Origin of the sequence: Chitinophaga alhagiae, from assembly GCF_003568665.1 — a bacterium.
Taxonomy (GTDB): Bacteria; Bacteroidota; Bacteroidia; order Chitinophagales; family Chitinophagaceae; genus Chitinophaga; species Chitinophaga alhagiae.
In genome coordinates this window covers 922,744-1,038,086 of sequence record NZ_QXMH01000001.1, presented here as the reverse complement: position 1 = coordinate 1,038,086, position 115,343 = coordinate 922,744, and the positions used below count along the sequence as shown (strand labels likewise).

88 protein-coding genes (2 of these 88 only partly in view) are annotated in these 115,343 nt (G+C 52.5%); 53 read left to right on the top strand and 35 right to left on the bottom strand.

Annotation, left to right across the window (positions count from 1 at the left end; translation table 11 throughout):
- From D3A97_RS03975 to D3A97_RS03955, 5 genes are all read left to right on the top strand, one after another.
- Positions 1 to 924: the 3' portion of a DUF1800 domain-containing protein gene (locus D3A97_RS03975; RefSeq protein WP_157986339.1), read on the top strand. It extends 717 nt beyond the left edge of the window; 924 of the gene's 1,641 nt are visible here — the last part of the coding sequence; the start codon falls outside the window, past its left edge; the stop codon is at positions 922 to 924.
- Positions 925 to 944: 20 nt separating this feature from the next.
- Positions 945 to 2,525 (top strand): DUF1501 domain-containing protein, encoded by a 1,581-nt coding sequence (locus tag D3A97_RS03970; protein WP_119076876.1) that lies wholly within the window; start codon positions 945 to 947, stop codon positions 2,523 to 2,525.
- A 58-nt stretch (positions 2,526 to 2,583) separates the two neighbouring features.
- On the top strand, positions 2,584 to 2,916 hold the full coding sequence (locus D3A97_RS03965; protein ID WP_119076874.1) for a hypothetical protein: 333 nt from the start codon (positions 2,584 to 2,586) through the stop codon (positions 2,914 to 2,916).
- Positions 2,917 to 2,989: 73 nt separating this feature from the next.
- Entirely contained in the window at positions 2,990 to 5,347 is a 2,358-nt protein-coding gene (locus D3A97_RS03960) for a TonB-dependent receptor (RefSeq protein ID WP_119076872.1), read from the top strand.
- Between the two features lie 25 nt (positions 5,348 to 5,372).
- The gene (locus D3A97_RS03955) at positions 5,373 to 5,945 is read left to right on the top strand and encodes a hypothetical protein (protein WP_119076869.1); all 573 of its coding nucleotides are present in this window, start codon (positions 5,373 to 5,375) and stop codon (positions 5,943 to 5,945) included.
- A 195-nt stretch (positions 5,946 to 6,140) separates the two neighbouring features.
- Here the strand turns inward: D3A97_RS03955 and D3A97_RS03950 are convergent, their stop codons facing one another.
- From D3A97_RS03950 to D3A97_RS03940, 3 genes are all read right to left on the bottom strand, one after another.
- Positions 6,141 to 7,340 (bottom strand): YncE family protein, encoded by a 1,200-nt coding sequence (locus tag D3A97_RS03950; protein WP_119076866.1) that lies wholly within the window; start codon positions 7,338 to 7,340, stop codon positions 6,141 to 6,143.
- 336 nt (positions 7,341 to 7,676) lie between these two features.
- Complete coding sequence (locus tag D3A97_RS03945; RefSeq protein WP_232825843.1) at positions 7,677 to 8,141, bottom strand: DUF983 domain-containing protein; 465 nt, start codon at positions 8,139 to 8,141, stop codon at positions 7,677 to 7,679.
- 107 nt (positions 8,142 to 8,248) lie between these two features.
- A complete protein-coding gene (locus D3A97_RS03940) occupies positions 8,249 to 10,045 on the bottom strand; it encodes an ABC transporter ATP-binding protein (protein ID WP_119076862.1) in 1,797 nt (598 codons plus the stop codon).
- 291 nt (positions 10,046 to 10,336) lie between these two features.
- On the opposite strand from D3A97_RS03940, the gene fusA2 reads away from it, so the two are divergent.
- Positions 10,337 to 12,475 carry an elongation factor G2 gene (gene fusA2, locus D3A97_RS03935; protein ID WP_119076860.1) on the top strand — a complete coding sequence of 713 codons (2,139 nt, stop codon included), beginning with the start codon at positions 10,337 to 10,339 and terminating at the stop codon, positions 12,473 to 12,475.
- On the opposite strand, the gene D3A97_RS03930 is transcribed toward fusA2, so the two are convergent.
- From D3A97_RS03930 to ubiE, 5 genes are all read right to left on the bottom strand, one after another.
- The gene (locus D3A97_RS03930) at positions 12,466 to 14,112 is read right to left on the bottom strand and encodes a YifB family Mg chelatase-like AAA ATPase (RefSeq protein WP_119076858.1); all 1,647 of its coding nucleotides are present in this window, start codon (positions 14,110 to 14,112) and stop codon (positions 12,466 to 12,468) included. The genes fusA2 and D3A97_RS03930 overlap by 10 nt on opposite strands.
- 108 nt (positions 14,113 to 14,220) lie before the next feature.
- A complete protein-coding gene (locus tag D3A97_RS03925; RefSeq protein WP_119076855.1) occupies positions 14,221 to 15,555 on the bottom strand; it encodes a MutS-related protein in 1,335 nt (444 codons plus the stop codon).
- A gap of 116 nt (positions 15,556 to 15,671) precedes the next feature.
- Entirely contained in the window at positions 15,672 to 17,009 is a 1,338-nt protein-coding gene (locus D3A97_RS03920) for a dihydroorotase (protein ID WP_119076853.1), read from the bottom strand.
- A gap of 18 nt (positions 17,010 to 17,027) precedes the next feature.
- The gene (gene porT, locus D3A97_RS03915; protein ID WP_119076850.1) at positions 17,028 to 17,726 is read right to left on the bottom strand and encodes a type IX secretion/gliding motility protein PorT/SprT; all 699 of its coding nucleotides are present in this window, start codon (positions 17,724 to 17,726) and stop codon (positions 17,028 to 17,030) included.
- On the bottom strand, positions 17,699 to 18,442 hold the full coding sequence (gene ubiE, locus D3A97_RS03910; protein ID WP_119076848.1) for a bifunctional demethylmenaquinone methyltransferase/2-methoxy-6-polyprenyl-1,4-benzoquinol methylase UbiE: 744 nt from the start codon (positions 18,440 to 18,442) through the stop codon (positions 17,699 to 17,701). The genes porT and ubiE overlap by 28 nt, the downstream gene beginning before the upstream one ends.
- A 41-nt stretch (positions 18,443 to 18,483) precedes the next feature.
- Here ubiE and yihA point away from each other — a divergent pair, with 41 nt between their 5' ends.
- Positions 18,484 to 19,092, top strand: coding sequence for a ribosome biogenesis GTP-binding protein YihA/YsxC (yihA, locus tag D3A97_RS03905; RefSeq protein ID WP_119076846.1), 609 nt, complete (start codon positions 18,484 to 18,486; stop codon positions 19,090 to 19,092).
- Here yihA and D3A97_RS03900 read toward each other — a convergent pair.
- From D3A97_RS03900 to D3A97_RS03865, 8 genes are all read right to left on the bottom strand, one after another.
- Complete coding sequence (locus D3A97_RS03900) at positions 19,089 to 19,562, bottom strand: ribonuclease H-like YkuK family protein (RefSeq protein ID WP_119076844.1); 474 nt, start codon at positions 19,560 to 19,562, stop codon at positions 19,089 to 19,091. The two genes, yihA and D3A97_RS03900, sit on opposite strands and share 4 nt — an antisense overlap.
- 363 nt (positions 19,563 to 19,925) lie before the next feature.
- The gene (locus D3A97_RS03895; protein ID WP_119076842.1) at positions 19,926 to 20,294 is read right to left on the bottom strand and encodes a CoA-binding protein; all 369 of its coding nucleotides are present in this window, start codon (positions 20,292 to 20,294) and stop codon (positions 19,926 to 19,928) included.
- Positions 20,295 to 20,528: 234 nt separating this feature from the next.
- On the bottom strand, positions 20,529 to 21,470 hold the full coding sequence (locus tag D3A97_RS03890; protein ID WP_119076840.1) for a TIGR01777 family oxidoreductase: 942 nt from the start codon (positions 21,468 to 21,470) through the stop codon (positions 20,529 to 20,531).
- A 78-nt stretch (positions 21,471 to 21,548) separates the two neighbouring features.
- The gene (locus D3A97_RS03885; RefSeq protein ID WP_119076838.1) at positions 21,549 to 22,055 is read right to left on the bottom strand and encodes a GbsR/MarR family transcriptional regulator; all 507 of its coding nucleotides are present in this window, start codon (positions 22,053 to 22,055) and stop codon (positions 21,549 to 21,551) included.
- Positions 22,056 to 22,124: 69 nt separating this feature from the next.
- Positions 22,125 to 22,505, bottom strand: coding sequence for a VOC family protein (locus tag D3A97_RS03880; protein WP_119076836.1), 381 nt, complete (start codon positions 22,503 to 22,505; stop codon positions 22,125 to 22,127).
- 502 nt (positions 22,506 to 23,007) lie between these two features.
- Positions 23,008 to 24,660: a pyruvate dehydrogenase complex dihydrolipoamide acetyltransferase gene (locus D3A97_RS03875; RefSeq protein ID WP_119076834.1), complete on the bottom strand. Its 1,653-nt coding sequence runs from the start codon at positions 24,658 to 24,660 to the stop codon at positions 23,008 to 23,010.
- A 105-nt stretch (positions 24,661 to 24,765) separates the two neighbouring features.
- Complete coding sequence (locus D3A97_RS03870) at positions 24,766 to 26,850, bottom strand: DNA polymerase III subunit gamma/tau (protein ID WP_119076831.1); 2,085 nt, start codon at positions 26,848 to 26,850, stop codon at positions 24,766 to 24,768.
- A gap of 254 nt (positions 26,851 to 27,104) precedes the next feature.
- Positions 27,105 to 28,265 carry a hypothetical protein gene (locus D3A97_RS03865; protein WP_119076828.1) on the bottom strand — a complete coding sequence of 387 codons (1,161 nt, stop codon included), beginning with the start codon at positions 28,263 to 28,265 and terminating at the stop codon, positions 27,105 to 27,107.
- A 297-nt stretch (positions 28,266 to 28,562) separates the two neighbouring features.
- Between D3A97_RS03865 and D3A97_RS03860 the strand changes: the two genes are divergently transcribed.
- From D3A97_RS03860 to D3A97_RS03825, 8 genes are all read left to right on the top strand, one after another.
- Positions 28,563 to 29,813 carry an efflux RND transporter periplasmic adaptor subunit gene (locus tag D3A97_RS03860; RefSeq protein WP_119076827.1) on the top strand — a complete coding sequence of 417 codons (1,251 nt, stop codon included), beginning with the start codon at positions 28,563 to 28,565 and terminating at the stop codon, positions 29,811 to 29,813.
- Positions 29,814 to 29,824: 11 nt separating this feature from the next.
- On the top strand, positions 29,825 to 31,171 hold the full coding sequence (locus D3A97_RS03855) for an ABC transporter permease (protein ID WP_119076824.1): 1,347 nt from the start codon (positions 29,825 to 29,827) through the stop codon (positions 31,169 to 31,171).
- Positions 31,164 to 32,636: a TolC family protein gene (locus tag D3A97_RS03850; RefSeq protein ID WP_232825842.1), complete on the top strand. Its 1,473-nt coding sequence runs from the start codon at positions 31,164 to 31,166 to the stop codon at positions 32,634 to 32,636. The genes D3A97_RS03855 and D3A97_RS03850 overlap by 8 nt, the downstream gene beginning before the upstream one ends.
- A gap of 191 nt (positions 32,637 to 32,827) precedes the next feature.
- Positions 32,828 to 33,436, top strand: coding sequence for a hypothetical protein (locus D3A97_RS03845; RefSeq protein WP_157986338.1), 609 nt, complete (start codon positions 32,828 to 32,830; stop codon positions 33,434 to 33,436).
- A 145-nt stretch (positions 33,437 to 33,581) separates the two neighbouring features.
- Positions 33,582 to 34,199: an RNA polymerase sigma-70 factor gene (locus tag D3A97_RS03840; protein WP_198673855.1), complete on the top strand. Its 618-nt coding sequence runs from the start codon at positions 33,582 to 33,584 to the stop codon at positions 34,197 to 34,199.
- A gap of 65 nt (positions 34,200 to 34,264) precedes the next feature.
- Positions 34,265 to 35,227: a FecR family protein gene (locus tag D3A97_RS03835; protein ID WP_119076814.1), complete on the top strand. Its 963-nt coding sequence runs from the start codon at positions 34,265 to 34,267 to the stop codon at positions 35,225 to 35,227.
- A gap of 29 nt (positions 35,228 to 35,256) precedes the next feature.
- A complete protein-coding gene (locus D3A97_RS03830; RefSeq protein WP_119076812.1) occupies positions 35,257 to 38,613 on the top strand; it encodes a SusC/RagA family TonB-linked outer membrane protein in 3,357 nt (1,118 codons plus the stop codon).
- Positions 38,614 to 38,624: 11 nt separating this feature from the next.
- The gene (locus D3A97_RS03825; RefSeq protein WP_198673854.1) at positions 38,625 to 40,157 is read left to right on the top strand and encodes a SusD/RagB family nutrient-binding outer membrane lipoprotein; all 1,533 of its coding nucleotides are present in this window, start codon (positions 38,625 to 38,627) and stop codon (positions 40,155 to 40,157) included.
- A 58-nt stretch (positions 40,158 to 40,215) separates the two neighbouring features.
- Here D3A97_RS03825 and D3A97_RS03820 read toward each other — a convergent pair whose 3' ends face one another.
- Positions 40,216 to 41,439, bottom strand: a complete 1,224-nt coding sequence (locus D3A97_RS03820; RefSeq protein WP_119076808.1) for a purple acid phosphatase family protein — start codon at positions 41,437 to 41,439, stop codon at positions 40,216 to 40,218.
- Positions 41,440 to 41,651: 212 nt separating this feature from the next.
- On the opposite strand from D3A97_RS03820, the gene atpD reads away from it, so the two are divergent.
- Together atpD and atpC are read left to right on the top strand one after the other, a co-directional pair.
- Entirely contained in the window at positions 41,652 to 43,151 is a 1,500-nt protein-coding gene (gene atpD / locus D3A97_RS03815) for a F0F1 ATP synthase subunit beta (RefSeq protein WP_119076806.1), read from the top strand.
- Positions 43,152 to 43,186: 35 nt separating this feature from the next.
- Positions 43,187 to 43,438, top strand: coding sequence for an ATP synthase F1 subunit epsilon (atpC, locus tag D3A97_RS03810; protein WP_119076803.1), 252 nt, complete (start codon positions 43,187 to 43,189; stop codon positions 43,436 to 43,438).
- Between the two features lie 55 nt (positions 43,439 to 43,493).
- Here atpC and D3A97_RS03805 read toward each other — a convergent pair whose 3' ends face one another.
- Complete coding sequence (locus D3A97_RS03805; RefSeq protein WP_119076801.1) at positions 43,494 to 44,045, bottom strand: YqgE/AlgH family protein; 552 nt, start codon at positions 44,043 to 44,045, stop codon at positions 43,494 to 43,496.
- Between the two features lie 769 nt (positions 44,046 to 44,814).
- Here D3A97_RS03805 and D3A97_RS03795 point away from each other — a divergent pair.
- From D3A97_RS03795 to D3A97_RS03780, 4 genes are read left to right on the top strand one after another with little or no spacing between them, the layout of a single operon-like run.
- Positions 44,815 to 46,146, top strand: coding sequence for a sensor histidine kinase (locus D3A97_RS03795; RefSeq protein ID WP_119076797.1), 1,332 nt, complete (start codon positions 44,815 to 44,817; stop codon positions 46,144 to 46,146).
- A gap of 55 nt (positions 46,147 to 46,201) precedes the next feature.
- Positions 46,202 to 47,008 (top strand): HesA/MoeB/ThiF family protein, encoded by an 807-nt coding sequence (locus D3A97_RS03790; protein WP_119076796.1) that lies wholly within the window; start codon positions 46,202 to 46,204, stop codon positions 47,006 to 47,008.
- 2 nt (positions 47,009 to 47,010) lie between these two features.
- Positions 47,011 to 47,799, top strand: coding sequence for an alpha/beta hydrolase (locus D3A97_RS03785; RefSeq protein ID WP_119076794.1), 789 nt, complete (start codon positions 47,011 to 47,013; stop codon positions 47,797 to 47,799).
- Positions 47,796 to 48,620: an alpha/beta hydrolase gene (locus D3A97_RS03780; protein ID WP_119076792.1), complete on the top strand. Its 825-nt coding sequence runs from the start codon at positions 47,796 to 47,798 to the stop codon at positions 48,618 to 48,620. Before D3A97_RS03785 ends, D3A97_RS03780 begins: the two co-directional genes overlap by 4 nt.
- Position 48,621: 1 nt before the next feature.
- Here the strand turns inward: D3A97_RS03780 and D3A97_RS03775 are convergent, their stop codons facing one another.
- Positions 48,622 to 49,533 (bottom strand): S66 peptidase family protein, encoded by a 912-nt coding sequence (locus tag D3A97_RS03775; RefSeq protein WP_232825841.1) that lies wholly within the window; start codon positions 49,531 to 49,533, stop codon positions 48,622 to 48,624.
- Between the two features lie 113 nt (positions 49,534 to 49,646).
- Here D3A97_RS03775 and metG point away from each other — a divergent pair, with 113 nt between their 5' ends.
- The 7 genes from metG (at position 49,647) to lpxB (ending at position 58,296) form a co-directional block, all read left to right on the top strand.
- Positions 49,647 to 51,725 (top strand): methionine--tRNA ligase, encoded by a 2,079-nt coding sequence (metG, locus tag D3A97_RS03770; protein WP_119076790.1) that lies wholly within the window; start codon positions 49,647 to 49,649, stop codon positions 51,723 to 51,725.
- A 186-nt stretch (positions 51,726 to 51,911) separates the two neighbouring features.
- On the top strand, positions 51,912 to 54,314 hold the full coding sequence (locus D3A97_RS03765; protein WP_119076787.1) for a 3-hydroxyacyl-CoA dehydrogenase/enoyl-CoA hydratase family protein: 2,403 nt from the start codon (positions 51,912 to 51,914) through the stop codon (positions 54,312 to 54,314).
- 34 nt (positions 54,315 to 54,348) lie between these two features.
- A complete protein-coding gene (locus D3A97_RS03760; protein ID WP_119076785.1) occupies positions 54,349 to 55,245 on the top strand; it encodes an ABC transporter ATP-binding protein in 897 nt (298 codons plus the stop codon).
- Positions 55,246 to 55,257: 12 nt separating this feature from the next.
- Positions 55,258 to 56,034: an ABC transporter permease gene (locus tag D3A97_RS03755; protein WP_119076783.1), complete on the top strand. Its 777-nt coding sequence runs from the start codon at positions 55,258 to 55,260 to the stop codon at positions 56,032 to 56,034.
- 70 nt (positions 56,035 to 56,104) lie between these two features.
- Positions 56,105 to 56,884 (top strand): 5'/3'-nucleotidase SurE, encoded by a 780-nt coding sequence (gene surE / locus D3A97_RS03750; RefSeq protein WP_119076781.1) that lies wholly within the window; start codon positions 56,105 to 56,107, stop codon positions 56,882 to 56,884.
- 10 nt (positions 56,885 to 56,894) lie between these two features.
- Complete coding sequence (locus D3A97_RS03745) at positions 56,895 to 57,191, top strand: hypothetical protein (protein WP_119076779.1); 297 nt, start codon at positions 56,895 to 56,897, stop codon at positions 57,189 to 57,191.
- A gap of 1 nt (position 57,192) precedes the next feature.
- The gene (lpxB, locus tag D3A97_RS03740) at positions 57,193 to 58,296 is read left to right on the top strand and encodes a lipid-A-disaccharide synthase (RefSeq protein ID WP_119076777.1); all 1,104 of its coding nucleotides are present in this window, start codon (positions 57,193 to 57,195) and stop codon (positions 58,294 to 58,296) included.
- Here the strand turns inward: lpxB and D3A97_RS24995 are convergent.
- Positions 58,286 to 58,453: a DUF6728 family protein gene (locus D3A97_RS24995; protein WP_198673853.1), complete on the bottom strand. Its 168-nt coding sequence runs from the start codon at positions 58,451 to 58,453 to the stop codon at positions 58,286 to 58,288. The genes lpxB and D3A97_RS24995 overlap by 11 nt on opposite strands.
- Before the next feature lie 81 nt (positions 58,454 to 58,534).
- Complete coding sequence (agaR, locus tag D3A97_RS03735) at positions 58,535 to 59,314, bottom strand: transcriptional repressor AgaR (protein ID WP_119076775.1); 780 nt, start codon at positions 59,312 to 59,314, stop codon at positions 58,535 to 58,537.
- A 163-nt stretch (positions 59,315 to 59,477) separates the two neighbouring features.
- On the opposite strand from agaR, the gene D3A97_RS03730 reads away from it, so the two are divergent.
- From D3A97_RS03730 to D3A97_RS03680, 11 genes are read left to right on the top strand one after another with little or no spacing between them, the layout of a single operon-like run.
- Positions 59,478 to 60,698, top strand: a complete 1,221-nt coding sequence (locus tag D3A97_RS03730) for an SIS domain-containing protein (protein WP_157986337.1) — start codon at positions 59,478 to 59,480, stop codon at positions 60,696 to 60,698.
- Between the two features lies 1 nt (position 60,699).
- On the top strand, positions 60,700 to 61,647 hold the full coding sequence (locus D3A97_RS03725) for a carbohydrate kinase family protein (protein WP_119076771.1): 948 nt from the start codon (positions 60,700 to 60,702) through the stop codon (positions 61,645 to 61,647).
- Positions 61,613 to 62,464: a class II fructose-bisphosphate aldolase gene (locus tag D3A97_RS03720; RefSeq protein ID WP_119076769.1), complete on the top strand. Its 852-nt coding sequence runs from the start codon at positions 61,613 to 61,615 to the stop codon at positions 62,462 to 62,464. The genes D3A97_RS03725 and D3A97_RS03720 overlap by 35 nt, the downstream gene beginning before the upstream one ends.
- Before the next feature lie 44 nt (positions 62,465 to 62,508).
- Positions 62,509 to 65,592, top strand: a complete 3,084-nt coding sequence (locus D3A97_RS03715) for a SusC/RagA family TonB-linked outer membrane protein (RefSeq protein ID WP_119076766.1) — start codon at positions 62,509 to 62,511, stop codon at positions 65,590 to 65,592.
- A 24-nt stretch (positions 65,593 to 65,616) separates the two neighbouring features.
- Positions 65,617 to 67,167, top strand: coding sequence for a SusD/RagB family nutrient-binding outer membrane lipoprotein (locus D3A97_RS03710; protein ID WP_119076764.1), 1,551 nt, complete (start codon positions 65,617 to 65,619; stop codon positions 67,165 to 67,167).
- Positions 67,168 to 67,178: 11 nt separating this feature from the next.
- A complete protein-coding gene (locus D3A97_RS03705; RefSeq protein WP_157986336.1) occupies positions 67,179 to 68,456 on the top strand; it encodes an NHL repeat-containing protein in 1,278 nt (425 codons plus the stop codon).
- Entirely contained in the window at positions 68,453 to 69,640 is a 1,188-nt protein-coding gene (locus tag D3A97_RS03700; protein ID WP_119076759.1) for an NHL repeat-containing protein, read from the top strand. Before D3A97_RS03705 ends, D3A97_RS03700 begins: the two co-directional genes overlap by 4 nt.
- A 27-nt stretch (positions 69,641 to 69,667) precedes the next feature.
- A complete protein-coding gene (locus tag D3A97_RS03695; protein WP_119076757.1) occupies positions 69,668 to 71,599 on the top strand; it encodes a glycoside hydrolase domain-containing protein in 1,932 nt (643 codons plus the stop codon).
- Positions 71,600 to 71,615: 16 nt separating this feature from the next.
- Positions 71,616 to 73,574 (top strand): S9 family peptidase, encoded by a 1,959-nt coding sequence (locus D3A97_RS03690; protein WP_119076755.1) that lies wholly within the window; start codon positions 71,616 to 71,618, stop codon positions 73,572 to 73,574.
- A 28-nt stretch (positions 73,575 to 73,602) separates the two neighbouring features.
- The gene (locus D3A97_RS03685) at positions 73,603 to 74,505 is read left to right on the top strand and encodes a DMT family transporter (RefSeq protein WP_119076752.1); all 903 of its coding nucleotides are present in this window, start codon (positions 73,603 to 73,605) and stop codon (positions 74,503 to 74,505) included.
- 14 nt (positions 74,506 to 74,519) lie between these two features.
- Complete coding sequence (locus tag D3A97_RS03680) at positions 74,520 to 77,732, top strand: DUF5107 domain-containing protein (protein WP_119076750.1); 3,213 nt, start codon at positions 74,520 to 74,522, stop codon at positions 77,730 to 77,732.
- Positions 77,733 to 77,769: 37 nt separating this feature from the next.
- On the opposite strand, the gene D3A97_RS03675 is transcribed toward D3A97_RS03680, so the two are convergent.
- From D3A97_RS03675 to D3A97_RS03665, 3 genes are all read right to left on the bottom strand, one after another.
- Positions 77,770 to 78,585: a hypothetical protein gene (locus D3A97_RS03675; RefSeq protein WP_119076747.1), complete on the bottom strand. Its 816-nt coding sequence runs from the start codon at positions 78,583 to 78,585 to the stop codon at positions 77,770 to 77,772.
- Positions 78,586 to 78,614: 29 nt separating this feature from the next.
- Positions 78,615 to 79,646, bottom strand: coding sequence for a LacI family DNA-binding transcriptional regulator (locus D3A97_RS03670; protein ID WP_198673852.1), 1,032 nt, complete (start codon positions 79,644 to 79,646; stop codon positions 78,615 to 78,617).
- Positions 79,647 to 79,796: 150 nt separating this feature from the next.
- Complete coding sequence (locus D3A97_RS03665; RefSeq protein WP_119076743.1) at positions 79,797 to 82,361, bottom strand: zinc-dependent metalloprotease; 2,565 nt, start codon at positions 82,359 to 82,361, stop codon at positions 79,797 to 79,799.
- Between the two features lie 542 nt (positions 82,362 to 82,903).
- Here D3A97_RS03665 and D3A97_RS03660 point away from each other — a divergent pair.
- From D3A97_RS03660 to mnmE, 5 genes are all read left to right on the top strand, one after another.
- Entirely contained in the window at positions 82,904 to 83,758 is an 855-nt protein-coding gene (locus D3A97_RS03660) for a MotA/TolQ/ExbB proton channel family protein (RefSeq protein ID WP_119076741.1), read from the top strand.
- A gap of 72 nt (positions 83,759 to 83,830) precedes the next feature.
- Complete coding sequence (locus D3A97_RS03655; protein WP_119076739.1) at positions 83,831 to 84,499, top strand: ExbD/TolR family protein; 669 nt, start codon at positions 83,831 to 83,833, stop codon at positions 84,497 to 84,499.
- 51 nt (positions 84,500 to 84,550) lie between these two features.
- On the top strand, positions 84,551 to 85,138 hold the full coding sequence (locus D3A97_RS03650; RefSeq protein ID WP_119076737.1) for an ExbD/TolR family protein: 588 nt from the start codon (positions 84,551 to 84,553) through the stop codon (positions 85,136 to 85,138).
- Positions 85,139 to 85,183: 45 nt separating this feature from the next.
- Complete coding sequence (locus D3A97_RS03645) at positions 85,184 to 86,020, top strand: energy transducer TonB (RefSeq protein WP_119076735.1); 837 nt, start codon at positions 85,184 to 85,186, stop codon at positions 86,018 to 86,020.
- A gap of 116 nt (positions 86,021 to 86,136) precedes the next feature.
- Positions 86,137 to 87,519 (top strand): tRNA uridine-5-carboxymethylaminomethyl(34) synthesis GTPase MnmE, encoded by a 1,383-nt coding sequence (gene mnmE, locus D3A97_RS03640; protein WP_119076733.1) that lies wholly within the window; start codon positions 86,137 to 86,139, stop codon positions 87,517 to 87,519.
- A gap of 176 nt (positions 87,520 to 87,695) precedes the next feature.
- Here the strand turns inward: mnmE and D3A97_RS03635 are convergent, their stop codons facing one another.
- On the bottom strand, positions 87,696 to 88,418 hold the full coding sequence (locus tag D3A97_RS03635; RefSeq protein WP_232825840.1) for a hypothetical protein: 723 nt from the start codon (positions 88,416 to 88,418) through the stop codon (positions 87,696 to 87,698).
- Here D3A97_RS03635 and D3A97_RS03630 point away from each other — a divergent pair.
- Positions 88,411 to 89,307 (top strand): winged helix-turn-helix domain-containing protein, encoded by an 897-nt coding sequence (locus tag D3A97_RS03630; RefSeq protein WP_232825839.1) that lies wholly within the window; start codon positions 88,411 to 88,413, stop codon positions 89,305 to 89,307. The genes D3A97_RS03635 and D3A97_RS03630 overlap by 8 nt on opposite strands.
- A gap of 131 nt (positions 89,308 to 89,438) precedes the next feature.
- On the opposite strand, the gene D3A97_RS03625 is transcribed toward D3A97_RS03630, so the two are convergent.
- From D3A97_RS03625 to D3A97_RS03580, 10 genes are all read right to left on the bottom strand, one after another.
- Entirely contained in the window at positions 89,439 to 90,401 is a 963-nt protein-coding gene (locus D3A97_RS03625; RefSeq protein WP_119076731.1) for an MBL fold metallo-hydrolase, read from the bottom strand.
- A 564-nt stretch (positions 90,402 to 90,965) separates the two neighbouring features.
- Complete coding sequence (locus D3A97_RS03620) at positions 90,966 to 92,207, bottom strand: sialidase family protein (RefSeq protein ID WP_119076729.1); 1,242 nt, start codon at positions 92,205 to 92,207, stop codon at positions 90,966 to 90,968.
- Between the two features lie 141 nt (positions 92,208 to 92,348).
- On the bottom strand, positions 92,349 to 93,254 hold the full coding sequence (locus tag D3A97_RS03615) for a dihydrodipicolinate synthase family protein (RefSeq protein WP_119076727.1): 906 nt from the start codon (positions 93,252 to 93,254) through the stop codon (positions 92,349 to 92,351).
- Between the two features lie 26 nt (positions 93,255 to 93,280).
- Entirely contained in the window at positions 93,281 to 95,326 is a 2,046-nt protein-coding gene (locus D3A97_RS03610; protein ID WP_198673851.1) for an FG-GAP-like repeat-containing protein, read from the bottom strand.
- A gap of 11 nt (positions 95,327 to 95,337) precedes the next feature.
- Positions 95,338 to 96,303, bottom strand: coding sequence for a DUF5017 domain-containing protein (locus D3A97_RS03605; protein ID WP_119076723.1), 966 nt, complete (start codon positions 96,301 to 96,303; stop codon positions 95,338 to 95,340).
- A complete protein-coding gene (locus tag D3A97_RS03600) occupies positions 96,303 to 98,225 on the bottom strand; it encodes a RagB/SusD family nutrient uptake outer membrane protein (RefSeq protein WP_119076721.1) in 1,923 nt (640 codons plus the stop codon). The genes D3A97_RS03605 and D3A97_RS03600 overlap by 1 nt, the downstream gene beginning before the upstream one ends.
- A gap of 21 nt (positions 98,226 to 98,246) precedes the next feature.
- Positions 98,247 to 101,420: a SusC/RagA family TonB-linked outer membrane protein gene (locus D3A97_RS03595; protein WP_119076719.1), complete on the bottom strand. Its 3,174-nt coding sequence runs from the start codon at positions 101,418 to 101,420 to the stop codon at positions 98,247 to 98,249.
- A 381-nt stretch (positions 101,421 to 101,801) separates the two neighbouring features.
- On the bottom strand, positions 101,802 to 103,565 hold the full coding sequence (locus D3A97_RS03590; protein WP_198673850.1) for a Rossmann-fold NAD(P)-binding domain-containing protein: 1,764 nt from the start codon (positions 103,563 to 103,565) through the stop codon (positions 101,802 to 101,804).
- Between the two features lie 203 nt (positions 103,566 to 103,768).
- Positions 103,769 to 104,989: a right-handed parallel beta-helix repeat-containing protein gene (locus D3A97_RS03585; RefSeq protein WP_157986335.1), complete on the bottom strand. Its 1,221-nt coding sequence runs from the start codon at positions 104,987 to 104,989 to the stop codon at positions 103,769 to 103,771.
- Positions 104,990 to 105,071: 82 nt separating this feature from the next.
- Positions 105,072 to 106,475 carry an arylsulfatase gene (locus D3A97_RS03580; protein ID WP_232825838.1) on the bottom strand — a complete coding sequence of 468 codons (1,404 nt, stop codon included), beginning with the start codon at positions 106,473 to 106,475 and terminating at the stop codon, positions 105,072 to 105,074.
- A gap of 147 nt (positions 106,476 to 106,622) precedes the next feature.
- Here D3A97_RS03580 and D3A97_RS03575 point away from each other — a divergent pair, with 147 nt between their 5' ends.
- The 8 genes from D3A97_RS03575 to D3A97_RS03540 form a co-directional block, all read left to right on the top strand.
- Positions 106,623 to 107,318 carry a FadR/GntR family transcriptional regulator gene (locus tag D3A97_RS03575; RefSeq protein WP_119076713.1) on the top strand — a complete coding sequence of 232 codons (696 nt, stop codon included), beginning with the start codon at positions 106,623 to 106,625 and terminating at the stop codon, positions 107,316 to 107,318.
- A 259-nt stretch (positions 107,319 to 107,577) separates the two neighbouring features.
- A complete protein-coding gene (locus D3A97_RS03570) occupies positions 107,578 to 108,690 on the top strand; it encodes a sialidase family protein (RefSeq protein ID WP_119076711.1) in 1,113 nt (370 codons plus the stop codon).
- Between the two features lies 1 nt (position 108,691).
- Positions 108,692 to 111,241, top strand: a complete 2,550-nt coding sequence (locus tag D3A97_RS03565) for a sodium:solute symporter family transporter (RefSeq protein WP_119076709.1) — start codon at positions 108,692 to 108,694, stop codon at positions 111,239 to 111,241.
- Positions 111,242 to 111,243: 2 nt separating this feature from the next.
- Positions 111,244 to 112,173: a DUF6772 family protein gene (locus D3A97_RS03560; protein ID WP_119076707.1), complete on the top strand. Its 930-nt coding sequence runs from the start codon at positions 111,244 to 111,246 to the stop codon at positions 112,171 to 112,173.
- A 27-nt stretch (positions 112,174 to 112,200) separates the two neighbouring features.
- Complete coding sequence (locus D3A97_RS03555; RefSeq protein ID WP_119076705.1) at positions 112,201 to 112,536, top strand: hypothetical protein; 336 nt, start codon at positions 112,201 to 112,203, stop codon at positions 112,534 to 112,536.
- Between the two features lie 128 nt (positions 112,537 to 112,664).
- Positions 112,665 to 113,051 (top strand): hypothetical protein, encoded by a 387-nt coding sequence (locus D3A97_RS24775; RefSeq protein ID WP_157986334.1) that lies wholly within the window; start codon positions 112,665 to 112,667, stop codon positions 113,049 to 113,051.
- A gap of 154 nt (positions 113,052 to 113,205) precedes the next feature.
- Positions 113,206 to 114,288 carry an efflux RND transporter periplasmic adaptor subunit gene (locus tag D3A97_RS03545; protein WP_119076701.1) on the top strand — a complete coding sequence of 361 codons (1,083 nt, stop codon included), beginning with the start codon at positions 113,206 to 113,208 and terminating at the stop codon, positions 114,286 to 114,288.
- A 24-nt stretch (positions 114,289 to 114,312) separates the two neighbouring features.
- A protein-coding gene (locus D3A97_RS03540; RefSeq protein ID WP_119076699.1) for an efflux RND transporter permease subunit crosses the window boundary here: on the top strand, positions 114,313 to 115,343 show its start. The gene runs 2,137 nt beyond the window's last position; 1,031 of the gene's 3,168 nt are visible here — the first part of the coding sequence; its start codon is at positions 114,313 to 114,315; its stop codon lies beyond the right edge, outside the window.

The following is a 115,343-nucleotide window of genomic DNA, read 5'->3' as shown; positions in this document are numbered from 1 at the left end:
AAGGTAGATAAGGTGAACATCAGCTCTTACTTTGACCCCAGCAAGCACGACATTACCAACAAACAGTTCTCCAGCTGGTTTTCCAATAAAGTGATCAGCGGCAAAACGGGAGAAATGGGCGCCACCGAGCTGGATGATATGCTCAATATCATTTTTGCGCAGCACGAAGTGGCCAAGTTCATCTGCCGCAAGTTCTACCAGTTCTTTATCTACTACGAAATAGACGAGGCCGCGGAAACCAACGTAATAGAGCCGCTGGCCAAAGTGTTCCGCGATTCCGGGTACGAGATCAAACCGTTGCTGCAAGCGCTGTTCAGGAGCGAACATTTTTATGACCCGCTGAACATGAGCTGCCTGATCAAAAGCCCGGTAGACTTTGCCGTGGGCCTCTGCCGCGAGTTCGGCGTCAGCTTTGCTCCCGCCGCGGACTACGCCAACGCCTACCCGCAATGGGCTGCCGTACAAAGCGCCGCCGCCCGCCAGCAGCAGAACATTGGCGATCCGCCCGGCGTATCAGGCTGGGAAGCGTATTACCTGGCGCCGCAGTTCCATGAGCTGTGGATCAATACAGACACCCTGCCGCAACGCAATATGTTTGCAGACCAGATGATAGGCCCCGGTTTCCGTGGGCTGCGTATAGACCCCGTGGTGTTTGCGGACCAGATGTCTGATCCCGGCAACCCGGTAACGCTGGTAAAAGATTCGCTGGACATTCTTTACAGGATGGGCGTTTCAGACACCACCAAAGCATTTCTGAAAGACAAGATATTGCTGCTGGGCCAGGAACAGGACTATTACTGGACGGAAGCCTGGAACCTCTACAAGTCGGACACCTCCAATGCCGCCAACCGGAGCATAGTGGTGAAACACCTCACCGACCTGTACAAATACATCATGAACCTGTCTGAATACCATTTAGCCTAGATCACGTTGAAAACCTATTTATGAAACGTAGAGACTTCCTTAAATATACCGCGCCGGCAGCCATACTGCCTTCCTTCATCAACGGCTTTGCGGTGAAGGCCTTCGGGGCTTCGCCCTTGCTGGCAGCCCTGCAGGGCGCAGCGGAGGAGAACGATCACGTGCTGGTGATGATACAGCTGAATGGCGGCAACGACGGGCTGAACATGGTGATACCGCTGGACCAGTATGGCAAGTACCAGACTGCCCGCGCCAACATTGCCATTCCGGAAGGGAGCGTGCTGCGGCTGGCCGGCCAGACCAAAACCGGCATTCACCCGGCCATGACAGGCATCCGTGACCTGTATAACGACGGGCATGTGGGCATCATCCACAGCGTAGGTTATCCCTCCGCCAACTTCTCGCACTTCCGCGCTACGGATATCTGGCTCACAGGCTCCGATGCCAATGAAGTGCTGCCTACGGGCTGGGGAGGCCGCTTCCTCGAAACGCAGTACCCTGGCTTTCCGCAGGGGTATCCCAATGCAGAAATGCCTGACCCGCTCGCTATCCAGATAGGATCTGTAGTATCTCCCGCCTTCCAGGGCACGGATGTGAACATGGGCATGGCGGTTACCAGCGCCACGGATTTTTACAACCTCATCAACGGCATTGAAGACCCCGTGCCCAATACCAGGGCCGGTAAAGAGCTGAAATATATCCGCCTCATCCAGCAGCAAACCAACAAATTTGCTGACGCCATCAAGCTGGCCGCTTCCAAAGTGACCAACCAGGGCGCCTACCCGGCCAACAACCACCTGGCAGAGCAATTGAAGATTGTGGCAAGGCTGGTAGCGGGCGGCCTTAAAACGCGCCTGTACATGGTGAGCATTGGCGGGTTTGACACCCACGCCAGCCAGACCAACAGCGGAGATACCACCACCGGTGTGCATGCCAGGCTGCTGGGAGACATGTCTGCCGCCGTCAAGGCCTTTATGGACGATCTGAAAGGCCTCAAAAAATCACAGCGCGTAGTGGGCATGACCTTCTCCGAATTTGGCCGCCGCATCCGCTCCAACGGCAGCATGGGTACAGACCATGGCGCCTCCGCGCCCATGATCATTTTTGGGGACTATGTGAACCAGCAGGTGCTGGGCAACAACCCCACCATGCCAGACGCCGCATCGCCTACAGACAATGTGCCCATGCAATACGATTTCCGCTCCGTATATGCTTCCCTGTTAGAACAGTGGTTCTGCGTAAAAAGCACTGACCTTGACCATATCATGCTCCGCAACTACCAGAGCCTGCCGCTTGTTAACGGCCTGGCCTGCGGCGTGGTGACCAACATACCGGGCATCAACGACGGGCTGGAGTTCATCAGCAACTATCCCAATCCCTTCACCACCAGAACCACCATTACCTACAAATCCAAAGGCGGCCACACCATGATACAGATCTTTGATACCATGGGGCGCCTGGTGAGCACGCCGGTAGACAAAGTGCATGCCGCCGGAGATTACACCATTCCCTTTGACGGGGAAAGGCTGGCCAACGGCGTGTATTACGCCCGCCTGCAAAACGGCGCCATACAGCAGGTAAGAAGCATGCTGAAGGTGCGGTAAGCTGCAACGGCGTTGCATTCTACTGATTTTATGTATCTTTGCCCTGCAAACCAGGCAGGTGAAGAAGTTTTTACAACCAATAGGGGCCATTATACTGCTGGGCGTGTTTTGTTTATACATTACGCCCCGGGATTATGTGCACCATTTTGTGGGGCATGAAGATACCATAGATGAGGCCTGCGACCTGGTGTATGCAGATGCGCCGGTATTGTCCGGCCAGCACCAGCACTGTGACTGGCTGCACTGGGAAGTAGCCGCCTACCTGCCTTCTTACGATATCAGCATTCCGGCGGTGCCGCATTCATATGCGGTAGTGGACCAGCCGCTTCCCCTGCATTTTTTTACCACGCCTGTTTATTATTTCTCCCTTCGGGCGCCTCCGTTTGCCTGAGCCCCTCATCCTCCCCATCAGGTACCTGATTTCATATGTGGCGGCATAGTGCTGCCAACGATCTTCTGTTCACATGCAAATGATTAGAAAATTCGCATTGACCGGGTTTTTACTGCAATTGTTATTTGCAGCGGCGGCCAGTGCGCAATGTACCATCCGCCTCAGCGGTACGGTAACAGACAGCGAAACCAAACAGCCCCTGCCGGGCGCTACCATCCTGGTAAAGGAAAACGGCATGGCGGTGAAAAGTGACGATAAAGGTGTTTACCGGCTGGAAGGCCTGTGCCCCGGCTTTTATACCGTTCACATCAGCCACATCGGCTGCCTGCCGGTAGAAGTGGCCTGGCAGGTGAGCGCGGACGAGCGCCGCAATATTTCCCTGCCGCACAGTGTTACGCAGCTGCAGGAGGTAGCGGTAACCGGCCATGCCGCCAAGGAAGTGACCACCGCCCCGGTAGAATCTCTCAGCGGCAGGGAACTGGAAAAGACGCGTGGCCTCACCCTGGGCGAAGCGCTGAAAAAAGTAAACGGCGTTACCTCCATGACCACCGGCCCTAATGTATCCAAACCCGTGATCAACGGGCTGCACAGCAACCGTGTGCTCATCCTCAACAATGGCATCCGCCAGGAGGGCCAGCAGTGGGGCTCCGAACATGCCCCGGAGGTAGATCCCTTCCTGGCCAATAAAATGGTAGTGATCAAAGGCGCGGGAGCGCTGCGCTATGGCGGAGATGCTATTGGCGGCGTGGTACTGGTAGAGCCCAAGGCGCTGCCGGTGAAACCGGGCCTGGGCGGTGAGTTGAACCTGGCCGGTTTTTCCAATAACAGGCTGGGCGCCGTATCAGCCATTATTGAGCAGCAGGTGCCCAAACTGCCCGCGCTCAGCTGGCGGCTGCAGGGTACGCTCCGCAAGGGTGGTAACGTGAAAACGCCAGACTACTGGCTGGATAATACCGGTGTGGAAGAGTACAACTTTTCCGGCGCTGTGGGCTGGAAAAAACCAACGTACGGCGTGGAGCTGTTCTATAGCCAGTTCAATACCAACCTGGGCGTGTTTGAGGGCTCACACATCGGCAACCGCGAAGACCTGGAGCAGGTTATTCAGCAACAGCGCCCGCTGCCGGAATATACGGAAGGGTTTACCTACAAAATAGACCGGCCGTACCAGCATGTGGAGCATGAGCTGTTCAAAGTAAAAAGTTACCTGAACACCGGCAAGGCCGGCCGCCTCAACCTGGTGCTGGCCCGCCAGTTCAATTACCGCGATGAGCTGGACCGCAACTCGGCGCTTTCCGTGAACCAGATGAACCTCAACCTCACTACTTACAACGGTGAGCTGCTGTGGGACCATTTCAGCTGGAAAGGCCTGCGCGGCACCATCGGCGCCACCGGTACCTACCAGCAGAACAGCTACCGCAGCAGGCTGTTCATCCCGAACTATGAAAGCCTGCAATGGGGGGCCTTCTGGACGGAGAAATGGGAAAGCGCCAACCAGAAATGGCTGGTGGAGGGCGGCATCCGGTACGATAACAAGCAGTACTACAATATCGGGGACAATGCAGGGAGCATTAACTACCCGGAGCAGGACTATGCCAGCATTTCCGGCTCACTGGGGGCGCAATACCGCGTTACAGACAACTTTCATGTATCGGTAAACGCCGCGCGGGCCTGGCGCCCGCCCGGGGTGAACGAACTGTATGCCAGCGGCCTGCACCACGGCGCTGCTTTGTATGTAGACGGAGACCCGTACCTCAAAGCCGAGAACGCAGCAAAGTTCAACACTACCCTGCATTATGATATCAGTGACAAGCTGGAGGCAGATGTGAATATCTATTACAATTACATCCGCAATTTCATTTTTCAGCAGCCCACAGACAGTATTGTAGTGACCATCCGCGGCGCGTTCCCATATACGTTCTACCGCCAGGCGGACGTGAGCATGAAAGGAGTGGACGCACAGTTGCGCTGGCAGTTCCTCCCCAAATGGCAGCTCACTTCCAAAGCCTCCATACTGCGGGCGTATAACGAAACGGAAAAAGACTGGCTCATCAACATGCCGGCAGACCGGTTTGAGAATGAGCTGAGCTTTTCACCGGGCAACTACAAGGCGCTCCGGGAAAATTATATATCCGTTACCGTTAGCAATGTGCTACAGCAGACGCGTACCCCCGCCAACCCGGACAATAAAAACGATCCCCGAGGGCAAGACCTGGTAGCGCCGCCCTCCGGGTATACGTTGCTGGGCCTGGAAGCGGGCAGTACCGTGCATTTCGGGCAGCAGCCGGTATCCTTCATTGTAGGCGCCGCCAACCTGCTGAACGCACGCTACCGGGATTACCTGAACTTCTTCCGCTACTTCGCGGACGAGCCGGGCAGGAACATATACGTCAAAGTAAAGATGCCGCTCCTGTTCGGGAAAAAAGCATCCTAATAAAAACATTATAACAGAAAAAAACATGAAAAAGAACCTCCGACTGACCTTGTTTGCCGCCGCTGCCGCACTGGTATTGGCCGCTTGCAAAAAAGAGAAAAATGAAAAACCGAATGAGAATGCCAACGAAGAAATTACAACGGTGAAACTGACGTTCACCAACGCCGCCAACGCAGCGGAAAAAGTGGTGGCCAACTGGAAAGACCTGACCGGCGGCAACCCGGTGATAGACAAGATAGTGCTGAAGGCCAATACTACCTATCACCTTTCCACAGAGCTGTTTGACGAACGCAAGAACCCGGCAGACACTATTACGCATGAAATAGAAGAAGAAGGGGACGAGCACCGCCTGTTCCACCTGTTTTTCAGCCAGGCCAACGCCAACGTGGCTGATTCTTTAGGCACCGTGGCCACGGTTACCCCGCTTGACAAGGATGCCAATAACCTGCCCATAGGGCTGGAAGTGAATGTGGCCACCAAAGGCGCATTTACCGGTTTTCTGCGTATGGTGGTACGCCACCAGCCAGATAACAAGAACGGCAGCTATGGCCCGGGCAGTACGGATGTGCAAACGGAGTTCCCGTTGGAGATCAAGTAATTTTCCCTGAAAGCCCTGCAAAGTGATACTTTTTTAACATTAGTCCCTGACCGAACCTCAAGCGAACGTGAAGCGAACGAGAAGCGAAGGAGAAGCGAAGGATAAAAGGCGGCAGGCGCTGTTAAAATAGTATTGTCACAAACAAATAAGAGGCCGGTCTTTTGGACCGGCCTCTTGCATGGTTGGCGGCAGGTACTAGTGTTCGTCCACCTCCAGGCCTTCCTGGTCGCCAATAACCAGCAATTTGAACGGTTTGTTGCCTACCGGGATGGAGCTGATCTCTTTCAGGGTAGCCGCGTCAAACATTTTGACGGCGCCGCCGGCCTGGTCCGTTACATAAATGCATTTGCGGGATACCCCGAAGTAAGGCTTCTGGGCGGCGGCGGCCCCGGCCGGAATAGCAGGCGCAATTTTGCCCTCTTTTTTCAACTGGGCGGTAGATGCGTCAAATATTTTGACAGTGCCGTTTGTCAGCAGCACATACAGGTGGCGGCCGTTTTCATCCAGCATGTACTGGTGAATGTTGCTGTTCTCGTTTTTCAGCACCAGGGTGATCTTTTGCGTGGCCGGGTCTATTTTGTACAGGCCCAGGGCCAGGTAGCCGAAAAAGTGGGGCAGCGCCTTGTTGCCCAGCACGGTACCTATCCAGGCCGTACCGAAATCTGCCGGATAAGGAATGAGGGACTGTTTGCCGCCTGGCTCCACTATCAACACCCCGTCAGGGCTGCCAAAGGCGGCCAGCTTGCCGTTGCCCGCATCGCCGTGGATGCCCTGGGTGGCAATAGTGCCTTCATGCAGCACGGCGCCAAAGCGGTCTATGATCTTCACTTTTTCAGGCAGGGTACCGGTTACGGAGCCATCTTTCTGGGTAACGGCAATGGTCTGATCGTCAAAGATCACCATGGCGCCATGGTGCGGAGCGGCTACCGGCAATACTTTCCCGTCTCCGTTTTCCAGCTCGCTGTCTTTGAACAGGCTGAGGCTGCCCGTGCCGTCGTTAAAAATGGCGTTGAGGCCATTATGCGCAAAAAAGTGGGTGGGGCCTGCTTCTGTGAACTGCTGGGCGGCCATTTCGGGGCTGTGTACATGCAGGTGCCCGCCATGTTTTTCAATGCCGGAATTAAAGAACTCCACCGTGTTGGCCGCCCGGCTGAGAATGGCCGCAAACTGGCCGGTGCTGGTGGCATACAGGGTAGGCTGCGCGGCCTTGACGGGGTACACCGTGGTTTTTTTCGTTAACGGTTCCAGTACGGTGATCTGGGCCTTGTCTACATCAGACACCACCAGCCGCAGGTAAGATGCTTCAGGCTGCAGCGGGGCTGCTGGTTTGTCGTTTTTGCGGCAGCCGGTTGCCACCATGGCCAGCACTAAGCCGGGGATCAGGATTTTTTTCATATAAAAGGGTGTTTTAGAAGTGCAACGAAGTTGCAAATTTATACATTTGCAACAACGATGCAAATATTGTTTTCCGCTGCTTGTTAAGGCAGGGTGTACCGGTCATAACAAATTCATGCGGGAAGGGGCGGTTTCACAACCGCTTACATAAACAGGGGGACAAAAAGTAAAGGAGAAAAATTATATTTGTTAGTTATTGCACCGTTAACCGGGAAACCGGTTTCAACATATTAAAATGCACTAAAGATGATCTGACATACTGCTCAGATTTTGGATGAAAAGCAAAAAGGGCCGTTTTTACGGCCCTTGATAAACAAATAACGTCTTGGTGTCTTTTTAATGTGAATGCCCTGCCGGATGCGGAGAGGAGTGTTCACCATGCTTATGAACCGTGTCCGGCAGGCGCTCCGTCTCTTCATCGTAATACACGAAGAAATACAGGTAGATGGTGCGCGAAATGCGCATCAGCCAGGGCTGCAGTACCAGCAGTATCACCCCGTTCACCCCCAGCCAGTAGAATATGCTGTTATCTGCCCAGGAAAGGCCGAAGAGCAGCCAGTACCAGACCAGGTTAAAAACAGACAGGGCTATGGCCAGCGCGTAGCTGACGTAGCCGGTGCCGAACCAGAAGCCTGTTTCCAGCTCGTATTGTTGGTTGCAGACAGGGCAGCGCTCATACATGTCGAATATCTTTGAAAAACGCCAGTGGAAGGGGTTTTTTGTACGGTACATGTTACCCCTCCTGCAACGGAGGCATTTCATTTTGAGCAGGCTGCGGATGTAATTCGGTCTTTTAGCCATGATGCCGCGAATTTACAAATTTCCTCCGGCTATGCGGGCAGTACGGTTTTTGTGTTTTCCTTTGACCCGGGCCGGCTTTATGCGCCATGGTGCTTCCCATTCCCTGGCTATGCGGGCAGTACGCTTTCCTGGGATTTGCGTTCTCCTATCTGCTGGCGCCACATGGCGTAGTACAGCCCCTTTTCTTCCAGCAGGGCATGGTGGGCCCCGGTTTCCACAATGCGGCCTTTTTCCAGCACGTAAATGCGGTCTGCGTGCATGATGGTAGACAGGCGGTGCGCGATCATCACCGTAATATGCTCTTTGCTGGAGGTCACGTTCCGCACGGTTTGGGTGATCTCTTCTTCCGTGATGGAGTCCAGCGCGGAAGTAGCCTCATCGAACACCAGCAGGCGCGGCTGCCGCAGCAATGCGCGGGCAATGGAAAGGCGTTGTTTTTCCCCGCCAGATATTTTGATGCCGCCTTCGCCTATCACCGTGTCTATTCCCTTTTCCGCCCGCGCCAGCAGGCTGTAGCAGGCGGCCCGCTGCAGGGCGCTCATCAGCTCCTCTTCCGTGGCCCCGGGGTTGACGAACAGCAGGTTTTCCCGGATGGTGCCGGAGAACAGCTGCGTGTCTTGCGTAACAAACCCTATCTGGTGGCGCAGTTCTTCAATATCAATGTCTGAGGCGTTCATACCGTTGTACAGGATGCTGCCTTCGCCGGGCTTGTACAGGCCTACCAGCAGTTTTACCAGCGTGGTCTTCCCGCTGCCGGAGGGGCCTACAAAGGCAATGGTCTCGCCTATTTTCACATCAAAGCTGATATCGTCAAGCGCCTTGTTCAGCGCCGTAAGATGTTTGAAGCTCACCTGGTCGAACCGCAACTGCCGGATGCCGGAGAGCTTTGGCGGGTCTTGCGGCGTTTCTTCTACCGGTGTTTGCAGGATGCGCTCAAAATTGCCCAGCGATACCTCCGCTTCGCGGTAAGCCAGTATGATATTGCCCAGCTCCTGCAAAGGCCCGAAGAGGAAGAAGGAATACAGTTGCAGGGTGAATATCTGCCCCAGCGTGGCCGTATCCCGGTATACCAGGTACAGCAGCAGAAAGAGGATGCTGGAGCGCAGCAGGTTCACAAAAGTGCCCTGTACAAAGGCAATGCTGCGCACGCTGCGTACCTTCTTCAGCTCCAGCAGCAATATTTTCATGGTATTGGTGTTCAGCCGGCGTATTTCCTGGTTGGTGAGGCCCAGGCTTTTGACCAGCTCAATGTTGCGCAGGGATTCTGTAGTGGCGCCGGCCAGCACCGTGGTTTCCTTTACAATGCTCTTTTGTATGAACTTGATCTTTCTGCTCAGCACGTTCATCAGCCAGCCCAGCAGCACGCAGCCGCCAAAGTATACGAACACCAGCGACCAGTGTACGCGGTAGGCGAATACCATTACGAACACCACGCCCACCAGCGTGGTGAACAGGATGTTGATGAACTGGGAAATGAACTTTTCAGAGTCGAGCCGCACCTTTTGCAGTATGGCCAGCGTTTCCCCGGAGCGCTGGTCTTCAAACTCCTGGTAAGGCAGGCGCATGGAATGGCGCAGCCCGTCCGTATACATCTGCGCGCCCAGCTTCTGGGTAACGGCGCTTACAAAATAGTCCTGGAAGGCCTTGGCAATGCGGGATACCATGGCTACGCCAATAGAGGCCAGCAACAGCAGTAACACGCCGTACAGGTACTGGTTCTCGCTGCGGGGCGCTATGGCTTCGCCCGCTTTGTTGAATGAACGGGGATGGGCCGCAAACTGGTCCACTATTTTCCCGAATATCCAGGGGTCCATCAGGGAAAACACCTGGTTTACGGTAGCCAGCAACAAGGCCAGCGCTATCAGCCATTTATAGTTCCGGAGGTATTTCAATAATAATTTCATGCGTATATAAGTGGTCTTTTGGGGGCATGGCATTGTAGTTTCCAATGCAGGAGAAACACAGCGGCCCCGGGTTATGCGGCAAAGGTAGGGGAAAATGGGCCTGTAATGATGTTGGAACATCAATTTTAAGCTGCACTTATCACGGTATTTACCCTAAAAATTGCGTAATTTAATAGTACAAGCCGGGAAATATAAGCAGCACGTTATAAGCCTGGAAAACTGATACTTCGCCCCCTGACCGGTCATACGCCATAACCCGGCATTGCTCACTACGCTAAAAATGCCTGCCGTATGAAAATGTATGATGAAAAACACCTGAAAAACGTTGTGCTCATTGGCGCTGCCAAGAGCGGCAAAACAACGCTGGCCGAGGACATGCTGTTCGAGGCCGGCATCATCAGTAAACGGGGCGCCGTGGAAGAAATGAACACGGTGTCTGACTATCACGAAGTAGAGCACGAAAGAGGCAATTCCGTTTACGCCACTACCCTGCATACGGAATGGCGGGATTACAAGATCAATATCATAGATACCCCGGGGCTGGAAGACTTTGCGGGGGAGCTGGTGTCTTCCATCCGCGTTTGCGACACGGCCGTTATGCTGCTGCACGCTTACAACGGGGTGGAAGTAGGCACGGAACTGATCTGGGACTACGTAGACCGCTACAATAAACCAACCATTCTGGCCATCAACCACCTGGACCATGAGAATGCCAACTACCAGCAGGTGCTGGAGCAGGCCAGGCAATTTTTCGGTAACGCCGTTACCGTGATGCAATACCCGGTGAACCAGGGCCCCGGTTTCAACGCCATCATAGACCTGCTGAAAATGACCATGTACCGCTTCCCGGCCGGTGGCGGCAAGCCGGAAAAGCTGCCTATACCCGCGGAAGAGAAAGAGCAGGCGGATGCCCTGCACAACGAGCTGGTAGAGAAAGCGGCGGAGAACGATGACGCCCTTATGGAGCTGTTCTTTGAGAAAGGCAGCCTGGATGAGGACGAACTGCGGAAGGGATTGAAAATTGGCATGATGAAACACCAGGTGTTCCCCCTTTTCTGCCTCAGCGCCCGCAACAACATGGGCAGCGGCCGCCTGATGGGCTTTATTGACAATGTAGCGCCCTCCGCCGTGGAAATGCCGCCGGAACAAACGGAAGATGGCAAGGAAGTGGCCTGTGACCCCGCCGGCCCTACCTGCCTGTTCGTTTTCAAGACCCTGCTGGAACCGCACATCGGCAAACTTTCCTTTTTCAAGGTGATGAGCGGGGAGCTGAAAACAGGGCAGGAGCTGGTCAACGAAAAAGGCAACACCACCGAACGCCTCAACCAGCTCTTCATTGCAGACGGAAAGAACCGGCAGCCGGTGGAGCGCCTCCGCTCGGGAGATATTGGCTGCACGCTCAAACTCAAAAACACCTTTACCAATCATACCCTCAATGAAAAGAACTTTACCGCGCAAATAGACCCCATCCACTTTCCGCCGCCCAAGGTCAGAGTGGCTATAGTGGCGAAGAATAAAGGAGATGATGAAAAGCTGGGCGAAGTGCTGTCCGAGATCCACATGGAAGACCCTACGCTGGAGATAGAATACAACCGGGAACTGAAACAGGTCATCCTGCACGGGCAGGGAGAGTTGCACCTGGCGGTTACCAAATGGCGGCTGGAAAACATTTACAACATGCAGGTGGAGTACCTGCCCGCCCGCATCCCTTACCGCGAAACCATCCAGAAACCCGCCATGGCCTCTTACCGGCACAAAAAACAGTCCGGCGGCGCGGGCCAGTTCGGGGAAGTGTTCATGAAAATTGAGCCTTACTACGACGGGATGCCCGTGAGCAAGGAATTTCCCGTGCGCGAAACGGAAGAAATAGCCCTGAACTGGGGCGGCAAGCTGGTGTTCAACAACTGCATAGTGGGCGGCGCCATAGATGCCCGTTTTCTGCCTTCCATTCTCAAAGGCGTGATGGAAAAAATGCAGGAAGGCCCGCTTACCGGCTCCTATGTGCGCGATGTGCGCGTGAGCGTGTATGACGGCAAGATGCACCCGGTAGACAGCAACGATATTTCTTTCAAGATAGCCGGGATGATGGCCTTCCGCGACGCCTTTCACCAGGCGGCCCCGCAGTTGCTGGAGCCGGTGTACGACCTGGAGGCCACCGCGCCGGACGTGATGATGGGAGACATCATGAGCGAGCTGCAAACCCACCGCAGCGTGATCACGGGCATGGACAGCGGCAAGGCCAGCCAGGTGATCAAGGCCAAAACCCCGCAGGCCGAGCTGGACAAACTATTTGCCGCCCTCCGCAACGTAACCCAGGGCAAGGCCAAAGTGAAGGCGGTGTTTGCCGAGTATGCGCCCGTGCCGTCTGATGTGCAGAAAAAACTCAGTGAAGACTACAAAAAGGTGGAGCAGCAGAACGGTCAGCATTGAAAGCGGCCCCAGTTGCCCCGGTCCAGCGTTCTGAACTGTATTGCCTCCGCAATGTGTTCCGTGTTGATATCCGCGCGGCCGGCCAGGTCTGCAATGGTGCGGCCCACTTTCAGGATGCGGTCATACGCCCGCGCGGAAAGCTGCAGGCGCTTCATGGCGTTTTCCAGCAGGGTTTGAGCGGCGTGGGGGAGGCGGCAGTGTTGCTGAAGCAGGCGGTTGCTCATTTGCGCATTGCAGTGAACACGATGCGGATCTTCGCTGAAACGCTGAATTTGAATAGCGCGTGCTGCGATGACCCGCTCACGAATGAGCTGGCTGGGTTCTTCCGGAGATGCTGGTGTACGGGCTATGTCACCGGGCGGTACAGGGGTGACTTCCACATGAAGGTCGATACGGTCCAGCAGCGGGCCGGATATTTTGTTAAGGTATTTTTGAACAATGCCGGGCGGGCATGAACAATCTTTTTCCGGGTGATTGAAGTATCCGCAGGGGCAGGGGTTCATGGAAGCGATCAGTGTAAATGCAGCCGGAAAATCAACAGAGAACCGGGCCCTTGAAATGGTGATCTTCCGTTCTTCCATGGGCTGCCTCAGCGCTTCAAGCACTGAACGTTTGAACTCGGGAAGCTCGTCAAGGAGCAATACGCCGTGGTGGGCCAATGAAATTTCTCCCGGCACCGGCATACTGCCGCCGCCAGCCAGTGCAATATCACTGATAGTATGATGAGGAGAACGAAAGGGCGGGCTTGTAATGATGCCGGCGCCTCCGGGCAGTTTTCCGGCCACTGAATGTATTTTTGTACTTTCCAGCGCTTCTTCGAGCGTCAGAGGCGGCAATATAGTAGGAAGGCGTTTGGCCAGCATTGTTTTGCCCGCACCGGGCGGCCCTATCAATATAAGGTTGTGCCCTCCGGCGGCAGCTATCTCCATGGCCCTTTTAATAAAATGCTGGCCTTTTACTTCATTAAAATCCATGTCAAACGCTGCGCTGGCTAGTCCATATGGACGCATCCCTGAACTTTCTCCTGCCCTTGCCTGTGCGTACACTGCGGATGGGATTTGCTGTCCTTCTATCTCTGAAAGATCCGCATCAGATCTCTCGCCTGCCGGCTGCGGCTGAAGCGTATCCTTGCCCTGCAGAAAATCTGTCACCTCGCTGCAATGCCTCGCGCCAAACACCTCCAGACCCTCTACCATGGCCGCCTCCTGCACGTTCTGATATGGCAGTATAATGCCCCTGAACCCTTCCTTCTTTGCCTGCAATGCCATGGAAAGCGCGCCCCTCACGGGGCGGAGGGAACCGTCCAGGGACAGTTCGCCCATCATGATGTACGCCTCCGGAGGGCGGGTGTATACCACCTGCTTTGAAGCGGCGAGGATGCCCATGGTAATGGGCAGGTCGTAAGCCGCGCCTGCCTTGCGGATGTCTGCCGGGGCCATGTTGACCACTGTTCGCAGCCGGGGCATTTTGAAGCCGGTGTTTTTGATAACGGTCTCTATGCGGTAGGCGCTTTCTTTTACCGCATTGTCCGGCAGGCCCACCAGGAAGAATTTGGTGCCCTGGCCTACATTGACCTCAATAGTGATGGTGATAGCTTCCACGCCATGCACGGCGCTTCCGAATACTTTAGTGAGCATGTTTAACAAACAATGGTTATTTCGAAGATAAGTAAACTTCCTTTTATCCGTTAACGGTCTTTTGGGCAAGATACGCCGCAATGCTGTTTGTGCCCCTTATCCGGGCCGTCAATTTCCTTTCATATTCTCCAGCAGCTCAATCACTTTTTCTTTTTTCAAGATCAGGTAACCCAGCTTTTCTTTCGCAATGCCTTCCTTCAGTTCATACGTAAAACGGAGATTATCATCTATCACTTCAGACTGGAAGTATTTGAAAATGATCTGGTCTTCCTGCTGCAGCTCTTCCGCAATTTCGTACAGGTGGGTGGAGAGGATGTAGAGGCACTGGTGATTATGCAGCAGGCCGCGGATAACGGCCAGGGAGCAGTTCTTGGCGTCTTCCACGTTGGTGCCCTTGAACATTTCATCTATCAGTATCAGCCAGTTCTTACGGTCGCTGATCTTGATGATGGTGTTTTTGATGCGCTGCACTTCGTTGTAGAAATAACTTTCACCCTTGAAAATATTGTCTTTCACGTCAATATTGCTGAGAATGCCGTGGAAGAAACTGAGCTGCATTTCCCTGGCGGGTACGCCCAGGCCCAGGTGGGCCAGGAATACGGAGATGCCTACGGCCTTGATGAACGTGGTTTTACCGGCCATGTTGGCGCCTGTCAGGAAAATGAAGTGGCGGTGCGGGTCCATGGCCACATCGTACGCCACTGGCTGCGGCAGTATGAGGTGGTATAGTTGTTTGATGGCGATGTGAGGTTTGTTCTCTTCGGAGAAAACAGGAAAGTTGAGCGAAAAATGGCGCATGGCCATGGCCATGCTGTGGTAGGCGTCCAGCCGGGTATAAAGTTCCGTAAGCTCCCACAGCGCCTTTTTGTGACGGTTGCGGATGAGTTTATCGTACCGGAGTATCTGTACAAAATTAAAGCGGCCCGTAGCCTTCAGTGCTACCACATCCTGGAACTCTTTGTGCTGTATCAGCACCCTGGCCCTTTCCAGTATGGAACGAAGGATGGAGGGCGCTTCCTCAACGTTCACGGTTTGGGTGAGGTGGGTGAAGCCGTTGATGAGGTTGATGATCTGGTCAAAGGAGAATTTGATGAACCCGAAATCCGGCGCATAAATGGTTTTGGTGATCACCGCGTTCAGGTAAAGGCCCGGGCCTTCTGAAGTGGAGATGGGCTCTATTTCCGCGTTCAGGTAGTTTTCCACCACCACAATAGTACCGTTGGAGATCATGGGGGGCCAGGCGGCCTCATGGTCAAGCAGGTATTGCAGCATTTGCTGGCGGTTGTGGATGGCGGCAATGTCTTTCAACGGGTTGCTGAAGAGCGTGCGCAGGTACTCGCGGCCGCCGGAGGTGGTGGTGAAATCCAGTTTATGGAACAGGGAATATTCGTCTTCACGGTTGAAGATAGAAAGGTCGAGATAGGTTGTTTTATCCAGCTCCATTCGCAGAAATTTATATGAATTTACGGTGAATCGTATTACGGAGGTAGATGCAGGATAGTAAAATTTCCATACAAATTTTTATACGGCAGGGTAATTTTTCCCTGCCGTATAAAAATTTATGCGTTGAACAGGAGGCGCTGCCCTAATTGGTTTTCATTGAATTGCCCGTTTTCGTAGGCCAGGTGGCCGTTTACGAAGGTATGGGTAACCGCCGCGGGGAAGGTGTGGCCTTCAAAGGGGCTCCAGCCGCATTTGTAGTAGATATTGTTCTTGTTAACTGTGCTGGAGGCGGCCAGGTCTACGATCACGGCATCTGCAAAGTACCCTTCGCGCAGGTAGCCTCTTTCTTTCACGCGGAAGCAATCCGCCGGGGCGTGGCTCATTTTCTGCACCATTTTTTCGATGGAGAAGCGGCCGGCCTTCACCTGTTCCAGCATCATTAGCAGGCTATGCTGTACCAGCGGTACGCCGGAGGGCGCCTGCAAGTAGGCTTGTTGTTTCTCGTCCCAGGTATGAGGGGCGTGGTCTGTGGCAATAATGTCCAGCCGGTCATCCAGCAGGCCCTTCCAGAGCGCTTCCCGGTGATGGGGCGCTTTAATGGCCGGGTTGCATTTGATGAGGTTGCCGTATTTCGTATAGTCATCTGCGGTAAACCAGAGGTGGTGTACGCATACTTCCGCCGTGATCCTTTTTTCCTCCAGGGGCAGCAGGTTGCCGAACAGCTGCAGTTCCTTTTCCGTGGAAATGTGGAGGATGTGCAGGCGGGAATTGTGTTTTTTGGCAAACTGGATGGCCACCAGCGAAGATTCAAAGCAGGCTTCCTCATTGCGGATGAGGGGATGGTCTGCCGCGGTGAGGGCATCGCCTTTTTCCTGTTTGAACTGTTCCATGTTGGCGCGGATGATCTTCTCATCTTCGCAGTGCGTGGCAATAAGCAATTCCGTTCCGGAGAATATTTTTTCGAGGGTGAGATAGTTGTCTACCAGCATGTTGCCGGTAGAAGATCCCATGAATATTTTTACCCCGCATACGCGGTCTTTTTTGGCATTGGTTTTCAGCACTTCTTCCGCGTTATCATTAGATACGCCCATGAAGAACGAATAGTTGGCGAGGGAGCCGGCGGCTGCAATGCTGTATTTTTCTTCCAGCCTTTCCTGGGTAACGGCTTCCGGTTTGGTGTTGGGCATTTCCATGAAGCTGGTGGTACCTCCTGCCACGGCGGCGCGGGCTTCTGTGGCTATGGTGGCTTTGTGGGTAAGGCCCGGTTCCCGGAAATGTACCTGGTCATCTATCACACCGGGGAGCAGGTGTTTCCCTTCCCCGTTTATTTCCCGGCCTTCGGCATTGATCTGCGGCGCTATCTTTTCGATGCGGCCGTTGCGGATGAGCACGTCCTGCACCCTGGTGCGGCCTTCATTCACTACGGCTATATTGCGGAGGATGATATTTTGCATGGCGCAAAGGTAAGAACTTTACCCTTGCAGATGGATGGAAAAGACGATCATGCGGGATTGCAACTGGTCTATCACATTGGAGTAGCGGAGGTTGGGGTCTTTCACGTGTACATTGTTGAGGCCGCTGCTGATCTTGAACTCGGGGGTAAAAATAAAGGATTGGAAATAAAATTCGAATCCCGCCCCCAGTTCGTACCCGTAGGTGGTCTTGTTGATCTTTACCAGGTCTTCCGCCTTGCGGGAGCTTTTGTTGGAGGCCAGGTCATGGTCTACCTTCATGCCCGCTATGGTGTATACGCGCATGTTGTTGATGCGGTCTGACTTGAATTTGATCTGCAGGGGAAAGCTCACTACAATGGATTCCACTTTCTTTTCCGTATCCCTTTTGGGGTAGTTTTCCTTGAAAAAGAGGTTTTTGTTGGCAAACAGCAGCTGAGGGTTTACCCGGAGGTCGAAACGGTTGCTGAGGCGCAGGTTGGCCAGCAAGCCCAGGTTAAAGCCCACGGTCTTCAGCGGCTCGGCTACCATAATGGAATCCTGGTGAAGGAAAATATCGGAATGGGTCAACCGGAGGTAAGACTGGTTGGCGGCCAGGGTGATGCCGAAATAGTAAGGCTTGCGGTCATGTTCCTCCATATTGATCTGCGCCCTGGCAGGCAGCGCACCGAGCAGGAGCAACAATGCGCCCGCTAGCGGGTAGCGCAATAAATGGAACATATGCCGAAGGTTAGCGTTTTGCATGTAACAGCCTGAAACCCAACTTTGTGTAAAATATCGCACATTGCCTGGCCCTGGGGGAACGCCTTTACGGAACTTGGCAGGTAGGTGTAGGCTGCTTTATTACGTGCGATCCATTTCCCGATCCAGGGAGTAATATAACGAAAATAAAAATTATATAATTGCTTCACCGGCGTCTTGGTGGGGTTGGAAAACTCCAGTATCACCGCCTTCCCGCCGGGTTTGAGCACCCTGCACATTTCAGACAGCCCTTTTTCCAGGTTTTCAAAGTTCCGCACGCCAAAAGCCGCCGTTATGGCATCAAACGTTGCATCGGGAAAATTTATTGTTTCGCTATCTCCCTGCTGCAGGGTGATCTTGCCGTCGAGACCGGCTTTGGTCACTTTGATGCGGCCCAGCTCCAGCATGCCTTCGGAAATATCTATGCCGGTAATATGGTCAGGCTGCAGCATGCGCTGGGCCATAATGGCCACATCTGCCGTGCCTGTGGCCACATCCAGCATCTGTTTGGGTTGCAGGGACCGCAGCATGCGCAGGGCTTTTTTGCGCCAGGTAACATCAATGCCAAGGCTCATAAAGCGGTTCAGGAAATCGTACCGGCCTGCAATGTCATCAAACATGTGGGCTATCTGCTCCTTCTTGCTTAATTTTGACCCTTCAAACGGGACCACCTTCTGTACATCTTTACTGGCCATAGTGCCGCAAAGGTAGTTGAGGGGCCGCAAATGGAAAAATTATGGTGATCAAATCTGCAGAATACCTGATCAGTAATGTAGACTGGGAGAAATGCCCGGTGGCAGACAAACCGGAATATGCCTTTATAGGCCGTTCCAACGTGGGCAAATCCAGCCTGATCAACATGCTGGCCAACCAGCAAAAGCTGGCCAAAACATCGGGTACGCCGGGTAAAACGCAGTTGATCAACCATTTCCTGATCAACAAGGAGTGGTACCTGGTAGATTTGCCGGGCTATGGTTTTGCGAAGGTGTCTCAAAGCCAGCGCAGAAGCTGGGAGCAGATGATAGAGAACTATCTGCGCAAGCGCGCTAACCTGGTAAATGTGTTTGTGCTGATAGACAGCCGGTTAACGCCGCAGAAAATAGATATCGAGTTTATTAATCAATTGGGGGAGTGGCAGATACCTTTTCAACTGGTGTTCACAAAGGCAGACAAGAACACGCAACTGGAAACCAGTCGGAATGTGAAGGCTTTTTTGAACAAGCTCCGCGAAACCTGGCAGTTCCTGCCCGCCAATTACGTTACGTCTACCGTAAAGAAAACAGGCCGGGACCAGATCCTGGCGTTTATTGAGGAAATGAACGCGCGCTTCCGCGGAATAGCCTAGTTCACTATTTTGTTGGCACAGCTGCTGCTGGCAAAGGCTTCCGGTTTGGCCTTGAAAGCAAAGCCCATACCCAGGATGTAGCCCATGGCCTCGCGCAGCGCCAGGTTGCTCTTGAACTGCGGATTGGTGTTGATGTCCGCATGCACTTCCATATCCACGTCATACTCCGTGAACAGGTCGCACAGCTCATAAGCGATCTCGATGCTTTTGGCTACTTCCACCAGCATTCTTTCTTTGATGGAATACACATCGCGGGTCCTTTCATTGTGAATGAACATGAACCCGCCGTGCCCCTCGCGGAGGAACACGATGACGGTGGCAAATTCCGTATCAGGCCCTTTAACCTGGGAGTCTGTTCCGATGCAGACTTTTAAGCGGTTGCCAAGGCCGGTTTCCCGGACAATGGCATGCCGCACTTCCTCCTTAATGGGCAGGTGAATAGGATCGCCATTAAATCTTCTCCATTTCATGAGATGATGTTTGTAAGTGAAAAACTAACGGTAACGGATATCCGGTCTGATGGGTCTTTATGCCAAAAAGGTTAACAACGATGCATGCAATATTATCCGAATATACGATTTTTTACAGCAGTTGCGGCAGGGGCGGGGAGCATTGGCCCGGTTTGGGGAAATGATGTGGATGATGTAATTGTGCCGGCCGCCGCCACGTGGCATCCGGTGACCGTACCGCCTTGTCTGCCCCTGTTTTCCGGCGGCAGGCCATATCAGGCACGGATGAAAAGATGTTGGCAGGGAGGCGGGTAACCAAGCATAACGTCAGGCGGAAGTATACGGCGCAAGGCTATGCGCCAGCCTGGTGCAGCTGCCATGGGATCAATACTGCCCCGTGCTCAACAGCACCAGCGTGCAGGCCTCTTTGGGCTCAATGCCGTTCTCCCTGGCCTTGGCGATCAGTTCGGTATTTTCCGTACCGGGGTTGAAGATGATGCGTTTCGGTTGCAGGCCCAGGATGTAGTCATAATATTCCTGCTGCAGCGTGGGGTTGAGGTATAACGTAACGGTATCAACGTTCTCAAGGGGCGGGTGCTCTTTGATGACGGGCGTATCCCCTATCTGGCCGGCCCTTTTCCCGATGGCCACTACAGGATGCCCGTTGGCCCGCAGGCGGTTCACGGCCAGAAAGCTGTAGCGCTGCGGGTTTTCCGATGCGCCAATTACCACGGTCAGTTTAGGTGTGCTCATAACACTCCAGCAGCAAAACACATACCAACGGCTATAGTGCGCCGTACTGGCAGTAATGCGCAGCGGTTGCGGGGAGGTCCCGCTATTAGTGGGATGGCACTGGGCCGCGTGGCGGCCGCAAACGCTTCTGAGCCTATTGTGGTCTACAGATGATCTTATGCATCCGCCCCTGCCCGGTTGCTTTAGAACGGGTGGCAATGCAAGGGGCTGCTGCCAGTTCTTTTGCCGTGTGCATCAAAACAGGTGGTAACGCCTGCGGGGCAGGCCGCTGATGATCTGGGCCAGCGCCCCCTCCAGCTGAGGGTACCGGAATTTGAAGCCGGCCTGCGTGATGCGGGTGGGCAGCACCCAGCGGCTTTTCAGGAGCAGTTCGGTTTCCGTGCCAATGAGCGCCGCGCCTATTTTCAGCATCCATGCCGGGGCGGGCAGGCCAAACAGGTGGCCGGTAGCCTTGCGCAGGGTGGCCATAAACGCCCGGTTGGTAACGGGGCCCGGTGCGGCGCAGTTATAGGTGCCGCTGCATTCCGGGTGTTCAAACAACCATTCCATCATACGGGCCACGTCTGTGATATGTACCCAGCTGTACATCTGGCGGCCGTTGCCCTGGTACCCGCCAAGGCCGGTTTTCACCAGATTGAGATACGGCTCCATAACGCCGCCTTTGCCCAGGGTAATGGCTATGCGCAATACAACTTTACGTGTATGCGGCAGGGTGATATCGTTAAAGGTCTTTTCCCAAAGCTGGCAGACCTGTACAGAAAAATCGTTGTGGAACTCGCCGGTGAGCTCGTCCATAGGCCGGTCTTCCGCATGGCGGTAAATGGTGGCAGAGGCCGCGTTGATCCAGAGGGCAGGGGGCTTTTGCAGGGTTTTGACCGCCTCACCCAGTATGGTGGTGCTTTGCTGTCGACTGGCGAAGATTTCGGCTTTATTGGCTTCATTATACCGGCAATTCACGCTTTTGCCCGCCAGGTTCACCAGCAGGTCCGCCCCTTCCAGCGCCTGCATCCAGGGGCCGGGGTTTTCCCCGTCCCACTGTACATACCTTACGCCATCGTGGCCCTCCCGTGGTGCGCGGCTCAACACCACAATGGTATTTTCCGGCCCGAAGTGTTCTATCAGTCCGGCCCCGATAAACCCGCTGCCGCCGGCAATCACGATCTTTTTATTTTTCATGGCAAGTGTGTTCTTGAACTTTCAGAAAATATTGAAACATATTGGCAGTTAAAAAACAATGGATGAAAGGCGTCGTTGTTAGCGGATCACTTTCAGCAAAGTGCTGTAAAACCAGTTCTCTTCGGATTTGATAAAGGCATTGAGGGCCGCGTCTGTCTGGTTGGCGAACTTCTGGATATTTTGTATGGTTTCGCGGAAGGCCTTTACATGTTTGTCTTTTTGGTCTCCTTCTACTTTATTGAGCTGCAATAACACTTTGAGCACGGGGTCCAGCTCCCTTTTTTTCCTTTCCCGGGCAATGGCGATGCCTACTTTCCAGATGTCTTTTTCGGCGGTGAAAAATTCTTTCCTTTCGCCCGGCACCAGTATTTTTTCCACAATACCCCAGTTCATGAGCTCCCGCACGTTCATGTTGGCATTGCCCCGGGATATGTCCAACGCTTCCATGATCTCTTCCGCACTCAAGGGGTCCGGGGCTATCAGCAGCAGGGCATGTATCTGAGCCATGGTGCGGTTAACGCCCCATTGTGCGCCCAGCAGGCCCCATGCCTGGATGAATTGTGCTTTGGCTTCTGACAATTTCATATGCCAAAGCTATAGAATGTTTTTGAACTTTCAAAACTTATTGAAATATAAACCGGATAAATTATCCGGTCATTCATCCCCGTAGAGGGCTACGCGGTTGCCTTCGCTGTCCAGGATGATGGCGTACCGGCCGGCATCGGGGAAGGGCGCCGCTTCCCGTTCAATACGCCCGCCCGCGGCCACCACGCGTTCCAGCACGCCGGCCACGCCGGTGCCGCAATACAGGTAAACGAGGCAGCCCCGCTGGCTGCTCAGGAAATCGGGGCCCTGTACAATGGCCCCGCCTACGCCGCCTTCGGCCGCATCAAACTGCAGTAGCCCCCGGCGGTCTGCGCCCTGGAAATATTCGCGGATATCTGCCTGGAGTATGGCGCTATAGAACTGCCTGGCCCGTTCAAAGTTCATAACAGGGATCTCAAACCAGTGTATAGCGTTTTTGGCGTGCGGCATTGCGTTAGGTTTGGGGGTACGAATATAAATTTACCAAAATATGGTGGGATTTTTAGAATTTTTCTAAGAACAGTGGGGGCGTAACCGTAGGTGGGCACGGAGGCCCGGCCGCCACCGGTCAGGGGCTTACACGGGCATGCATGCTTTGATCCACCAGGGCGTTCCTGCACCCGGCCGCCACCGGTCAGGGGCCTACACGGGCATGCATGCCTTGATCCACCAGCGCGTTCCTGCACCCGGCCGCCACCGGTCAGGGGCCTACACGGGCATGCATGCCTTGATCCACCAGCGCGTTCCTGCACCCGACAGCCACCGGTCAGGGGCCTACACGGGCATGCATGCCTTGATCCACCAGCGCGTTCCTGCACCCGACAGCCACCGGTCAGGGGCCTACACGGGCATGCATGCCTTGATCCACCAGGGCGTTCCTGCGCCCGCCCGTTGCCAAATAAAAACGCCCCCGGGCATATCCGGGGGCGTTCACGCATATGTTGCAATGATCTTATACAAACATAGTTACCGGGTTTTCCAGGAAACCTTTCAGGGTTACGAGGAAACGGGCGCCCACAGCTCCGTCTACCGTTCTGTGGTCGCAGCTCATGGTCACTTTCATGATGTTGGTGGCCTTGAACTGGCCGTTTTCCACCACTACGGTTTCCTTGATGCCACCTACAGCCAGAATGGCGGAATCAGGCGGGTTGATAATGGCCGTGAACTGTTCAATGCCCATCATGCCCAGGTTGGACACGGTGAAGGTATTGCCGGTAAACTCCTGCGGCTGCAGTTTTTTGTTCTTGGCTTTATCATTCAATGCCTTGGTTTCAGCGGCAATCTGGGAGAAGCTCTTCTGGTCGGCAAAGCGGATCACCGGAACGATCAGCCCTTCGTCTACCGCAACGGCGGAGCCAATATGGATATGCTGGTTGTGACGGATGAAATCGCCCATCCAGCTGCTGTTCACATCCGGGTGGAGGCGCAGGGCCATAGCGCAGGCCTTGATCACCATATCGTTGAAAGAAACTTTTACGGGAGATACCTTGTTGATGCCTTCGCGGGCTTCTATAGCCTTGTCCATGTTAATTTCCATGGTAAGGTAGAAGTGCGGGGCGCTGAACTTGCTTTCTCCGAGGCGGCGCGCGATCACTTTCCGCATCTGGGAAACAGGGGTATCGGTATAACCTTCCTGGCCTGCCGGGGCAAACGGCGCCACCTGTGGAGCGGCGGCGGGGGCACCTGCTGCGGGAGCAGCGGCCGGAGCGGCTTTGGAGGGTACAAAGCTGTCAATGTCTTTTTTCACGATGCGGCCGCCATCTCCGGTACCGGTTACCTGGTTGATGTCTATGCCTTTTTCCTCTGCCAGTTTTTTGGCGAGCGGAGAGGCTTTCACGCGCCCGTCCGTGCTGCCTGCGCCTGCGGGAGCTTCCGCGGGAGCGGCTTGCGCCGGCGCTGAAGCGGCTGCTTCAGGAGCTGCGGCCTTGGGAGCGGCGCCACCTGCCTTTTCAGCGGCGAGGATGGCTTCTATATTGGCCTCTTTTTTACCTACTATGGCAATAATGCCGTTCACCTTGGCGGCTTCGCCTTCGGGAACGCCAATGTACAGCAGGGTACCGTCTGCGTAGCCGATCACTTCCATGGTGGCCTTATCGGTTTCCACTTCTGCCAGCACGTCGTCACTTTTCACGGTATCGCCTACTTTTTTATTCCAGGCCACGATCTTGCCTTCCGTCATGGTATCACTGAGCAAGGGCATACGGATCACCGTAGCGTCTTTCAGCGCTTTTTCCAGGGCGGCATTATCAACGGCGGTTTTTTCTTCTGCTGCGGGCGCGGCTTCTTTGGCCGGGGCCTCTTTTGCGGTGGGGGCGGCTGCCTTGGCAGCGCTTCCGTTGCCTTCCAGCAGCGGCTTGTAGTCTTCCCCGGCTTTACCCACAATGGCAATGATGTCATTTACCTTGGCGGCTTTTCCTTTCTCCACACCTATATATAACAACGTTCCGTCCACGTAGCCGATCACTTCCATGGTAGCCTTGTCGGTTTCCACTTCCGCAATCACATCGTCTGACTTAACGGTATCGCCTACCTTCTTATGCCATTCCGCAATCACCCCTTCCGTCATGGTATCGCTTAAAAGGGGCATTCTGATAACTTCTGCCATAGTGTTTCTTCGAAATTTTGCCCAAACCTACAAGTTTTTGCGCAAAAACGCAAAGCATACGGGTGAAGGGTGTTTAAAAAATAGATATTATCAAAAACGGACCGCTTAAAAGTCCAGTTCCATGTTCAGCCTGTCTTTCAGCTCCTTCACCAGCGGATATTTTTCAATCATGCGGGCAAACTGTTCCCGGCTCGAAAGCGGTGCCGGGCCGGTATCTGCTACTTCCTGCTGGCTTTCGTCCAGCGAGAGGGTGAGCACCAGATCTTTGTTCCTGAATTTCCTTTTGAAGAAATCGGATATTTCCAGCTTTTCCTCTTCCATGAACCGGTACTGTACAATGTTACGGCTGATGAGCCCTATTTCTTCGGGCCCCAGCAGCACTATCTGTGCCAGTTGCAGGTTACCCACCACGGTCATTTTATTGGCCTGGCGGAAGCGGTCAATAAACTCTTCCCAATAAACGGCCAGCGCGCCGGCGGTGAGGGGGATGCTGGCAGTAACGGCCGCCGCGGCCGCGGCGTTGTCATGCTGCTGTTTGGCGGCCAGGGCCTCTTTCATGGCGGCCAGGCCGGTAAGTTTGGTGTGGGGGGTGGTGGCAGTGTTGCCGGCTGCGGCGGGTGAAGTGGCTGATGAATAGCCTCCGCCTGTTGCGGGTGCCGTGCCTGAACCGGCAGCGCCCGTAGCTGGCGAAACGGCGCCTGTACTACGCGTGCCCGTAGCCTGGGTTGTTCCTGTTGCACCGGTGCCTGCACCCTGTGTACCCGTAGCCTGGGTTGTTCCTGTTGTACCGGTGCCTGCACCCTGTGTACCCGTAGCCTGGGGTGTTCCCGCTGCACCGGCGCCTGTTACCGGAGCGCCGGCTGCAGCATAGTTGCCCGGTTGCGGTATATTGCCAGATGGTGCGGAATATCCCGCCTGCTTTCCTTTCTCCACCTCAATGGTCAGCCTGGGTGTTTCTGCTGCAATACTCTTGCTGGTAGCGGGTTTACCGTAAATGGGCTGTGCCATGGGCGCCCGCAGGCGTTGGGGGGCTCCTTCAGGGATCAGGTTTTTTTTTACCACTTCGCCGCTCTGGTCATTGCTGACGAGGGTAACGGCCTGCTGCAGGTAACATAGCCTGATCAGGGCCATTTCCACATGCAGGCGCTTGTTGCGGGCCATGCGGTAGCCAATTTCAGTGTCGTTCAGGAGCTGCAGCGCTGTAACCAGGTAAGCGGCGCTTACCCGCCCGCTCATCTGTTTGTAGCGGTCTTTCAGGTTGGCGCTTACCTCCATCAGGTGCAGTACCTTCTCATCTTTACATACCAGCAGGTTGCGGAGAAATTCCGCCCATCCGCCGAGGAAGTTGTCTCCCTCAAAACCCTTCTGCAGGATCTCGTCAAATATCAGCAGGGCGCTGGCCACATCTTGCGTCAGCACGGCATCCATTACTTTAAAGAAGTAGTCGTAGTCCAGTATGTTGAGGTGTTCCAGCGTATTCTGGTAGGTGAGGTTGCCGCCGGTGAAGCTCACAATTTTGTCCAGCGTGCTGAGGGAATCCCGCATGCAGCCGTCTGTTTTTTGGGCAATCAGGTGCAGGGCGTCTCCCTCCGCCGTCATGCTTTCCTTGCTCACAATTTCCTGCAGGTGGTCTACCGTATCCTGTATGGTGATGCGCTTGAAATCGAATATCTGGCACCGGCTCAGGATGGTAGGCAGGATCTTGTGCTTTTCCGTGGTAGCCAGTATAAAAATGGCATAGGAGGGCGGCTCTTCCAGCGTTTTCAGAAAGGCGTTGAAAGCCGAGGAGCTGAGCATGTGCACCTCATCTATGATATAGATCTTGTATTTACCGGCCTGGGGAGCAAACCGCACCTGGTCTACCAGGGTGCGGATATCGTCTACCGAGTTATTGGATGCCGCATCCAGCTCATGAATGTTAAAAGAGCTGCCCTCGTTGAAGGTGCGGCAGGAATTACATTCGTTACAGGCCTCCCCGTCTGGCTGCAGGTTCTCGCAGTTGATGGTTTTGGCCAGGATGCGCGCGCAGGTGGTTTTGCCAACGCCCCGCGGTCCGCAAAACAGGAAGGCATGCGCCAGCTGGTTGTTGCGGATGGCATTTTTTAGCGTTGTGGTGATATGAGCTTGCCCAACTACCGTTGAGAAGTTCTGCGGACGGTACTTACGGGCGGATACAATAAAATTTTCCATGATGGGACTGACTCCTTTCCAAAGTTCGAAAGTAACGCAAAAAGTAGGAACTAAAAAGTGATTTCGCAGGTCGGGGCGTTGCGCCCGGCTCCCCGGTCTGGCGTTACCGCTTGCCGGCGCGGTACCGGAAGGGTTTCCCGGGCCGGCCATTACCAAGGCTGTTGTTCAACGGTCGGGGCAGCGGCCGCACCATTGGACCACCTTTTGGGACGCTCCTTTTTCCCGGTCAGACAGGCTGGGATAGTAACCTCCCCCTACACCATCGGGTGCCTTTTGAAGGCCTTTTCCCGGTCAAACAGGTAGCGGTAGGTAACCAGCCGCCGGCTGCGGTAGGTGCCCAGGCTTTCCGCTATATTGATCATTTTCGGGTTAAAATCCCCGATCCACTGCATTTCATAGTCGTCATACAGCTTTTCGGCCTGTATGATATTGCCGCCTTCAACAATAATATAGGCGTCCACCCCTTTGGCCTGGAACTCCGGCACCACGCCAAACACAATACCCGTGAACTTGCGGCAGGAGCCGGTCATTTTCAGCCACAGGAACTTCAGTTTCTGCAACAGGCCGAATTTGCCGCCCATATGTTTAAAATACTGGTTCAGCTCCGGCAGGTTCAGCCAGCAGGCAATAGGCTCGTTATTATAATAGGCAAACCACACAATCTTCTCGTCCATCACGGGTTTCATCTTTTTGAACAGCACCAGGGTCTGCTCTTTGGTGATTTCCTTGCCGCCGCCGTGGCCGGCCCATGCCTTGTTGTAAATGGTGGTAAAGTCTTGCGCAAATTTCTCCAGCCTGTCTTTTTTTATGTGACTGGCGGAATAGGCGGGGTCTGCGGCCAGGGCGGCGTGCCGGGTATAGAACTTATCCTGTATCCGGTCATGCACGTTCAGGGCAAAGCAGATCTGGTTGAAAAACAGCCTGAAACCATAGTTTTCAAACAGTTGCTGGTAGTAGGGCGGGTTATAGCTCATGCCATAGGGCGGATTTTTGTACCCTTCCACCTGCAGCCCCCACCAGCGGTCCCGGTCCCCGAAGTTGATGGGGCCGTCCATGGCGCCCATGCCCCTTTCCAGCAGCCAGGCCTTGGCGGTGTTGAAAAGCAGGTTAGCGGCTTCCTGGTCATGAATACAATCAAAGAACCCGACGCCGCCCACGGGCACATCGTCTCCCTTGGTGCGGTATTTTTTGTTCACAAAGGCGGCAATGCGCCCGGTAAGGCGGCCCTGCCCGTCTGTCATCACCCAGCGGATGCACTCCCCGGAACGGAAGGCCTTGTTCCTGGAAGGGTCAAAAACTTCTTCTATATCCTTGTCCAGCGGCTGTATCCAGCCGTCTTGCCCCCGGTTCAGCTCCACATGCACATCCAGGAACTGCCGGGCGGTTTTTTCATTTTCTACAATAATTAATTGCATCGGGCGCATTTTACAAAAATAAAAGTTAATGTTGTTCCGTTAATTATTTCGCGCAGAGAATCCGGCATTTTCAGCCTTTTATCCCAGGACCCGTGCAGTCTGTCACAATTAACATTTCGTTTAGTCTTCGGCGTATATATTTATGAAAGGATTCCGCGTGGAGTTGAAAAAAAATCCTCATTTTTTTATGGAAAAAGTGATCCCGTGCATCCCGATAGGAAACCATAGAAGCAGCAGAACGGACGCAGCGCTCAATTGACCCTTTGATAACTTAACTATTACACACGCATTTTGCCTATGTTCAAGAAAAAATGGTGGCTCATTGCCGCATCCCTAATTGTTTGCCTGGTAGTATTCTACTACGTATTTGCAAGCAAACCTGCGGGCGTTATCCCGATCATTGAAGTAAAAAAAGGCAATTTCCGCGATGTGGTGGTCAGCCCCGGTGAACTGATGGCGGAAAATACCGTTTACATCCAGGCCCCTTCCGGCCTTCAATCCAACCAGATCTATGAGGAGATCAAGATACAGGACATGGTGGCCGAAGGCAGCCATGTAAAGGAGGGTGACTACATTGCCTCCCTTGACCCCGCCGTGGTGAACAAAAAGATAGGAGACGTGCAGCTGGAGCTGGACAGGGCGCTCACCACCCTGTCTCAAACCTCGCTGGATACCACCCTGCAGATGCGGGAATCACGAGACAACATGCAGAACCTCCGGTTCCAGATGGAGCAGAAGAAGCTGGCCCTGGAACTGAGCAAGTTTGAGCCCCCGGCCACCATCCGCCAGGCGGAGCTGGACCTGGAAAAGGCCCAGCGTGACCTGGACCAGCTCATGGAAAAGTACAAGATCCAGCAGCGGCAGGCCGCCGCCAAAATGGACCAGGCCGCCCGTGAGGTGAAACGCCGCCAGGAGCAGGTCAATAACCTGGAAGAGCTGCGCAGCAAATTCCGCATTACCGCCCCCAAAAAAGGGCTGCTGGTATATATCGTAGACTATGCCGCCGGCGGTAAAAAGAAAGCCGGCTCCGCCATCCGCTCCTGGGACCCGCGCCTGGCCATGCTGCCGGACCTGTCCAGCATGATGTCCAAAACCTACATCAATGAAGTAGACATCAGCAAGATCAAAAAAGAACAGAAAGTGACCATGGGCCTGGATGCCTTCCCCGAAGTAAAGCTCAGCGGCATGGTCACCTCCGTGGCCAACATCGGAGAGAACCGCCCCGGCTCCAATGCCAAAGTGTTTGAAGTGATGATCAAGCTGGATAAGGTAGACTCCATTCTCAAACCCGGCATGACCACTTCCAACAACATCCTCATCAACCAGATACCGGACAAGATGATCATTCCGCTGGAATGCGTGTTCAGCGAAAAAACGCACAGCTACGTATACGTCAGCAGAGGCAACGCCATTGAAAAGCGCGAAGTGAAGCTGGGTAAAAGCAACGATGAAGAAGTAGTGGTGGAAAAGGGCCTGGAAGCGGGAGACAGGCTGTACATGGCAGAGCCTCCCACTGCAAAGGATAACAAGATCACTCTCCTCAAATAAAAACGAACAGCATGCGAAAAGTATGGGGAGCCCGTAACATGAACAATCTCAATATTGCGCTGGACTCGCTTGTGGCCAACCGCCTCCGGTCTTTCCTGACCGCGCTGGGCATTATTTTCGGCGTAGGCGCGGTAATTGCCATGCTGGCCATTGGCCGGGGCGCAAAAGAAGAGATCATGAACCAGATGAAACTGGTGGGCGTCAATAACATTGTGATCAAACCGGTGCTGGAAGACAAAAAAGATGAGGAAGAGAAAGCGGCCCAGGGCAAGAACACCGAAGAAGAAAAGAAAAAGTTCTCCAAGGGCCTCAGCCTGCAGGATGCCCACAGCATCCTGAAAATGGTGCCCACCGTAGAGGCCATCAGCCCGGAAATGATACTGGAGCAGGACGTGATCTACAGCGGCAAAAGCAAGCGCCTGAAAATGGTAGGCGTGGAGCCGTCTTTTTTTGCCCTTAACAACATCGGCCTCTCTTCCGGCAAAATGTTCAACGAGCAGCAGCTGGGCGGCGGCGAAGGCGTATGCATCATTGGCGCGGGGGTGAAAAGGAAATTCTTCATTTCGGAAGATCCGCTGGGCAAGGTGATCAAATGCGGCCAGCAGTGGCTCAAGATCATAGGGGTAACGGATGAAAAGCTCATCAGCAGCGCCACCAAGCAGAACCTTGGCATCCGGGACTACAACATGGATATTTATGTGCCCATCCGCACCACCCTGGTGCGGTACCGCAACCCGGCCATCCGCATCGAACACCGCAGCTGGTTCGAGTCTGACGAGAACCGCAACCAGCCCGTTAGCCAGTCTGTTCACCAGCTGGACCAACTGGTGGTGAAAGTGCATCAGCCGGAGCAGCTCACGGCCTCCGCCGGCATCATCAGCCGCATGCTGAAGCGCCGGCACAGTGACGTGATGGACTTTGAAGTGAGCATACCCGAGCAGCTGTTGCAGCAGCAACAGAAAACGAAAGATGTGTTCAATATAGTGCTCAGCGCCATTGCGGGAATTTCCCTGCTGGTGGGCGGCATCGGCATCATGAACATTATGCTGGCTTCCGTGCTGGAACGCACCAAAGAAATAGGCATCCGCATGGCCCTTGGCGCACAGAAAAGGGACATTGTGATGCAGTTCCTTTTTGAGGCCGTGCTCATCAGCCTCTGCGGCGGTTTTATAGGGATACTCCTCGGCGTGCTGGGGGCGTATACTGTAGACAAGGTGGCCGATATTAAAACGATCATCTCCGTTATTTCCATCCTTTTATCTTTTGTGCTGGCTTCTTCCGTTGGGCTGATATTCGGGATATCCCCGGCCCGGAAGGCGGCTAACCAGAACCCGATTGAATGTTTACGTCATGCCTAGAATCAAACTCTTTTTTATTTCCCTCTGCGCTATGAGCATTGTGATAACCGCCAGTGCGCAGCAGAAAATGGTATTGCAGGATGTAGTGAGCATGGCGCAGCGAAGTTCGCCCTCCTATTACCGCGCGCAAAGCCGGGCGTTGAACTCCCTCTATGCTTACCGGTACTTCAGGGCGGGGCAGATGCCGCAACTGGTGCTGGACCTTTCCAACAACAGCAGCCCCATGGGCGAAACGGTGGAGGTGCTGCAGCCGGACGGTAAAATTGAATACCGCCGCCGTTCAACTTCCAACACCTCATTGGGCCTGGGCTTGCGCCAGGCGGTACCGTGGACGGGCGGTATCTTTTCCGTACGGTCAGACCTGGCGCGGTTTGACCAGTTCTCGCCTGATAAAAGAACGGCGTACCTGGCCACCCCGTTTTCCATCAACTACAACCAGCCGTCTGTAGTGTACAACCCGTACTACTGGGAGCGCAGAATATCACCCATCCTCTATGAGGAAAGCAAGCGTACTTACGTAGAAGACCTGGAGCGGGTGGCGCTGGATGCCTCCGGCTACTTTTTTGCCGCGCTGGCCGCGCAAACGCAGGAAAATATCTACCAGCTGAACGTACAGAATACAGACACGCTGTATAAAATATCCAAGGGCCGTTTTGACCTGGGCAAAATAGCGGAGAACGAGCTGCTGCAGATAGAGCTGAGCCTGCTCAATGCCCGCAACTCCCTGGAGCAGGCCACGCTGCAGAAAGAAATTGCCTACCAGGAGCTGAAACGTTTCCTGAACATGCCGAAAGACGCTGATATAGCACTGAACCTGCCCAATAACACGCCGTTGTTTGACGTACCGCTAGACAAAGCGGTGGCCGAGGCCGGCAACAACCGCCAGTCTGTGCTGGAGTTCCGGCGCAGGCGGCTGGAAGCGGAGCAGGATGTGGCCGAGGCCCGCGCTTACAGCGGCTACGAGTTCAACCTGCGGGCGCAGCTGGGGCAGTCTAACAACGATTCCACCTTCCGCGGGGTATACCGCGGCGGGGACGTGCAGCAGAACCTTTCCGTGGGCATAGCCATTCCTATTATGGACTGGGGCCGCGCGCGCAACCGCGTTCGGCAGGCCAAAGCCAACCGGGACCTGATAGAGATAGACGTGCAGCAGGCAGAGCGCTCCTTTGAGCAGGAAGTATACCTGCAAACCCAGCAGTTCAACATCCAGAAAAAACTGCTGGCCAGCGCCACCAAGGCGGACACCATTGCCCGCCTGCGGTACGAGATCACAAAGCAGCGTTACCTCATTGGCAAAATATCCATTACAGACCTGAACCTGGCGCAGCAGGAAAAAGACCAGGCCAGCCAGGGGTATATTGCCGCCCTGCGTAATTTCTGGAACGCCTACTACACCGTGCGCAGGCTTACCCTGTATGATTTTGAGCAAGACAGGCGGATCAGCTACGAGTTCACGGAGAAGTAGGCGGAGCGGAAGAAGCGCTCCCATTGCCGGAAGGCCGCTACGGGCGCTGGCAAAACGACCGCAACGCCTGATTGCTGAAAATGAAACGCCCCGCTTGCGGTATGGCGTGCTGTGTAAATTAACTACGGCGCCCGAGCTGTCAATAATGCCGGCCCCATGAAATCCGGCATTATTTTTTCTGTAACAACTGTATGACTCAAAGATGGATCTTGTTTGCGGTATTAGGTGTTTTCATCCTGGCGCTGGGCGTAAAGTCCTGCGCGGAGCAGAAGCGGGCCGGCCAGTTGCTCCGTGAGAATGAGCGGCTGATCAGGGAAAACCGCGACCTGCGCAACAGCCTCACCCTCAGCAGCCGCAACGCCCAGCAGATAGCAGACCGCAAAGACCTGCAGGTGCAGGCCCAGGCCCAGTTCGTAGACAGGCGGGAGTACTACCGCCGCAACTGGAAACAATATATTTCCATCAACACGGGAGATTACAAAACCGGCTTCCTGGGCGGCATCAAAGACCTGAAGATCACCGTTCGCAACCAGACGGAATACCCCATAGATAATGCCGTAGTGGCCGTGCAATACCTCCGTGGCAACGGCAACGTATTCAAAACAGAGCAGTATACCGTACACAACATCCCCGAAAAAGGCACCGGCTCCGTACCAGCCTCCAATTCCCGCAAAGGCACCAAGGTGAACATTGTGCTGGTCAGCGTTACCAGCCAGGCCATGAATTTCTGCTGGTCTAAAGACAAGCGCGTGGCGCCCGGGGACCAGGATCCCTTTGCCTGTGTGGCTACCGGTAAATAATGACCTGTAAGCCTTGCCAATCGCCGCTTGTGTCAAGCAGCCAGATAACCAATTGTATATGAATGCAAATAAATGCCTTCACGGAAATTTAACCGTGCAATTCCGGGAATTGTCATTTATTTGATATTTTGTATGCCAGATGGATATGAATGCACAAGTGAACAATCAATACGCCACGGATGAGGATGTGCTCCTGTGTGAACTGGTAAACCAGGGTGACGAAGCGGCGTTCCGTCGTCTCTTTTCCAAATACCATCAACCTGTTTTCGGTTATGCCTGCAAATTGACCCGCTCCAGGGAAATAGCGCTGGACGCGGTGCAGGAGGTATTTATGAAAACATGGATCAACCGCGGCCACCTCAACGGCAACCTCTCCATTAAAGCCTACCTCTTCAGCGCCATCCGCAACTACGTGTTTGATTACCTGAAGAAGGCCATGCACAGTGAAAAGCTGCGCCAGCATATTCTGTATCATCAACCCGGCAGTGTGGCCGGTACAGACCACCGGGTTATTCTCCGCGAGCTGGAGGAAGCCCAGGCCCGTATAATAGACAACCTGCCGCCGCAGCGGCGCCAGATATTCAGGATGAGCCGCTTTGATGGGCTCAGCCATGAGGAAATTGCCGAACGCCTCGGTATTTCCCGCAACACAGTGAAAGACCAGATCGTAAAAGCAACGCGCATATTACGTGAACAATTAGGCGGACATAATGAAATGTTGGTAGCCATAGCCATAGCAGTAGCCTTTCAGATCGAGCTGTAAATTTTTTTTCACGGAGGATCGTCCCTCTTTCTTTCCCGGTCGTATTACTTATTGCAGACACACTTATGGAGGAAAAGGAAAACATCAAAGCGCTCTTTATTCGTTTTGCGGAAGGCACTGCCACGCCGGGTGAAAAGGAATATATACGCGAATATCTGCTGGATGGAGGGTCCGCGGAAGACCTGCCCATGCCGGAAGACCTGGCGCCCGGCGGCCCGGCAATGACGGTGGAAGAAGCGGAACTGGTGTACAGCACCATTACGGCAGTACGCCCCGCGCCCCGCCGCGTTAACTGGTGGCGCATGGCGGCGGCGGCCATGGTACTGGGCATAGCGGCCTGTGCCGGCTGGTATGTATGGATGCGCCCGCCGGCGGATACCATCATGGTGGCAGACGGGGACACGGCCAAAACCATCCGCCTGCAAGACGGTACTACCGTACAACTGAAACCCGGTTCCGTACTGACAGTAGCGGGCAATTTCGGGAAACAGCGGCGGGAAGTGGAGATCAGCGGCGCCGCCTACTTTGCGGTAGAAGCCGTGGCCGCCAAACCTTTCATTGTACATACGCCGCATGCGCTGGACGTGGAAGTGCTGGGAACGGAATTTAATGTGGACGCGCGCAGGGGGAAAGCCCGCGTAGTGCTCACCAGGGGCAGCGTGAAAGTACGGGTGAATACGGTGAAGAACGTACATGAGATGCTGCTCAAACCGGGTGAGATGGCGGACTTTGACCCGGGGCTCAAAACCTTTTCCCGCAGGCCGGCAGATACATTGTTGTACGCCGCGTGGAAAGACAACCTGCTCACGTTCCGCAACCAAACGCTGGCAGGCGTGGCATACCACCTGCAGCAGGAGTTCGGGCAGGAGCTGCGTTTTGCGGACACGTCATTATCCGCGCTCGTATTCACGGGTTATTTATCGTCAACTGATATTAGAACAAGCATAAAGACACTGGAAAAAACATTTGACCTGCAGGCACAACGTATCAACCAAAACATCATTCTAATTCAGAAAAAAACAAAGTAGTTATCACACTTACCTAACGAAACATAAGTATGAGGATCACATTACTGGGTGGCTTGTTGCTGCTTGGCAGCTATCATTATGCCTATTCCCAAACATATGCCACCGTCAGGAATTTCCCGGCAAGGATACAAAGCGGCCATGCGGAAATGACATCGCTGAGCACCCTGCTGTCTGACCTGGAAGAGGCGCTGAACGTAAAGTTCAGTTACAACGCAGCACTCATTGGCCATAAGAAGGTGCGGAACGCCAGCATCACCACGCTGGTCAAAAACGGCTGGGACCGCGAGCTGAAAATACGCCTGGCCCAACTGGGCCTGACCCTTACGCCCAATGGCCTGCAGCATTATATTATCAGGCCCGTTGCCCCGCAGGCAGACCTGGCCGCGGAGGGGCAAACAGTAGCGGTGGAGCGCATAGAAGTGCGCGGCACCGTTACGGATTCAACCACCGGCACGCCTTTGCCGGGCGTGGCCGTAGTGGTGAAGGGTACCTCCAATGGTACCATCACCAATACCGCCGGCGCGTACACGCTCAAAAACGTGCCGGACAATGCAACGCTGGTGCTGAACATGCTGGGCTACCGCGTTACCGAGGTACCGGTAGACGGCAGGGCCTCCATCCATGTAACAATGGCTACGGAGAACCGTGTGCTGGACCAGTTTGTGGTAACGGCCCTGGGCATCAAGCGGGAAGAAAAATCACTCGGTTACGCGGTGCAGAAAATTTCAGGCGAAGCCATCCAGACCGTAAAAGGTACCAATATAGGCACCACGCTGACCGGCAAGATATCCGGGCTGGTGATCAAGAACAGCACGGAGTTCTTTCAGGCGCCCACCATTGAGCTGCGCGGCGCCACCCCGCTGCTGGTAATAGATGGCGTGCCTTACGGCAACCTTACCCTGCGGGATATCAGCCCTGACGATATTGAAAGCATGGACATACTCAAAGGCGCCACCGCGGCGGCGCTTTATGGCCAGCGTGGCGGCGCCGGCGCCATCATCATTGTTACCAAAAAGGGCAACAACAGCAAAGGCCTGTCTGTAACGCTCAACAGCAACACTATGTTCACGGCCGGTTTCCTGGCGCTGCCAAAGGGGCAAACCTCTTACAGCGCGGGGCTTGGCGGGGAGTATGACCCTACGGACTATGTATGGGGCGCCCGGCTGGATAACGGGGAAATGGCGCAGCAGTGGAACCCTGAAACCAAACAGATGGAGAACATGGAGCTGACCTCCCGCGGCCGCAACAACTTCCGCAACTTCCTGGAAGCCGGGTATGTGACCAACAACAACATCAGCGTGGCGCAAACCGGCGAGTATGGCAGCTTCCGCGTGTCTATGACGCATATACACGACAAAGGGCAATACCCCAATGCCAAGCTGGACATGGTGAACTTCACCGTTGGCGGCGAAATAAAGCTGGGAGACCGTTTCTCCCTGGAAAGCCACATGGGCTACAACAAAAGGCTCAGTCCGCAGATTGCCGGCAAAGGCTACGGAGACCAGGGCTATATCTATAACATCCTGATGTGGACAGGCCCGGAATACGATCTCTCCAAATACCGGGATTACTGGGTAGTGCCGGACCAGCAGCAGAACTGGCATTACAAGGCCTGGTACGATAACCCGTACCTGATGGCCTACGAAAAGCTGAAAGGCATAGACCAGAACACCACCAACGCCAGCCTCACCGCTACGTATAAAGTATTTGACGGCGCCAGGGTGATACTGCGCAGCGGCTGGGATTTTTATGGCCACGTAGAGACCCGCCGCAACCCCATCGGCATCAACTCCACCAGGGGCTGGAACGCGCTCGGCATGTATGCGTTTGACAGGTCTACCGGCTACAGCACCAACAACGACCTGATCTTTACCTACGAGAAAAAGATAGGAGACTTTGCCGTAGACGCACTGGCCGGCGGTACCATCTATTATTACAAGGATGAATACACCAAGGCTTCCACCCGCAACGGCATCAGCATTCCCGGTTTTTACTCGCTGGCCGCTTCCGTTGAAAGGCCTGACGTAACCGCCACCCAGAGCGCCAAGCAGGTGAACAGCCTGTACGCCAAGGCCAGCCTGGGCTGGAAGAACCGCATCTTCCTGGACGTAACGGGCCGGAACGACTGGAGCTCTTCCCTGCCTAAAACAACAGGTTCCTATTTTTATCCCTCTTACGGCGCCAGCGTGGTACTGTCTGAGTTCATGCAGCTGCCCTCCTGGGTGAGCTTCTGGAAGCTGCGCGGCTCCTGGGCGCAGTCCAAGAACGACCTGGCCGTGTACGCCACCAACCGCACGTACTCCATCACCGCTGCCGCCTGGGACGGCTACAACGCCGCCACCTATCCTGACAACCTGCTGGGCGCAGACGTGTTGCCCCGCACGGACCGTACCTGGGAAATTGGTACGGCGGCCTACTTCCTGAAAAAACGCCTGCGGCTGGATGCTACTTATTATAACAAATACACGTACAACATTCCCGCCAGCGCCAGCGTGTCTTCCACGTCCGGCTTCAGCTCCAAGCTGGTGAATATAGACGAGACCTACGTTCGCCGCGGTGTGGAAATAACCGCAGACGCTACCGTGCTGAAGCGGGGCCGGTTCCAGTGGGAAACCATCCTCAACTGGTCTACCTCCCGCCGGTACTACAAGTCCCTGGACTCCGTGTACTCCGCGGATAACCTCTGGACCAAGGTAGGCGCCCGCGTAGATGCCGTTACCATCAATGACTGGGAGCGGGACCTCTCGGGCAACGTGATACACCAGGCCAACGGCATGCCGCTCAAAAGCGATTACAAGACCCGTATCGGTTACCTGGACCCTTCCTGGGTATGGGGCTGGGGCAATACTTTTTCTTATGGCGATTTCAGCCTCTCCTTCAATTTTGACGGCAGGGTAGGCGGCCTGCTGGACAATTACACCGATGCCAAAATGTGGGACACGGGCTCGCATCCGGACAGTGATAACAACTGGCGGTACGATGAAACGGTGAACGGCAAGATCAACTATGTAGGGCAGGGCGTGAAAGTAACGTCCGGCTCCGTGGTGCGGGACAAATACGGCCAGATCACGAAAGACGACCGCCAGTTTGCGGCTAACGACAAGGCGGTATCCTACGAAAGTTATGCCCGCAGCTACCAGACCGGCATCCCCGGCGGCTGGGTAGATCCCTCCTTCCTGAAGCTGCGCGATGTATCGTTCGCCTACCGCGTGCCCGGCGCCATTGCCGGCAAGATAGGCGCCAGAAGCGCCAGTGTGGCCGTTACAGGGCAGAACGTGTTTTTATGGACAAAAAAATTCCGCTTTGTAGATCCTGACGGCGGCAGTGACGACGTCAGCTCTCCTTCGCTCCGCTACATCGGCATGAACCTTAAGGTGACCTTTTAAAACGAATGATCATGACCAGAAACATCATACCATACATCATTGCGGCATTGGTTATACTGGCAGCGGGCTGCTCCAAATTTGACGAGATCAATACCAACCCGGACAAGCCCACCCATGTTACCTCCGGCATGCTGGCCACCAAGCTGATCCTGAACATCACGAAAGACGATATCAGCTCCCAGAAAAGTTTCCTCTATAATTTCATGCTCAGTAAATACGTGGCATGGTCAGAGTTCCCGGAAGCATCGCAATACAACAAGTTTGGCCGCACCAGTTTTGACGGGCTGGTTATACTGAACAACGTGCCGCAAATGGTACGTTACGCTACAGACGAGGGCAAGCACAATGCCTACAAGGGGCTGGGGCATTTTCTCCGCGCCTGGAAGTTTTTCCAGCTCACCATGCAGGTGGGGGACATGCCGTATTCCGAAGCGCTGAAAGGTGAATCAGACAACGTGATCAACCCGAAATATGATACCCAGAAAGAAGTGTTCATGGGCATTCTGACGGAGTTGGACTCTGCCGACGTGCTGTTCTCGAAGGCCGCCAGCTTTGACGGAGACCCGGTGTATAACGGCAACGCCGCCAAATGGCGCAAACTGGCCAACAGCTTCCAACTGAAGGTGCTCATCAACCTGTACCGCAAAGCGGGAGATACAGATCTGAAGGTGAAAGAACGTTTTCAGCAGATCGTCTCCGCCCGCCCGGTGTTTGAAAGCAATGCAGACAACTTTGCCCTGAAATATTCAGACAAGGCCGGCCAGAAGTACCCCTTCTTCAAGGAAAACAACCAGTTCATCATTTACAACATGCTCACCACTACGCTGATAGACCAGCTGAAAACCCTGCAAGACAGGCGCCTGTTCTATTATGCCAAACCTTCTCCTGTAGAAATTACCGGCGGCAAAACCGCCAATGACTGGACGGCCTATAAAGGCATAGACGCCGCCGCCGTGTACTCTGACCTGAGCAAAGTGGCCAGCAGTAAAGATTTTAGCGCCATGAACGAACGCTATACGGAAATTCCGCAGGGCGAGCCCTTCTGCCTGCTCAGCTTTGCCCAGTTGAAATTCATACTGGCGGAGGGCGCCGCAAGGGGGTGGATCACCGGCGCGGAAAATTATTATAAACAGGGCATCACCGCCGCCATGGAATTTGTGGCCGGCAACACGCCAGACGATGCGCGTTTCCATCACAACATGAAAATAGACGCCGCCAGCATTCAAACTTACCTGGCCGGCCCCGATGTGGCCTTTGGCGCCACGTTAGCGGAGCAGGTGGAGCAGATTGCCGTACAGCAATACCTTGCCACCTTTCTGCATGCGCCCAACAACGGCTACTACGAATACCGCCGCACGGGCTACCCCGCGCTGCCGGTGAACCCCGCTTCCAACCAGAACACCATGCCGGACCGTATTCCCCGCCGCTGGCTGTACCCGCAAAAGGAGCTGGACTACAACGGGGAGCATGTGAAAGCGGCTATCAGTACGCAGTACGGGGGGAATGACGATGCAAATGTGGATATGTGGATATTGAAGGATTGACCCTTCGTTACAATAAAAAAGAGCAGGCTTTGCGGCCTGCTCTTTTGCTTTTATGACGTTAGCGTTTACTTTTCAGGTCTACCCGCCCCACTTCCGTGCCGTCATCCTTCAGCATTACCAGGTTCAGGTCTTTTTCCGTAGCCTTCACCCTCATGATGGTGCGGAAGCCTTCTTTGGGCCCGCCGCCGATCACAATGGGGTAGGCGTGTTGCCCGGCTACCGGCTGGTGTATGCCGTAGCGGTGGGTATGGCCGGAAATGCTGAGGTCTACCTTGTGTTTTTCGAACAGCGGGGCAAACAGGCGGCGGCAGTCCATGGTGCCGTGCCAGTCTCCGGAGTAATAGTGAGGAATATGCATCATCACCACCCGGAAGGCCGCTTTTTTGAAGGCCGGGGTTTGCGCCACCTGGGCAAACCATTGCGCCTGCTGCTGGCGGTACTGGTCAAAGTTGACGATGCCGGCGTATACGGGGTGGGTGTCTTCCTTGTCTTCCCCGGTATCTATCACCGTAAAATGTACCGGCCCCCAGGTTTTGGCGAAATAATAAGGGCCGTCAAAGTAGTTGCCCAGCTCGCGGCGGTATTTACCCCGCGTTTCGTGGTTGCCGCGGGTAAAAATGAACGGCTTTTGGGAGGCAAAGGCCTGGCCGGCCGGCAGCAGCAGGTGGTCTATCACCTGTTGTTCATCTACCTGGTAGTCAAATATATCGCCGTTGAAAAACACAAAATCATATGGGTCTTTGTTCAGGCCTACCAGGTGGGGGATGCTTTTGGGCCGGTCATGAATATCGTTCATCACCAGCCAGCTGACCTCTTTGGGCTTCAGGGCGGGCGTTTTGAAGCTGAACACCTCGCTGGTGATCGTTTCCCCGTAGGTGAGCTTGTAGGGCTGGAACTCGGCTATTTCCTTTGATTTTACAACGTAATGGTAAGTAGTGTCAGGTTTCAGGCCTTCCAGCCGCACGCGGTGCAGGCTGTTGTACGAGTCTACAATGCCGCCTTCGGCGTGGTGGGCAACGCTGCCCAGGGCGGCGGTTTCGCCATGCTCTACCCAGCTGTAGGAGGGGCGGTTGCTCATCCACATGATGGTAACGGCCGTAGGCTCCGGGTTTTGGAGGTAGGGCGGGCAGGCAAAGGCGTATGGCGCGGGCTCCGCGGGTTTGGTTGCTTTTACCGTGGCGGCGGCAGCGGCCAGCGGTGAAAGGCTGATGCTGCCGGCAATACCGGCCTTGGCAATGGCGCCGAGAAAGCTGCGGCGGTCTAAGGCTTGCTTATCTTGCATGGAACGGGTTTTTAAAGGTTGAGTAGCCCCGTAAAAATACTGCGCAGAAAGGAAAAATGCTATCCTATAACACAAACTTAATATATTTGCCGGGCGGCCGTAAACCTGACGAAAATCACCCCAAATCAAATTCTCATAATTTTGGGTTTTCAGGCTTCAAATATTACCTTTGCGCAAAATTTTGCTTTAGCATTAATAAACTTCTAAGAAATATGCCTAACACAGGTAAGATCAAACAAATCATCGGTCCCGTTGTGGACGTGCATTTTGAAGGAAAATTGCCCGAAATTTATAACGCCCTCGAACTTACCCGTGAAAACGGCCAGAAAGTGGTGCTGGAAGTTCAGCAACACCTGGGTGAAGACAGCGTTCGTACCGTAGCGATGGACTCTACGGACGGCCTGGTTCGCGGTATGGCCGTTACGGACAAGGGCGCTCCCATCAAAATGCCTACCGGTGATGCCATCAAAGGCCGTTTGTTCAACGTGGTAGGGGAAGCTATTGACGGTCTGGGCCAGCTGGACGCTACCAATGGCGCTCCCATCCACCGCCAGCCCCCCCGTTTCGAAGACCTCGCCACTGATACGGAAGTGCTCTTTACCGGTATCAAGGTAATTGACCTGATCGAGCCTTATGCAAAAGGCGGCAAGATCGGCCTGTTCGGCGGTGCGGGTGTAGGTAAAACCGTATTGATCCAGGAACTGATCAACAATATCGCCAAAGGCCACGCCGGTCTGTCCGTATTTGCCGGTGTAGGCGAGCGTACCCGTGAAGGGAATGACCTGATGCGCGAAATGATCGAGGCAGGCATTGTGAAATATGGCGAAAAATTCAAGGAATCCATGGAGCATGGCGGCTGGGACCTGGCTGCTGTAGACAGGGACGAGCTGAAAGAATCCCAGGCCACCTTCATTTTCGGCCAGATGAACGAGCCCCCCGGCGCCCGTGCGCGTGTGGCCCTCTCCGGCCTTACCATGGCGGAATACTTCCGTGATGGGGATGGTACCGCAGGCGGCGGCCGTGACATCCTTTTCTTCGTAGATAACATCTTCCGTTTCACCCAGGCAGGTTCCGAAGTATCCGCCCTGTTAGGCCGTATGCCTTCAGCGGTAGGTTACCAGCCCACCCTGGCCACTGAAATGGGCCTGATGCAGGAACGTATCACTTCCACCAAAAACGGCTCCATTACCTCCGTACAGGCGGTATACGTACCGGCGGATGACTTGACGGACCCTGCTCCGGCCACTACCTTCTCCCACCTGGATGCTACCACGGTACTGTCCCGCAAGATCTCCGACAAGGGTATCTATCCCGCGGTAGACCCGCTGGACTCTACCAGCCGCATCCTGAGCCCCGCCATTGTAGGCGAGGCACACTACAACTGCGCCCAGCGTGTGAAAATGATCCTCCAGCGCTACAAGGAGCTGCAAGACATCATCGCCATCCTGGGTATGGACGAGTTGAGCGACGAGGACAAACTGACCGTATCCCGCGCACGCCGTGTGGAACGTTTCCTCAGCCAGCCCTTCCACGTGGCAGAGCAGTTTACCGGCCTGAAAGGCGTACTGGTCCCCATTGAAGAAACCATCCGTGGCTTTAACATGATCATGGACGGTGAGGTGGACGAGTATCCGGAAGCAGCCTTCAACCTGGTTGGTTCTATTGACGATGCCATTGAAAAAGGCAAAAAACTGCTGTCTACCGCCAAATAAGGCAGCCGGGATGATCCATCATTAAACTGATTAACATGTTATTGGAAATATTAACACCTGAAAGAAAGCTGTACACAGGCGATGTGTATGGTATCCAGTTGCCGGGTGTAGACGGTTCCTTCGAAGTGCTGGACCGCCACGCTCCCCTTATTGCGGCGCTGGGTAAAGGCAAAATGAAGGTGCTGAAAGACAAGAACCAGGCAGAGCATTACACCATTGAAGGTGGCTTTGTGGAGGTGCTGAACAACAAGGCCACCGTACTTGTGGAAGGCGCTACCGTTGTTTGATCGCTCTTACAGGAAAGATACCAGAAGGCCGGGCTGCATGCCTGGCCTTTTGTTTTTAGTTCAGGGAAGGGTCTATGGGGAAATTGGCCATCATGGCAAAGTTGTTGCCCTTATCCTGCAGGGATTGTTTCCAGATCTCCTGCTCATCTTCTGAAAACAGCAGTGGCGGGTTGATGCTGGAAATGATCCAGCTCTTTTCCGTCAGCTCCCCTTCCAGCTGGCCGCTGCTCCAGCCGGAGTAGCCAATGAAAAATTTGATCTTCTGAAGGTCCAGCGCGCCGGCGTTGATCAGCTCCACTACGGCCGCAAAGTCCCCTCCCCAGTAAATGCCGGGAAATACCTCAAAACCGCCCTCTATCAGCGCGGGCATCTGGTGAATGAAATGAATGGTGTCCATCTGAACGGGGCCGCCAAAAAAAACGGGGATGTTGGGGGTTAACACGGCGGGTATCAGCTCATCCAGCTTCTGGTCAAATTGCCGGTTCACCACAAAGCCGAAACTGCCTTCCTCCTGGTGCTCGCAAAGCAACACCACCGTTCGGGCAAAATTCGGATCTTTCAGAAAAGGGTCCGCTATCAGCAATATTCCAGGCGCCAGTGTATCCATATACCTTTTTTCCTTAAGCTCTAACCAAATTTAGCCAAGAAAAGGGAAAAACCGGGGTTATTTTTCGGAGAATCTGCGGGTGGGGGTGCCAAAGCCTTCTTTGTCGCATTTGGCCTGAAGAACTGCCTTTTTACCGCGTTTCTGCCGGTATTGGACTTGAGCTGTAAGAATGTAACAAGGCGATAAGAAGCCGATAAGAAGCCGATAAGCCCAAGGTACCAAGCCGATAAGAAGGCGATAAGAAGTTGGCCGCCTGTTCATATGCCAAATTTAAATCATCATTATAATTATGATTATCAGTGCTCTGTTGCTTTTTACGCTTTCTCCGGCTTTTCAACTTGATCCGGAAAGGCAGCGTATCCATGAATTTCCGGTAAGGTACCCGGCCCATTCTGCCGGTAAGGTACCCGGTGGAGATGTAGGGCAAAAGAAAAAGGGACCTAGAAAGATCCCTTACCATTTTATCAACCAAAATCTAAATCGCTTATGGAACGAATCCACGTCGATGTATGTAGAAAGTTTATTCGCTTGTTTTGTGTGTTATCTGAGTACATCAAATTTGGTACCAGATGACAATGCAAAGTTATGGAAACTGGAAATAATTACAGCATAAAATCCGCGTTAAAATTACGTTAAAGTGGTAGTTTATAGCGGACCGGGCCACGGATAAGCCTTTCCACGAATTAATTTTGTACCATAGTTGCTATAGCAATTAGTTCACCAGGAGGGGATTTTCCCTATATTTATCGTTTTATTACCAGACCGTAACATGCTGCCGTTAAAGAAGATATTTCCTGTCATCATTGCCTTGATCACCTTGTCCCTGCTGGGGATCATCTACATTCAGTACAGCTGGATAGACAGTGTGGCCCGTATCAAAAGGGAAGAGAAGGAACAGAAAACGGCGGAAGCCGTAATTGCTGTAAGGGAAGTGATGGTGAACCGCCAGATACAGGTGTTGAACCGGCTGAAAATAGACGCTTACAAACAAACGGGGCCGGGCGGCTCCATCTTCCTGCCGGAAGTTATGAATCCTAACATTTCGGTGGGCCAGCGTTTTGACCAGCAGGAAGTATCTGACCTGTTGAAGAACGCGTTTAAAGAACGCAAGCTGGACACGGTGTTTGAATTTGGCGTGCTCAACAAAGGGTACGCGCTGTTCAGCTCCGCGCATTTTACAGACAGGCTGATCGGCGCTGTGGAAGATTCCGCCCTGTACCTGCAATATGCCATACCGCTTTCCGAAAACATCGGCACCACCTCTCCGGAAGCCCTGGTGGTGTTTGTGCCGCAAAGCAGCCTTACCGTATTCAAATCCCTGGGCTGGATGATATTTGGCGGTATTCTTTTCACCATCATCATCGTTACCGCTTTTGCGCTCACCATCCGCACCATGCTGGGGCAGAAAAAACTGTCCGAGATCAAGAGCGACTTCATCAACAACATGACGCATGAGCTGAAAACGCCGCTGGCCACCATTTCCCTGGCCATAGACGCCATCGGCAATGAACGGGTGATGGACAACCGGGACAAGATCCGTTACTTTTCCGGCATCATCAAGGAAGAGAACCGGCGCATGAACAAACAGGTAGAATCCATCCTGCAATCCGCGTTGATGGAGAAGGAAGAAATTGCATTGAACCTGCAGCCTATGGACGTGCACCACCTCATTACCAACACCGTGGAAAACCTGCAGCTGCAGCTGGAAGGCAAGAACGGCCGGGTAGACCTGCAGCTCAATGCCCATCAGCCCATTATCAAGGCAGACGAAGTGCATTTTTCCAATCTCATTTTCAACCTGCTTGACAATGCCATCAAATACTCCAAAGACAATCTTGAAATTCGCATCACCACCGGCAACACCCGTAAAAACCTGGTGATCTCCATTGCGGACAATGGTATTGGCATGAGCAGGGACACGGTATCCCGCATCTTCGAGAAATTTTACCGCGCGCATACCGGCAATGTTCACAATGTAAAAGGTTTCGGCCTGGGCCTGAGTTATGTAAAGGCCATTGTAGACGCGCATAAGGGGAAGATCAGGGTGGAGAGCATACTGGGCAAGGGAAGCCGCTTCACCATGGAGTTCCCGCAGGAGTAAGCAGCGCTTTCTCCCTATCTTTGCAGTGTATTATTGAATCAATAGCTTCGCTCTCATGCTGTCTGAAAAAGAACTGGAACGATATAAACATCCCATTGCAGTGCCGGGTATGGGCATAGGCCTGCAGGAAACACTGAAAACATCGCGCGTCCTTGTAATAGGGGCGGGCGGCCTGGGCGGCCCCGTGATACAATACCTCAGCGCCGCCGGCACCGGGGTGATCGGTATTGCGGACTATGGCGTGATACTGGAAGAAGACCTGCACCGCCAGCCGCTTTTCAACATGCAGGACCTGCGGAAGCACAAGGCCAAAATGGCTGCCAGCCGCCTTTTCTCCTTCAATCCCTGGAACAAGCATTACCCCATATTGCTGCAGGTGAAGCCTGACAACGTGGAGCAGGTGATCAGCGGTTTTGACCTGGTGATAGACTGCTCCCAGCACCGCGCCACCCACCTGGTGGTGAGCGATGCCTGCCTGCTGCACAACAAGCCGTTCATGACCGGGGAAGTGCATAACTGGATGGCCTGGTGGGGCGGTTTCAACATGCCGCTGGATAGCGGCGCGCGCTCCGGCTCTTACCGCTGCAGCGAGATGCAGATAGACGAGTTCCGCAACTTTGACGCCGGGGCCATGGGCGCCACGCACGGCGCTTCCGCCCTGCTGATGGTGAATGAGGTGATCAAGTACCTGGCCGGCGTGCCGGGGCTGGCGGGCAAGCTGCATACGTTCGACTACCTGCACCAGAAATTTGAAGTGTCTGAGCTGGCGGCAGACGCGGCCGGCATAGCGGCGGTGAAAGCGCGCGGCCTGCTCACCGCGGAGGAGTACGGGCTGGAGATAGTGCCCGATGTGGAAGACTAAAGATGTCCCCCACCGTTATATACATCATTGCCGGGTACCTGGTGCTGCTGGTACTGGTCTACCTTGTGCAGGAACGGTTTATTTTCAAACCGGAAAAACTGCGGCCTGATTTTGTGTTCCGGTACGATCAGCCTTTTGAAGAACTTTTTTTTGAGCCCGCTCCCGGCGTACGCATCAACGGGTTGCATTTTACCGTACCGCAGCCGCGCGGCATATTGCTGTACTTCCATGGCAACACGCGCAGCATCAAAGGCTGGGGCAAGTTTGCGCGGGATTTTACCCGCTACGGGTATGAAGTGGTGATGATAGACTACCGCGGCTTTGGTAAAAGCACCGGTAAAAGAAGCGAGCCCCAGCTGATGCACGATGCGCAGTTCGTATACGATTCCCTGGTGGCCGTACACCCCGAAAATCATATACTGGTGTACGGGCGCAGCATGGGCAGCGGTTTTGCGGCCAAGCTGGCCAGTGATAACCGCCCCCGTTACCTCCTACTGGACGCGCCTTATTACAGTTTTGCCAGGGTGGTAAAGCGTTTTTTACCTATTTTACCGCTGCGCTGGGTGCTGCGGTACCATTTGCGGACAGACCTCTGGATCAGGAAGGTGCAATGCCATACCTACATTTTGCACGGCACCCGGGACCGGTTGATACCCATCCGCCACAGCCAGCACCTGCAGGCGCTCAACCCGCGCAGGATCACGCTGATACGCATTGAAGGCGGCGGGCACAACAACCTCCCTTCCTTCCCGGAGTATCATGCGTTCATCAGGGATATTTTGCAGGAATGATCAGTATGGAAAAGACCAAAGTGCTGAAATACGTTAAGAAAATTGCCATCTGGGCCATCGGGCTGTATTTTGCGGCCGGGGTGATATTGTATTTTGTGCAGAACAAGCTCATTTTTCACCCGGAAGTATTGCCGGTCAACTATCAGTACAAGTTTGATATTCCCTTCCAGGAACTGCTGATACCGGTCAACAAAAAGGTAAAGCTCAGCGCGGTGCTGTTCAAGGCCAACCGCCCGCGGGGCATGGTGCTGTATTTTCACGGCAATTCCAGCAACATTAACCGGTACGCCAAAGCGGCGCCTGATTTTACCCAACACGGGTACGATGTGCTGATGATGGATTACCGGGAGTTTGGGAAAAGCACCGGCCGCCTCACGGAAGCGGCCATGTATGAGGATGCGCTGCTGATGTACAAGGTGGCGCGCAGCCGCTTTGCGCCGTGGCAGATCGTGATCTACGGCAAGTCGCTGGGAACGGGTATTGCCGCCCACCTGGCCTCCGTACGGGACTGCCGGCGCCTGCTGCTGGAAACGCCCTATTACAGCCTGGAAGATGTGGCCTCCCAGGCCGCGCCCATTTACCCCTACAGCCTGATGCTGGACTTTAACCTGCCCACTTATGAGTACCTGCCGGCCGTAACGGCCCCCGTTACCATTTTTCACGGTACGGAAGACGAAACCGTGCCGTATGCGTCCGGTAAAAAGCTGCAAGAGCTGCTGAAAAAAGACGATGAATTTGTGACCATCCCGGACGGCGGGCATAACAACCTGCGGGATTACCCGCTGTACCGCCGCAAGCTGGATTCCGTGATGGCGTTGTAGGCTATTTTACCTCCTCCAGGCTCACCCCCTTGCCACTTACTTTCAGTTCATGCGGTATGCCCAGTTTGAGCGCATAGTTTTGCTCCTGGTGCCCCACGGGGAAGCCGTAGGCTACCGGGTAATCATACTCCTGCACCAGGTTGCGGATAATTTCGTACTCCGTTTGGCCAAACGGGGTCTCGGTTTCCTTTTCCTCTGTAAACGAGCCTACCACCAGGCCGGCCAGGTGGTCCAGCCAGCCGGCGCGTTTGAGGTTATACATCATCCTGTCTACGTTGTACCGGTACTCCCCGATATCTTCCAGCACCAGTATCTTTCCCCTGGTGTTGATCTGCGAGCGGGAGCCGGAAACGTTGGCCAGCAGGGAAAGGTTGCCGCCTACCAGGGCGCCTTTGGCTTTGCCGCCGCGGTTCATGGCGTGGGGCTGGCAGGCGTAGCGGCTGCGCTTGCCCAGCAGGGCCTCGCGCAGGCTGTTCACGTATATGTTCTCGTGCGTGGCCATGGTAATGCCGCTGCACATCATGGCGTGGATGCTGGCTATTTTCTGCCGCTGCTGCAGGTGCGCATGCAGCGCGGTAATATCGCTGTAGCCGCAAAGCCATTTGGGGTGTTTGCGGAAACGGCTGAAGTCTATGCGGTCCAGGATGCAGATCATGCCGTAGCCCCCGCGCCCGAAAATGATGGCCTTGATGTCTGGATGGTCCATCATATCCTGCAGTTCTTCCAGCCGCAGCTCGTCAGGAGCGGAGAAGTTATGAAAGCTGGTGCCTACCGTAATGCCCAGGTGTACCCGGAAGCCCCAGCTTTCTATCACACCGGCCGCATATTCGGCCGCGGCCAGCTCCATTTTGCTGCTGGGGCAGGTGATGCCTATCAGGTCGCCTTTTTTGAGATTGGGCGGAATTTTGATCATTCTACAGTGCTTTAGTTTACCTTTGCTGATTAAAAATCGGGTACTTTTGCCCGGCGCACAAAATAAATGATATTGCCACAATTTTAATTTTTAAATAGACGAATCATATTCAGATGCAAAAATTTAACAGATACCTGGTGACCGCAGCGCTCCCTTATGCAAATGGCCCCGTACACATCGGCCACCTGGCCGGGTGTTACCTGCCTTCGGACATCTACGTGCGGTATCTGAGAGCCAGGAAAACAGACGTGAAATTTGTGGGTGGCACGGACGAGCACGGCGTTCCCATCACCATCAAGGCCATGCAGGAAAACGTAAGCCCGCAGGCCATCGTAGACAAGTACTACGCTATCATCAAAGACAGCTTCGATGCCATGGGCATCTCTTTCGATATATTTTCCCGCACTTCCCGCCCTGTTCATCACCAGACGGCTTCAGACTTCTTCCTGAAAATGTATAACGACGGTGTTTTCGAAGAGAAGGAGTCCGAACAGTATTTTGACGAAGTGAAACAGGTGTTCCTGGCAGACCGTTACATTATCGGCACCTGCCCCAAATGCGGGAACGACAAGGCGTATGGCGACCAGTGCGAGCGCTGCGGCAGCGCCCTCAGCCCCGATGAGCTGATCAACCCCCGCTCCGCCCTCAGCGATGCCGTGCCGGTGAAAAGGAAAACCAAACACTGGTACATGCCGCTGCAAAACTATGAGCCCTGGCTGAAGCAATACGTCATTGAAGACCATAAGGAGTGGAAAAATAACGTGTACGGCCAGTGCAAAAGCTGGCTGGACAACGGCCTGCAAAGCCGCGCCATGACGAGAGACAGCAACTGGGGCATCAAGGTGCCCCTGAAAGATGCCGAAGGCAAGGTGCTGTACGTATGGTTCGATGCGCCCATCGGCTACATTTCCGCCACCAAGGAACTGACGGAAAACTGGGCGGACTACTGGTGCCAGGAAGATACCCGGCTGATCCACTTCATCGGGAAAGACAATATTGTGTTCCACTGCATTATTTTCCCGGCCATGCTCAAGGCCCACGGCGGTTTTGTGGTGCCTGACAATGTGCCCGCCAACGAGTTCCTGAACATAGAAGGTGAAAAAGTATCCACTTCCCGCAACTGGGCCGTGTGGGTGCATGAATACATAAAAGACTTCCCTGACCAGCAGGACGTACTGCGGTACGTGCTGTGCGCCACGGCCCCGGAAACAAAGGATAACGACTTTACCTGGAAAGACTTCCAGGACCGGAATAACAATGAACTGGTGGCTATTTTCGGCAATTTTGTGAACCGTACCATGGTATTGATGCACAAACTTTGCGGCGGAAAAGTGCCTCCTATGCACGCTGCGGCGAAAGACGCCGCAGATGATGCCATTTACGCCATGCTGCAGGACGCGAAGGGGAAAATAGCCGAATCCCTGGAAACCTTCCGCTTCCGGGATGCGCTGGCCGAAGTGATGAACGTAGCCCGCGAAGGCAACCGCTACCTGCAGGAAAAACAGCCGTGGATACTGGCCAAAACGCCTGAACTGCAGGCGCAGCACCAGGAGGTGATAGACAATTGCCTGCACGTTTGCCTGCAGCTGACCGCCAACCTCGCCATTTTCGTGAACCCCTTTCTGCCGTTCACCGCGCAGAAGATCTGCCACATGCTGAAAGTGGTAGACCGCATGCTGGAATGGGAAAACGCCGGCAGCATGAAGCTGGTGAGCGTAGGCTATTCCCTGCGCGCGCCCGAGCTGCTGTTCAAAAAAGTGGAAGACGAGCAGGTGAAAGCGCAGGTAGACAAACTGCACGCCGGCCTCAAACAGGCCACGGCCCAGCAGGCGCCCGCGCCCGCCGCCCCTGAAAAGCCCAAAAAAGCAGAGATTCAGTACGACGATTTTGCCAGGCTGGACCTGAAGGTAGGTACCATTGTGCAAGCGGAGAAAGTGGAAAAAGCGGATAAACTGCTGAAACTGACGGTAGACCTGGGAGACGAGCAACGCACCGTGGTAAGCGGCATTGCCATGCACTACGCGCCGGAAGCCATTGTAGGCAAACAGGTAACGCTGGTGGCCAACCTGGCGCCGCGTAAAATGCGCGGCATTGAAAGCCAGGGCATGATACTGATGGCGGAAGATAAAGACGGCCGCCTCGTGTTCGTCAACCCGTCAGACGCCGTAGCGCCAGGCAGCGGCGTAAGCTGAGGAAAATTTAATACGTTTTTTAAAGTAAAAGCCCTGCGGCCCGTATAACGCCGCAGGGCTTTTTGTTACGCGGGCAGGCCTGCCGCCGTTCCCCGCCGCCGCGGCTTTTACCGCGGGGTTTTTTCATGCCCCGCGCCGTTCCAAGCACAAAAAATGCTAAATTCATCATTCAAAAGCTGGAATACTATGCAAAGAAGGATCAACAAAGTTGCCGTGCTCGGCTCTGGCGTAATGGGATCAAGAATAGCCTGCCACTTTGCCGGTGTAGGCGTGAAGGTGCTGCTGCTGGATATTGTGCCCAAAGAGCCCAGCGACGCGGAAAAGGCGAAAGGATTAACCACAGACCATCCGGCTGTAAGGAACAGGATCGTGAACGAGGCGCTGCAGGCGGCCATCAAATCCAATCCCTCTCCACTGTATACCAAATCCGCCGCCAAACACATCACCACCGGCAACTTTGAAGACAATATGAAAGATATTGCGGGTTGCGGCTGGGTGATTGAAGTAGTGGTGGAAAACCTCGATATCAAGAAAAAAGTATTTGACCAGGTAGAGCAGTTCCGCAAACCCGGTACGCTCATCACTTCCAATACCTCCGGCATTCCCATTCACCTGATGGCGGAAGGCCGCAGTGAAGATTTCAGGAAACATTTCTGCGGCACGCACTTCTTCAACCCGCCGCGGTACCTGCGCCTGCTGGAAATTATTCCCACGCCGCATACAGACCCCGCCGTAACAGACTTCCTGATGCATTACGGACACCTGGTGCTGGGCAAAACCACCGTGCTGTGTAAAGACACGCCGGCCTTCATTGCCAACCGCGTTGGCGTGTTCTCCATCATGGCCATTTTCCACATCATGCAACAGATGAAGCTGGGCATAGATGAAGTGGATGCGCTCACCGGCCCGGTGATAGGCCGGCCCAAATCCGCCACCTTCCGCACTGCGGATGTAGTGGGCATAGACACGCTGGTGAAAGTGGCAAAGGGAGTGGAAGAGAATTGTCCAAATGATGAGGCGCGCAACATCATGAAAATACCGCCCTTCCTGCAAAAGGTGGTGGAGAACAACTGGCTGGGAGACAAAACGGGGCAGGGTTTCTACAAAAAAACAAAGGGAGAAGGCGGCAGCAAGGAGATACTGACGCTCAACCTGGAGACCATGGAGTACGGCCCCAAGCAGAAAGCGAAGTTTGCCAGCATAGAGGCCGCCAAACCGGTGGAAGACCTGAAGCAGCGCATCAAGATGCTGGCCGGCGCGTCTGACAAGGCCGGGCAGTTTTACCAGCAGTTCCATGCACGGCTGTTCTCTTACGTATCTCACCGCATCCCCGAAATTGCGGACGATCTCTATAAAGTGGACGATGCCATGAAAGCCGGTTTCGGCTGGGAAATAGGCGCGTTCGAAACGTGGGACCTGCTGGGCGTGGAAGCGGGTATCAAAACCATTACAGATAACGGCCTCACAGTGGCAGACTGGGTGAAAGACATGCTGGCCGCCGGCGTTCAGCAGTTCTACAAGGTAGAGAACGGCAAAAAGTTCTATTACGACCTGGCCACAAAGGCGTACAAGCCGGTGCCGGGCGCAGACAGCTTCATCATCCTCGAGAACTACAGCAGCAATATTGTCTGGAAAAACAGCGCCGCCAATGTGTATGACCTGGGAGACGGCATACTGGGGCTTGACTGGAAAACCAAAATGAACTCCATTGGCGGAGAAGTGCTGGAAGGCGTACACAAGGCCATAGACCTGGCGGAAAAAGACTTCCAGGGGCTGGTGATCGGGAACGACGGCGCCAATTTCTCCGCAGGCGCCAACGTGGCCATGATCTTCATGCTGGCGGCGGAGCAGGAGTACGATGAGCTGGACATGGCCATCCGCCTGTTCCAGCGCAGCACCATGCGCATCCGTTATTCTTCCATACCGGTGATAGTGGCGCCCCATGCCCTTACCCTGGGCGGCGGCTGTGAAATGAGCCTGCATGCGGACAAGGTGCAGGCCGCGGCGGAAACCTACATAGGCCTGGTAGAGCTGGGCGTAGGCCTCATCCCCGGCGGCGGCGGCACCAAGGAACTGACGCTGCGGGCCTCGGACGAGTACCAGGAAGGCCGCATCGAGATGCCTATTTTGCAGGAAAAATACCTCACCATTGCGCAAGCCAAGGTGAGCACTTCCGCTCATGAAGCATTTGAACTGGGTATTTTACGCCACGGTGTGGATGATATCAGCTACAACCAAAGCCGCGTGATTGCCGACGCCAAGGAAAAAGCCATAGAGCTGGCCAGCGAAGGCTACGTACGCCCCATAGAACGGACAGACGTGAAGGTGATGGGCCGCTCCGCCCTGGGCGCCATGCTGGCCGGGGTCAACGGCATGCGCTTCGGCAACTACATATCAGACCACGATGTGAAAATTGCGCAGAAGCTGGCTTACGTAATGTGCGGCGGGGACCTCAGCGAGCCCGCGCTGGTGAGCGAGCAATACCTGCTGGACCTGGAACGGGAAGCCTTCCTCAGCCTTTGCGGGGAGCGTAAAACCCTGGAAAGGTTGCAAAGTGTGATCAAAACAGGCAAACCGCTGCGGAATTAGTTATATATTGCATTAATTATAATATAAATTTCATTTGGAACAGCAGCAACAAATTCTATCCCTAGACCAGGTATCCAAGCGGTACGGGCGCATACAGGCGTTGAACAACGTGTCGTTCACCGTGCCGGCCGGCAGCGTGTTTGGCGTACTGGGGCCTAACGGCAGCGGTAAAACCACGCTCCTGGGCATCATTATGGACGTACTGAAGGCCAACGCCGGTACGTACACCTGGTTTGGGCAAACCCCGCATGAAGACCTGCGTAAAAGGATCGGCTCCCTGCTGGAAACCCCTAACTTTTACCACTACTATTCCGCCATCCGCAACCTGCAGATCACCGCCGCTGTGAAAGGCCGGGGAGAAGATGACATAGAAAGGGTGCTGCAGCTGACGGAGCTGTGGGAGCGGAGAGATTCCCGCTTTTCTACTTTCTCCCTGGGCATGAAGCAGCGCCTGGCCATTGCCAACGCCCTGCTGGGGCGGCCGGAAGTACTGTTGCTGGATGAGCCTACCAACGGCCTTGACCCCGCCGGCATTGCGGAGATCCGCGAGCTGATCCGCAACCTCGGGCAGCAGGGCACCACGGTGATCATGGCCAGCCACCTGCTGGACGAAGTGGAAAAGGTATGCAGCCATGTGGCCATCCTCAAAAAAGGCGTATTGCTCACCTCCGGCCATGTAGATGAAGTGCTGGCCAATGAAGACATGATCGAAATTGGCGCCGCTGACCTGGCCGGGCTGGAAGGCCTGTTGAAAAGCCTGCCGGAACTGAAATCCATCCGCCGCCACAACGGCAGCTTCCAGGTGGTGTTTTCAGACAGCCGTTCCGCCGAGCAGGTGAACCGTTACTGCTTCGAGAACGGCATTACCCTCAGTTACCTGGCCGTAAAACGGAAAAGCCTCGAGGCCCGATTTATAGAACTCACCAACTAACCATCTTCCAGCATGATACAATTACTGAAAATAGAGTGGATGAAAGTAAAGGCCTACCGCACTTTCTGGATACTCGTTGCCATCTTTGCCGTGGCCGGCCCGCTGCTCACCTCCGCTTATAAAAGCGTGAACACGCAGGTGTTTTCCAAGCTGCCCATGTTTCAAAACCCCTTCACTTTCCCGGAAGTGTATGAAACGGTAGCCTGGCTCACCAGCTTCATGACGCCAGTGATGGGCATATTGCTGATCATACTGCTCACCAACGAAAATAATTTCCGCACCATCCGCCAGAACATTATTGACGGCTGGAGCCGCAACCAGTACATTGCCGCCAAATTTGGCGTAATGCTGGTGATGGTGCTGTTCATCACCCTTATTGTAACGCTCACCGCCCTGATATTTGGCGCGCAGGCCGGGGGAGACCCTTCGGAGAAGACCTACATCATTCTCTGGTCTGCCCTGCAAAGCCTTACGTACCTTACCATCGCTTTTTTCCTGGGCACTTTTATGAAGCGCTCCGGCATTGCCATTGCTATTTACGTGTTCTACGCCTACGTGGGAGAATTTATGCTGGCCATGACGCTTGACTTCAAGGTGAAATTCCATTCCGGCGCCTTCCTGCCCATGGAATGTACGGACCGCCTGCTGCCGGGCCAGGGAAAAATTTTCAGGCAACTGATGCAAAAGGCCACACCGCCTTCAGATACCACGTACATCCTGATAGCGGCCGCTTACATCCTGCTGTTCGGTTATCTCAGCTGGCGTAAAATGAAAAAGGCAGACCTGTAACAACGGTTTATATAAATGTTAATACGAGGAATTGTAAATCGCAGCCTGTAAATTTGTTGATAAAAGTAAAATGGTGAAGAAGCAACCGCTCATACTGGTAACGAACGATGATGGTATTACCTCTCCGGGAATAAGGACCCTGATAGAGGCGGTGAAACCGCTGGGCAAGGTGGTAGTGGTAGCGCCAGACAGTCCACAGTCCGGCAAGGGCCACGCCATTACACTGGGCTTCCCGTTGCGCCTGAGCGAAGTGAATATTTTCGATGATGTGGAAGCCTGGACCTGTTCCGGTACGCCGGTAGACTGTGTGAAGCTGGCGCGGGATAAGATACTGGACCATGTGCCTGACCTTTGCGTGAGCGGTATCAACCATGGCGCCAACCATTCCATCAACATCATCTATTCCGGCACCATGTCTGCCGCTATGGAAGCGGCCATAGAAGGCATCCCGTCCGTCGGCTTCTCTTACCTCAACTATTCATACGATGCAGACCTGAGCATCTGCCGCAAGGTGGCGCACGAAGTCACCAAAAAAATGCTGGGCGCCCCCTTGCCGCCGCACACCCTGTTTAACGTGAACATTCCCGATGTAGCGGCCTCGCAATACAAGGGCATCCGCATCACCCGCCAGGCCAATGCCAAATGGGTAGAGGAGTTTGACGAGCGCAGGGACCCTACCGGCAAAAAGTATTACTGGCTCACCGGTGAGTTCAAGAACCTGGATGCCGGCGAAGACACAGACGTGTGGGCACTGGACAACGGCTACACCTCACTGGTGCCCGTACAGTTCGACCTCACGGATTTCCGATTGAAGAAAAAACTGGAAGATGAGTGGAGCTTCCAGGCTTAATCCAATAGCCATGCTGAAACAGGACAAATTATCGCTGGGCATATTGCTGGGGCTGTTAACCCCCGGCGTTGCTTTTTTCATTTATTACCTGGCCGCCTTTCTGCCACGCGATCTGAGCCTGCCTGATTTTTTTGTGATGCTGAAAAACAACAAACAGCTCATTCCCAAGATCATCAGCATCTGCCTGCTGGCCAACGGCATTGTGTTTTACCTGTACACCCGCAAGCGGCGCGATCTCACTGCCCGCGGCATTTTCCTCATTACATTATTGTACGCAATCGTTATCTTGCTGCTCAAAATTATCTGAGTTGAAGTATTACCTCATAGCCGGTGAAGCCTCCGGAGACCTGCACGGCAGCAACCTCATCAAACAGATCAGGCAGCTGGACGCCGCCGCCAGCATCCGTTGCTGGGGCGGGGACCTCATGGAGCAGGCAGGCGCTACCGTAGTGAAACACTACCGTGAGCTGGCGTTCATGGGTTTTATTGAGGTAGTGATGAACCTCCGCACCATCCTGAAAAACCTTGACCGGTGCAAGGCAGACATACAGGCCTTTCAGCCAGACGTGCTGGTGCTGATAGACTACCCCGGCTTCAACATCCGCATAGCCGAATGGGCGCGGCAGCAGGGGCTGAAAATAGTTTATTACATCAGTCCGCAGGTATGGGCCTGGAAAGAAGGACGTGTCAAAAAGATCAGGGAGAACGTAGACAAGATGCTGGTGATATTGCCGTTCGAAAAAGAATTTTACCGCAAGTGGGAGTATGAGGTGGAATACGTTGGCCACCCGCTGATAGAGGCTGTAAAGGCCGCCCGGGAGGCTCCCGCGTTACCCCGTTTTTCGGAAAAACCTATTATTGCCCTGCTGCCCGGCAGCCGCAAGCAGGAAGTGAAAGAAAAACTGCCGGTCATGCTGTCTATGGCCCGGTATTACCCGGAGTACCAGTTCATCATGGCGCAGGCCCCCAGCCTGGATGACAGTTTTATCCGCCCCTTTACCGCCGCTTACCCCAATGTGTCCGTCATAAAAGGGCAAACGTACCAGCTGCTGATGCAGGCCTCCGCCGCGCTGGTCACCTCCGGTACCGCCACGCTCGAAACTGCGCTGTTCGGCGTGCCCGAAGTGGTTTGTTACAAGGGCAGCCCCGTGTCTTATTTCTTCGCCAAACACCTTATCAAGGTAAAGTACATTTCGCTGGTCAACCTCATTATGGACAAGCCGGTGGTGAAAGAACTGATCCAGCACGACCTCACGGAAGAAAACCTGTTGAAAGAACTGACGCTGCTGCTGAAAGATGAGGCCCGCCGCGAGCAGATGAAGGCAGACTATGCCGTGCTCTGGACGCTGCTGGGAGACGGCACCGCTTCGCGCAGGGCCGCGGAAGCTATTACAGGCATGCTTACCGCCTGATCAGTTTAATGATCAGGATAATAATGGCGATCAGGAAGAGGATAATGGAGATCCTGTTCATGCCGTGCATCAGTTTGATGTTGGTGTTGACAGGAGCATTGGGATCTCTTTTCCTGATATAGAGGTATTGCAGTATTTGGCGCCAGATGCTTTTCATACCTGCAAATATCCGCATTTCATTGAGAAGATGATATAAGAACAAGGGCTGACCATTATTTGGTCAGCCCTTGTTCTTACCTTAAACGATGATCACTTTTATGCCGGCATTCTCCAGCTTTTTCTGATCATCGGGCAGTATCCGGTTATCGGTAATTACCATATGGATCTTGGAGACCGGCGCAATAAACGCCAGGCAGCGCTTGCGGAATTTGCTGGAATCTGTTACCACAATTACCTGGTAAGAAATATCGATCATCACCCGGTTAATATGCGCTTCTTCCAGGTTGGGTGTGGAAATGCCGTAGGCGGGGTCAAAGCCGTCTACCGCCAGAAAGAGCTTGTCGCAATGATAGTTCTTGAAACTTTCTTCAGCTGTTGTGCCCACCAGCGACTGTGATTTTTTCCGGAGAACGCCGCCGGGCACAATGATATTTACGTTCTCGTGTTCGTTCAGCTGGTTAACGATATTGATGGCGTTCGTAATAACTGTTACGGGCATGGACTTTTGCAGGTTCCTGGCAATTTCCATGGTAGTGGTGCCGGAGTCTAGAATAATGGTTTCACCTTCCCTTACCAGTGCAGCGGCGGCCTGGCCCACCCGCTTCTTTTCTTCGAGATGTTGTTTGTTTTTATCTGACAGTGAAAAGTCCGTTCCTACGCGGTCTACCTTGATGGCGCCTCCCCGGGCCCGTATCAGCACATGCTGTTCTTCCAGTTTTCCCAGGTCATTGCGGATGGTCACCTCGCTAACGTCCAGCGCTTTGCTAAGGGCGGCAACATCTACCTGTCCAAAGGTATTCAACTGGTCAATAATATAAACTCTCCGGCTTACTGTTGATTTTTTAGCGTGTTCGTTCATATATGGATGTGATCTTATTTGTATTTCCCCCGCACAATGAAACGAAAGGAAAAGTTAGGTTGCCGGCCAAAAATAAGATAAAAAAATAACAAAAAAAGATTGGAAATGAAAAATAAGGTTTTAATTTTGGTTAGACATGAAACGAAAGGTTATAAAAATGAATTTGGACGATAATAAGTTTCAAAACCTTGATTTTTCGAAAGCAACTTATCTTGGTTATACCCATGAAGCGCTGAAAATGCTGGGGGGCATCCATACCGCCAGGGAAATTGACCAGCAGCCGGAGCTGTGGTTAAAAACAACGGCATTGCTGGCCGGCTGCCTGCCGGAGCTGCGGGCTTTTCTGGGAACGGCCTTTAGTGAAGAGAAGCTGGAAGTGATCCTGACCGGCGCCGGTTCTTCGGCCTATATCGGTTCTATCCTGAAGGGGCCTTTCCAGAAGAACACCGGCAAACATACCCGGGCCATTGGCACAACAGAATTGCTGACGCACCCGCTGCATTACTTTAATGAGCAGGACGTGGTGCTGCTGGTATCATTTGCCCGGTCGGGCAACAGCCCTGAAAGTGTGGCGGTGCTTGAGCTGGCGGACCGGCTTTGTAAAAAGGTGTACCATCTGATTGTGACCTGCAGCGCCACCGGCCGGCTGGCCATGAGTACGGGAGGGGAAAATGAATACCTGTTCCTGCTGCCCGGGCAGGCGGATGACCAGAGCCTGGTGATGACGAGCAGCTTCACCTCCATGTTGCTGGCGGGCCTGGCATTATCACGCCTGGAAGACTTTGCGCAGTTCTCGGAGCAGGTAGACATACTGGCCGCCTATGGCCGCAAGGTGATACAGGAATATGCTCCCCGTTTAAAAGAGGTGGCCGCGCTTGATTTCCGCCGCGCCATTTTCCTGGGGTCGGGGGCTTTGCAGGGCACCGCCGAAGAGGCGCAATTAAAAATGCTGGAAATGACCGCCGGCAGCGTCATTGGCAAAAGCGATTCTTTCCTGGCGTTCCGGCATGGCCCCAAAGCGGTGATAGACGCTTCGTCCCTGATGGTTTACCTGTTTTCCAATGAACCCTATTCCCTGCAATACGAAAAAGACCTGGTAGCGGCGGTGAACGCGGGGGAGCGGGGGCTTTACAGCATTGGCGTGATGGAGAACGGCTCCCAGGTAGAAGGGCTTGACCTGGAAATTTCCCTTACAGGCCCCGGCAAAAAAATAGACGAGGCTTTGCTGGCTGTGTGCGGCATTGTACCCGTGCAGGTGCTGGGCTTTTACAAATCCCTGCAATGCGGGCTGCGGCCGGACAACCCTTCAGACAGCGGCACCATTACCAGGATCGTGCAGGGGGTCAACATCTATCCTTTTAACCGGAATATTCAGGAGGATTGATATGAAAAGATTTGATGTCATAGTAGTAGGAGAGCTGAATGTAGATCTCATCATGAGCGGCATATCAGCTTTTCCCGAAGTAGGCAAGGAAGTGCTGGGCAACCGCATGGTGCTTGTGCTCGGCAGCTCTTCCGCAATTTTTGCCAGCAACCTGGCATCCATGGGGGTGAAAGTAGCGTTCATCGGCAAGCTCGGCATGGACGTGTTTGGCGATTTTATACTCAGCTGCCTGGAAGAAAAAGGGGTGGATACCAGTATGATAAAACGCAGCACGCTTTTACAGACCGGGGCCACCGTTGCGCTCAGCTATGGAGAAGACAGGGCCATGGTAACCTACCCCGGCGCCATGGCCCAGCTGGTACCTGCGGACATACGGGTGGAAATGCTTGCGGAAGCAAGGCATGTTCATTTCTCCTCCTACTTCCTGCAGCCAGGCATCCGGCCTTATGTGAGAGAGCTTTTCCGTACCGCCAAAAGCCTTGGCCTTACCACCTCTTTTGACCCGCAGTGGGACCCCGAAGAGAAATGGGACATAGATCTTCAGCAGATGCTGCCGCATGTAGATGTATTTCTGCCCAATGAAAAGGAATTGCTGCTGCTCACCAGGTCTTCCTCGCTCCCGCAGGCCATTGCATCGGTTACAGGCAGCGGGCATATCATAGCGGTTAAACAGGGCGGAAAAGGATCGTACTGCTGCAACAGGCAGGAAGCGCTATTCAAACCCGCCTATTACAACAAAAGCGTGGTAGATGCCATTGGCGCGGGAGACAGCTTCAACGCCGGGTTTATTTACAAGTTCCTGCAAAACACCAGCCTGGCCGGCTGCCAGGAGTTCGGCAACCTGACCGGCGCTGTTTCCACAACGGCCGCGGGCGGCACTGCCGCATTTACAAATTTTAAAAACCTTATGGACTATGCCAGACAAAAATTCGGGTACGAAGGTGGCTGACCTGACCCGCCGCCTGAAAGCGGCGCAGCAAAAAGGCGCCTGCCTGCTGGCCACCAATTTTTACAATTACGAAACCTTGTGCGGCGTGCTGCAGGCGGCCGCGCAAATGAAGCAGGCCATTATACTGCAGCTGACCGAAAGCTCTATCAATTATATGGGGCTGCAGGTAGCGGTCAACATGGGCAGGTCTGCGCTGGAACAGTATGGCGTGGAGGGCTGGCTCCACCTGGACCATGGCGGTTCCGTTGAGCTGGTGGCCCGCGCGCTGGATGCCGGGTTTGATTCGGTGATGATAGATGCCAGCGAGAAAAGCCTTGAAGAGAATATTGCCATTACCGCGCAGGTAGTAGCAATGGCCCGCCCATACAATGTGAACGTGGAAGCGGAGCTGGGGTATGTGGCCAAACTGGGCCAGGCGGCTGATAAAGTGGCATTTACCGACCCGGAAGAGGCCCGCTTTTTTGTAGAGCGGACCGGGGTACACGCGCTGGCGGTAGCCATTGGCTCCGCGCATGGTTTTTACAAAGAAGAACCGGCCCTTGACCTGGAACGGCTGAGCGAGATACATGCGGCCACAGATGCGGCGCTGGTGTTGCACGGCGGTTCCGGCATACCCGGCAACATACTGCAGGAGGCCATGCGGCGGGGAATTTGCAAGCTCAACCTGGCCACCGAGATCAAGAACATTTTTATGTCCACGCTAAAAAAAGACATGCAGAACAATGCCGGCATAGACCTGAGAGAAACTTTCCCACCCGCTATTACCGCGGTACGAGACCTTGTTAAAAGTAAGCTGCAGCTGCTCGCTGCAGGCTGATCCGAATTACGCAAAGTTTATTTATCAACTGAAACAGATCTAGTATGTTTAAAGCATTTCCGCTTACGCTGTTGCTCATGCTCCTTGGGGCCACAGTAGTTCAAGCTCAGACCAGAATTGTAAAGGGCCGGGTGCTGGACGCATCAGGCCCCCTGTACCGCGCCTCTGTAGGGGTTGCAGGGAGCGCTAACGGCACTTTCACGGATGAGGCGGGCAACTTCAGCCTCAGTGTGCCGGCCGGCAGCGTAACGCTCGTTATTTCTTCCGTTGGTTATACTACCCTGCAAAGGACCGTTGAAGCCGGGGAAAAAGAGGTTACCATTACACTGGAGCAGCAAAATGTAAAGCTGGGAGAAGTGGTAGTGACGGCTCTCGGTATTGGCAGAAAGACCCGCTCGCTGGTATACGCCACGCAAACCGTAAAACCGGCTGAACTGACGGAAGTGAGAGACCCCAACAATGTGCTCAACTCTTTCCAGGGTAAAATTCCCAATGCCTTTATTACCCAGGGTTCAGGCGGCGTGGGCAGCCCGGCAAAAATAGTGCTGCGCGGCAACCGCTCCATCCAGGGCACCAACAGCGCGCTGATCGTGCTGGATGGCGTACCTATCTACAACTCGGGCTTTGACAACATGGCCTCCAACATCAACCCTGACGATATTGAATCTGTCAGCGTACTGAGAGGCGCTTCGGCCGCGGCGCTTTACGGCAGCCAGGCTGGTAACGGCGTTATTGTGATCACTACCAAAAAGGGAGTGGAAGGAAAATTGGCGGTAACGTACAATGCCGGCGTTACAGTAGAAAGCCCGTTCTCGCTACCGCGTGTGCAGAACCGGTACGGGCAGGGGAACATGGGCCAGATGAACACAAATGTAGGAGAAAGCTGGGGCGCTGAAATGAATGGCCAGTCCTATACGGACCACTTCGGCAACCCTGCCGTTTATTCGGCGCAGCCAAAGAACATCCGGGACTTTTTCCGGACGGGCCTTAATCTTAATAACGCCATCGGCATCTCCGCCGGGAACGAAAAAATGCAGGGGTACCTTTCCCTCACCAACAACACGGTGCAAGGCATCATCCCTAATAACGACCTGCGCAGGAACGCTGTTAACCTCCGTCTTTCCAACCAGCTCAGCAAACGGCTGTCAACAGACGCCAAGATCACCTATTTCACGCAGCAAACAGATAACAAACCCCGGAACGGGGAAGGGAATACCCCGGTGCTGGATATTTACCAGATATCAAGGAACGTAACTACCGCGCAGGCGGAACGTTATATGGAGATCAACGAACTGGGCGTACCGGTACCCGCCCCCTGGCCTTCCACGCTGGGCTCTATTTACGGTAACCCGTACTGGGTGGTGAACATGGACAACCTGAATGAAACGCGGGATCAGGTGATGGGCTTCATTTCCGCCAAATACCAGATAGTACCCTGGTTAAGCGTTACCGGCAGGGCCAACCTGGACAGATCTTATACTAACGCGGAGCAGAAAACCTACCAGGGAACGCTGCTGTGGGCCACCAAACCGGGCGGGTACTACTCCAAGCTCAGCGCTGTTTCCACCCAGCAATGGTACGATGTTATGTTTTCAGGAGACAACGCCCTTTCGGAGAAATTCAGGCTGAATTACAACGCGGGCGCCATTTACCAGAAGAGCGAGTTTGACCAGACGCTCTCCATTGCGGATGGTTTGAACGTAACCAACAAGTTCAGCCCCAACTTCGCAACAGCCCCGCAAATTGTTTCTTCCGGTACCGCGGTTATTACGCAGTCCGTTTTCGGCCAGGCCAACTTTTCCTATGCCGATGCGCTGTACCTGGATGCGAGCGTGCGTAACGACTGGGATTCCCGCTTGCCCGCGCCGCATTCCTTTACCTACTATTCCGCCGGTCTGGCAGCCATTATTTCAGACCTCGCCAAACTGCCGGAGCCGATCTCTTTCCTGAAAGCCAGCATTAACTACGCAGAAGTAGGCAACGGCGGGCAGTTTGGCCTGCTGGCCGCCAGCTATGACTATGTACCGGGCGCCGGCAACGGCTACCTGTTCAGAAAGAGCATACTGCCTTTCCCGCAACTGAAACCGGAAATTGTCAAGAACCTGGAAGCCGGTATAGAAGCGCGTTTTCTCCAAAACAGGCTGGGCCTGGCGGTTACCTACTACAAGGCCAATTCGCTCAACCAGTTGCTGACCATCACCATACCGGTGGCAACCGGTTATTCTTCACAGTACATCAACGCCGGCAATATCAGGAACCAGGGCGTGGAGTTTGTGCTGACCGCCACGCCGCTCAAAAAACAATCCTTCAACTGGGATGTAACCTACAACCTTGCCTTTAACCGCAATAAGGTAATTGCCCTGAGCGATGAGCTGAAGCTGGTGAACCTGGGCTCTTACATTGACTTTGGCGGCCTTCCGCAGGTGAAGGAAGGCGGCAGCTATGGAGATATGGTAGCACACCGCTGGGCACGGAACGAGAATGGCCAATACCTTGTTACCGCGGCCGGCAAGCCGCTTACTACAGACGTGCTGGGCGAAGAGCCGGGCTACATCGGCAATTTTAACCCGAAGGCCACCATGGGCCTTACCAATAACTTCTCCTACAAGGGCATTTCCCTGAGAGTATTGGTAGACGGGCGTGTAGGTGGTATTGTGGTATCCGGTACGGAGCAGAACCTGGCGTTCAGCGGTATTACGGAAGGAACGGAGGCACACCGGGAAGGCGGCTGGAACCTGGGCGGCGTGGATGAGCACGGCCAGGCGGTAACTGCTGAAATAGACGCGCAGGGATTCTGGCAAACCGCGTCCGGCAAACGTTTTGGCGTAGGTGAGTTTTTTGCCTACGATGCTACGAGCTTCCGCGTGCGGGAGGTATCGCTGGGATATAATATCCCGCTCCGCTCTTCCGCCGGCATTATCAAATCAGTCAAAATATCAGCTGTGGGCCGCAACCTGGCCTGGCTGTACCGGGGTAAATCCCTGCTGGACATACCGGGCCTTCCCAAACGAAAAATGTGGATGGACCCTGATATGGGGCTTGGCATCGGCAATACGCTGCAGGGTGTGGAGTACGGGGCGTTTCCGTCCACGCGCAGCGTTGGGCTGAACCTGAATGTTACTTTTTAACGGTCAAACTAAAAATACTGCAATATGAAAAGCGCCACAATATTGATGAAAGCGGCCTTGTGTGGTTTTCTGGCCCTGTGTTCCTGTACAAAAAAATTCGGGGAAACCAATATAGACAAAAACAGCATTGCTCAAATAGGCCCTGCCGAACTGCCGTTCCTGTTCTCGGGAGCCATTGCTTCGGTACCCTGGGGAGACCAGGTGGCACAAAACCTGTTTGCAGACCAGTACGCACAGTATTTTGCCTGCAATGTTACCTACTTCCCGTCTGACCGCCTGGTGATAGTAATGGATTGGGCGCAGAACCATTTTGACCCGATCTATACCAGGGTAGTGCCGCAACTGCAGGCCATTTTTGAGGCTACGGAAGAAAATTCCGCCGAGCATGCGCTGGCACAGGTATGGTGGGTGTACGCTTTCCACCGCGTAACGGATTACTGGGGCCCTATTCCTTATTTTAAAGCAGGAGAGCCTGCCTCTTCAGTGCCTTACGATCCGCAAGACAAGATCTATGATGATTTTTTCAAACGGCTGGATGCGGCGGTGGCCATACTGAAAAACCACACGGGAGAGACGCCTTACGGCTCCTATGATATTATGTATGGCGGCAACGTGAACAAATGGATCAAGTTTGCCAATACATTGCGCCTGCGCCTTGCATTGAGAATTTCAAAAGCAGACCCCGCCCGCGCGCGCACGGAAGCGGAAGCGGCATATGCCGCGGGAGTGTTTGCCGCCAGTCCGGAAGACGATGCGTATGTGCTGAAAAGCAACAATGACAATAACAGGCTTTCTGTGATGTCTGACTGGAACGAGTTCAGGATGAGCGCCGCCATGGAATCTGTGATGAAAGGGTATAATGATCCGCGGCTTCCCGAGTATTTTATTCCTGCCGTGGGATCAGGTACCTATGAAGGTTTGCGGAACGGCCTTTCCAACGCCCAGCTGGCGGCGCCAGCCAACCAGGCTTCCGCCAACTCGCACGTTGGCCCCCGCTGGAGCTCACCCGCGGCCGGCGGTATTGCCAGTTTCCTGACTACGCCATGGGCCGTAATGACCGCCGCGGAGGCCTATTTCCTGCGCGCGGAAGGCGCCCTTTTGGGCTGGAGCATGGGCGGCACCGCAAAGGAGCTGTATGAGACCGGTATCACCAATTCCATGAAACAATGGGGCATTGCAGACAATGCGGCCATACAGCAGTATATTAACAGTGCGGCAGTGCCGGTAGCGCCCGGAGACTTCCTGAACTCGCCCGCCCTCAGCAACATACCGGTCAAATTTCACGCGGCCAGCGCGGCCATACAGCTGGAACAGATCGCCACGCAGAAATGGCTCTGCCTTTTTCCCGATGGCGTGGAAGCATGGGCTGAATACAGGAGGAACCATCTCCCGAAACTATACCCGGTGGCCAATTCTGATAACCCTGACATCAGCGATCCATCTACGCAATGGATCAGGCGCATGCCCTTCCTGCTGTCTGAAAAGATCAGCAATGGCCCCGAAGTGGAAAAAGCAGTGGGCTTGCTGGGCGGAGAAGATAAAATAACAACCCCGCTCTGGTGGGACAAAAACTAAAGAAGGTAACTATGATAAAACTCTTGCACAACATATGGTACAAGACCGCGGGCCTGACCGCGGCGGCAATGATGGTGATGCTGGCGGAAGCCGGCGCGCAGGACGCGGGTTTGATCGGGAAAGCGCATTTTCAGTTCATCGAATATCCCGATTTCCCGGAAGCCAATTCCACCTGGGGAGATATTGGTTTTAACCCGAAAGACCAGTGCGTATATGTAGGCGTTACCAACCACCGGAACAAGATCGGCTGGTATGTATACAATACGGTCAGCAAATCCATTGGCCTGAAGGGATTCATCAGTGACCTGGGGCATTTACGGCCCTTCCAGTGGCAGGGAAAGATACACACCAAGGTGGTATTTGACCGGCAGGGCGCTGTGTACTTCGGTACAGACGGTGGAGAATCCCGGGAGGAGTACCTGATGGACCACCCCAAAGGGTACGCGGGCGGCTACCTGATGAAGTGGGAACCGGCGCAGAACAAGCTGGTGAACCTGGGTATGACGCTGCAGTATGAAAGTATCAAAGACGTAGACGTAGATCCCTTCACCGGTAAAATCTATGCGATCACTTACCCGCAGGTACATTTTATTGTGTATGACCCGGCCACCAACAACATGCAGGACCTGGGCCGCCTGGGCAGCGCGCATGTGCCCCGGGTAATGTTTACGGACCAGTGGGGCAATTGTTACTATGTAGACTGGCGCCAGCGCCTGGTGAAGTATGAGAAAAGCACCGGCAAGCTGGTGTTCTCTCCCCATAGCCTGCCCGCTTTTGAAGGTACGCCCGGAGAGCACATTATTACCGGCATCACAGGGTATGCGAAAGATCATAAAAAAGGGGAAATCTACTTTGTTACCTACGGCGCCAAACTCGTCCGGTTCCGGCCCACTGAACACGGCATAGGCGCTGTAGAAGACCTTGGCGGCGTATATGAAGCGGAAGGCCGGGAGCGGTGGCGCTACTATGTGCCCAACCTGAATATAGGCGCCAACGGCAAGTTATACTACATTATCGGCGGCCACGGCAATTTTGCAAAAAAAGACAGGACCCTCCTAATGGAGTTTGACCCGGAAACCCGCCGGCACAGGACCTTGCATGAGTTTGCAGAAAGCGAGCTGTCTGAGGCTACCGGTTCCGACATCAGAGACAACGAAGGGAACATTTATTTTGCGGGAAGGAAACAACTGCAATACGACAAGAACTCGGTGCATGCCCAGAAACAGCTGGACAATGGTATTTCCGTGCCCTTCATTTTTAAATTTAATCCTGACAAGCAGCTTCAATGAAACAATTCATATCCATAACGGCCTTGTTGTTGTGTACCGCCCAGGCGTTTGCGCAATACACTTTTTTTGAGCCGAAAGAATCATTTGCCATAGAGGTATCGCTAGACAATACTACCCTGAAACGCCTGCCGGTTTACCGTAACGCCGTATCCGCGCTGGCCGTTAGCGGAGACCACATACTCGGCGGAACGTCTGCTGGAGAGGGGCTGTCCCCTTTTATCTTCGTGGCCTCGCTTTCCCGCAGGGAACTGACGCACATGCTGGACCTGGGCAAAGCCATACCCGGCCAGCGAAGCGTGGCCGCGGGGTTCTGTAAGGGCGGCAGCGTATTTTACGCCGGCACCATTGCCAACAATGAAGCGGGCGGGCATATTATGCGCATTACCCTCGGCAGTAACGGGCAGCCCGTGGTGAAAGACCTGGGCATACCGGTGCCGAAAGAGGGCATATTTTCGCTTACAGCAAATGATGCAGGTACCATGCTGTACGGCATCAGCTACCCGAAAGGCATTTTCTTCAGCTATGATGTGGCCCGCGGAAAAGTGACCACGTTCAACAACCTGGTGCCTTCCGATAAAGACCTGCGGCAACTCACCCATGAGTACGCCATGGAACCGGAAGAGTTCCTGGGCAAGGCGCTGGTAACGGACCAGCAGGGGCGTGTGTATGGCAGCCTGCCGGTGAACAAACTGTTCCGCTTCGACCCGCAAACGCAGCAGTTTACCATACTGGACAATTACCTGCCGGAAGTGTGGGGGAGAAGAACGCTGGGGCAGGTAGAAGCCTGGGCCAGGGCGGCGGATGGCAAGCTGTATGGCGGCAACCGGGGAGACGGGCAGCTATTTGAGCTTGACCCCGCCACCCTGAAAATGAAGAACCTGGGCAAGCCGGTAATGATGAACCGGTTGCGCGCGCTGAGCTTTGCCAGGGATGGTAAACTTTATGGCATCGGCGGCGGGCAGCCCGGCTACGCCCACCTGTTCAGCTACAATACAACAGAAGGTTTCCGTGATTATGGCAACCCGCAGTTTACGCTGGTGGCGCCCGGGCTGGAGCAAGGCATTGCCTGGCGCGGGTTCCAGATAGGCAGCATGGCGGCCTCGGCAGACGGGAAGTATGTTGTAATGGGAGAAGATGAAGCGCTGAGCCAACTGCTGATCTTTGCCGTAGAAGAGAATAAATGAACATTTTTATAAAGTATATTCACTGTTATGCCAAAATTGCTGCACTTCCTTTCAATTGCATTTTTTTTCGCGCTGGCAGCAGGTTGCCAGCCTGCTGATAAACAGGGCGCCTGGAGCCTGGCCGTTCTGCCATCTTCTGTGAGGCTCAACCCGGCTACCAACGAGATAATAGAGACCCGTTTTGCCGGCTACAAAAAAGCGCCGGGCAGCGAAACGCCCTCCCTGCGCAAGAACTGGGTATATGATGGTGCTAAAGCCACCCTTCGGGGAGCGCGCGGTGAATACGTATCGTTCCAGCTGGTGGTATCTAACCACACCGCGGATTCTGTGCTGAAGGCCATCCAGATCTCCCTGCCGTCTTTCAGTAAAAACGGCGTGCAGCTCAATGTTGCGCCGGAGCTGTTCCTGGAATGGGCCGTTGAAGTGAAAGCCCCCAGCACAGGCTATCCAAAGGCCTCACTGGGTAAAGGCTGGTACCCCGATGCGCTGATACCCATGCAGTATGTGCAGGCAGACTCTTCCGCCGTGCATGGCAGGTGGGTATACCCTTTGTGGCTGCCGGATTTTAATAACCGGATAGATGACCAGCAATCGCTGGTAGTATGGGTAGACCAGTTCATCCCTTTTGAAGGAGAAAAAGCGCCTGCGGGAGAATATACGTCCGCTATTGCTGTTACCATTGGCGGGCATACGCAGGAGATACCGGTTACGCTGCATGTATGGGACTTTGCACTGCCGAACTCCAATGAACTGAAGGCCAGTTTGCAGCAAGAAGGATTTCTCAGCTCCATGAATGAAAAGCAGGAGCTGGAATATTACCAGCTGTTCAAACGGAACCGCATTGCGCTGATGGACCCTACCTACAAACCCGTGATGCAGGAAGGGCCTAAGGGCATCAGCCTGGACTGGAAGGCTTTGGATGAAAGGCTGAACAAGTACTTTACGGGAAAAGCGTTTACGGAAGAGTACGGCTACCGCAATGGCCCCGGATATGGAGAGCCCATAGAAACTTTTGTGCTTCCCTTTGATGTTCACGGCAAACACGGAGAGCTGGGCTGGCCGGAAACCGGGAGCCCCGCGGTTGAACGCAATCCGGAGAACAAAAGCCGGTATGTGAAGGCCATTCAACAGGTCAGGGAACACCTGAAGGGTGTTATCGATCCGCAAAAAACAGACATCACCGTTTACCTCAACGGGCTGGATGAATCATACAACCAGGAGGCGTACACCAGAATGATCTACTATGGCCAGCTATTCCGCGAGTTTTACCCGGAAGCGTACTACCGTATAGACGGCGCGTATGACGAAAGTGCCATGGAGCAGGTACACTCCTCCATCAGTTCCTGGGCGTCTCACACCATCAACTATGACCCGGAAAAGGTAGGCAAATACCAGGAGGCGGGGTTGAAAGTATGGTTGTATGGCCCCATGGTATATGAAGGAAAAGTAAACAGCTGGGTAGGCAGCTCGTCGTTCACAGACCTGCCGTTGCTGAACGACCGTGCTATCAGCTGGGCTTCCTGGAAATACAAGACCCGCTCCTGGCTCAGTTGGGGGATTGGCGTAAACGGGAAAGGCGGCTGGTATGATCCTGAATCGTGGAAAGACGAGTATAAGGAAGGGTCTGATTCAGATCCGGACTACACGTATAAAAAACTGAACGGCAGCTCGCTGATGGTGTACAGCGGCGATGTGGTGCCCCATGTAAGCGGCCCCTGCCCATCCATACGCCTCAAGGCCATGCGGGACGGCGTGCAGGAATACGAGTACCTGCGCCTGCTGCAGCAGCTTGACGGTAATAGCACCCGGGCAGACAGTATTGTGAACACTATCATAAAGAAGCCGTTCGGCGAACAGTCTATCGGCAACCTGGACGTATGGAGCTATGACCCGCAGGAGTGGGATAATGCCCGCCTGCTGCTGGGCAGGCTGATCAGCGACAAGGTTCAACAACGGTAACAAAACGATCAGGCACTTGAAAGAAAACAAAACAGGTAACGCATGTTTCAGCGCGCTGGAATGGGAGCAGGTGATGCAGCTCGGTGAAATAGCGCTTTCGCCGGATGGCCTTACGCTGGCCTTTGTGCGCAGCCGCCGCAGTGTAGAACAGAATTGCGTGATAGATGAGTTGCTGCTGACCGCAACAGCTGGCGGCAGTACTATTTGCATTGGCAAAGGAACATCGCCGGTATGGCATCCCAATGGTTTGAGCCTGTTCTTTGAACAGGAGGAGAACGGCGTTCCGTTTATCTGGCAATATCACCTGGCGTCAAAAGAAAAAAAGCGGCTGGCGCCGGTTTATCATTCAGACTATTTCCTGGGGCACCTGGCCGATAAAAAGTTCACCATTTCGCCAGACGGCCGTTTCCTGGCATACATCAGCACCCCGCCGCCGCCGGCAGTTACCGGCCATCCAGCAATAGTGGTAGTGGAACGCCTGTTGTACAAAACGCGCGGCGGCCGTACACGCCCGCTGTTTGCCGATGGCGGCTATTCGCAGATATGGTTGCTGCCGCTGGAAGGCGGCGTGCCGTTGATGCTCACTACCGGTAACTACCATCATTATTCACCCTGCTGGTCCGCAGACGGGCGGCATATTGCGTTCATCTGCAACCGTACGGATAACCCTGACTATAATCATCGCAGCACCCTCTGGACGGTAGCGGCAGATACCGGTGTGATACAGGAGGTGGCCGCGCACCCGGGCACGCGGTTCAAACCCGCCTGGTCTCCTGACAACCTGCACATTGCCACCCTGGTAACAGCAAGCGAGCTTAGCTCTAAAGACAGCCCGGCAGATGATACCCAGGTTTACATCACGAACGTGGAAACAGGGAAAGACCAGTGTATCTCAGCGCAGCTGGACAGGCGGGCGGATAACCTTTGCTGGCACCCCGGCGCGCAGGCGGTATACTTCACCGCCGGAGACAAGGGGGCTACCAATATCTATATGGCCGGGCTGAACGGGGAAGTAAAACCGGTAGTGACCGGCAACGGCCTCATCAAAGAATACTGCATGGATGGCAGCGGCACGCGGCTGTATTTTATCAGGAACGCCGTGACCCTGCCGGATGAGATTTATGTATACGATGCCAATACCGGCCGGGAGCGGCCTTTGACAGACCTGCACGCCGGCCTGCTTGCCCGCTGCGGCTTTTCCCCGGCGGAAACGTTCTGGTTTGCCAGCCACGATGAAACTGCGGTACAGGGTTGGCTGATGAAACCGGGCGGCTGGCGGGAAAACGTTCGCTACCCGCTGTTGCTGGTGGTGCATGGCGGCCCCCATAACATGTTCGGTTTTGAGTTTGAAGAAAGAATGCAACTGCTGGCCGCAAACGGTTATGGGGTGCTTTTCATCAATCCCCGGGGCAGCCACGGGTATGGGCAGGCTTTTTCAATGGGCACACTGCTCAACTGGGGCGGGCACGATTTTAAAGACCTGATGGCCGGGCTTGACCATGTGATACAGCGCCATAGCTGGATAGACGAGAACCGGCTGGGCATCACCGGCCAGAGCTACGGCGGGTTTATGGCCAACTGGGCCATTACGCAGACCAGCCGTTTCAGGGCGGCGGTGGTAGATGGCGGCATCAGCAACCTGGTCAGCTTTGCGGGCACTTCATTATACCACCTGCTGACGGAGGCGGAATTTGGCAAACCCTGGGATAACTACTCCCTGCTGTGGCAATGGTCGCCACTATGCCATGTGAAGCATGTGAGAACGCCTGCTCTTTTTCTGCACGGCGAGCGGGATTACGAGGTGCCGGTACAGCAGGCGGAAGAAATGTATACAGCGCTCAAAAAACTGGGCGTACCCTCGGTAATGGTGCGGTATATGGAAGAAGGGCACGGGTGGCGGCCCGATCTGAGGCCGCTTAACAGGCTGGATGTGTACAGCCGCATGGTACAATGGTTTGACAAGTATTTGCTGTGACCAGCAGCAGGATAAAAAAGAATTAAGCATGAAACAAGGAAACTATTGGTTGGCGTTTGTAGTGATACATGTCATCTTCATAGGCGTTTGGGGAGCTTTGATAGAGATACCCGAAAAGAACGGTTTCCCTTCCACGTTAGGGTATGTGGTGTGGGCATTGTGTATGGTGCCCGCGGCCCTTGTTGCATTAAAAATAAACGGCTGGAAAATGACGTTGAGCAAACCCGCCGCTGTTCTCGGAATGCTCGTGGGTTTGCTGGGCGCCGGCGGGCAGCTGGTATTGTTCTACGTGCTGCGCGTAGTGCCTGCCTACCTTGTATTTCCCGTACTGTCCCTGACGCCGGTAGTCACTATTTTGCTGGCGGCCGTTTTCCTGAAAGAGCGTACCACCTTCCTGGGCTGGATAGGCATAGGCCTGGCGGTAGTGGCCATTGTACTGCTTTCCTATCAACCCCAGGGCCAGCCCGGCGGTACCGGCCTTACCTGGTTGCTGCTGTCTGCCATTCCGCTGGTGGCCTGGGGCGCACAGGGGTTTGCCATGCGCTGGGCTAACAAGGTGAGCAACGCAGAAACTATTTTTGTGTACATGACCATTTCTTCGCTGCTGTTTATCCCGGCAGCGTTGTACATGACAGACTTTTCCCGTCCCGTCAACTGGGGCGCCGGCGGCCCTTTGCTGGCGGCAGGCGTACAGATGCTGAATGCCATTGGCGCGCTTTGCCTGGTATATGCTTTCCGTTACGGTAAAGCCATATTCATAGCACCCATGACCACCGCGCTCTCCCCGGTATTGACCGTTATCATCTCATTGCTCATATATGCAGTAGTGCCGCATACCATGATCGTTGCAGGCATATTGCTGGCAGTTACATCGGCGGTGCTGATGGTGCTGGAAGAAGGTAAAGCTGACCAGCTGCAGGTCCAACATTAAAATAACGTTCGTATATGATCCACTATTTATATCGCTTCCTGCTGGCCGGGAACCTGGTCCTTTTGGGCGTTACGGTATCCGCCCAGCAGCCTGTATCCGTGAAAGAGGCGGCCACGCCTTTTAAAACGTATCCTTATTCAGATCCCAACCCGGTTGCGCCCATGGCGGTGAAAGGAACAATTGGCCGGTTCTACCCGTACTTTATGTTTGATGGGTATACCGCAAAAGACACTGTGATGAACTGGCGCCTTGTTACCCTCAATAACGGGCTGATTACCGTAAAGATAATGCCGGGGCTTGGCGGGAAAGTGTATGGCGCCATTGAGAATGCCAGCGGCGAGGCTTTTGTGTATATGAACGATGCGATCAAGTTCAGGGCCATTGGCAGCAGGGGGCCGTGGACCAGCGGAGGCATAGAACATAACTTCGGGCTGGACCTGGGGCATGCGCCCTGGGCGGCATCGGCGGTAGACTATATGATCACGCGGCATGCAGACGGCAGCGCGGATTGTACCGTGGGAGGGCTTGACCTGGCCTCCCGGTCCCAATGGCGGGTAACGGTGCGGCTTGCGCCGCGCACCGCATATTTTGAAACAAAAGCGCTATGGTATAACCCTACGCCCTATCACCAGGCATACCTCTCCTGGGAAAATGCGGCATTCCGCGCCAGCAACGACCTGGCTTTTTATTTCCCCGGTAATTATTTCATTGGCCACAACGGCGAAGCGGAGCCCTGGCCGCTTACCAAAGACGGGAGGGATATTTCCCTTTACCGGAACAACAATTTTGGCAGCAGCAAATCCTATCATATCATGGGCGATTCGCGCAACTGGTTTGGCGGCATCTGGCAGCAGCGGCAAATGGGCTTTGGCCACTGGGCGCCCTACAGTGATGCGCCTGGCAAAAAGCTGTGGATATGGTCGCTGGCGAGGGATGGCGGTATATGGGAAGACCTCTTGACAGACCATAACGGGCAGTACATAGAGGCGCAATCCGGCGCCAATTTTAACCAGCCTGACCTGTACAGCGGTTTTCACAGCCCTTTTAAACAACTGGCATTCCGCCCCGGGTATACGGAGACCAAACAGGAAGCGTGGTTTCCGGTAAAAGGTTTGCAGGGTATCAGTGATGCCTCGGAGTGGGGCAGCCTCTATGTTGTTCGCGGCCGGGATAGTTTACAGGTATGGATAAGCCCGAACCGGCCAGCAAAAGACAGCCTTGTAATACGTTTGAACGGGCGGCCGTACGCTGCCGTGATGGCGGCGCTGCAGCCGCTGCAAATGTATTACCGCGCTTTTTCATTGCGGGGTAATGAGGGCGCGCATGTAAGTGTTGCTCTCGGGGCGGGCAAGCTGTATTACAGCAGCAATACGGAAGAGACCGCCGCCGCAAGGCCGATGGTTTCCGCTGACAAGCCTTTGCCGGATGACGCGGAGCGGCAGTTCCTGATAGGCGAAGACAAAAACAGCATGCGCCTGTTTGATGAAGCCATGCAACATTACACCGCCTGCCTGCAAAAAGAGCCGGGACATTTACAGGCCCTGGTGCGCATGGCGGAGCTGCACCACCGCCGCGGCAACAACCAGGAAGCCCTTGCCTACGCGCTGGATGCGCTTCGCATCAACACCTACGATGGCGGCGCCAATTTTATAAGAGGGGTGATAGAAAGAAGCAATGGCAATTTGTGGCAAGCCGCAGAAGCCTTTGGCGTGGCGGTAAGAACCATGGAGTTCCGGTCTGTAGCCTATACCGGCCTGGCGGGTATCAGCATGCAGCAGCGGGATTACCAGGCCGCCGCAACGTATGCGGGCCGTGCATTAGAGTATAACTATAACAACCTGGATGCCCATGCGCTGATGGGTACGGCGTACCGCAAGCTGGGGCGGGCCACGCAAGCGCTGCAGGCGTTTGACCGTTTGCTGGCTACAGACCCGCTGAGCCACTACGCCCGCTTTGAAAAATATCTGCTCAAACCTTCAGCAGCGGCGCTGGCATCATTCAAAGCCGCTATCACCAATGAGTTCCCGCACGAAACTTACCTGGAGCTGGCGCTTGGTTATGTGCAAAACGGCATGGAAAAAGAAGCCCTCGCCCTGCTGGAGCAGGCGCCCCCGTACCCCACGGTATATTATTGGCTGGCTTACCTGAACAAAGACCATGCGCCGGCCCGCAGCCGTACATGGCTGGAGAAGGCCAACGCCCTGTCTGCCAGGCTGGTGTTCCCTTTCAGGGCGGAAACGGCGCCTGTGCTGCAGTGGGCGCTTGAACAGGGAGGTTCCTGGAAACCGGCGTATTACCTGGGTTTGCTGCATTGGCACCATCATCGCTCGGAAAAGGCAAGGGCATTGCTGGCGGGTTTGGGAAACCAGCCTGATTTTGCTTATTGCTACCTGGCGCGGAGCGTGCTGTTTGCGGCAGATAGCACGGCAAAGGCGTCCAACCTGCACGATATCCGCAGGGCAATTGAGCTGCAGCCGGAGGAATGGCGCGCCAGGCAGCTGCTTACGGAATATTATGTGCGGCATCGGCAACCGGCGGCCGCGCTGGAGGCTGCTGAAACAGCGGCCCGGCTGTTCCCCGCCAACCCCGTTATGCAAATGGATCATGCAAAAATGCTGCTGGAAAACGGCCGGGCAGCGGCATGTGCCGCGGTATTGAATAACCTGCGGATCTTCCCGCAGGAAGGGGCGCAGGAGGGGCGCCGCCTTTTTGAAGAAGCATGGCTTTCCATGGCCCTTGAAAAGGTGCGTGAAAAGGATTATCGCACCGCCCTCCGTTACCTGGATACATCGCGGGGCTGGCCTGAGAACCTGGGCTCCGGCAAACCTTTTGAACCAGACAACCGCCTGCAGGATTACCTGGCGGCCTTCTGCGAAAAGGAGCTTTCCAATTCCGCGGGCGCGGAGCGGTACAGGCGGTCTATTGAGCAATATACCAGGCAGCAATGGCCTGAAGCGGCAGGGCCATTGGATAATTACATCGGGCTTTCATTGCTTCGTTCTACCGGGAACGCGCCACTGGCGGATGAACTGTTAACGGCCTGGCGGGCAAAGCAGGATTCCCTGCATTATTGGGGACTACCCTCGTTGGTGCTCACGCCGGAGTACCGTTGGGTAATGGCCGCGCAGCAAGGAGAAGGGGAGCGGGCGGAACAGGTGAAGGCGGCGGTGCTGAACAGGCGGGGGCGTTTGTTTTTTGAGGCCAGGATGCTGGTGGAGGGCAGGTAGCAGGGGCCGGCTTTGATTGACCAGCCCCTTGCCTTTATCATTTTCCCGCGTCTTTCACCCATTGCCCGAAGTTGAGGGTAACGCCCATGGTAACGGACACCGGCTGGAAATAATCGTTCACATTATAGTTATTGTACGTTTCATCGTTCATGGGAACGGAGAACATCAGCTGCCCGTACCATTTGATGTAACGGTAACCCGCGCGCACCGTAAAGGTAGGCTCAAAGAAAGGTACCGCCTTGTCTCCCAGCCGCATGAAATTCTCGCGGCGCTGCGTATCATTTTCAAATGCCTTGACGCCCAGCGTCTGGTCATGAAACTTTACAATAGAAAAGCGGGAGGTAAAGGCCGCTTCCACTACTTTGTGCGCCAGGCCGAAGCTGGGCTGCACAAAAAATTTGTGGAACCGGGTGCGCAGCAGGTAATCATTGGCCAAGGCGCCGTCAGGGGCGGAGTTGTACGCCCTGTCAAGCGTTTTGAAAGCCCCTGCGCCGTAACCGGCGTATACGTCAAACACCGCTCTTTTACGGGTGTCTACGGCCTTAAAAAAGCCCACGCCGCCTTCAAACAGGCCGCCGCGGGTATTCTTGTCCACAAACAGATCGTCATCGCCGTCATTATCGCCGTTGGTATAAAGCCATCCCCGGTGTACGTACTGGCCGTTCACCATGAGGGCAATATTGTCGGTAATGGAATAGGCGGCCTGCCAGTTGGTAAGGGACAGGTTGGCTTTCAGTTCATTTTTTTCCTTCAGCAAGGGCACGTTCGCCTGGTTGGGCACGTAAATGTCGCGGCTGCACGAAAATAGTGCGCACACAGGTAAGGCCATCAGAAAAAGGCGGAGTTTTTTCATATTAAAATGGTTGTAGGTTTAAGTAATGCTTATCGCCCGGACGATTCCCTTTGAATAAGCTCTACTTCAAATACGAAATTTTTGGTGACTTTGATCTTTTCGTCCTTGTTAATCAGCTGCACCAGCGTTTCCACGGCCTTTTCGCCCATTTTGTAGCCAGACTGCTCAATGGTGCTGAGCGAAGGGCTGATAATGCGCGATGACAGGTCGTTGGAATAACCCACTACCTTCACCTGTTCCGGTACCTTGATCCCCTTCCTCCGGGCCTCCTGGATAAAGGCTACGGCAGAGGAGTCGTTGGCGGCAAAAAGCCCGTCCGGCAGGGAACTGCCGGCAAAGATCTGGCGGGCCGCTTCGGCGCCTGCGTCCAGCGTAAGGTTGTGCACGTACACCAGTGACTCGTCAAAGGGGACCTTGTACTTTGACAGGGCCGCCTTGTAGCCGGCCAGCCGTTGCTGGTAAAGGTTGCAGGTGAGCACGCCGGCATAGTGGGCAATGCGCTTGCAGCCTTGCTGTATCAGGTGTTCTGTGGCAAGGTAGCCGCCTTTGAAATCGTCCCCGGTAATGGTATAGCCCGGGAAGTCAAGCGGCACGCGGTCATAAAAAACAAGGGGGATGTTATTCCTGATAAATGGAGAGAAGTGGTCAAAGTTGGTGGTGAACATGGAAGATACCGCCAACAGGCCGTCTACACGCAGGGAAAAGAAGGTGTGTACCAGCTCCTTTTCCATGGCCACGGTTTCGTCAGACTGGCCTATTACAATGCTGAACCCGTACTTGTGCGCTTCATGCTGGATACCGCTGATGGCGGTGCTCTGGAAGTACATGCTGGTACGGGGCACTATGAGGCCCAGGATGTTGGAGCGCTTTTTACGCAGGCTCGAAGCTATCCAGTTGGGCACATAATTCATCTCCACTGCCAGCTCCTGTACCTTGTTGCGGGTTTCCTCGTTGATCAGGGGATTGTTCTGCAAGGCCCTTGATACCGTAGAGGCGCTAAGGCCCAGCTTTTGCGCAATGTCGTAAATAGTGATCTTATTGGTATTATGTCGATCTTTCACTTGGAGGACGAATAATGTAGGGGCGATATTAAGAAAATTTATTGATAGGTGCATGTTTGCGCCCCAAATGGGTACTTTCATCCCTGTTGCCATAAAAAGGGGCTGACCGCAATGCCGGCCAGCCCCTTTTGTTATATCCCAGTATGCTTTCTATTTCTTCGGTTCCAGCAGTTCGGTGATCCTTTCTGCAAGGTCTTGCAGGTGGTAGCGGCTCATATTATCCCCGGCACCGGCGGCAGCGGCCCGCGCATCGTTGCGCAGAGACACCAGTTGGGCACGGCCTACGCTAGACACGTCAGACTTCTGCGGGTTAGGCATCAGGCTGGCCATGGAGGCCGGGAAACCGGCCGGCAATTGCGGCGCCCTCAGCAGGTTGCCCAGTGTATTAACGTATGCTTTCTGCAGGTTGCGGCGGTAAATGTCTATTGGCCTGCGGGAATACAGCTCGCTGAAAATGCCTTTTTTCATATCGTTCATGTACTCGGTTACCGTATAGGTGTTGCTGTACATGGTTTCGGCATTCAGCAGCTTGGTAAGCGTATTCACTCCCAGCAGGCGGCCAAGAACGGCCTCCTGGCGGTTCAGCACCAGCGTGGCGGGGTTGCTGTTGATGCGCGCCAGTATGTCTTTGTCCAGCAGCCAGGTGGGCGTGGTAAAGAACTGCGCCTGCAGGAACTGCACGGCTTCTTTCTGCATGGCTTTTGGCACTACTTCGTACACCGCGCCCGCCTGTTCTACGGTTTTGGGCGTTTCGTAAATGCCGCCCACGTTCTTGGCCACATGGCCCATGTAGCGGTAATACTGTCCCCATACTTCAGTGTACAGCTCGTTGAGCGTGGCGTAGCCTTCATTGTCCTGGCGGGTCCAGGCCATCAGGTTGGGCACAATGCGTTTCAGGTTCTTTACACCGTAGGCGCTGGCCTTCATGGCATTGTCTCCCAGGTCTTCATTCTGTGAACGCGGATCGTCAGGGTTGGTTTCCGTACCGAACCAGAATTTTTTGTCTTGCAGGCGGTTAATGGTCCACTGGTTCAGGATGGGCTTTTCACTGTCTGCATCTTTGCCGGGAATGATCTTGTAGCCCCATTCAATGGCCCATTTGTCGTAGTAATTGATACGGGGGTAGAGGTCTGCCCCGGTGATGCCGTCTTCCGGCTGCGCAACGTAGTTGAAACGGGCATAGTCCATAATGGAGGCGGCATGGCCGTTCTTCTTCACCCATTCCTTGTCTCGCAGCTTTTCAACCGGGTAGGCGGAGCTGGAGCCGAAGTTGTGGCGCAGGCCCAGGGTATGGCCCACTTCGTGGGAAGATACAAAGCGGATCAGCTCACCCATCAGCTCGTCATCAAACTGCATTTTACGGGCGCGCGCATCGTTGGGCGAAGCCTGTATGAAGTACCAGTTGCGGAGCAGGCGCATTACGTTATGGTACCAGTTGATGTGGCTTTCCAGTATTTCGCCTGAGCGGGGGTCGTGTACGTGCGGGCCGCTGGCATTGGGCACCTCGGACGGTTTGTATACGATGGCCGAGAAACGCGCGTCTTCCAGGCTCCAGGTAGAGTCTTCCGCCGGCGTGGGGGCCATTTTGGCGTAGATGGCGTTTTTAAAACCCGCCTGTTCAAAGGCAGACTGCCAGTCGTTCACCCCCTGTATAAGGTATTTGCGCCATTTTTCCGGGGTGGCCGGGTCTATGTAGAACACGATGGGTTTTTTGGGCTCCACCAGCTCCCCTTTGCGGAACTTTTCCATGTCTTCCGCTTTGGGCTCCAGGCGCCAGCGGGTGACCATGGTGAGCCTTTTTACGCTTTGCGGGTCTGCGTCAAAGTCAGTAAGGCTGGTGGCAAAGTAGCCCACGCGCGGGTCAAAATAGCGGGGCTGCATGGGTACCAGGGGCAGCAGTACCAGGGAGCTGTTCAGCTCCACCGTGGCGTAGCCGCCGCCTACGGGCGGCATGCCCGGCATGGGGGAAGAACCGCTTCTGGTGTAGGTCTTTACAGTTTTGATCTCCAGGTTCTCCGGGTAAGACCTTACGTCCTGTATATAAGATTTGTCTGCCTGCGGGGAGCCCAGCTTTACCTGCGACTTCAGGCGGGAGTCAAAGAAAAGGATGTCGTTATCACCATTGATATAATCAGTCATATCCAGTACGGCGCCCTTGTTGTTCTTTGAAAAGGCCTTGATGTCGAAAGAGGCCACAATGGGCTGGATGTTGGAGTTCATCACGGAGATGAACATGGGCTGGGTAGAGTCTTTGGACCTTTCGGCAAAGGAGATGTTCTTGAGGAATATGCGGTTGTTGGGGCCTTTCTCGAAACGGATCACGTTTTCGTTGATCTGGTCCCCTCCGAAGCCGAACATGCCCACGCGCATGCCGGCGGCCGCTTTGGACATGCGGCTTACCACCAGGATGTCCCGGCCCAGCAGTTGGTCCGGGATCTCAACGAATACCCTGTCATCCTGTTTGTATACGTTAAACATGCCGGAGTCAGCTTTGGCCTTGGGTGTAATAACGTCCGTGAACTTTTTGGGCGCTGCTTTGGGCGGGCCGCCGGGGCCCATTGGCGGGCGGGCGGTAGAGTCTTTGGCGGGAGCGGTGGCAGGTACGGGAGTTTTTTCCTTTTTCTTCCGCTGGGCCAGGGTAGAAGTGGCTGTGAGCAAGCAGGTTGCGCACATCACGCCTGCCAGCGCAGCAGCAAAATTACGCTGTAAATGCATGGGAATAGTGTTGGTTTATTTGATTTGTTAAGACGGTTAAGACAGATTTAGCGATGGCAAAAGAAAGGGGAAAGGTTGATAAAAAATCGTTAAAATCCACAAATGTGCAAAAAGATGTTAAGAGCGGAAATAAAAAGCCGTAAATTGCCCAAATGAGGTGGCAGCACCAGAAATAAGTGGTTTTAAAAATTTAGTTGGAACATTTGGAAATTTTCTTAAATTGTGCGTCCAACTTTGAAAAAAAATCAATCGATTTCGGTTGCCACGGACTAAGGTTGGAGGGACAGTAAGAACAATATTATTCTTTTTGTTTATTTAAGTGTTTGCTCAACAAAGATGTGAAGATGGAAATGCCCCACCTGTGGGGCTTTGTAGGGTTGGTTAAATTTTTTGGGTGACACTTGTTTTTTTGAGTAAGGCTTATAACTTTGCGAATCACTGATTATGAGCCGCTAAGGGCGTGGATTTCAATAAACAATCGATCTAAATCTTAATTACTAACAAACAAACAGTTTAATTTTTAACACTAAAATTCAATCAACATGGCTGAGACTAAAACAACTGTGACTGCAGCTGCTGCCAAAACCTCTTCACACCAGGCAAAAAAGTCGTCCAACTTGTTTGCTTTGCTGGCTGTGCCCATTTGCATCGCCATTGCTTATGTATTTTACTCCCTCGTACTGGGTAATCCTGACAACTTCCAGGGCGGCAATCCTGCAAATCACCCTGTTGAGGAAGGTATCGGCAAATGGTTCGGTACTGTACATAAAGGAGGTCCCATCGTACCCATCCTGATCTCAGTACTGTTGATCTGTCTGACTTTCGTGATCGAGCGTTTCCTGTACCTGGCCAAAGCCAAAGGTAAATTCAGTGGCGCCGAGCTGGTGCGCAAAGTGCAGTACCACCTGGCCAACAAGAATGTTGACGCAGCCCTGGCTGAGTGCGACAAACAGAAAGGTTCCGTAGGTAACGTGATCAAAGCCGGTCTGAGGAAATACAAGGAGATGATCTCCAACACCGAGCTGGACACTGACCAGAAGATCCTGTCTATCAAAAACGAAATTGAAGAAACCACTGCGCTGGAACTGCCTATGATGGAGAAAAACCTGGTGTTCCTGTCTACCATTGCTTCCGTGGCTACCCTGCTGGGTCTGTTCGGTACGGTACTGGGTATGATCAAGGCGTTTGCGGCGATGTCTTCCGGTGGCGCACCTGACTCTGCCCAGCTGGCATTGGGTATCTCTGAGGCCCTGATCAACACCGCCCTGGGTATCGGTACCTCCGCTGTGGCAATTATCATGTATAACTACTTCACTACCAATATCGACAGCATCACTTATGCTATCGACGAGTCTGGTTTTACTTTAACACAGAGCTTCGCCGCAAATCACAAATAATTTTCGTAAATTATCTGTGGAATTAGCGGGGAATTGAATCTTATAAGTGAACCAAATTAAAAAGGAGTAAAGATGCCAAAAGTAAAAATGCCCAGGAAAAGCACGGCCATCGACATGACGGCGATGTGTGACGTAGCGTTCCTGTTGCTGACTTTCTTCATGCTGGCAACCAAGTTCAAACCGGACGAGCCGGTGGCCGTGGTTACTCCGTCTTCTATCAATACCCAGTTACTGCCTGATTCCGATGTTATTCTGCTGACAGTAGCAGCGGATGGCAGGGTGTTCTTTAGCATGGACGGTCAGCCCAAAAGAAAGCAGCTCATAGAAGATCTCAATACCAACTTCAGACTTGGGCTGGAGAAAAAAGAGATCAGCAACTTCGTAGTTGGCTCAAGCGTAGGTACGGACTTCAAGAACCTGAAACAGGTATTGAACATGAGCCCGGACCAGCGTAAAGCCACCAATATCGAGAAAGGCATTCCCATTGACTCAGCCAACAACGAGCTGGCCATATGGATCGAATATGCCCGTGCTGCGCAAGGTGGTATGAACAACAAACTGAAGTATTGCATCCAGGCGGACAATGACGTGCCTTACCCGGTTATCAAAAAGATACTGGACACTTTCAAAGAAAAGAAGATCCAGAAGCTGAACCTGGTAACCAACCTGGAAGCGAAACCTGCAGGCTCTGCCGCTGCCATTTACGAAGAGCAGCAGCAAGCGCAGGAAAGGAAAAAGTAGTAACGGGGGGACCGTTAGTACAATTATTTCAACAAAAAAAAGTATGCTACCATGGCTGAAATGGATACCAGCAGTAGTGGCGGTGGTAAGAAACACCAGGGTACGAAATCCAAAAAGCTTTCTACCCGTGTTGACATGACCCCGATGGTGGACCTGGGTTTTCTCCTGATCACCTTCTTCATGCTCACCACCACTATGTCTAAGCCGAAAACGATGGACCTGGTGATGCCCAAGGATACCGAGAAGGAAGAGGAGCAGAACAAAGTGAAGGAAAGCACTGCGCTCACCATCCTGCTAGGCAAAAAAGACCAGGTTTATTACTACGAGGGATTGGCGCAAGACCCCAATGCCTCCAGTAACCCGGACTTCTTTAAAGCAACTTCTTTTGCCAATACCAACGGCATCCGCGATGTGATCATCAAAAAGCGTGATGAAGTGGCCAGGCTGAGAAACGCCAAGGGAGAGCCCGAGGATGTGGTAGTGATCATCAAGGCAGATGACGGCTCCACATACAAGAACTTTGTAGATTTATTGGATGAAATGGCTATTAACCGTATCCAGCGTTATGCAACGGTGGATATCAGCGACCAGGACAAGCAATGGATCAAGTCTACTGAGGCCACCAACGGCATACAGTAGTATGGAAAAACTAATTTTTTTGCATCCATCAATAAACATGTAACAATGGATTCAGCTAAAATCCTTAAGACCGATTTTCTTGACATCCTGTTTGAAGACAGGAACAAGAGCTACGGTGCTTATGAACTTCGCAAGAAGTACGACAAACGCGTGCGGAATTCCATTCTGGGAACGGCGGGCCTGGCCCTGCTGATTGTTGGCGGCTATTTCATTTATTTAAATGCAAAGGGCGACAACACGGAAATGGTAAAGAAGCCGATTGTGGAGGATATCAAACTGGAGGACGTAAAGTTGCCGGATGATCCGAAAACACCGCCTCCGCCGCCTCCGCCGCCCGCACCGCCGCCGCCGGTGAAGCCGTCTGTGCAGTTTACACCGCCGGTGATCAAGAAAGATGAAGAAGTAAAAGAAGAAGAGGAACTGGTGAAGATCGAAGAGATCAAAGATAAAGCTGTAAGTACCAAAACCGTAGAAGGCGACCCGAACGGTATTGACCCCGGGTTGATCAACGACAGTAAAGGTACCGGTGTAATCGACGCTCCCGCACCTCCCCCGAAAGACGAGATTTTCACATTCGTGGAACAACCTCCTACCTTCCCGGGTGGTGAAGAGGCGCTGGCCAAGTACCTCAATAACAACATCCGTTACCCGCCCATGGCAACGGAAAACGGTATCTCCGGTACGGTATTCGTATCTTTTGTGGTGGACTCTGAAGGTACCATCAAGGATGTGAAAACCGTAGGCGCGCCCAAAGGTGGTGGTCTTGAAGAAGAAGCCATCCGCGTGGTGAAAAAAATGCCGAAGTGGAAACCAGGTAAGCAAAACGGACGCCAGGTATCTGTGCAGTTCAACCTGCCCATCCGCTTTACCCTGCAAGAATAGTACACAGACACAGTCTCACGCTAGTAGGAATAATGTTCCCCCGGCCATCAGCCGGGGGAATTTTTTTATGGGCCCCTCCTTTTCGTGCGTAACGCAGGATTAGTTAATTTCGGCCTATGATTGGAAAAACCGGAGGACATGACGATACCATCGTAGCCATTGCAACCGCGCCAGGAGTAGGCGCCATAGCCGTTATCCGCCTGAGCGGCCCGGAGGCTGTTCATATTACGGACAAACTGTTCCCAGCCAGGAACCTGGCGGAACAGCCCGGTCATACCCTTCATTTCGGGAGCCTGCAGCAATACGGCAAGGTGATAGACGAAGTGGTGGTCAGCCTCTACCGTGCCCCTAAATCCTACACAGGAGAAGACGTGGTGGAAATATCCTGCCATGGCTCCTCCTATATTCAGCAGCAGGTACTCGAAGCCTGCATCTCCGGCGGCGCCCGCATGGCCCGGCCGGGGGAGTTTACCCAGCGTGCTTTCCTCAACGGCAAACTGGACCTCACACAGGCAGAATCTGTAGCAGACCTGATAGCCAGCAACACCGCCGCCTCCCACCAAACTGCCATGCAGCAGATGCGCGGCGGCTTTTCCCGCGAGCTGTTCGCCCTCCGGGAACAATTGATCAAATTCTCCGCCCTGATAGAACTGGAGCTGGATTTCAGTCAGGAAGACGTGGAATTTGCCGACCGCCGCGCGCTCTACACGCTCGTAAATGAAGCGTTGGCTGAAGTGGAACGCCTGGTACAGTCTTTCAAAGCCGGCAACGTTATCAAAAACGGCGTCAATACCGCCATCATAGGCCGCCCCAACGCGGGCAAGTCTACCTTGCTCAATACCCTCCTGAATGAGAACCGCGCTATTGTCAGTGATATTGCCGGTACTACCCGCGATACCATTGAGGAAGTGCTCAATATCGGCGGCATCCTCTTTCGCCTCATAGACACCGCCGGCATCCGCGAAAGCACCGATACCATAGAAAGCATCGGGGTGCAAAAGTCTCTCGAAAAGATGCGCGAAGCAGGAATTGTACTCTACCTCTTTGACGTGGCCGAGCTGTCAGTAGACGAACTGCTGGCGCAGGTGCGGGAGTTTGACAAGGAAGGGCTGCAGTTTATGCTGGTTGGGAATAAAGCAGATGTACCCGGTTTTGAAGAAGCCCGCGCCAAATTTAGCCTGGTGCCAGGCGTGATCTTCATCTCCGCTAAAGAACACGGCCATGTTGATGAGCTGAAGGAGAAGCTGGTGGCCCATGTGATGGGCGGGTCCATCAACACCGAAAACACCATCATCACCAATGTACGGCATTATGCGGCGCTGCAGGAGGTGTATGCGGCATTGCGAGATGTGAAGAGCGGCATGGATAACCGGTTGCCGGGTGATTTGCTGGCGCTGGATATAAGGCGGAGCTTGCATTTTCTGGCGGATATAGCCGGGGAGGTGACGAATGAGGATAGACTGGATTATATTTTCTCGAAGTTCTGTATCGGCAAGTAGTGTATTTAACTATTTGAAAACCATAAATATACATATGTTGTAAGTGGCGGGTAAAAAAGGCGCCCGATTTTATTTGAATTTTGTCCCTCCAGATCATTGATTTTCAATACATCCAGAGGGACAAGTAACTATCAGGAGCAAAGTATATACCTGTGTGTATTTTATAATTTACGTACTTAGCAACCGTCTTTGCGCGGAGCACGTTTATAAATTATTTTATTATCCCGTTCTACATAGTCGCCCGATATTATTGGATATGAATACTTGGGTGCGTATGATACACTATGGCTTCTTATAATTATTTTGTCGTCAACTTTCAGGCTATGCAATTGCTCAAGTTGAGACTTTTCCGGTTGAAATGTTACAATATAATCGTCACCATTAATCCTGACCATCACTCCGAAACCTAATCGGGAGCCTGGTGGAAGAGAAAGAGAGGTTACAACAGCCTCCATATTGGTAGAAGCTCTTGTATGCTTCCCTATTTTTTCAGCACTGGAAAGCACTTTTTTACCTTCGGGAGAAGCTTTCCATTTTTTGAACTTAATACCCTCAGGGGTAGCCTCCCATTTCTTCCGTTCGGCTTCCCTTTCAGCAGCAGAGAGGGGTTTTGGGGTTGATTTTTTAGAAGTATCATTTTTGATTTCGCGATTAGCGAATACTAGTCCGCTTACCACAACCAGCGGTAAGATCAGCGCATAAATAACTTTTTTCATAATTTTTGTAAGTTTAATTAACATAAATCTATCTCCTGATAAATCAGATCTGTTTAAGGCATTTTTTTGTTTTTCATATCCTGGCAAAGTTGATTTAGCTAAATTACTTTGATGTCTTTCAACTTGGGGGATTTGGATTGTAAATAAAAGTGTAACCTTTGTAAATAAATCGTAAATGGGCATGTTTTATAGCCGAAATCTACTTTCCGGAAAACGCAAATACCTTTTTGGGGTGATATTGCTCCTTTTTGTATTTGTCATGTGCTTGACTTTCAATATTGCGGGCGGTGACAGTTTTGGTATCGCCAGGAGGGAAGTTTTGCTTCGGAAGATAGGAGACGAATTACTCACACAGTCGGGTGACAGTAGATCAAGGGTGCTCCCGATAAAAAAGATCGCTGAAAATGAATACCAGATCAGCTTTGAGAATGAGCTTACTTTTCAACCGGACTCGCTGGTGAATACAACCCGGCGTTTGTTGGCCAATGACCCTCTCGCAAGTGATTATGTTGTTAATGTTCTGAACTGCAGCAACTCCAGTGTAGTCTATGGATACGCTATATCCAACAATAAAAGAGATGATATTATAGCTTGTAAAGGAAGAGTGCAACCCAGGGGATGTTACATGGTCAACATTAAATTTAAACCGACAGGCATGGTTGCCGCAAAGAAGGGATATCTTCTGGGCAGCCTGTCATTTTTAGCATTTGTCGGTTTCGTTTTTTGGGGATCGGTTAAACCTCGAAAAGCCGAGCCTGGCAAACAAAATACCGGTATTTTAACTTTTGGATCGGCCGTATTTAATGCGCAGGAACGGCAGCTGGTAATAAATAAAAACACCGTAGATCTGACTGCCACGGAAGCGCGTTTATTGCTCATTTTCGCTTTGTCGCCTAACCAGACCATAGAAAGAAGCCGGTTGCAAAAAGAGATATGGGAAGACGAAGGTGTTATTGTGGGGCGCAGCCTGGATATGTTTATTTCAAAACTTAGAAAAAAACTGGAACCTGATCCCAGTATCAACATTGTTGTTATACGCGGCAAGGGATATAAGCTTGAAATTAACGCTTAAGGAAGAATCGCCCCGCTTTTTGCCCCCATTTTGCCCCTTGTGTTGCCTAAATTATTGATAACCAATATGCTTTATTTCTGTATTGAGGAAGTAACGGCTACCAACAAACGAAAATATAGCCATGGATTTATTTAAAAATTAAATTGCTGCAGGTCCTTTCCAACAATAATAGTCCCCGTAAAAGTGCTGCGCACCGCATCAATCCAAATCTGGTTGTTTAGCGATTTGTCATCAGGAGGAACAAAGTGATTTAGAATAAGAGTTTTTACGTTCGCTGCTTTAGCTATACGGCCCACATCTTCTGCTGATGTATGATGCGATTTGATGCTCGCAATTAATTTAGTGGCGTTGGGGCGTCTCTTGGCTATTTCGTCGACAGCAGGGCTATACATCACTTCATGAATAAGATAGTCGGCCCCGGAAGCAAAAGTTGCTAACGCCGGATGATAGGCGGTATCTCCCGAAAAAACAATGATCTTTTTGCCGAGTTTAAATTTGAATGCATAACTGGCATCAATTGGAGGATGTATGTTTTTTATAGCACTGATTTCAAAATCCGGGTGTGCTACCTGTATACCTTCCGTAATTTCATAGGCTATTACAAGGTTTCTTATGTCTGGCCGCCCTTCGTCTTTAATTCTTGTGTCAATATCAAAGCGGTTCGATTCCCAATATGCGTTCAGTAAAGGACGTATACCAGCAGGTGCGTAAACATTTATTGGTTCCGTTAACCCTGCTATCCAGGCATTGTATAATAACGGGCCAAGGTCAAGATAGTGGTCGGAATGAAGATGTGTAATGAAAATATATTTTAACGTTGACAAATTGATGCCGGCTTCTTTCAGTTTAAACGTTGTGCCATACCCGGTATCAATAACAAAGGGGATGTCTTTATATACGATAAGGTTAGCAGAAGGAGTTTGTGTGTAAGAGCGAATGAAAGGGCCGCCCTGAGTGCCCAATAAGACCAGCCGATCACCCTCTGCATTGGGAAATCTTTTCTCGCTTAACTCCGATGGCGATGGTATATTGAACCCTGCCGCTCCGGCGAGCAAAAATGAATTACGAATAAATTCTTTGCGACTTGTAGACATATCGAAGAATTTTTGTTAGGCAGACAAAGCAATTTTAAACCCAACACATTCCGATCAAAGTAATTACTATTCGATTTATCCAGACGCTTGTTTTTTGGATAGCATATCCTCGTAGGTAAAATTCGATAAACTGGAAGGATTGCCTCCTAGTAGGTACTCCCGCAAAATCTTTCCCAGGAAAGCAGCAATATACCCCCCGAACAGCCATTTTCGATTTTTAGTTTTTCAGCCCCGCATAAGGAAGCGGTTTTGAAGAAATGGTTTAAGTACTGATACAATCTAAAGTTAGTCATAAATGTAGAAACGCTTTGGATTTAAATCGGGAGCAAGTTTCCCTGTTTTTGCTTCAGTTCTTGTGAGCACTGCTCTGGTGGGTAACTGCGCCAACAGCGTTGTAGACGGATTGTCGATAGCGGGCTACAGTGCTATTGGCTTTCAAAAAATGGGTGATACGGATCTAGGGCGGTACTAGAGTAACCACAACTTAATCTTGACAGCACAAAAGATGTTGTACGATTAAGTTGTGGCTACTTTATATTCTTCTGGCAGGCGTCCAATAGTTGATCAATCTGTGATCCAGGCAAGGTTGAATTTATAGAAATAAATACTGCGATGGCTATTGTCGCTGTCCGAGGTGTTTTCATTGAATTCGATCAGCGCCCCAATCATATTATCCGGCGTCTTTACCAGGCTGCTATAGCCTCCCAGCTTGGCATTTCCCGTACCATTCTGAGGAATGGCCTTGCTGACAGGCCAGCCAATACCTTCATCAGTGGATATCCTTATTCTCATGGCAGTTCTCGTACTTTGGCTTGCTGAATTCATGAAAATAATGCGGCTGGGGGAATCTGTATACCTTAAGATAGAGCCCTCGCAATGCGGGTCTGGCAGATCCGTAACTTTTTCAAAATTGCTCCAGCTGGTACCGATGCCGCCAACAGATTTATAGCGGTAGAATTCCGTGGAGCCAACGCCACGGTCGTTCCTCATCAGCATACCACTCAACCGTTCTACTATAGTGCCTTCTGATGTGCCGCCCGGCATGGGGTTATATTGCCATGTGCTTCCATTGTCGTCACTATATATATTCCGGTTGATGGCCGGGATGATCAACCGGCCGGAAGTACTCCCAAACCTTTTTTGGATGCCAATTCCCGGACCCACCGCATCCCATACCATATTTGGTGGTTTAACGGCATTGGTAACGTCAACAGGGTTAGACCATACATTTCCATCCTGAGCATATGTGCTGTAGCAAACAAAGGTTTTTCGCTGACCTGGCTGGGTAATCTTCGTTGTTCCGTTTTCACCGGTCTGGCTTAAACCGGCGTCATTATAAGACATGAACAACCATATCTTCCCATCGCTTTGATTGACAACCGCAGTAGGATTGCCCCAGGTGCCGGCGCTGCTTTTTACCAGTATCTCCGGTCCCCAGCCACTGCCATTGGTTGTTGATCTCCTGCAGATCAGGTTGATGTTTCCATAGTCCCGGTTGTTATTTACCCGGCCTTCGCAAAAGGCGATCAAAGTCCCTTTTTTTGTTCTGATAATGGACGGGATGCGATAAGAGTGGTAAACGCCGCTGCCGCCGTCAAATAATTTTATCGGCGTATTGAAGGCAAATGTTGTAAAATCCCCTGCGGCTGGTGATAGGGATTCTACCTGTTCCTCCGGTGAAGAAACAATGCTTTGCAGCATATTTGTTTTCTTACAAGCTGCCCCGGTTAGCAGGATCAATGAGAATACGCATGCAATTTTGATGCATAGATCTGTTTTTGTTCGGAAAAAGTTGTTTTTTGTCATATTGGTCAGGGTTTTATTGATTGCAAACCGATCCCCAACGCCGCTTTAAAGAGCGGCCTCCCATTTAGGCAGACAACGCGGGGTATTCTGTGAAAAGCTATTGCCGATCATCAATGCCCCTAAAGTTCTGTTCAGCTGATGTTAGCTCACAAGGTCAAAGAAGCCTATTTCGGTTAATTCCGCCTTGAAAGCCTGTGTATCCTTGGCAGAAAGAGGCTCAAGCGGTAGCCTGCAATCCCCCAGCTCCAGCCCTTTGATCTGCATGATGGCCCGTTGCGCCGGTATTGGCGGGTACTTCACTAAACAACGCACCATGTTTACCGAATGAAGCTGCCATTTTGCGGCCAGTTCCCGTTTACCTTCATTGTATAGTTTGATGACCTGATGGTAAATGGGTGCGGCAAAAGTATAAGTGCTGCCAATTGCGCCTTTAGCACCAACAGCAAGCGCCGAAAGGAGCATTTCATCATACCCGAACAGAATATCAAATTTGCCGTCCTTATAGTTCAGGCATGCCTGGTATTCATGCAATGTAGACGCGGTGTATTTAATACCCGCCAGTGTAGGGATGGCATCTTCAGCCAACGTTAAAAAGCTGACCATGTCTAATGCAACTCCCGTAAGGGTGGGGATGTTATAATAGTAAAATGGGGTATTAGGCGCAGCGGCTGCAATCTTGGCCATGCATTTAACCAGACTGCTGACCGTAGCGGGCTTAAAATAAAATGCTGCAACGGATGAAATTGCGTCTGCGCCTATTTGTTCGGCATGTGCAGCGAGCTTGCGGCACTCCGAAATTGAACTGTGCCCTACATGTACCAATACCAGTATCCTCTTTTTCGCAGCCTTAACATAGGCCTCTGCAATGGCCATTCGTTCTTCTGTCTTTAAGTTTGGCCCCTCTCCATTGGTGCCGCAAATAAATACGCCGGCAAGCCCGTCTGCTATCATTTTGTCAACAATGGCCGGGATGATATCGAGGTTTATGCTACCATCTTCGTGGTAAGCTGCAAATGTTGCGGCAACTAGTCCGGTGATTTTATTCATTGCTATACAGTTGTTATGGATGTTTATTATTTCTTTGCAGTAATAGGTGCTGATTTGCGAATTGCAGGCGGTACAGGCAGCTCTTTTCCTGAAAGGAGAAAGAGTTTGCCCCTTGGTACAGCAGATTTGCCGAGGTGGCCGCCGTCGCCTCCGGTGAATATATCCAGGTACCCGTCTCCGTCCCAATCAGACAGCGCGATACCGCCATTGTGGAAGGAGAGTAGATTTGATAATTTCACGGGCTTTTCAAATTGCATGGGTTTGTCTGATGCCCTATAATAGAAGATCCCGCCGCGCTTGCGGTCAAAGGCATGATATACGAGAAGATCGGGCTTACCGTCCAGGTCCCAATCGGTCATTGTAAACGAACAGCGGCCATGACCGATATCGAGAATGCGGGTTTTAATTTGAAGGGGTTTCCCATCATGTCCAAGAAAAGCCTGCGGCTGTCCCAGTTCGTCTGTTCCTTTGCCTGGCCAGCGCTTAAGTATATTTTGGTCATCCAGGGCGATCAGGTCAGTGTGTCCGTCCCCATCGAGGTCGAGCACCGCAGGTTGCACCCGCTGGCCGGCTGCCAGTGGCTTTCCTTCCACTTTTAACACTACCGGTTTTTCGAAACGAAGCGCTCCTTTAACCATCCGTCCTTTCAGGAACAGCTGCCTTAGCCCCATAGAGCCGGTCAACATATCCAGGATACCGTCTCCATCCCAGTCTGCAAGCCTGGGGAGTACGCGCTCCATATACCATTCCATTGGCCCCCATACTGAACCCAATCCGTAGTCAATACTATAATATTCCAGCTTGCTTCCGTCCACAAATTTCAAAGGCGCGGGCACTTCCCAAACCGGTTTTGCATTACTTCCTTTATTGATGATCACTTTTGGTGCGGCCGGTTCGGAACCAACAACCAGGTCTGTGTCGCCGTCTCCATCCCAGTCAATAGGTTCTATTGTGCCAATGCCTTGCGGCATCACCGGAGTATTGCTATCACTGGCCATCATCAACGGTCCCTGTTCTGCCCAGCCGGTGTTCTTTGGTGTAAACCGGAGCATATTGTCCACGCAGCCAAAATAGGTGCTGGCAATTAGCTCCTGGCGGCCGTCTCCGTCTAAATCTGCAAAACGGGGATGGATGGCCATGATGCTTGATATGGGGGCTTTATGCCCGTTTGTAACCAGCCCCGCATAAGTGAACCTGGGCTGCGTTTTTGTTCCTGCATTGCGGAAATACATCAGGCCGGGTTTATGCTGGCCTACCACCAGGTCCGTCAACCCGTCTCTATCCACATCAAAGGCAATGGGATAGGGGAAACCAAATACTGAAACCGGCGCTTCATCAGCTTCAATGAGAAGCGGGTTGTCAAAGATGAGGCTGTCAGGCGTTGACCTGTTGTACATAATATAGAGGCGGCTGGAGTAGGGATCCCACGATTTCTGGGGGTTGTTATAACCGGCGGTAAAGTTGAAAGAGGGCTGGGCTATCCGTGGATGTGAGCTGCCAACAATAAGATCATCTTTCCCGTCGCCGTTCAGATCGGCTACATCTAATGTGGGGCTAACCCAACTATCCAGAAAATCCTGGACAGGCTTACCATCAGGGTCAAATGCCTGTAGCACCTTCCATGTTGTGTTGCCTCGCTGCCGTGCGGGGATGAACATATGAAGCGCGAGCTGCTTTTTACCGGCGTCACTCACCTGATGATGGCGTTCAAAAGCAATAAAAGATGGTAAGCCTTGTTGCTCCTTTACACCGGAATGCCTGATCAGGGAAAAAAACCTGCCAACACGCGCATCCTTCAGCACCACATGGTTATGTATAAATACATTGTTAAACCTCGGTTTCTTTTTGGTGCCGATATTTTCTATAAGTTTGATGGCGCCACCGCTAGTGGTCATCATATCGTTGTCCCCATCGCCGTCCCAATCCATAAAAAGAAAATCAGATGCTCCTATTACTGATGCAGCCAAAGGGACATCCTTATTGTGCCCAAATACAAATGGTTTTGGTATTACCTGCTGGGCAGGCAGGTCACAAACTGCCACGGTCAATGCTATTGTATAGATCAGTTTCATGTTAGCGGTCATTATTCTATAGTAACCCATACTTCTTTTATTACTTCCTTTTGCACGTCTTTATCGGCATTTAATGCTATGAAGGTTGCTTTATAAGTACCGGGAGCTGAGTATAGCCAGGAGAAAGTTGCTGGCGTGCCGCCCGTAATGGATTTCACATTCACTGCATTCTTTTTATTACCTAAACTTTGAAATACCTGGAAACCGCGGCTCACTACCCAATCGTCGTCAGGCTCTTTGTTGATGGCATTGGCGGTATGTATCAACCTGTGAGAAGTAGCTGTTCCCGTATTAATTGTCCACTTATTGTCTGCCCCTTGAAATTCAACAACCTGGAAAAATCCCTTTTCAATGGTTGCGGTAATTTCAAAATCACTATTTCCCGGAACTTTATTGATCAAAAGCATTCGGCCCATATTCCAATACCGTTGTGCGGTACCGGCGGCATTTTCTGAAACGTACCGGAAAGCCAGGTACATCGGGCTGCCTTTCACTTTTAGATCGTCCAGGTTGATCTCTCCCGATACTACGTCTGCGTTGGACGCGGTATTGGCAGGCAGTACCGCCCTGCTGGTAATATCTGTCCATTTAGCCGCCTTTACTCCTTCTTCAGTGTAATCCCCGGTGAAATCCGTGGAGATCAATACGGCGATATTCCTTGGTAATGTTGCGCCAGCGCGGGTCTGACTGTTAAATTGAAAGGTCAGCGTACCTTCTTCAGACGAGAAGAAGTCCCGTTTGTCGTACTCATTCCCCGGCTCACCAGAATAGAAGGTAATGTTGTCAGGATTTCCCGATATATTGAACTGAACGCTGTCACCCGCTTTGTATTTTGCGTTTGTTATAGCCACCTCAAAATCATTTGGCGCCTGTATGCCTTTTTCCGAACAAGCTGTGAGAAATAAGCCTGACACGGATAGAACCAATATTGTTTTTTTCATAACGTCATCGTTAAATTTCATAAATGAATATTCCATCAGTAGCCTTTATTCTGTTTAGCCTGATTATTATACAGCATTTCCTTTTGCGGAATGGCCAGCCTATAGTCTTTGTCCGAAATATTGTTGGCGGGGTTTGTATAGTGTGTTACAGTTACATTTGAGGGTGCGAACGGCGTTTTGGCTGCAGGTACAACCGGTGTGCCATCCGGCTTCAGGTCGCTGCTGCCGGATATCACCTCGGTACCCATTTGTTTTATGGTTGATTGCAGGATTCCCCAGCGCTTTAAGTCCTGCTTCCGTAAAAATTCACCATTTAGTTCCATCAGGCGTTCATCCTGGATGGCTTTTAAAAAAGCCTCCTTTCCAGCGGTTTGCGCGGTACCTAGTGCCCCGTCGCCATTTAAGATCACCCTTGCGGCCGCACCGCCGGTAATTGCTACGGTTGTACTGGCAGGGTATCCCTTACCGGGGTTCGTCACCCTGATGCCGGTCACTCTCCCCCCGGAAATTTCAGCAAGGGCGGTTGCTCCTGTGCCGCCTTCGCCTGTAATGGTCACTACTGGCGGGGTAACGTATCCTGTTCCCTGGTCCGTTACCGCTATCCCGGTTATTATTCTGCTTCCATTGAGCTTTCCGTAGGCCCTTGCCCTCACCTCGTTGACCAGGTTGATGGCTTCAGGCGTAGGGTAGCCGTTCAATTCATTTTCTGCTTCGGCCAGCATCAGTAGCACATCTGCATAACGTACTATAGGGTAGTTTGTTGGGCTTTGTGTTGCAATGCGCGGCGCGTTTTCTTCACTTCGCCTCCATTTCCCGGGATAGCGCGTGTAATACAGGTTATATGCAACAGGATTTTGTGCGGGTGCTGTTGTTGCATTTCCGCCGGAGTATTTGAAAGGTGCAACACACCAGTCCCGCCGCTGATCAGGCGAGGCATCTGATACCGCATTGGTTGCCGTGGTAAAGGCAAAGGATTCGTAGGTCCTGTACAAGCGTGGGTATACAAAAAGCCTTCCGTCGTTTTTGCCGGCAACGTCGCTGCTGGTCGGTATGCCCACGCGCACCTGGCCGGGAGAGCTTTGTTCAGGCGTACCCGAATTTACCTGGAACCCCACTTCCCATATGCTTTCTTTATAAGCGGCATCGTACAGGTCTTTACATTGCAGTTTGAACACCTGTGTGTAGTCAGGGTTCAATTTATGTAATCCGGAATTGATGACCTCTCTGGCCCATTTTGCGGCGTCTGTATATCGCCTGCTGTCGTTTACCGGCGCACCCGCGGCATAGAGGCATACCCTTGCCAATACCGCCTGAACGGCAGTTTGCGTTACTCTTTCCGTGTAATCGAATGTAGTGGCTGTTTGATCATGGAGCAGCCCTTCGGCAGCAGTCATTTCGTCAATCACCCAATCATAGACTGCTTTTGAAGCTGTAAAAGGCATATTTGTCTCCTGCGGGGATTGGGTAGGCTTGGTCCTCAAGGGTACATCACCGTACCATTGTGTAAGCATGAAGTAATAGTAGGCCCTTAAGAACCTTGCTTCTCCTTCGATATGTCTTTTCTCTTCCTCTTCGATCTTTGATGGCGTATTCAGATTGGCCAGTACCACGTTTGCCCGGTCAATTCCGGTATAGAGGGTGGCCCACACACTTGCCACCTGCGCATCGGCCGATGTGGCGTTATACCAGGGTACCTTTGGTACATTACCGGAAGTGGCATAAACCAGTTCATCGGTAGTAGCCGTTATCAAATGCTGGTAATTGTCACCATACAACGCGTTGTTTTTTAGCGTGCTGTATACCCCTGTTAGTGTGGCGGTTAAATTTTCCTTGCTGGAAAAAAATTCATCCGGACTCAGAAAATCTGTTGGCTGCGTTTCCAAAAGCTTTTTGCAGGATTGGAACGATAAAATCGATGCAGCGGCAACTATTGTTGGAATCAGAAATCTTTTTATCATATCAGTATGCTTTTGTTCACATTATAGGGAGATGTTTAAGCCAAAAACAAATGTTTGCGCGATGGGATACGCAGAGAAGTCAAGGCCGGGCGACAAGCCGAATCCTTTGGTAGACACCTCTGGATCTGGTCCGGAATAGTTGGTCCAGGTATATAGATTTTGCGCGGCAACATACACCCTGGTTGATTTCAGACCTTTGATGAAGTCTTTTCTGAAGTTATATCCCAGCGATATGGTTTTTAACCGGAGAAAGGAAGCATTTTCAATATAGCGGGTTGAGAAAACCCCGGAGATACCGCTGGACCCGCTCCTGGGAATGGTGGTATGCTGGTTTTCGGGGGTCCATCTATTAACATAGGTCGCTTTGACATTCCTGCCCAGTATAGCGCCGTTTAATCCTTCCATGAAAATGTTATTCGCATTCAACACTTCATTACCATAAGACCATTGAAAGAACACATTCAGATCAAAATTCTTGTACGTAAAATTATTATTGAAGCCGCCTGTATGTTTAGGGTAGGGATTTCCGATAAGAGTTTGATCTGCATCATCTACAATGCCATCGTTGTTCAGGTCTTTATATTTGGCATCTCCGGGCTGCCTTGCATTTGTACCTAAAAGACCAGCCGTTGCGGGCAGTTCATTTTTTAATTCATATCCCCCGGGTATTTTATTAAAATCATCATACTGATACACCCCGTCGTACACAAAACCGTAGTAATGTACCAGTTGGTTGCCTACCCGGCTAATCCAGGCCGGGCTGGGGAAGTTGGTTGAAAAAGAGGGGATCGGGGTCATTCTCAGGTCTTCACCCGCGCTCAATGCAACTAATTTGTTCTGATTGAAGGAGATGTTGATATTGGAATTCCAGCTAAAGTTCCTGGTTGTGATGTTCCGGGAATTTAAGGTCAATTCAAACCCTTTGTTCCGGGTTTCGCCAATGTTAACGGTTGCCGAACCATAACCTGTGCTGGAAGCGATCTGGGAGCTTAGCAATAGATCATAGGTATGTTTCTGGTAGTAATCCATTTCGATGCCCAGCCTGTCCTTTAAAAAGCCCAGCTCTATCCCGGCATCAAACTGCCTTGTACTTTCCCATTTCAGGTTTTTATTCTCCAGGCGACCCTGATAGTAGGCGGGCAACGAAGAAGCAGACCCGAAAGGATAGTAGGTGCCTAAGATAATATTGGGCAGATAGCCAAAGTCAGATACCCTGTTGTTGCCGGTTAGACCAAAACTGGTCCTCAGCTTGGCATTGGATATAAATGAGACGTTTTTCATAAAGGGCTCGTCGCTCAGCCGCCATGCAACAGCTCCGGAGGGGAAGTAGCCCCATTTGCTATCTGCAGGGAACTTTGACGATCCATCCGCCCTGAACGTTGCTGTAAATAAATATTTTTGAAACAGGTTGTAGTTAACCCTGCTGGTAAAAGACACCAATCCCCAGCTGGTGCTGGCGGACTCTTTGTCAAATATGACCCCCTCGTCCAGCCCATCTATACCCAATGCCTCGTTCGGTATCAGGTTGGCTTTGTAGCCAAACCTGCTTGCTTTCCTGCTTTGAACAGAAACTACCCCAACTGCTGTTAGCTGATGACTTTTATTGAATCTCCTGGTATAGGTCAGGCTGTTTTCATTTGACAGGTTGACAACATCATCCTGCCACAAACCTCCGTTAACACCGTTCGTTCTGCCAACGCCGGTTAGCGGGCTGCCACTTCGCGTATTTGAATTGTTAAACAACTCCGATCTTGTTGCAGACAGGTCTGCGCTTCCGGTAAACCTCAGCTTAAGGCTGTTTGACAGGTCATATTCCAGGTAACCATTTATTGTGGTGTTCCTAGTCTTGGCAACATCATATTCATTTTGCGCAGATTTCAGCGGATTAAACAGGAATGTTTCTGCCGCGGGGTCTACACCTTCATCCTCGAGATCTGTTTCACGGCCGGAAATTGGCCGGTAGGTCCACAGATTGTAGAACAGATTTTGCACATTGGAATTGCCGGAACCTACAGCTTTTGAGGTTTGCTCCCTTGGCTTTATGCCGCTAACCTTTGAATCCGCAAAGTTTACATTGAGGCCGATCTTGAATTTGCGGCCAACTGCCTGATCTATGTTAAACCGCCCTTGTAAACGGTCAAAACCGCTTCGCATAACCACGCCATCCTGGTTTAGATAGGATAGAGATAAAGCATATTTTGTTTTGGCGGTGCCTCCATTTACCCCCGCGCTGTGGTTTTGAAAAGCGCCGATGCCTACAATTCTGTCAAACCAATTGATGCCTTTTGCATTTCTGAAGTCTTCTATTGTCAGATCAGGAGTAGCCGGATCACTATCCTTGAAGTATAGCGATGCCGCTCGCTGCGGGTCGATCTCTTGTTGCAGCTTGATGAAGTCATAGGGACCTAATACTTCAAGGTTGGCCCTGCCCACATCAGAATAGCCGGCACTACCGGTATATGTTACACGGGCCTCTCCTGTTTTGCCTTTTTTAGTTGTGATCATCACCACACCATTGGCGCCCCTTGCCCCATAAATGGCTGTTGCCGATGCGTCTTTCAGAATATCAATAGACTCAATTTCCGCTATATTCAGCGAGTTGCTATTAAAATCCTCCATCGGAAAACCATCTATAACATAGAGAGGAGCATTACTACCTGTTAAAGAGTTATTGCCCCGGATCACGATATTTAAGCCCTCTCCCGGCTGCCCGTCAACAGATGATACCTGCACTCCCGCAACACGCCCTGCGAGGGCTTGCTGAAAAGAGGCAACCGGCGCTTTGCTCAGGTCAGACAGGTTTACCGACGCAACTGAGCCTGTCAGATCTTTTTTCGCAACAGCCCCATAGCCTATAATAACTACTTCATTCATTGATGCGGGTTCCTGCTCCAGGACAATATCGATTTTAGTGCGCCCGCCAACATTGACCTCCCTGGTTTTGTATCCTACATAGGAAATGACCAGTATTGCGTCAGGGGAGGAAACGGCAATCTGAAAATTGCCGATGGTATCTGACTTGACAACGTTACTCCCGCCTTTTTCAAGTACGCTTGCATAAGGCAGCTTTTCCGTATTTGCTGAAGTACTTATACTGCCGGAGACCATCCATTTTTTTTGCTGTGCATGCAGAAACAGGCTAGGGAAGAGCATGAGAAGTCCTGTAAGCAAAATAGCAATGCTTATTATTTTCATACTGTGGAGTTTAAATTATAGTGGTTGAGTTATCCTATATTCTTTTATTTGTCCATTATGTACTACATATAGAACAAATAGAATTATTTTTTTTCTATTTTCCTAATTTTTTTTGAAAAAGAATTGATGCCATATCTCTATGGAAGGGTTAAAGTGGAGCTGTATGGGGCTGCGGAGTAAGAATAAAAAGAAAGTAATTCCACCTGGACCTGCCTGGACCATTCTTTTTATTTAGCCATCCTATCTATTGATGACTATTATGTACTACAAATATTTTAAGAAACGACAGAAAAGAAGGCCTGCAGAAATTGATGATGGAGAATGTAACGCTTACGCCATAGATTCAATTCACGGGACAAGGGCCGATAATGTTCAATGTCTTTAACTGATGGCATATTGATGCTTCAGGCAATCAAGTGCTGCGCTGGCTGAATTGAGACCTTTAATGAAAGAATCTCTGCTGCTACCCGATACGCAGGAGAGACTACTGTAGTATGAGATGCCATTTCTAAGATTTTGACAAAAAGAAATGTAATTTTTTTTGTTTTTATCTAGCCGTTCTGCTTCTAAATCCCCAGCCAGTACTTCCTTGAGGTAATCGATGTATAAATTCAGTTCTGCAATAAACATATGGGGCCGGTCTTTATTCGAAAGGATGTTGGTTCTCCCGTAAATATGATCTGCCATTGTTTGCAGGGAAACAATTTTTGAAAAGTTAACAATATTAGGCCCAGGGCAAATCGTTACTGCTTCGAGGTTTTTTACCAAAGTCATGTCATAGTTAATAGCTGCCGAATTACTTAAACCTATGCATAAACATTCTTTATCCAATACTTCCTTCAGTTGTGTTTTATAAGTTTTTTCCGGAAGGTTAAGTGATTGCAATTGCGCGATCTTTAACTTCTGATATCTGCTGGAGGCGGTACAGATAGGCTCTGTTGTAAATTCTGTATTAAACGCCAGGTGCTTTTCTGTGCAGGGGCTGCCCGGTTTGCCATTGTCAATGCGCGATTGTTTTTCATGGTAAGAACTGGTCCCTTTCAGATAGTGAAACCGTGTGCCTAGCGGGGAATAATGGCTTAGCATAATATCCTTTTCTTTTGCGGCACTCAATAGCTCCAGGGTATTGGCGTCTACCGTGGTAGCTTCGGGTACGAGCAAAAATGGAGTGCCCCATCCGGTGCTCTCTATGTTATAATGACGATGTAGAAAATCATCTTCCTCAAAAGTTCCGATACCGCCTTGTACAGATATGGTAAGCCGGGGAGGATAAATGAACTTTGTACTTTTCTTTTCTAACATTGCGGCGTTGAAAATTTCAAGGAGCGTATCGATGAGCTCCTGTTTTTTTGCTTTAAATTCCTCAAGGATCGGCCCGAGTAAAAGCCCATCTGTTGCAAATGCGTGCCCGCCGCAATTCAGCCCGGACTCGATCCTGAACTCACTTACCCAAATCCCCTTTTTTGCCAGATATTTCCCTTGTATTAACGCAGAGCGATAGTCACTTACTTTGACGATCACTTTCTTTGTAAAATCACCATCGCTGTTTACATGGAACTCCTCACAGTTGCCGAGGTAATTATATAATCTTGGGTTCATGCCTGCGGAAAAAATGACCGAAGAATTAGCTAGATCGCTTTTCGCATATCCTCTCAATGCCGCCACTGCATCTGATCCTTCAGAAAGCAAATTGCCATTTTTTCCATAGTTATCGCGATCTACTTTTGTCATGATGTTCACATCAATGCTGCCTGGTCTTATTTGTGTACGCAGATACGTTTGCAGTTGCTCTTTTTGCAGCTGATCTTTTGTACCTGTCATTTGCCGGTATAGTTGCTTCAAAGAACTATTGTCAGGCAGCATCTCAAAGTATTTTACTATTTCCGAGTTGGCCTCAAAAGCGGCATGTTTCAGTTTTTCTATCTGTGCCTGTACAATTGTATTGACCAGGTTAAGGTAGTCCGTAATTCTTCTAGCCCTGTAATCAGGTTCATGAGTATCGATGGGTTTATATTCCTGATTTATTGTAGGATAGTAATGGCGTCTCATCATTTCTATCAGCCTGTCCTCAATAATTGAGATGACAGATGAGATGCCAAATCGGGCTACTTTAACAGGGCTATCAATAGTATATGCCAGGCCCATTACCGGAATATGAAATTTATGAAGCGGAGAACTGTACATGAGATGTATGCAATAAAAGTGATGTATACGTAATATGATTAAGGAAACAGCCGGCCCACTGGTTACTTAAATAACCCGCATTCCTGGTTCGCCGCCAAAGGTATGAATAATTAAGGATAATTATATCCTTAATTATTGTTTTTGAAAAAAAACTGTTACTTCAATTACTGCTTTACTTCAAAAGCGCCAATAGCCCTCCCGTGCCGGAACCATTGGCCGGTATGGTCTTTCTCCGGGAGCCGCAAGGGAAGCCCCGCAAGCGCAGCAGGGCTGCCAGGAGCGATGGAAAGATCTTCTTCGTCAGCATTGCTGAACATGGGATCTTTCCCTATCAGCCCGCTTTTTTCATGTACCGGTAGTTGCGGTACCCAGGTGTTGTTGCTGGCATGAAACCACAAGTTGTTGGAGAAAGTGAAACTTTCCGGCGCCGTACCGGGGCCAACGCTGCAGGTTGTGCGCAGTTGGCCATCAACATAGACAATATTGTTCCGGAAAGTATTGCTGCCGCATTTTACAAAACGAGCAGTATCTTTGTTTTCCTGCAGTATCCGGATGGCCCACCGGCCCGGTTTGTAAATGGTATTGTTCACCACTTCAGAATGGGTACAACCAACAAAGGCTACCGGCACGTCAGACCCGATAAATACGTTACTATAAACTTTCAGACCGGTGGCCTCCCAGGTGGCGTTGGCCGGCCTGAAAAAAGCCTGCCCTGTGCTGCCGCCAAGATTGATAGCCCTGCTGCCGGCATTTTTAAATACACAGGCTTCAACACGGATGTTGCTGCTGCCTCCTTTCATTTGTACCGCATTGGCGCCCATGTTTTCAAAGCGGCATTGGCGGATAAGGCTGTTATGGCAACCTACCATGTCAATACCGCTGCCTGCATGGGAGCCGTTCAGGAATGTACATTGCTGAATGACAACATCATCTGCGCCAGATAATTTCAGGAGGTCATTGTTGCCGGTGGCGGCCATATCACGAAAAACACAATGCTGAAATACGATATGGTGCGAGGGAGTGGCGTAGCTGCCCCCATCGTCAATGTTAAGGCCATTGCCCGTTTGCCGGGCAAACTCGATCCCTTCAATATGAAGGTATGCGATGTCAGTGCCTGTCCACGCGGCCGTTCCTCCTTCAAATAACACTGCTCCTTTACTTGCTGCTATGATGAATATCCATTTGCCGGGTGCTCCGCGAAGGCCCTGTAATGATTGATTGCCTGGGTAGGTGCCGTTGTGCAACAAAATAGTGTCGCCCGGCACCGCGGCCTTTGCAGCAGCGGTGAGGCTGGCATAACGCTGCCCATGGCCGGTATGCAGCACTGCGGCTGGTAAAGGGCCATGCAGGCAAATGAGCGGCAGCAATAGGAATAGCAGGCGCATGGCAGGCATTTACCTAAAAGTAGGCTAAAAAAGCTGTTCGTCAAATGGCCGCATCCCGGCTCTGAAATGCCGGGCGATTTTGTTACTCGGTCTTCCAGTTAAATACCTCCAGTTCCGCGGGCGTTTTTGATTGTTGTGCCAGCGTATACAGTTCCTTCACTTTGGCCGGATGCTGTTGGGCAATATTGTTCGTTTCTCCAATGTCCTTACGGAGGTCATACAGCTCCACTATTTCCGGTTTCCCTTTCGGCTTTAGCCGCACCAGCTTCCAGTTGCCCTGTACCACCGCCTCCTTGTACAACTTTTCGTTGAACTGCCAGTAAAGATGGGAATGTTGCTGTGCCTGCTGCTTATTGTGCAGTGCGTTGGTAAAGCTGATGCCGTCAATGCCGGCAGGAGCGGGGGTATTGGTGAGGCCGCAAAGGGTAGGCAGCATGTCCCAGAAAGCCCAGATGTCATTCCGAACAACCCCGGCGGGTATTTTACCCGGCGCTCTCACCAGCAGCGGCACGCGGATGCCGCCTTCATACAGATCTCTTTTTATACCTCTCAGCGGACCGTTACTGTCAAAATATTCGGGATCGGCCCCACCTTCTTTATGAGGGCCGTTATCGCTGGTGAAAAAGATATAGGTATTGTTGTCTAGCCCCAGCTCCTTTATCAGCGCTAGTACGCGGGCCACGTCTTCGTCAAGTTTGCCGATCATTCCGGCAAAGGCGGCATGGGGTTGTTTTTGCGGGTGATATGACTTTACCTCGCTGGTCCCAAAGGGTTTTTCAGGCTGCAGCCTGCTGCTGCCGTCTGCATGTAGCCAGGGCTGCACGTATTGTTGCGGCACGTGCAGCTCTGCGTGCGGAATGGTGAGCGGCATGTAGAGAAAGAAAGGTTTTTCCCTGTTCTCTTTTATGAAGGCGAGCGCTTTCCGGACTATCAGCTCATCGGTATACTCGGTGGAATCCAGCTCCACACGCACTGTTTTGCCGTTTTGTATCTCAAACAGCCGGTTGGTGTAATAGTGATGCGCATGTGTCTGGTTCAGATAACCATAAAAGGCGTCAAAGCCTTGATTTTCGGGTGCGCCGGTGGTATTCTCTTCCCCCAGCCCCCATTTACCGAACATACCGGTGGTATACCCGTTGTTATGCAGGCGGGCGGCCAGGGTAGTGTCTTGCAGGCGTAGTGGTGCCCGGCTGTTGCCCCTGATGTAGGCATGCCCCATATGTTTGCCCGTCATCAGGGCGCAGCGGCTGGGAGCACAAACGGTACTGCCGGAATAGAACCGGGTAAATTTTGTGCCTTCTTTTGCCAGGCGGTCTATATGTGGGGTAGGTACTTTATGCTGCGGGTTGTATGCAGTAAGATTGCCATAGCCCAGGTCATCCGCAATAATGAAAATGATATTGGGCCGTTGCTGTTTTTGCTGGGCCGGCGCCGCCTGTATGAGCAGAAGCAGGCAAAGGCCGGTAAGGAACATTCTGGTTGTCATATGGAAGGGTTGAGACGTGTTGGGAATTTTGTTCCGGCCTGGCATTCCCGCTGCCACCGGAATATTTGATCAAAATAAAAAAAATAGTTGGGGGTTCATCACTTTGCTATATTTGTAGTACATAATAGCAAAGTTTAATCGGGAAAGATGAAGGAAGAGACTATAAACGATCTGAGCAAGACCCTGGGGCGCGTGAAGGCCAACACTATGGCAGACGATGTGGAGATAAAGCTGCGGCAGTACCTGAAAAAGATGTCGCTCAAACCGGGAGACCCGTTGCCGAAAGAAACGGATCTTGCAGAAGCACTGGGCGTTAGCCGCAATGTAGTAAGGGAAGCCTTAAGCCGGCTGCGCATGCTGGGCATGATCGAGACCCGCAAACGCAAAGGGGCTGTGCTGGCCAGCCCTGATATCCTGCTGGCATTTGAGCGTGTACTGGACCCCGCGTTGATAGACGACCTTACCCTGAAAGATATTTTCGAGCTGCGCCTTGTGCTGGAAATGGGACTGGCAGACCTGCTGTATGCCCGCATGACAGAGACTGATATAGATGAACTGGAAGAAATTGCCAATAGCGAGATCAATAAAGACAAATCCTTCCTTGTAAAGAACGAAATAGCTTTTCATGGCAAACTTTATGAAATGACGGGCAACCTCACCCTCAAGCGCTTCCAGATCATGCTGCTCCCCATATTTGCCTATGTGATCACCATGGTGAACAAGCCCTACAGCGGCAAGGTAGATCACCGCGGGTTGGTGGATATTCTCAGGAACGGAACAAAAGAAGATTTCAAAAAAGGAATGTACGAACACCTGAAACCCCATTTTGACCGGTTAAAATAAACCGCTTCTTTTATCGCTTATACCTGCAGATACAGGTAGCTATGCAGCCGTTCCCCCACGCGGCTGCCGCCTGGCCATCAAAAATTTTTCCGGAAAAATTAGGAAAGGTTGGAAATTCTCTGTTATATTTGTTAATATGTAGTACATATAGGACAATAGAACATTTCTTCTTTTTCAACTCAAAATAGTCCACAGTTATGAGCATATACACGCATTGGCTGCTTACGGGCCTCCATTCCAAGATCAAACAGAACCCGGAATGGTAAACATACAAAAGATCATAATAGCGGTAATGCTGCTGTACCCGCTGCTGGGGAACGGGCAGGACGCGCCCCGGAAAACGGTATTGTGGAGGGCCAACGAAGACAGTATACATGCTCATTTTGTTTATGGGCTGGCAGTTACCACCAGGGGAACAATACTGGCGTTTGCCGAAGCGCGGATCAGGGACGGCGCGGACGATGGCGCCCATCATATTGTAATGAAGCGCAGCACAGACGGTGGAAATACTTTCTCTGCATCAAAAGTGCTGGTCAACAGCGATCATGGCCAGTCCTGGGCCAACCCAACCATTGTGCAGGATGCAAAAACAGGCAGACTGTTCCTCTTTTACGCCCTGAATCACGGGAATGACAGCAGCCAGGTCTTTTACATGACCAGTACGGATGACGGGCTCACCTGGTCTGGCATTGTGGAAGTAACGCATCTCTTTGACGGTAACCCGCATGGGTGGACGTTCCATTTACCCGGGCCGGGGCATGGCATCCAGCTGAAAAATAAACGGCTGATCGTTCCGGTATGGCACCGGAAATCTATTTCCTTTGCGGCAGCTGACCGGATGTACGGCGTTAATTGTATCTATAGCGACGATCATGGAAAAACCTGGAAGAACGGTTGGGACGCGCCTGTAGGCGAGTTCAATGAATCGCAGGTAGTGGAGAAAGCCAACGGCGATGTATTGCTGGTGGGGCGTATGTATTCTCCGCAATATGGCTCATTTCAGGCAAAAGTGACCAGCAGGAACAGGGGAGCCAACTGGCAGGCCCCTGCTGTGTATGATGAAGGCCTTACCGGGGCTGTTTGTGATATTGGCCTTACCCGCTACGCCCTCAAACCCAACATCATTCTTGTTTCTCAACCTGCAGACCTTAAAAAGAGACGTGATCTTACTATCAGGTTAAGCAAGAACGAAGGGGCTACATGGCCTGTAAGCAAACTGCTTCAGGAAGGCAGCGCCACCTATTCAGACCTGGCGGTACTGCCAGACGGCGGCATCCTTTGTTTGTATGGCCACGGAGGCAGCAGGCATATGCCAGATGTTGTTACAGTGGCGCGGTTCAGTTTAAAATGGGTATTGGAAAATCAGGAATGATATGCAGATACATCGGATAGGAAAAATACTGCTGCCATGCATCGGCCTTTTGTTGGTCATGGCGGCTAAGGCCGGGGCGCAGGGGCTCGTTTGGAGCAAAGGCGGAGAGTTGCCGGTAAAAGAAGGCCTGGGGCACGCTGCAGCGGGCGCTAGTAACGGCGTGCTGTTGATTGCCGGAGGCAGCAACTTTGACCGGCCTATACGGGAGGGTGGACAAAAAGTGGTTTATGACCGCATCTATATTGCAAAAGATGGTAACACAGCTGAATGGCAGGAAGCAGGTCGTTTGCCGGCACCTGTAGCCAATGCTGCCGTTGTAAACCTGGGCAGTGGTTTACTGGTGATGGGTGGAACAGATGGCAAAACAGCGTCAGACAGGATGTATCTGCTGTATTTCAAACCTTCGTCTGGCAAAGTAGAGATCGACACAACATTTCCAAGGCTTCCCCTGCCCCTGGTTGCTCCTGCAGCCGTTAACATTGGCAATCACATTTATATGGCCGGTGGTCAGCGTGAAAATAATGTTCCGCAACACGGTTTCTGGCGGCTGGACCTTTCTGCAGGAAGTGACCGTGTTTGGGAGGCGTTGCCCGCATGGCCCGGCAGTGGCTGTTTTGGTGCTGCCCTGGCAGTGCAGAGCAACGGGGAACGGGAGTGTATTTATTTGTTTGGCGGGAAGGGGCCGGCCGGCTACCTGAAAGATGCTTTTTCTTACGATGTACGGCATAACAGGTGGAAGACCATTGCGGCATTGCCGGGAGCGGCATTTTACAGTGCCGTTGCCCCGCTGGGGCAAACACATATTATGCTGTTCAGCGGATCAGACGGGCATGAGGCAGACAAAGCCATTGACATGGGAGACAGCTATCACATGTCGCGGGAGGTGCGGGCTTATCATACCATTACAGATACCTGGACGGTATTCAGCACTATGCCGGCAGGAGTGGCCGGCGCCGCGCTGGTGCAGTGGAACAACCGGCTGCTGCTGGCCGGCGGTGAGCTTCGCCCCGGCGTACGTACCAGCGGGATACAGGTTGCCACACTGCAGACCATTCATCCCAAAAGCCAGTTCGGCTGGATAGATTACACCACACTGTTGTTTTACCTGCTGGGACTGGGGCTGATGAGTTTTTACTTTTCAAGAAGGAAACAAAATGCGGGAGACTATCTGCTGGGTAGCAAAAATATTCCTTACTGGGCCGCCGGCATCAGTATCATGGCCACCCAGGTAAGTGCTATTGGTTTTATGAGCATACCGGCAAAAGCATATGCTGTTAACTGGGCCTACTTTGCCGGGGTGTTCACCTGGTTTGTGGCGGTGCCCATTGTAACGCGCGCATACATCCCCTTTATCAGAAAGCTCAATGTGGCAAGCGCTTACCACTACCTGGAAGTACGTTTTAACGCAGGCGCCCGCCTCTTTGCGGGGTCAGTGTTCGTGCTGTTCCAACTGGCCCGTATGGGGCTTGTACTGTACCTGCCGTCACTGGCGCTGGCAGCGGTTACCCCGCTTGACACAGTTACCTGCATTTTGATCATGGGAGTGCTCAGTACGGTATATACTGTGGTAGGCGGTATTGAAGCGGTTATCTGGATAGAAGTGGCCCAGGCCATACTTTTGCTGGGCGGCGGCATTGTGTGCATCATACTGGCTATTGCCGGACTGAAAGGCGGCCTCAGCGATTTTTTTGTACAGGGAATGGCAGACCACAAGTTCAGCCTGGGAGAGATGAATTGGGACTTTACATCTTCAACACTGATCGTCATACTGATCGGCAACATATTTATCCGCTTGGGCAATCTTACCAGTGACCAGGCGGTGGTACAACGGTATATGACTACCAGTGATCTCAGGCAGGCGAAAAGAAGCGTATGGACAGACGTTGCGGTTTCCATACCCTGGGCGTTGGTAGTATATGGCCTGGGAACGGCCCTTTATCTCTACTACAAACAGCATCCGGACCAGTTGAACCCTGCCATTGCGGCAGACGGCATTCTGCCGATGTTCATCGGGCAGCGGGCGCCTGCAGGGCTTAGCGGGCTGATCATTGCGGCCATTTTTGCCGCCTCCATGTCTACGCTGGAAGGCTCCATACACAGTGTGGCCACTATTTTTACAACAGATTTTTATGGCCGGTATAAAAAGAACATGACGCAACAACAGGCCGGCAATGTGGCAAAAATTGCTACGGTCGTTTTGGGCAGCTTTGCAACAGGGCTTTCACTGGTACTGGTTTTTATGGATGTCAATTCCATACTGGATGTATTTCAGGAGGTAACAGGGCTGTTCATCGGGGCTTCCACGGCTTTGTTCATGCTGGGTATCTTCACTACGAGGACAAATGCAACCGGGGCATTGATAGGCGCTGTCAGCAGCGGGTTGATCTTGTACCTGGTGAAAACCATGACCCCGCTCAGCTTCTGGTTATACAGTGCCATCGGTTTCCTGAGCTGCTATGTGATCGGGTATCTTTCCAGCCTTGTATTCCCGGGCAGAAAAGCGCTGGAGGGCCTCACGTTTTATTCTATCAATCAACTTAAAGAAAAGTAAATATGGAACATGTGATTGCGCTGGACGCAGGGTTAAACAAATATCAGCCGCTAGGGAAGATCATATGTTATGATGATTTCGACAAAGGGCTTAACGGGTGGATGGACCTGCATCCTAACTATGTGGGTAAAGACTTCAATACACTTCGCTACAGCCATGTAGACAAAACGCAATGGGGCCCGCTGATGCTCAGCAGCGCCAGCTTCCGCCTGGCAGGGACCCATGGCTCAATGAACGGTACCTATTCCCTGAAATTGTCTACAAGGCCAGTGGCCAATCCCTATACGGAGGCGCCTGCGCCCGGGAGCCTTTCACACGGTATCAAAAGGCTCACCACGCATCTTCCGAGGGGGCTGCGGCAATATGAAATGTGGTATGCCTACACGCCGGAACAGGACCGCCAGGGACTGAGCGAGCAGGCCATGCGCGCATTCGGTATCTTCTTTGACATACAGGACGATGAATACCGCTACTTTATCGGCGCGCGGTACGTAAATGCTGTGAATGGTGAAATGGTACGGCGGTGGCAGGTATTCAAAGCGAAGGACGTGAGCGATAAGGAATGGGCTTATGGTGTGGAGGATGACTGGTGCAAAATGGGCATAGACGCCATGTGGTACGGCAACCGCTATCCAGACGGCGCTACAGACGGTTTTGAATGGGTGCCAGATGGTTACCAGGATCTCTGTTATAATGAAAGTGATGACAAGATCAACTGGAGCTACCTGAGATTGCTGATCGATACAAGAAAAAGAGAGTATGTGGAACTGCAGTCAGGAGACAAGGTTTTTGACCTGCGTGGCATGCAGCCTACGCTGACCGCTCCCTATGCAAGAATAAAAGGATTGTTCAATCCCGGCATGTGGGTAGAGAATGATACAGACAGGCGGGTATTCTTTTACGCAGATTCAGTTGTTATTTCTGCGGAATGATTTTTTTACACGAGATGGATAGTTGATATGAGACAATTTCATGCTGCTGCGGTAGAACGCAGAAAATATTTCAAGGGAACGATCAGCTCTCACCCTATGGAAGCCGGCTGGGCGGGAGAGGCCATTTTTTTTCTGATCGTTGAAGAACTAACCGGTAAAGATGCCTGCGTAAATGCGTGCGTGGAAATTTCACCAGATGGCATTAACTGGATCAGGGAAGGTGCTGCTTTCCCTTTGATCAGCAAACCGGGACACTATTTCTGCAAGGTGTCCCATTTTGGTAACTGGCTCCGCATAAACGGCGAAATAACGGGCCCTGAAGCGGAAGCGAAGGCCTCCGTGCATTTGCACCTGAAGTCATAACGCAGATTGCCGTCTAACCTGTCCGGGGCCATATTTAACCCAAACTTCAAAAAAATAGTTTGCAGTTTGGCAGCTTTGCTATTAATTTTACGGATCGTGTTACCACAGTCTAATAATATTGAAGCCAGATGATACGGCTGCTAGTTGGGTTTATTTTATCGCTATATGTACTTTCGCCCGGGGGGCATGCCCGTGCTTTCCAGCATTCTATTGATCATGCGCCTCAACGGCGGCCTGTGGTATATGCGCTTTTTAACGAGTTTCAACTCTGCCAGGATGGCTTGCCGGGCGCAAGAAGGGCAAGCGAGAAAATAAAAGCGGTGGAGATACAGGAAGACGATGAACCCGGCTCTTCCAGGAAACACCCCGAATCCCGCAATCCTTATATTACTTTACCTGCCACGCTGGCCCGGCAACTTACGTATCATGATCTGAAACGCCCACTGCCGGCGTATGCACATTTTGCGTATTCTTCTTCACATAAGTTTATTGTTCACCGGGTAATCAGAATTTGATCTGACCATCCGCACCGGGGAAAGGTATCGTTTGCCCTTCCCTGTTCACCTGTTTATATGCTTTCCGCATGGCACCGGCTATGGCGGATGGCTATGTTATACCCCTGTCTTACAGTAATAACCTAAAAAAAGCGTTAAGAACACATATTATTTTATGAAGCAAATTCTCATGCTACTGGGCTTGTGTGCCTTGTTGTGCCATACAAGTTGCCAACCGAAAGAAGAAAACAAGGAAGAGGCTGCCAAACTGATCGTGACCAGTCCCCTGAAAATGGACACTACCATCACCAGGGAATATGTGTGCCAGATACGTTCCATCCGAAACATTGAAGTAAGGGCGCAGGAAAAAGGATACCTGCAGAACGTTTTTGTAGATGAGGGGCAGTTTGTGAAAGCGGGGCAGCTGTTGTTCAAGATCATGCCCAAGCTCTATGAGGCTGAATTAATGAAAGCGGAGGCGGAAGCGCAGGCTGCCGAAATTGAGGTACAGAACACCCGTTCACTGGCGGAAAGGAACGTGGTTTCCCAAAATGAACTGGCGCTGGCCAATGCCAAACTAAAAAAGGCAAAAGCAGAACTGGCGCTGGCGCAGGTACACCTGGCGTTTACGGAGATCAGGGCGCCGTTTGACGGTATTATCGATAACCTTCACCTGAAACTGGGCAGCCTGGTGGAAGAGGGAGACCTGCTCACCAGCCTGTCAGACAATAGTCGCATGTGGGTATATTTCAACGTATCAGAACCGGAATACCTGGATTATGCCGGCAGCATACGGCCAAAGGAAAAGCTGAAGGTGAACCTGCTAATGGCCAACAAGCAGGAGTTTAAGCATCCCGGTGTGGTGGAGACCATTGAAGGCGAATTTAATCATGAAACGGGCAATATTGCATTCAGGGCTACTTTCCCTAACCAGGAGGGTTTGTTAAGACATGGCGAAACGGGTTCCATCCTCATCAGGGAGCCCATCAGGGACGCGATCATCATACCGCAGAAAGCCACCCTGGAGATCCTCGACAAAAAATACGTGTACGTAGTAGGTAAGGATAACACGGTGCAGCTGCGCCCCATTACAATTGGTGCGGAGGTGCCTGACCTGTACGTGGTGAAGGAAGGGCTGTCAGAGAACGAGAAGATATTGCTGGAAGGCTTGCGGAAAGTGAAGAATAACGACAAGATATCTTTTGACTACGAAGCGCCCGGGCAGATCATCTCCCACCTGATGCTGCCAACGGAATAATGTACAGACAAAAAAAGCAATAACATGTTTAATATATTCATGAAAAGGCCGGTGTTCGCCATCGTGATCTCCCTTTTCATTATTTTCCTGGGAGTATTGGCCATCAATACGCTGCCTACTTCCCAGTTCCCTTCTATTGCGCCGCCCCGGGTGATTGTTAGCGTGGCCTACCCCGGCGCCAGCGCAGACGTGCTGGTACAGTCCGTTCTCATCCCCATGGAAAAGGCGGTGAATGGTGTTCCCGGCATGAAATACATGACGTCTGACGCCACCAGCGCGGGGGAGGCCAACATCCAGGTGGTTTTTGACCTGGGCACAGACCCCAATCAGGCGGTGGTGAACGTAAAGAACCGCATAGAACAGGTAACGAGCCGGCTTCCACCACTGGTGCAGCGTGAAGGGATTGTGGTAAATATCCTGCAGCCCAACATGCTGATGTACGTGAACGTATACAGCACAGACCCGAAGGCAGATGAAAATTTCCTGTATAACTATGCCAATATCAACATACTGCAGGAGCTGAGACGGGTAAAAGGGATCGGCAGCGCGCAGATCCTGGGCAGCAGGCAGTACGCCATGCGCATCTGGCTGAAACCAGACAGGATGCGGGCCTATAATGTGTCAACAGACGAAGTGATGGAAGCCCTCGGTAACCAGAGCATCATCGGGTCGCCGGGCAGGCTGGGCAGAAGTGACGGCAAACGCTCGGAGGCATTGGAATATGTGCTGACGTACCAGGGCCGGTACAATAAACCGGAGCAGTATAAAAACGTGATCATCCGCGCCAACCCCGAAGGGGAGATCCTTTACCTGAAGGATATAGCAGATATAGAATTCGGCAGCGAGTTCTACGATATCTATTCCAACCTGAACAACCACCCCTCCGCGGCCATTGTACTGAAACAGACCTACGGCAGTAATGCCAGCGAAGTGATCAAAAGTATAAAGGCCAAACTGGAAGAGATCAAAAGCGGTTCCTTTCCACCGGGCATGGATTACGAGATCAGCTATGATGTTTCCAGCTTCCTGAACGCTTCTATTGATAAAGTGCTGCA

Coding starts and splice junctions, on each gene's coding strand:
- D3A97_RS03595 (WP_119076719.1), bottom strand. CDS start 101,420: ATGAAAATAATAAGCATTGCTATTTTGCTTACAGGACTTCTCATGCTC.
- D3A97_RS03970 (WP_119076876.1), top strand. CDS start 945: ATGAAACGTAGAGACTTCCTTAAATATACCGCGCCGGCAGCCATACTG.
- D3A97_RS03685 (WP_119076752.1), top strand. CDS start 73,603: ATGAAACAAGGAAACTATTGGTTGGCGTTTGTAGTGATACATGTCATC.
- D3A97_RS03650 (WP_119076737.1), top strand. CDS start 84,551: ATGGCTGAAATGGATACCAGCAGTAGTGGCGGTGGTAAGAAACACCAG.
- D3A97_RS03930 (WP_119076858.1), bottom strand. CDS start 14,112: ATGCTCACTAAAGTATTCGGAAGCGCCGTGCATGGCGTGGAAGCTATC.
- D3A97_RS03575 (WP_119076713.1), top strand. CDS start 106,623: ATGAAGGAAGAGACTATAAACGATCTGAGCAAGACCCTGGGGCGCGTG.
- atpC (WP_119076803.1), top strand. CDS start 43,187: ATGTTATTGGAAATATTAACACCTGAAAGAAAGCTGTACACAGGCGAT.
- D3A97_RS03955 (WP_119076869.1), top strand. CDS start 5,373: ATGAAAAAGAACCTCCGACTGACCTTGTTTGCCGCCGCTGCCGCACTG.
- D3A97_RS03635 (WP_232825840.1), bottom strand. CDS start 88,418: ATGCCCATTTACGATTTATTTACAAAGGTTACACTTTTATTTACAATC.
- D3A97_RS03890 (WP_119076840.1), bottom strand. CDS start 21,470: ATGAAAAATAAAAAGATCGTGATTGCCGGCGGCAGCGGGTTTATCGGG.
- D3A97_RS03850 (WP_232825842.1), top strand. CDS start 31,164: ATGCCTAGAATCAAACTCTTTTTTATTTCCCTCTGCGCTATGAGCATT.
- D3A97_RS03600 (WP_119076721.1), bottom strand. CDS start 98,225: ATGATAAAAAGATTTCTGATTCCAACAATAGTTGCCGCTGCATCGATT.
- D3A97_RS03830 (WP_119076812.1), top strand. CDS start 35,257: ATGAGGATCACATTACTGGGTGGCTTGTTGCTGCTTGGCAGCTATCAT.
- D3A97_RS03645 (WP_119076735.1), top strand. CDS start 85,184: ATGGATTCAGCTAAAATCCTTAAGACCGATTTTCTTGACATCCTGTTT.
- mnmE (WP_119076733.1), top strand. CDS start 86,137: ATGATTGGAAAAACCGGAGGACATGACGATACCATCGTAGCCATTGCA.
- D3A97_RS03620 (WP_119076729.1), bottom strand. CDS start 92,207: ATGACAAAAAACAACTTTTTCCGAACAAAAACAGATCTATGCATCAAA.
- yihA (WP_119076846.1), top strand. CDS start 18,484: ATGGTGATCAAATCTGCAGAATACCTGATCAGTAATGTAGACTGGGAG.
- D3A97_RS03555 (WP_119076705.1), top strand. CDS start 112,201: ATGAGACAATTTCATGCTGCTGCGGTAGAACGCAGAAAATATTTCAAG.
- D3A97_RS03950 (WP_119076866.1), bottom strand. CDS start 7,340: ATGAAAAAAATCCTGATCCCCGGCTTAGTGCTGGCCATGGTGGCAACC.
- ubiE (WP_119076848.1), bottom strand. CDS start 18,442: ATGGCCAGTAAAGATGTACAGAAGGTGGTCCCGTTTGAAGGGTCAAAA.
- D3A97_RS03700 (WP_119076759.1), top strand. CDS start 68,453: ATGAAACAATTCATATCCATAACGGCCTTGTTGTTGTGTACCGCCCAG.
- porT (WP_119076850.1), bottom strand. CDS start 17,726: ATGTTCCATTTATTGCGCTACCCGCTAGCGGGCGCATTGTTGCTCCTG.
- D3A97_RS03605 (WP_119076723.1), bottom strand. CDS start 96,303: ATGGAATATTCATTTATGAAATTTAACGATGACGTTATGAAAAAAACA.
- D3A97_RS03565 (WP_119076709.1), top strand. CDS start 108,692: ATGCAGATACATCGGATAGGAAAAATACTGCTGCCATGCATCGGCCTT.
- D3A97_RS03835 (WP_119076814.1), top strand. CDS start 34,265: ATGGAGGAAAAGGAAAACATCAAAGCGCTCTTTATTCGTTTTGCGGAA.
- D3A97_RS03780 (WP_119076792.1), top strand. CDS start 47,796: ATGATCAGTATGGAAAAGACCAAAGTGCTGAAATACGTTAAGAAAATT.
- D3A97_RS03560 (WP_119076707.1), top strand. CDS start 111,244: ATGGAACATGTGATTGCGCTGGACGCAGGGTTAAACAAATATCAGCCG.
- D3A97_RS03625 (WP_119076731.1), bottom strand. CDS start 90,401: ATGTCTACAAGTCGCAAAGAATTTATTCGTAATTCATTTTTGCTCGCC.
- D3A97_RS03880 (WP_119076836.1), bottom strand. CDS start 22,505: ATGCCGCACGCCAAAAACGCTATACACTGGTTTGAGATCCCTGTTATG.
- D3A97_RS03860 (WP_119076827.1), top strand. CDS start 28,563: ATGTTCAAGAAAAAATGGTGGCTCATTGCCGCATCCCTAATTGTTTGC.
- D3A97_RS03920 (WP_119076853.1), bottom strand. CDS start 17,009: ATGCAAAATATCATCCTCCGCAATATAGCCGTAGTGAATGAAGGCCGC.
- D3A97_RS03960 (WP_119076872.1), top strand. CDS start 2,990: ATGCAAATGATTAGAAAATTCGCATTGACCGGGTTTTTACTGCAATTG.
- D3A97_RS03865 (WP_119076828.1), bottom strand. CDS start 28,265: ATGCAATTAATTATTGTAGAAAATGAAAAAACCGCCCGGCAGTTCCTG.
- D3A97_RS03610 (WP_198673851.1), bottom strand. CDS start 95,326: ATGAAACTGATCTATACAATAGCATTGACCGTGGCAGTTTGTGACCTG.
- D3A97_RS03570 (WP_119076711.1), top strand. CDS start 107,578: ATGGTAAACATACAAAAGATCATAATAGCGGTAATGCTGCTGTACCCG.
- metG (WP_119076790.1), top strand. CDS start 49,647: ATGCAAAAATTTAACAGATACCTGGTGACCGCAGCGCTCCCTTATGCA.
- D3A97_RS03720 (WP_119076769.1), top strand. CDS start 61,613: ATGCCAGACAAAAATTCGGGTACGAAGGTGGCTGACCTGACCCGCCGC.
- D3A97_RS03615 (WP_119076727.1), bottom strand. CDS start 93,254: ATGAATAAAATCACCGGACTAGTTGCCGCAACATTTGCAGCTTACCAC.
- D3A97_RS03945 (WP_232825843.1), bottom strand. CDS start 8,141: ATGGCTAAAAGACCGAATTACATCCGCAGCCTGCTCAAAATGAAATGC.
- D3A97_RS03585 (WP_157986335.1), bottom strand. CDS start 104,989: ATGCGCCTGCTATTCCTATTGCTGCCGCTCATTTGCCTGCATGGCCCT.
- D3A97_RS03655 (WP_119076739.1), top strand. CDS start 83,831: ATGCCAAAAGTAAAAATGCCCAGGAAAAGCACGGCCATCGACATGACG.
- fusA2 (WP_119076860.1), top strand. CDS start 10,337: ATGAAAATGTATGATGAAAAACACCTGAAAAACGTTGTGCTCATTGGC.
- D3A97_RS03590 (WP_198673850.1), bottom strand. CDS start 103,565: ATGGGCCTGGCATATACTATTGATAGCCCTGTTAAAGTAGCCCGATTT.
- D3A97_RS03705 (WP_157986336.1), top strand. CDS start 67,179: ATGATAAAACTCTTGCACAACATATGGTACAAGACCGCGGGCCTGACC.
- D3A97_RS03845 (WP_157986338.1), top strand. CDS start 32,828: ATGACTCAAAGATGGATCTTGTTTGCGGTATTAGGTGTTTTCATCCTG.
- D3A97_RS03895 (WP_119076842.1), bottom strand. CDS start 20,294: ATGAGCACACCTAAACTGACCGTGGTAATTGGCGCATCGGAAAACCCG.
- D3A97_RS03755 (WP_119076783.1), top strand. CDS start 55,258: ATGATACAATTACTGAAAATAGAGTGGATGAAAGTAAAGGCCTACCGC.
- D3A97_RS03790 (WP_119076796.1), top strand. CDS start 46,202: ATGCTGTCTGAAAAAGAACTGGAACGATATAAACATCCCATTGCAGTG.
- D3A97_RS03805 (WP_119076801.1), bottom strand. CDS start 44,045: ATGGATACACTGGCGCCTGGAATATTGCTGATAGCGGACCCTTTTCTG.
- surE (WP_119076781.1), top strand. CDS start 56,105: ATGGTGAAGAAGCAACCGCTCATACTGGTAACGAACGATGATGGTATT.
- D3A97_RS03545 (WP_119076701.1), top strand. CDS start 113,206: ATGAAGCAAATTCTCATGCTACTGGGCTTGTGTGCCTTGTTGTGCCAT.
- D3A97_RS03680 (WP_119076750.1), top strand. CDS start 74,520: ATGATCCACTATTTATATCGCTTCCTGCTGGCCGGGAACCTGGTCCTT.
- D3A97_RS03695 (WP_119076757.1), top strand. CDS start 69,668: ATGCCAAAATTGCTGCACTTCCTTTCAATTGCATTTTTTTTCGCGCTG.
- D3A97_RS03715 (WP_119076766.1), top strand. CDS start 62,509: ATGTTTAAAGCATTTCCGCTTACGCTGTTGCTCATGCTCCTTGGGGCC.
- agaR (WP_119076775.1), bottom strand. CDS start 59,314: ATGAACGAACACGCTAAAAAATCAACAGTAAGCCGGAGAGTTTATATT.
- D3A97_RS03870 (WP_119076831.1), bottom strand. CDS start 26,850: ATGGAAAATTTTATTGTATCCGCCCGTAAGTACCGTCCGCAGAACTTC.
- D3A97_RS03785 (WP_119076794.1), top strand. CDS start 47,011: ATGTCCCCCACCGTTATATACATCATTGCCGGGTACCTGGTGCTGCTG.
- D3A97_RS03820 (WP_119076808.1), bottom strand. CDS start 41,439: ATGCAAGATAAGCAAGCCTTAGACCGCCGCAGCTTTCTCGGCGCCATT.
- D3A97_RS03580 (WP_232825838.1), bottom strand. CDS start 106,475: ATGACAACCAGAATGTTCCTTACCGGCCTTTGCCTGCTTCTGCTCATA.
- D3A97_RS03665 (WP_119076743.1), bottom strand. CDS start 82,361: ATGCATTTACAGCGTAATTTTGCTGCTGCGCTGGCAGGCGTGATGTGC.
- D3A97_RS03925 (WP_119076855.1), bottom strand. CDS start 15,555: ATGGAGCTGGATAAAACAACCTATCTCGACCTTTCTATCTTCAACCGT.
- D3A97_RS03840 (WP_198673855.1), top strand. CDS start 33,582: ATGAATGCACAAGTGAACAATCAATACGCCACGGATGAGGATGTGCTC.
- D3A97_RS03885 (WP_119076838.1), bottom strand. CDS start 22,055: ATGAAATTGTCAGAAGCCAAAGCACAATTCATCCAGGCATGGGGCCTG.
- D3A97_RS03675 (WP_119076747.1), bottom strand. CDS start 78,585: ATGAAAAAACTCCGCCTTTTTCTGATGGCCTTACCTGTGTGCGCACTA.
- D3A97_RS03940 (WP_119076862.1), bottom strand. CDS start 10,045: ATGAAATTATTATTGAAATACCTCCGGAACTATAAATGGCTGATAGCG.
- D3A97_RS03710 (WP_119076764.1), top strand. CDS start 65,617: ATGAAAAGCGCCACAATATTGATGAAAGCGGCCTTGTGTGGTTTTCTG.
- D3A97_RS03875 (WP_119076834.1), bottom strand. CDS start 24,660: ATGGCAGAAGTTATCAGAATGCCCCTTTTAAGCGATACCATGACGGAA.
- atpD (WP_119076806.1), top strand. CDS start 41,652: ATGCCTAACACAGGTAAGATCAAACAAATCATCGGTCCCGTTGTGGAC.
- D3A97_RS03765 (WP_119076787.1), top strand. CDS start 51,912: ATGCAAAGAAGGATCAACAAAGTTGCCGTGCTCGGCTCTGGCGTAATG.
- D3A97_RS03745 (WP_119076779.1), top strand. CDS start 56,895: ATGCTGAAACAGGACAAATTATCGCTGGGCATATTGCTGGGGCTGTTA.
- D3A97_RS03775 (WP_232825841.1), bottom strand. CDS start 49,533: ATGATCAAAATTCCGCCCAATCTCAAAAAAGGCGACCTGATAGGCATC.
- D3A97_RS24775 (WP_157986334.1), top strand. CDS start 112,665: ATGATACGGCTGCTAGTTGGGTTTATTTTATCGCTATATGTACTTTCG.
- D3A97_RS24995 (WP_198673853.1), bottom strand. CDS start 58,453: ATGAAAAGCATCTGGCGCCAAATACTGCAATACCTCTATATCAGGAAA.
- D3A97_RS03630 (WP_232825839.1), top strand. CDS start 88,411: ATGGGCATGTTTTATAGCCGAAATCTACTTTCCGGAAAACGCAAATAC.
- D3A97_RS03855 (WP_119076824.1), top strand. CDS start 29,825: ATGCGAAAAGTATGGGGAGCCCGTAACATGAACAATCTCAATATTGCG.
- D3A97_RS03795 (WP_119076797.1), top strand. CDS start 44,815: ATGCTGCCGTTAAAGAAGATATTTCCTGTCATCATTGCCTTGATCACC.
- D3A97_RS03825 (WP_198673854.1), top strand. CDS start 38,625: ATGACCAGAAACATCATACCATACATCATTGCGGCATTGGTTATACTG.
- D3A97_RS03660 (WP_119076741.1), top strand. CDS start 82,904: ATGGCTGAGACTAAAACAACTGTGACTGCAGCTGCTGCCAAAACCTCT.
- D3A97_RS03900 (WP_119076844.1), bottom strand. CDS start 19,562: ATGAAATGGAGAAGATTTAATGGCGATCCTATTCACCTGCCCATTAAG.
- D3A97_RS03725 (WP_119076771.1), top strand. CDS start 60,700: ATGAAAAGATTTGATGTCATAGTAGTAGGAGAGCTGAATGTAGATCTC.